This window comes from Photobacterium piscicola (assembly GCF_046058925.1).
Taxonomy (GTDB): Bacteria; Pseudomonadota; Gammaproteobacteria; order Enterobacterales; family Vibrionaceae; genus Photobacterium; species Photobacterium piscicola.
The window spans coordinates 57,672-173,014 of the sequence record NZ_CP175535.1 but is presented as its reverse complement, the minus strand read 5'-3'; the positions used below and the strand labels follow the sequence as shown (position 1 = coordinate 173,014).

General features: G+C 37.3%; 103 protein-coding genes, 1 tRNA gene and 5 pseudogenes (1 of these 109 only partly in view). 60 read left to right on the top strand and 49 right to left on the bottom strand.

Annotated features, from left to right (window positions below):
* Positions 1 to 116: 116 nt before the first annotated feature.
* Positions 117 to 611 (bottom strand): SRPBCC family protein, encoded by a 495-nt coding sequence (locus ACJZU6_RS15475; protein WP_235865752.1) that lies wholly within the window; start codon positions 609 to 611, stop codon positions 117 to 119.
* A 936-nt stretch (positions 612 to 1,547) separates the two neighbouring features.
* A complete protein-coding gene (locus tag ACJZU6_RS15470; protein ID WP_408901324.1) occupies positions 1,548 to 2,087 on the bottom strand; it encodes a hypothetical protein in 540 nt (179 codons plus the stop codon).
* A gap of 166 nt (positions 2,088 to 2,253) precedes the next feature.
* Here ACJZU6_RS15470 and ACJZU6_RS15465 point away from each other — a divergent pair, with 166 nt between their 5' ends.
* Positions 2,254 to 2,736, top strand: coding sequence for a GreA/GreB family elongation factor (locus tag ACJZU6_RS15465; RefSeq protein ID WP_408901323.1), 483 nt, complete (start codon positions 2,254 to 2,256; stop codon positions 2,734 to 2,736).
* A gap of 12 nt (positions 2,737 to 2,748) precedes the next feature.
* Here the strand turns inward: ACJZU6_RS15465 and ACJZU6_RS15460 are convergent, their stop codons facing one another.
* Entirely contained in the window at positions 2,749 to 3,654 is a 906-nt protein-coding gene (locus ACJZU6_RS15460) for a LysR substrate-binding domain-containing protein (protein ID WP_408901322.1), read from the bottom strand.
* A 130-nt stretch (positions 3,655 to 3,784) separates the two neighbouring features.
* Between ACJZU6_RS15460 and ACJZU6_RS15455 the strand changes: the two genes are divergently transcribed.
* From ACJZU6_RS15455 to ACJZU6_RS15440, 4 genes are all read left to right on the top strand, one after another.
* Positions 3,785 to 6,619: an FAD-binding and (Fe-S)-binding domain-containing protein gene (locus ACJZU6_RS15455; RefSeq protein WP_408901321.1), complete on the top strand. Its 2,835-nt coding sequence runs from the start codon at positions 3,785 to 3,787 to the stop codon at positions 6,617 to 6,619.
* A 540-nt stretch (positions 6,620 to 7,159) separates the two neighbouring features.
* A complete protein-coding gene (locus ACJZU6_RS15450; protein WP_080155549.1) occupies positions 7,160 to 8,206 on the top strand; it encodes an HlyD family secretion protein in 1,047 nt (348 codons plus the stop codon).
* Entirely contained in the window at positions 8,206 to 9,714 is a 1,509-nt protein-coding gene (locus tag ACJZU6_RS15445) for a DHA2 family efflux MFS transporter permease subunit (RefSeq protein WP_107275916.1), read from the top strand. The genes ACJZU6_RS15450 and ACJZU6_RS15445 overlap by 1 nt, the downstream gene beginning before the upstream one ends.
* A 411-nt stretch (positions 9,715 to 10,125) precedes the next feature.
* Positions 10,126 to 10,338, top strand: coding sequence for a cold-shock protein (locus ACJZU6_RS15440; protein ID WP_036791338.1), 213 nt, complete (start codon positions 10,126 to 10,128; stop codon positions 10,336 to 10,338).
* A 196-nt stretch (positions 10,339 to 10,534) separates the two neighbouring features.
* Here ACJZU6_RS15440 and ACJZU6_RS15435 read toward each other — a convergent pair whose 3' ends face one another.
* A complete protein-coding gene (locus ACJZU6_RS15435) occupies positions 10,535 to 10,750 on the bottom strand; it encodes a hypothetical protein (protein ID WP_107275915.1) in 216 nt (71 codons plus the stop codon).
* 240 nt (positions 10,751 to 10,990) lie between these two features.
* Entirely contained in the window at positions 10,991 to 11,545 is a 555-nt protein-coding gene (locus tag ACJZU6_RS15430; protein WP_408901320.1) for a YbhB/YbcL family Raf kinase inhibitor-like protein, read from the bottom strand.
* 173 nt (positions 11,546 to 11,718) lie between these two features.
* Between ACJZU6_RS15430 and ACJZU6_RS15425 the strand changes: the two genes are divergently transcribed.
* Entirely contained in the window at positions 11,719 to 12,630 is a 912-nt protein-coding gene (locus ACJZU6_RS15425) for a LysR family transcriptional regulator (protein WP_107275914.1), read from the top strand.
* A gap of 28 nt (positions 12,631 to 12,658) precedes the next feature.
* On the opposite strand, the gene ACJZU6_RS15420 is transcribed toward ACJZU6_RS15425, so the two are convergent.
* Positions 12,659 to 12,811 (bottom strand): hypothetical protein, encoded by a 153-nt coding sequence (locus tag ACJZU6_RS15420; protein WP_158258923.1) that lies wholly within the window; start codon positions 12,809 to 12,811, stop codon positions 12,659 to 12,661.
* Entirely contained in the window at positions 12,811 to 13,191 is a 381-nt protein-coding gene (locus ACJZU6_RS15415) for a hypothetical protein (RefSeq protein ID WP_408901319.1), read from the bottom strand. Before ACJZU6_RS15415 ends, ACJZU6_RS15420 begins: the two co-directional genes overlap by 1 nt.
* 225 nt (positions 13,192 to 13,416) lie before the next feature.
* On the opposite strand from ACJZU6_RS15415, the gene rpoS reads away from it, so the two are divergent.
* Together rpoS and ACJZU6_RS15405 are read left to right on the top strand one after the other, a co-directional pair.
* A complete protein-coding gene (gene rpoS, locus ACJZU6_RS15410) occupies positions 13,417 to 14,271 on the top strand; it encodes an RNA polymerase sigma factor RpoS (RefSeq protein WP_408901318.1) in 855 nt (284 codons plus the stop codon).
* Between the two features lie 187 nt (positions 14,272 to 14,458).
* A complete protein-coding gene (locus ACJZU6_RS15405) occupies positions 14,459 to 14,971 on the top strand; it encodes a hypothetical protein (protein ID WP_408901317.1) in 513 nt (170 codons plus the stop codon).
* 69 nt (positions 14,972 to 15,040) lie between these two features.
* On the opposite strand, the gene ACJZU6_RS15400 is transcribed toward ACJZU6_RS15405, so the two are convergent.
* Positions 15,041 to 15,131, bottom strand: a tRNA-Ser gene (locus ACJZU6_RS15400).
* Positions 15,132 to 15,428: 297 nt separating this feature from the next.
* Between ACJZU6_RS15400 and ACJZU6_RS15395 the strand changes: the two genes are divergently transcribed.
* On the top strand, positions 15,429 to 15,998 hold the full coding sequence (locus ACJZU6_RS15395) for a hypothetical protein (RefSeq protein WP_080156512.1): 570 nt from the start codon (positions 15,429 to 15,431) through the stop codon (positions 15,996 to 15,998).
* A 111-nt stretch (positions 15,999 to 16,109) separates the two neighbouring features.
* Here ACJZU6_RS15395 and ACJZU6_RS15390 read toward each other — a convergent pair whose 3' ends face one another.
* Entirely contained in the window at positions 16,110 to 16,511 is a 402-nt protein-coding gene (locus tag ACJZU6_RS15390; RefSeq protein WP_210434268.1) for an H-NS family nucleoid-associated regulatory protein, read from the bottom strand.
* 616 nt (positions 16,512 to 17,127) lie between these two features.
* Here ACJZU6_RS15390 and ACJZU6_RS15385 point away from each other — a divergent pair.
* Entirely contained in the window at positions 17,128 to 19,050 is a 1,923-nt protein-coding gene (locus ACJZU6_RS15385; RefSeq protein ID WP_408901316.1) for a BCCT family transporter, read from the top strand.
* Positions 19,051 to 19,126: 76 nt separating this feature from the next.
* On the opposite strand, the gene ACJZU6_RS15380 is transcribed toward ACJZU6_RS15385, so the two are convergent.
* Together ACJZU6_RS15380 and ACJZU6_RS15375 are read right to left on the bottom strand one after the other, a co-directional pair.
* Positions 19,127 to 19,765, bottom strand: coding sequence for a phage repressor protein CI (locus ACJZU6_RS15380; protein WP_408901315.1), 639 nt, complete (start codon positions 19,763 to 19,765; stop codon positions 19,127 to 19,129).
* Between the two features lie 417 nt (positions 19,766 to 20,182).
* Positions 20,183 to 20,431: an ogr/Delta-like zinc finger family protein gene (locus ACJZU6_RS15375; RefSeq protein ID WP_036792931.1), complete on the bottom strand. Its 249-nt coding sequence runs from the start codon at positions 20,429 to 20,431 to the stop codon at positions 20,183 to 20,185.
* Between the two features lie 276 nt (positions 20,432 to 20,707).
* Here ACJZU6_RS15375 and ACJZU6_RS15370 point away from each other — a divergent pair.
* Positions 20,708 to 21,901: pseudogene (locus ACJZU6_RS15370) on the top strand (IS3 family transposase).
* 615 nt (positions 21,902 to 22,516) lie between these two features.
* Here ACJZU6_RS15370 and ACJZU6_RS15365 read toward each other — a convergent pair.
* Positions 22,517 to 23,560 carry a GMP reductase gene (locus ACJZU6_RS15365; RefSeq protein ID WP_327768002.1) on the bottom strand — a complete coding sequence of 348 codons (1,044 nt, stop codon included), beginning with the start codon at positions 23,558 to 23,560 and terminating at the stop codon, positions 22,517 to 22,519.
* A 394-nt stretch (positions 23,561 to 23,954) separates the two neighbouring features.
* Here ACJZU6_RS15365 and ACJZU6_RS15360 point away from each other — a divergent pair, with 394 nt between their 5' ends.
* On the top strand, positions 23,955 to 24,281 hold the full coding sequence (locus ACJZU6_RS15360; protein ID WP_235865754.1) for a hypothetical protein: 327 nt from the start codon (positions 23,955 to 23,957) through the stop codon (positions 24,279 to 24,281).
* 130 nt (positions 24,282 to 24,411) lie between these two features.
* On the opposite strand, the gene ACJZU6_RS15355 is transcribed toward ACJZU6_RS15360, so the two are convergent.
* Positions 24,412 to 25,425 carry an AraC family transcriptional regulator ligand-binding domain-containing protein gene (locus tag ACJZU6_RS15355; protein WP_408901314.1) on the bottom strand — a complete coding sequence of 338 codons (1,014 nt, stop codon included), beginning with the start codon at positions 25,423 to 25,425 and terminating at the stop codon, positions 24,412 to 24,414.
* 210 nt (positions 25,426 to 25,635) lie between these two features.
* Between ACJZU6_RS15355 and ACJZU6_RS15350 the strand changes: the two genes are divergently transcribed.
* Both ACJZU6_RS15350 and ACJZU6_RS15345 read left to right on the top strand, forming a co-directional pair.
* On the top strand, positions 25,636 to 25,989 hold the full coding sequence (locus ACJZU6_RS15350) for an MFS transporter (protein WP_080155607.1): 354 nt from the start codon (positions 25,636 to 25,638) through the stop codon (positions 25,987 to 25,989).
* A 1-nt stretch (position 25,990) separates the two neighbouring features.
* Positions 25,991 to 27,214, top strand: coding sequence for an HlyD family secretion protein (locus ACJZU6_RS15345; protein ID WP_080155608.1), 1,224 nt, complete (start codon positions 25,991 to 25,993; stop codon positions 27,212 to 27,214).
* A gap of 105 nt (positions 27,215 to 27,319) precedes the next feature.
* Here ACJZU6_RS15345 and ACJZU6_RS15340 read toward each other — a convergent pair whose 3' ends face one another.
* Positions 27,320 to 28,492, bottom strand: a complete 1,173-nt coding sequence (locus ACJZU6_RS15340; RefSeq protein WP_080155609.1) for a cation:proton antiporter — start codon at positions 28,490 to 28,492, stop codon at positions 27,320 to 27,322.
* Between the two features lie 26 nt (positions 28,493 to 28,518).
* Complete coding sequence (locus ACJZU6_RS15335; RefSeq protein ID WP_080155610.1) at positions 28,519 to 28,842, bottom strand: hypothetical protein; 324 nt, start codon at positions 28,840 to 28,842, stop codon at positions 28,519 to 28,521.
* Between the two features lie 296 nt (positions 28,843 to 29,138).
* Here ACJZU6_RS15335 and ACJZU6_RS15330 point away from each other — a divergent pair, with 296 nt between their 5' ends.
* Positions 29,139 to 29,456 (top strand): hypothetical protein, encoded by a 318-nt coding sequence (locus ACJZU6_RS15330; RefSeq protein WP_080155611.1) that lies wholly within the window; start codon positions 29,139 to 29,141, stop codon positions 29,454 to 29,456.
* A gap of 92 nt (positions 29,457 to 29,548) precedes the next feature.
* Here ACJZU6_RS15330 and sstT read toward each other — a convergent pair whose 3' ends face one another.
* The 7 genes from sstT to ACJZU6_RS15295 all read right to left on the bottom strand — a co-directional run bounded on the left by sstT (position 29,549) and on the right by ACJZU6_RS15295 (position 38,479).
* Positions 29,549 to 30,790: a serine/threonine transporter SstT gene (gene sstT, locus ACJZU6_RS15325; RefSeq protein ID WP_408901313.1), complete on the bottom strand. Its 1,242-nt coding sequence runs from the start codon at positions 30,788 to 30,790 to the stop codon at positions 29,549 to 29,551.
* Positions 30,791 to 31,190: 400 nt separating this feature from the next.
* Entirely contained in the window at positions 31,191 to 32,864 is a 1,674-nt protein-coding gene (locus ACJZU6_RS15320) for a BatD family protein (RefSeq protein ID WP_408901312.1), read from the bottom strand.
* 14 nt (positions 32,865 to 32,878) lie between these two features.
* On the bottom strand, positions 32,879 to 35,101 hold the full coding sequence (locus tag ACJZU6_RS15315) for a VWA domain-containing protein (RefSeq protein WP_408901311.1): 2,223 nt from the start codon (positions 35,099 to 35,101) through the stop codon (positions 32,879 to 32,881).
* Positions 35,094 to 36,059 carry a VWA domain-containing protein gene (locus ACJZU6_RS15310; protein WP_327767438.1) on the bottom strand — a complete coding sequence of 322 codons (966 nt, stop codon included), beginning with the start codon at positions 36,057 to 36,059 and terminating at the stop codon, positions 35,094 to 35,096. Before ACJZU6_RS15310 ends, ACJZU6_RS15315 begins: the two co-directional genes overlap by 8 nt.
* A complete protein-coding gene (locus ACJZU6_RS15305) occupies positions 36,052 to 36,576 on the bottom strand; it encodes a DUF4381 domain-containing protein (RefSeq protein ID WP_080155616.1) in 525 nt (174 codons plus the stop codon). Before ACJZU6_RS15305 ends, ACJZU6_RS15310 begins: the two co-directional genes overlap by 8 nt.
* Positions 36,576 to 37,526, bottom strand: coding sequence for a DUF58 domain-containing protein (locus ACJZU6_RS15300; protein WP_408901310.1), 951 nt, complete (start codon positions 37,524 to 37,526; stop codon positions 36,576 to 36,578). The genes ACJZU6_RS15305 and ACJZU6_RS15300 overlap by 1 nt, the downstream gene beginning before the upstream one ends.
* A complete protein-coding gene (locus ACJZU6_RS15295) occupies positions 37,523 to 38,479 on the bottom strand; it encodes a MoxR family ATPase (protein WP_327767442.1) in 957 nt (318 codons plus the stop codon). The genes ACJZU6_RS15300 and ACJZU6_RS15295 overlap by 4 nt, the downstream gene beginning before the upstream one ends.
* 691 nt (positions 38,480 to 39,170) lie before the next feature.
* Between ACJZU6_RS15295 and ACJZU6_RS15290 the strand changes: the two genes are divergently transcribed.
* From ACJZU6_RS15290 to ACJZU6_RS15265, 6 genes are all read left to right on the top strand, one after another.
* A complete protein-coding gene (locus ACJZU6_RS15290) occupies positions 39,171 to 39,911 on the top strand; it encodes an SDR family oxidoreductase (RefSeq protein WP_080155619.1) in 741 nt (246 codons plus the stop codon).
* Between the two features lie 58 nt (positions 39,912 to 39,969).
* Positions 39,970 to 41,175, top strand: a complete 1,206-nt coding sequence (locus ACJZU6_RS15285; protein ID WP_080155620.1) for an acetyl-CoA C-acetyltransferase — start codon at positions 39,970 to 39,972, stop codon at positions 41,173 to 41,175.
* A 74-nt stretch (positions 41,176 to 41,249) separates the two neighbouring features.
* Positions 41,250 to 41,600, top strand: coding sequence for a phasin family protein (locus ACJZU6_RS15280; protein WP_080155621.1), 351 nt, complete (start codon positions 41,250 to 41,252; stop codon positions 41,598 to 41,600).
* A gap of 114 nt (positions 41,601 to 41,714) precedes the next feature.
* Entirely contained in the window at positions 41,715 to 43,496 is a 1,782-nt protein-coding gene (phaC, locus tag ACJZU6_RS15275; RefSeq protein WP_408901309.1) for a class I poly(R)-hydroxyalkanoic acid synthase, read from the top strand.
* Positions 43,497 to 43,689: 193 nt separating this feature from the next.
* Positions 43,690 to 44,094 carry a DUF4332 domain-containing protein gene (locus tag ACJZU6_RS15270; protein WP_080155623.1) on the top strand — a complete coding sequence of 135 codons (405 nt, stop codon included), beginning with the start codon at positions 43,690 to 43,692 and terminating at the stop codon, positions 44,092 to 44,094.
* Between the two features lie 65 nt (positions 44,095 to 44,159).
* Positions 44,160 to 44,462 carry a DUF1496 domain-containing protein gene (locus ACJZU6_RS15265; protein ID WP_080155624.1) on the top strand — a complete coding sequence of 101 codons (303 nt, stop codon included), beginning with the start codon at positions 44,160 to 44,162 and terminating at the stop codon, positions 44,460 to 44,462.
* A 97-nt stretch (positions 44,463 to 44,559) separates the two neighbouring features.
* Here the strand turns inward: ACJZU6_RS15265 and ACJZU6_RS15260 are convergent, their stop codons facing one another.
* The 6 genes from ACJZU6_RS15260 to ACJZU6_RS15235 all read right to left on the bottom strand — a co-directional run bounded on the left by ACJZU6_RS15260 (position 44,560) and on the right by ACJZU6_RS15235 (position 51,731).
* A complete protein-coding gene (locus tag ACJZU6_RS15260; RefSeq protein ID WP_045037662.1) occupies positions 44,560 to 44,859 on the bottom strand; it encodes a DUF406 family protein in 300 nt (99 codons plus the stop codon).
* A gap of 126 nt (positions 44,860 to 44,985) precedes the next feature.
* Positions 44,986 to 46,911: a RecQ family ATP-dependent DNA helicase gene (locus tag ACJZU6_RS15255; RefSeq protein WP_327767449.1), complete on the bottom strand. Its 1,926-nt coding sequence runs from the start codon at positions 46,909 to 46,911 to the stop codon at positions 44,986 to 44,988.
* A gap of 212 nt (positions 46,912 to 47,123) precedes the next feature.
* Positions 47,124 to 48,560: an amidohydrolase family protein gene (locus tag ACJZU6_RS15250; RefSeq protein WP_408901308.1), complete on the bottom strand. Its 1,437-nt coding sequence runs from the start codon at positions 48,558 to 48,560 to the stop codon at positions 47,124 to 47,126.
* Positions 48,561 to 48,660: 100 nt separating this feature from the next.
* Positions 48,661 to 49,377, bottom strand: coding sequence for a LuxR family transcriptional regulator (locus ACJZU6_RS15245; RefSeq protein ID WP_408901307.1), 717 nt, complete (start codon positions 49,375 to 49,377; stop codon positions 48,661 to 48,663).
* 265 nt (positions 49,378 to 49,642) lie between these two features.
* A complete protein-coding gene (locus ACJZU6_RS15240; protein ID WP_080155628.1) occupies positions 49,643 to 50,518 on the bottom strand; it encodes a phospholipase A in 876 nt (291 codons plus the stop codon).
* A gap of 169 nt (positions 50,519 to 50,687) precedes the next feature.
* Positions 50,688 to 51,731, bottom strand: coding sequence for an alkene reductase (locus ACJZU6_RS15235; RefSeq protein ID WP_080155629.1), 1,044 nt, complete (start codon positions 51,729 to 51,731; stop codon positions 50,688 to 50,690).
* Between the two features lie 124 nt (positions 51,732 to 51,855).
* Between ACJZU6_RS15235 and ACJZU6_RS15230 the strand changes: the two genes are divergently transcribed.
* Positions 51,856 to 52,431 carry a TetR/AcrR family transcriptional regulator gene (locus tag ACJZU6_RS15230; protein WP_080155630.1) on the top strand — a complete coding sequence of 192 codons (576 nt, stop codon included), beginning with the start codon at positions 51,856 to 51,858 and terminating at the stop codon, positions 52,429 to 52,431.
* 88 nt (positions 52,432 to 52,519) lie between these two features.
* Here ACJZU6_RS15230 and ACJZU6_RS15225 read toward each other — a convergent pair whose 3' ends face one another.
* Both ACJZU6_RS15225 and ACJZU6_RS15220 read right to left on the bottom strand, forming a co-directional pair.
* Positions 52,520 to 55,573: an efflux RND transporter permease subunit gene (locus tag ACJZU6_RS15225; RefSeq protein WP_408901306.1), complete on the bottom strand. Its 3,054-nt coding sequence runs from the start codon at positions 55,571 to 55,573 to the stop codon at positions 52,520 to 52,522.
* A 3-nt stretch (positions 55,574 to 55,576) separates the two neighbouring features.
* Positions 55,577 to 56,674, bottom strand: a complete 1,098-nt coding sequence (locus ACJZU6_RS15220) for an efflux RND transporter periplasmic adaptor subunit (RefSeq protein ID WP_080156516.1) — start codon at positions 56,672 to 56,674, stop codon at positions 55,577 to 55,579.
* A 195-nt stretch (positions 56,675 to 56,869) separates the two neighbouring features.
* On the opposite strand from ACJZU6_RS15220, the gene ACJZU6_RS15215 reads away from it, so the two are divergent.
* Entirely contained in the window at positions 56,870 to 57,475 is a 606-nt protein-coding gene (locus ACJZU6_RS15215; RefSeq protein WP_408901305.1) for a TetR/AcrR family transcriptional regulator, read from the top strand.
* 137 nt (positions 57,476 to 57,612) lie between these two features.
* Positions 57,613 to 58,023, top strand: coding sequence for a YgiW/YdeI family stress tolerance OB fold protein (locus tag ACJZU6_RS15210; protein WP_080155633.1), 411 nt, complete (start codon positions 57,613 to 57,615; stop codon positions 58,021 to 58,023).
* 63 nt (positions 58,024 to 58,086) lie between these two features.
* Here the strand turns inward: ACJZU6_RS15210 and yidA are convergent, their stop codons facing one another.
* Entirely contained in the window at positions 58,087 to 58,896 is an 810-nt protein-coding gene (gene yidA, locus ACJZU6_RS15205) for a sugar-phosphatase (protein WP_080155634.1), read from the bottom strand.
* A 219-nt stretch (positions 58,897 to 59,115) separates the two neighbouring features.
* On the opposite strand from yidA, the gene ACJZU6_RS15200 reads away from it, so the two are divergent.
* The 5 genes from ACJZU6_RS15200 to ACJZU6_RS15180 all read left to right on the top strand — a co-directional run bounded on the left by ACJZU6_RS15200 (position 59,116) and on the right by ACJZU6_RS15180 (position 64,633).
* A complete protein-coding gene (locus ACJZU6_RS15200) occupies positions 59,116 to 60,117 on the top strand; it encodes a glycine betaine ABC transporter substrate-binding protein (RefSeq protein WP_408901304.1) in 1,002 nt (333 codons plus the stop codon).
* A gap of 294 nt (positions 60,118 to 60,411) precedes the next feature.
* The gene (locus ACJZU6_RS15195) at positions 60,412 to 61,140 is read left to right on the top strand and encodes a response regulator (protein ID WP_080155636.1); all 729 of its coding nucleotides are present in this window, start codon (positions 60,412 to 60,414) and stop codon (positions 61,138 to 61,140) included.
* Positions 61,141 to 61,217: 77 nt separating this feature from the next.
* Positions 61,218 to 62,669 carry an ATP-binding protein gene (locus ACJZU6_RS15190; protein ID WP_080155637.1) on the top strand — a complete coding sequence of 484 codons (1,452 nt, stop codon included), beginning with the start codon at positions 61,218 to 61,220 and terminating at the stop codon, positions 62,667 to 62,669.
* Positions 62,670 to 62,682: 13 nt separating this feature from the next.
* A complete protein-coding gene (locus ACJZU6_RS15185; RefSeq protein WP_080155638.1) occupies positions 62,683 to 63,939 on the top strand; it encodes an ABC transporter substrate-binding protein in 1,257 nt (418 codons plus the stop codon).
* Between the two features lie 34 nt (positions 63,940 to 63,973).
* Positions 63,974 to 64,633: a carboxylesterase gene (locus ACJZU6_RS15180; protein ID WP_080156517.1), complete on the top strand. Its 660-nt coding sequence runs from the start codon at positions 63,974 to 63,976 to the stop codon at positions 64,631 to 64,633.
* Positions 64,634 to 64,658: 25 nt separating this feature from the next.
* On the opposite strand, the gene ACJZU6_RS15175 is transcribed toward ACJZU6_RS15180, so the two are convergent.
* From ACJZU6_RS15175 to ACJZU6_RS15165, 3 genes are all read right to left on the bottom strand, one after another.
* Positions 64,659 to 65,357, bottom strand: coding sequence for a lipopolysaccharide biosynthesis protein (locus tag ACJZU6_RS15175; protein WP_408901303.1), 699 nt, complete (start codon positions 65,355 to 65,357; stop codon positions 64,659 to 64,661).
* Positions 65,288 to 65,917: a hypothetical protein gene (locus ACJZU6_RS15170; protein WP_080155640.1), complete on the bottom strand. Its 630-nt coding sequence runs from the start codon at positions 65,915 to 65,917 to the stop codon at positions 65,288 to 65,290. Before ACJZU6_RS15170 ends, ACJZU6_RS15175 begins: the two co-directional genes overlap by 70 nt.
* Positions 65,918 to 65,999: 82 nt before the next feature.
* Positions 66,000 to 66,863 (bottom strand): hypothetical protein, encoded by an 864-nt coding sequence (locus ACJZU6_RS15165; RefSeq protein WP_408901302.1) that lies wholly within the window; start codon positions 66,861 to 66,863, stop codon positions 66,000 to 66,002.
* A gap of 24 nt (positions 66,864 to 66,887) precedes the next feature.
* Between ACJZU6_RS15165 and ACJZU6_RS15160 the strand changes: the two genes are divergently transcribed.
* From ACJZU6_RS15160 to ACJZU6_RS15145, 4 genes are read left to right on the top strand one after another with little or no spacing between them, the layout of a single operon-like run.
* The gene (locus ACJZU6_RS15160) at positions 66,888 to 68,678 is read left to right on the top strand and encodes a WecB/TagA/CpsF family glycosyltransferase (RefSeq protein WP_408901301.1); all 1,791 of its coding nucleotides are present in this window, start codon (positions 66,888 to 66,890) and stop codon (positions 68,676 to 68,678) included.
* A complete protein-coding gene (locus tag ACJZU6_RS15155; RefSeq protein ID WP_408901300.1) occupies positions 68,678 to 69,844 on the top strand; it encodes a polysaccharide biosynthesis/export family protein in 1,167 nt (388 codons plus the stop codon). Before ACJZU6_RS15160 ends, ACJZU6_RS15155 begins: the two co-directional genes overlap by 1 nt.
* Complete coding sequence (locus ACJZU6_RS15150) at positions 69,838 to 71,163, top strand: hypothetical protein (protein ID WP_408901299.1); 1,326 nt, start codon at positions 69,838 to 69,840, stop codon at positions 71,161 to 71,163. Before ACJZU6_RS15155 ends, ACJZU6_RS15150 begins: the two co-directional genes overlap by 7 nt.
* Positions 71,127 to 72,431, top strand: coding sequence for an O-antigen ligase family protein (locus ACJZU6_RS15145; RefSeq protein ID WP_408901298.1), 1,305 nt, complete (start codon positions 71,127 to 71,129; stop codon positions 72,429 to 72,431). Before ACJZU6_RS15150 ends, ACJZU6_RS15145 begins: the two co-directional genes overlap by 37 nt.
* Here ACJZU6_RS15145 and ACJZU6_RS15140 read toward each other — a convergent pair.
* From ACJZU6_RS15140 to ACJZU6_RS15125, 4 genes are all read right to left on the bottom strand, one after another.
* Positions 72,379 to 73,422 carry a glycosyltransferase family 2 protein gene (locus ACJZU6_RS15140; RefSeq protein WP_408901297.1) on the bottom strand — a complete coding sequence of 348 codons (1,044 nt, stop codon included), beginning with the start codon at positions 73,420 to 73,422 and terminating at the stop codon, positions 72,379 to 72,381. The two genes, ACJZU6_RS15145 and ACJZU6_RS15140, sit on opposite strands and share 53 nt — an antisense overlap.
* Positions 73,391 to 74,686: a cytidylyltransferase domain-containing protein gene (locus tag ACJZU6_RS15135; protein ID WP_080155647.1), complete on the bottom strand. Its 1,296-nt coding sequence runs from the start codon at positions 74,684 to 74,686 to the stop codon at positions 73,391 to 73,393. Before ACJZU6_RS15135 ends, ACJZU6_RS15140 begins: the two co-directional genes overlap by 32 nt.
* Positions 74,683 to 75,630, bottom strand: a complete 948-nt coding sequence (locus ACJZU6_RS15130) for a KpsF/GutQ family sugar-phosphate isomerase (protein WP_080155648.1) — start codon at positions 75,628 to 75,630, stop codon at positions 74,683 to 74,685. Before ACJZU6_RS15130 ends, ACJZU6_RS15135 begins: the two co-directional genes overlap by 4 nt.
* A gap of 324 nt (positions 75,631 to 75,954) precedes the next feature.
* Positions 75,955 to 77,331 (bottom strand): MATE family efflux transporter, encoded by a 1,377-nt coding sequence (locus ACJZU6_RS15125; RefSeq protein ID WP_080155649.1) that lies wholly within the window; start codon positions 77,329 to 77,331, stop codon positions 75,955 to 75,957.
* 93 nt (positions 77,332 to 77,424) lie between these two features.
* Between ACJZU6_RS15125 and ACJZU6_RS15120 the strand changes: the two genes are divergently transcribed.
* The 5 genes from ACJZU6_RS15120 (at position 77,425) to ACJZU6_RS15100 (ending at position 82,126) form a co-directional block, all read left to right on the top strand.
* Positions 77,425 to 78,309 (top strand): LysR family transcriptional regulator, encoded by an 885-nt coding sequence (locus tag ACJZU6_RS15120; RefSeq protein ID WP_080155650.1) that lies wholly within the window; start codon positions 77,425 to 77,427, stop codon positions 78,307 to 78,309.
* Positions 78,310 to 78,341: 32 nt separating this feature from the next.
* Positions 78,342 to 80,255, top strand: coding sequence for an alkaline phosphatase family protein (locus tag ACJZU6_RS15115; RefSeq protein ID WP_408901296.1), 1,914 nt, complete (start codon positions 78,342 to 78,344; stop codon positions 80,253 to 80,255).
* A 101-nt stretch (positions 80,256 to 80,356) separates the two neighbouring features.
* Positions 80,357 to 80,671: a hypothetical protein gene (locus tag ACJZU6_RS15110; RefSeq protein WP_144396131.1), complete on the top strand. Its 315-nt coding sequence runs from the start codon at positions 80,357 to 80,359 to the stop codon at positions 80,669 to 80,671.
* A 374-nt stretch (positions 80,672 to 81,045) separates the two neighbouring features.
* Complete coding sequence (locus tag ACJZU6_RS15105) at positions 81,046 to 81,600, top strand: hypothetical protein (protein WP_080155653.1); 555 nt, start codon at positions 81,046 to 81,048, stop codon at positions 81,598 to 81,600.
* Between the two features lie 85 nt (positions 81,601 to 81,685).
* The gene (locus ACJZU6_RS15100) at positions 81,686 to 82,126 is read left to right on the top strand and encodes a copper resistance protein NlpE (RefSeq protein ID WP_080155654.1); all 441 of its coding nucleotides are present in this window, start codon (positions 81,686 to 81,688) and stop codon (positions 82,124 to 82,126) included.
* Between the two features lie 110 nt (positions 82,127 to 82,236).
* Here ACJZU6_RS15100 and ACJZU6_RS15095 read toward each other — a convergent pair whose 3' ends face one another.
* Positions 82,237 to 83,142, bottom strand: a complete 906-nt coding sequence (locus ACJZU6_RS15095) for a LysR family transcriptional regulator (protein WP_080155655.1) — start codon at positions 83,140 to 83,142, stop codon at positions 82,237 to 82,239.
* A gap of 175 nt (positions 83,143 to 83,317) precedes the next feature.
* Between ACJZU6_RS15095 and ACJZU6_RS15090 the strand changes: the two genes are divergently transcribed.
* Complete coding sequence (locus ACJZU6_RS15090) at positions 83,318 to 84,574, top strand: adenylosuccinate synthase (protein ID WP_080155656.1); 1,257 nt, start codon at positions 83,318 to 83,320, stop codon at positions 84,572 to 84,574.
* 353 nt (positions 84,575 to 84,927) lie between these two features.
* Here the strand turns inward: ACJZU6_RS15090 and pepT are convergent, their stop codons facing one another.
* Positions 84,928 to 86,169: a peptidase T gene (gene pepT, locus ACJZU6_RS15085; protein ID WP_408901295.1), complete on the bottom strand. Its 1,242-nt coding sequence runs from the start codon at positions 86,167 to 86,169 to the stop codon at positions 84,928 to 84,930.
* Between the two features lie 215 nt (positions 86,170 to 86,384).
* On the opposite strand from pepT, the gene ACJZU6_RS15080 reads away from it, so the two are divergent.
* Positions 86,385 to 86,516: a DUF2256 domain-containing protein gene (locus ACJZU6_RS15080; RefSeq protein WP_327779701.1), complete on the top strand. Its 132-nt coding sequence runs from the start codon at positions 86,385 to 86,387 to the stop codon at positions 86,514 to 86,516.
* On the opposite strand, the gene ACJZU6_RS15075 is transcribed toward ACJZU6_RS15080, so the two are convergent.
* Positions 86,513 to 86,911, bottom strand: coding sequence for a thiol-disulfide oxidoreductase DCC family protein (locus tag ACJZU6_RS15075; RefSeq protein ID WP_080155659.1), 399 nt, complete (start codon positions 86,909 to 86,911; stop codon positions 86,513 to 86,515). The genes ACJZU6_RS15080 and ACJZU6_RS15075 overlap by 4 nt on opposite strands.
* A gap of 169 nt (positions 86,912 to 87,080) precedes the next feature.
* Between ACJZU6_RS15075 and trmY the strand changes: the two are divergent.
* Positions 87,081 to 87,608 (top strand): annotated as a pseudogene (trmY, locus tag ACJZU6_RS15070) (tRNA (pseudouridine(54)-N(1))-methyltransferase TrmY); the annotation flags it as partial.
* 9 nt (positions 87,609 to 87,617) lie between these two features.
* Here trmY and ACJZU6_RS15065 read toward each other — a convergent pair.
* Positions 87,618 to 88,811 (bottom strand): annotated as a pseudogene (locus ACJZU6_RS15065) (IS3 family transposase).
* Positions 88,812 to 89,324: 513 nt separating this feature from the next.
* Here ACJZU6_RS15065 and ACJZU6_RS15060 point away from each other — a divergent pair.
* The 4 genes from ACJZU6_RS15060 (at position 89,325) to ACJZU6_RS15045 (ending at position 94,473) form a co-directional block, all read left to right on the top strand.
* Positions 89,325 to 90,785 carry a peptide MFS transporter gene (locus tag ACJZU6_RS15060; RefSeq protein WP_408901294.1) on the top strand — a complete coding sequence of 487 codons (1,461 nt, stop codon included), beginning with the start codon at positions 89,325 to 89,327 and terminating at the stop codon, positions 90,783 to 90,785.
* A 175-nt stretch (positions 90,786 to 90,960) separates the two neighbouring features.
* Positions 90,961 to 92,280 (top strand): AarF/ABC1/UbiB kinase family protein, encoded by a 1,320-nt coding sequence (locus ACJZU6_RS15055; protein ID WP_080155662.1) that lies wholly within the window; start codon positions 90,961 to 90,963, stop codon positions 92,278 to 92,280.
* Positions 92,281 to 92,435: 155 nt separating this feature from the next.
* A complete protein-coding gene (locus ACJZU6_RS15050) occupies positions 92,436 to 93,425 on the top strand; it encodes a patatin family protein (protein WP_327771350.1) in 990 nt (329 codons plus the stop codon).
* Between the two features lie 70 nt (positions 93,426 to 93,495).
* Complete coding sequence (locus ACJZU6_RS15045; protein ID WP_408901293.1) at positions 93,496 to 94,473, top strand: alpha/beta fold hydrolase; 978 nt, start codon at positions 93,496 to 93,498, stop codon at positions 94,471 to 94,473.
* A gap of 122 nt (positions 94,474 to 94,595) precedes the next feature.
* On the opposite strand, the gene ACJZU6_RS15040 is transcribed toward ACJZU6_RS15045, so the two are convergent.
* Together ACJZU6_RS15040 and ACJZU6_RS15035 are read right to left on the bottom strand one after the other, a co-directional pair.
* Positions 94,596 to 95,441 (bottom strand): hypothetical protein, encoded by an 846-nt coding sequence (locus ACJZU6_RS15040; RefSeq protein WP_408901292.1) that lies wholly within the window; start codon positions 95,439 to 95,441, stop codon positions 94,596 to 94,598.
* A 271-nt stretch (positions 95,442 to 95,712) separates the two neighbouring features.
* Positions 95,713 to 96,651: a Dyp-type peroxidase gene (locus ACJZU6_RS15035; protein ID WP_080155666.1), complete on the bottom strand. Its 939-nt coding sequence runs from the start codon at positions 96,649 to 96,651 to the stop codon at positions 95,713 to 95,715.
* A gap of 472 nt (positions 96,652 to 97,123) precedes the next feature.
* Between ACJZU6_RS15035 and ACJZU6_RS15030 the strand changes: the two genes are divergently transcribed.
* From ACJZU6_RS15030 to ACJZU6_RS15020, 3 genes and pseudogenes are all read left to right on the top strand, one after another.
* A complete protein-coding gene (locus ACJZU6_RS15030; RefSeq protein WP_036791113.1) occupies positions 97,124 to 97,321 on the top strand; it encodes a hypothetical protein in 198 nt (65 codons plus the stop codon).
* A gap of 45 nt (positions 97,322 to 97,366) precedes the next feature.
* Positions 97,367 to 97,810 (top strand): hypothetical protein, encoded by a 444-nt coding sequence (locus tag ACJZU6_RS15025; protein ID WP_408901291.1) that lies wholly within the window; start codon positions 97,367 to 97,369, stop codon positions 97,808 to 97,810.
* Between the two features lie 52 nt (positions 97,811 to 97,862).
* Positions 97,863 to 99,056, top strand: a pseudogene (locus ACJZU6_RS15020) (IS3 family transposase).
* Positions 99,057 to 99,064: 8 nt separating this feature from the next.
* On the opposite strand, the gene ACJZU6_RS15015 reads toward ACJZU6_RS15020, so the two are convergent.
* A complete protein-coding gene (locus tag ACJZU6_RS15015; protein ID WP_408901290.1) occupies positions 99,065 to 99,670 on the bottom strand; it encodes a DNA-3-methyladenine glycosylase family protein in 606 nt (201 codons plus the stop codon).
* A 136-nt stretch (positions 99,671 to 99,806) separates the two neighbouring features.
* On the opposite strand from ACJZU6_RS15015, the gene ACJZU6_RS15010 reads away from it, so the two are divergent.
* From ACJZU6_RS15010 to ACJZU6_RS14990, 5 genes are all read left to right on the top strand, one after another.
* Positions 99,807 to 100,373 carry a GNAT family N-acetyltransferase gene (locus ACJZU6_RS15010; protein ID WP_408901289.1) on the top strand — a complete coding sequence of 189 codons (567 nt, stop codon included), beginning with the start codon at positions 99,807 to 99,809 and terminating at the stop codon, positions 100,371 to 100,373.
* A 55-nt stretch (positions 100,374 to 100,428) separates the two neighbouring features.
* Positions 100,429 to 100,851, top strand: coding sequence for a GNAT family N-acetyltransferase (locus tag ACJZU6_RS15005; protein ID WP_080155677.1), 423 nt, complete (start codon positions 100,429 to 100,431; stop codon positions 100,849 to 100,851).
* A 131-nt stretch (positions 100,852 to 100,982) separates the two neighbouring features.
* Positions 100,983 to 101,288: a hypothetical protein gene (locus ACJZU6_RS15000; RefSeq protein ID WP_327769599.1), complete on the top strand. Its 306-nt coding sequence runs from the start codon at positions 100,983 to 100,985 to the stop codon at positions 101,286 to 101,288.
* Positions 101,289 to 101,500: 212 nt separating this feature from the next.
* Positions 101,501 to 101,935, top strand: a complete 435-nt coding sequence (gene trxC, locus ACJZU6_RS14995; RefSeq protein WP_080155679.1) for a thioredoxin TrxC — start codon at positions 101,501 to 101,503, stop codon at positions 101,933 to 101,935.
* A gap of 462 nt (positions 101,936 to 102,397) precedes the next feature.
* On the top strand, positions 102,398 to 103,663 hold the full coding sequence (locus ACJZU6_RS14990) for a NupC/NupG family nucleoside CNT transporter (RefSeq protein ID WP_080155680.1): 1,266 nt from the start codon (positions 102,398 to 102,400) through the stop codon (positions 103,661 to 103,663).
* Positions 103,664 to 103,769: 106 nt separating this feature from the next.
* Here the strand turns inward: ACJZU6_RS14990 and ACJZU6_RS14985 are convergent, their stop codons facing one another.
* Complete coding sequence (locus ACJZU6_RS14985; RefSeq protein ID WP_080155681.1) at positions 103,770 to 104,639, bottom strand: NAD(P)-dependent oxidoreductase; 870 nt, start codon at positions 104,637 to 104,639, stop codon at positions 103,770 to 103,772.
* A 213-nt stretch (positions 104,640 to 104,852) separates the two neighbouring features.
* On the opposite strand from ACJZU6_RS14985, the gene ACJZU6_RS14980 reads away from it, so the two are divergent.
* The 4 genes from ACJZU6_RS14980 (at position 104,853) to ACJZU6_RS14965 (ending at position 108,948) form a co-directional block, all read left to right on the top strand.
* Positions 104,853 to 105,494 carry a hypothetical protein gene (locus tag ACJZU6_RS14980; RefSeq protein ID WP_408901288.1) on the top strand — a complete coding sequence of 214 codons (642 nt, stop codon included), beginning with the start codon at positions 104,853 to 104,855 and terminating at the stop codon, positions 105,492 to 105,494.
* A 255-nt stretch (positions 105,495 to 105,749) separates the two neighbouring features.
* Entirely contained in the window at positions 105,750 to 107,564 is a 1,815-nt protein-coding gene (secD, locus tag ACJZU6_RS14975) for a protein translocase subunit SecD (RefSeq protein ID WP_408901287.1), read from the top strand.
* Positions 107,565 to 107,568: 4 nt separating this feature from the next.
* Positions 107,569 to 108,471 (top strand): protein translocase subunit SecF, encoded by a 903-nt coding sequence (gene secF, locus ACJZU6_RS14970; RefSeq protein WP_080155684.1) that lies wholly within the window; start codon positions 107,569 to 107,571, stop codon positions 108,469 to 108,471.
* Positions 108,472 to 108,633: 162 nt separating this feature from the next.
* Positions 108,634 to 108,948: a hypothetical protein gene (locus ACJZU6_RS14965; RefSeq protein WP_080155685.1), complete on the top strand. Its 315-nt coding sequence runs from the start codon at positions 108,634 to 108,636 to the stop codon at positions 108,946 to 108,948.
* A 213-nt stretch (positions 108,949 to 109,161) separates the two neighbouring features.
* Here ACJZU6_RS14965 and ACJZU6_RS14960 read toward each other — a convergent pair whose 3' ends face one another.
* Positions 109,162 to 109,434 carry a hypothetical protein gene (locus ACJZU6_RS14960; protein WP_080155686.1) on the bottom strand — a complete coding sequence of 91 codons (273 nt, stop codon included), beginning with the start codon at positions 109,432 to 109,434 and terminating at the stop codon, positions 109,162 to 109,164.
* A gap of 251 nt (positions 109,435 to 109,685) precedes the next feature.
* On the opposite strand from ACJZU6_RS14960, the gene ACJZU6_RS14955 reads away from it, so the two are divergent.
* Both ACJZU6_RS14955 and ACJZU6_RS14950 read left to right on the top strand, forming a co-directional pair.
* Positions 109,686 to 110,291 (top strand): DNA-3-methyladenine glycosylase I, encoded by a 606-nt coding sequence (locus tag ACJZU6_RS14955; protein ID WP_408901286.1) that lies wholly within the window; start codon positions 109,686 to 109,688, stop codon positions 110,289 to 110,291.
* Between the two features lie 76 nt (positions 110,292 to 110,367).
* Positions 110,368 to 111,297 carry a cation diffusion facilitator family transporter gene (locus ACJZU6_RS14950; RefSeq protein WP_327769593.1) on the top strand — a complete coding sequence of 310 codons (930 nt, stop codon included), beginning with the start codon at positions 110,368 to 110,370 and terminating at the stop codon, positions 111,295 to 111,297.
* 61 nt (positions 111,298 to 111,358) lie between these two features.
* Here ACJZU6_RS14950 and ACJZU6_RS14945 read toward each other — a convergent pair whose 3' ends face one another.
* The gene (locus ACJZU6_RS14945) at positions 111,359 to 112,378 is read right to left on the bottom strand and encodes a lipoate--protein ligase (protein ID WP_080155689.1); all 1,020 of its coding nucleotides are present in this window, start codon (positions 112,376 to 112,378) and stop codon (positions 111,359 to 111,361) included.
* Positions 112,379 to 113,171: 793 nt separating this feature from the next.
* Entirely contained in the window at positions 113,172 to 113,861 is a 690-nt protein-coding gene (locus ACJZU6_RS14940) for a MaoC family dehydratase (RefSeq protein WP_080155690.1), read from the bottom strand.
* A 328-nt stretch (positions 113,862 to 114,189) separates the two neighbouring features.
* Here ACJZU6_RS14940 and astB point away from each other — a divergent pair.
* Positions 114,190 to 115,343: pseudogene (gene astB / locus ACJZU6_RS14935) on the top strand (N-succinylarginine dihydrolase) (it continues 183 nt past the right edge of the window).

The window sequence follows — 115,343 nt, the reverse complement described above, 5'->3', positions numbered from 1 at the left end:
GATATGACTATTAATCAATAAATACATATTAATTTATAGGGCTAGGATCAATTATTGAGTGGGTAACTGGTTTAAAAAGTAAGATCTGTGGAGTCACACCGCATTATTATCAAGAGTTAGATCTTTGGGTTAACATTAGTTGAAGGATCTTTAGCGATAGCTTGATTGATCAGTTGAGGATTGGTTTCACTAAAATGAATTAACTTTACCAATGCTAATTTAATGAAGCGATGAATATGTTGCTTGATCAGCCACCCTGTACCAATAAATTTAGGTGAGAAGGTCATGTGGTATTGAATTTTAGTTTGCTCTGTATTGATACTGATAAATTTAATCCAGCTGCCATGTTCAGCAATAGGGGCACCAGTGATAATTTTATAATGAAGATGTTCATTTTCTTTAAAGTCAATAATCTGCTCTTGATAAGTAAAAAAGCCGTTGTTTACTTCACGAATAGCACCAATGCCATTGTTATGCGGTTTACCTGCACGTAGTAAGATGTAATTAGCATTAAAAAAACGGTGCAGTTGCTCATGATCTGAAAGTAAGGCAAACAATACATTTTTAGGCGCATTAGCTGTAAGTTCAATAGAGATACTGTGTATTGTCATTATGCTTTCCCAAACCTGAAACCTTTTCGCACTATTAAGCATAGATGTTTGAATGATATTTGCATTCTAATAATGCTTAAAAACCGAAAAATAAGTGTTGTAGGCAGTTTTTAAGTAAAGAGGGGGGAAATATTCAATCTTAAAAAAAGAATTGTTAGATAAAGTAAAAATAAAAGTAGGTTATTTTTACCTTGTTTAGCAAGGTGTTAGCCTTTATTCAATCATATAATTAATAAAAGAAAGAGATATCTCACAAAAAAACAGATGAGAAGAGTTGTCAAAAAGTAAAAATATAATTATATTAACTGTGTTGATATAGATCGTTAGGTGAAAGTTATTTTAAAAATCAGAAAGTCTTAGTTTATATTCTTTCTTAAATTACCCTCCACGAAGTCTTATCACAGTAATATTTATTCACAATGGAACTTGTTCTTAGAAGTTGTTGTCATAAATAGATACGCAAATGATGTTGTTCATAATAATTCAATTAATGTGTCATTATAACGTCATATAATATTGGTTAAGTAGAACACGAATAGTCGAGTAAGAACGGTATTAATATATAGTGATATCAACCTTGCTCATTGGGAAAAAATGAGAGGTTTATAATGAAAACACGCAGTCGTAGACAGTGGTTTTACCATAAAAATCAAACAACTAAAGCTATTAAAGCTTAGGTTTGAAACAAACATTTCTTTATAGGTGATAAAGGAATGAATACACTTAATTATCCTCTAATTAAGTGTTTGTTGAAGATTGTTCATAACAAATATCAACGGCCAAAGTGGCCAGAAATACAGATTTACATTACAACATTTCTGGCTAACTTATACTTCTTTAAATATTAATGCTGATATTAAATTTCCCATACCAAAGCAATCGATTGCTTTGGCATTAAGTAAATTGTTCTTACTCATATATATGCAATTTTTATTGTTATCTATATAACGATCCGCCAATAATAATATCGCTTGGAAGATCTTGGAGTGGCATATTGCCAATATAAATATTACCGTCGACGACCAACTTATTCGGCAATGTTAGAATTTTGCTATTTTGAAGCAATAAATCACCTTTTACATAAAGGTTATCTGGTAATTTTTTCAATTGGGTATGAGCAACACTAAGATCGCCGAGTACTCGTAAACCAAAGTTAAGTTCTTTAATTTTAGAATAAGCAAGATTGATATAGCCATCAACATTGAGGGCTAAAGGTAAGTGCTCAATATTGCTATAAGCTAAATTAAGATTCCCTTTTACAATAAGACGTAAAGGCAACATGTTAATGCGGCTATTCTCGAGATTAAGGTTACCATTAACGGTTAAAGGATCGGGTAAGCGAATATTGCCACTGTCTTTTAATGAAATATTGCCATAGCTATCTTTATAATTGAGTAAATGGATCTGCGTCAATGCCATTGTTGGTTGTGTTATCACCAGACATAGCACACATAAAAATCGTTTAACAATATACATATAAATAAACCTAGGCTTTGTAATAATAAATACCAAAACATATCGGCACCTAAGTGGAATTCTTTAATGTGAAGCTGCACTGATGCCAATCGGTTATTGCCGTTTTTGTTTGTCTCTCTATTCAATGTATAATCAGCGCCCATTTGGTTATATAGAGGGATCTGTGATGAATAAAGTTGTATTACTCGAGCGTATTCAGCAACAGTTAGAACAGACATTACAAATAGCGACTGAAGCTGCAATGCGAGCTTACAATACTGCTACAGATGATGAAAATGTAGCTGAAAATAAATATGATACCTTTGCATTAGAAGCCTCGTATCTTGCTCATGGTCAGGCACTGCGGGTGGCTGAATGCAAAGATGATATTAGTGCGTACCAGCACTTATTTGCCTCAATGCCTATACAACAAGATACTGTCGTCGTTGGCCATTTAGTTACTTTAGAAGACTATGACGGTAATGTGAAACACGTATTTTTAGGCCCTGCGGCTGGTGGGTTAAAGTTTACGATTGATGGACAAAATGTGATTATTGTTACACCTACATCACCCTTTGGTGAAGCATTACTTGGACGTAATATCGATGAAGAAGTTGATATCCATATAAGTAATAACGTCATATGGTTTGATGTGATCAGTATTAAATAGTGTTATCAATATTTAGTGGAACTGATCACGCTGACGTTGATAATAATAATATAAATGCTCAATGAATAACTTCACTTTCGTTGGTTGTTGTTTGGTATAAGGATATACCGCATAAATGCCTAATGATTTAGCAACATAAGGTGCCAATACTTCAACTAATGTGCCTTGAGCTAAATCTTGAGCCACTAATACTTTTGGCACGTAAACTAAGCCTTGACCATGTAATGCCGCTCCGCGCAATGCCGAAGCGTTATTGGTGATAAAATTGCCATGAACATGGATGGTATGGGGACCTAAATTGTCGTTGACGAGCCAAGCATTTGCCCCTGTTTCTTGGAAGCTATAGCCTAAGCAATTATGATGACTTAATTGTTCTGTATTGGTGGGGGTTCCTCGTCGAGCAAGGTAACATGGTGCACCACATATAACCCAACGCGCTTCAACTAATTGGCGTGCAATAAAGCTAGAATCAGGCATTGCGCCTGTACGAATAGCTAAATCAAACCCTTCTTGTACCAAGTCAACAAAACGATTATCAAGATCCATTTCAATATGAATATCGGGATATTTCTCACTAAAAGCGGCTATCGCCTCTGGCAAAATAAGTTCACCAGAGATAGTAGGAACCGTTAATCGAATAGTACCCGTTAAACTTTCACCCAAACCATTCATAGCATCATTGGCATTTTGAACGGCGTTATACACTTCTCTGGCATGGTGATAAAACACTTCACCAGCTTCTGTTAGTGTCAATTTACGGGTGGTACGGTAAATGAGCTGTACACCTAACGCAGTTTCTAACCCTGTTATACGCTTACTGACGACGGACTTAGTTAAACCGATGTGATCTGCCGCTTTACAAAATGATCCAGTTTCAATCAGATGATAGAACAGTAATAAATTTTTAGTGGTTTGCATTAGTATAGTTTTTGCAACACAGATGTGAATTAATCAATATATATCAACTATACCTATAGCAGTAAAATTATTCATCCTTTATTAAAATAGTAAGCATGATAGATATGCTTAACAATAATTACATGGAGCAATGATGCAGCCTGTTTATACGGATTTGATAGAACAATTACGCCAGCAAATTGATGAAAAAAGAATTATTACCGATCCAACATTACTGTTTGCTTATGGTACTGATGCCAGTTTTTACCGTTTGTTACCGCAATTAGTTCTACAGCTTGATACGCTTGATGAAGTTATTTTTGTCGTTAAAACGTGTTATGAACGTAAAATTGCTGTTACTTTTCGTGCTGCCGGTACGAGCCTTTCCGGTCAAGCTCAATCAGATTCGGTGTTAATTACATTAACGCGTCGGTGGCGTGATTATAAAGTACTGAATGATGGGGCTCAAATCTGGTTGCAACCGGGAATTATTGGTGCTGAGGCAAATACTATTTTAGCGCCATTTGGACGTAAAATTGGCCCGGATCCTGGCTCTATTAATAGTTGTAAAATCGGTGGTATTGTTGCCAATAATGCATCTGGAATGTGCTGTGGTACTTCACAAAATAGTTACCGTACGGTTGCTGGAATGACGGTGGTATTGGCTGATGGTACGTTACTTAATACGTTAGATCTCAATAGTATTGCTGCATTTAAAAAAAGCCATGCTGAGATGATCTCAGAATTAATGTTATTGGTGAGTGAATGTCAGGCTAACCGTGTTTTAGCTGATAAGATCCGCCATAAATACCGCTTAAAAAATACCACGGGTTACAGTTTAAATGCGCTGGTGGATTTTGATGATCCCATTGATGTGTTACAGCATTTATTTGTTGGCTCCGAAGGGACATTAGGTTTTATTGCGGATGTCACTTACAACACAGTAGTAAACCATGCTTTTAAAGCATCAGGTTTGTTTGTCTTTGCTGACATCGAACAAACATGCCTTGCTGTAAGCCAATTGAGTAAAACCCGTGTCGCAGCGGTAGAGCTAATGGATAATCGTTCATTGGCATCTGTGGCAGAAAAACCCGGTATGCCACGCTTTATTGCTCAACTGGGTCTTGATGGCAACACTGAAGCGGCGGCGCTATTAATTGAGTTGCATGCTGAAGATGAACAAGATTTAGGTCTTCAAAGTGATGGAATACAACAGATAATCAACGCATTTTCGCCAATTGAACAAGTGAATTTTAGTCGTGATACTAAAGTTTGTGAGCAATTATGGGGTATTCGTAAAGAGCTGTTTCCTGCTGTTGGCGCTGTACGAGAAAGTGGTACTACAGTAATAATTGAAGATGTTGCCTTTCCTATTGCTCAATTGGCACCCGCTGTACGTGATTTACAAACACTGTTCGTACAATTTGAATATCATGAAGCCATTATTTTTGGTCATGCTTTAGCGGGTAATTTGCATTTTGTTTTCACGCAGTCATTTGATACACAGGCTGAAATTGAACGTTACAGCGCTTTTATGGATGCTGTGGCTCAATTGGTTGCTGTTGATTACCAAGGTTCATTAAAAGCAGAACATGGTACTGGCCGTAATATGGCGCCTTTTATTGAACTTGAATGGGGAAATGACGGTTATCAGTTAATGCTCGCAATTAAAGGTATTTTTGATACGCAGGGTATTTTAAATCCTGGCGTGATCATTAACGCGGATAAAAAATCACATATTAAAAATTTGAAAGCCATGCCCGTTGCTGATGAACTTATTGATAAATGCGTGGAATGTGGTTTTTGTGAGCCTGTGTGCCCTTCGCGTAATTTATCATTAACACCACGTCAGCGTAATACTGTGTTTCGTGAAATATCACGCTTACGGCGTAGTGATGAGGATCCTGCTCGTTTAGCGGCGATGGAAAAAACCTACCGTTACTATGGTCTCGATACGTGTGCTGCGACAGGATTGTGTGCAGAGCGTTGTCCTGTTGGTATTAATACGGGTGATTTGGTTCGAAAATTACGTCAGAACCATACGGAAAAAGCAAAGAAAATAGCATCGTGGACAGGAAACCATTTTGCAACGGTAACAGCGTCAGCGAAGGCTGGATTAACTGTTGCGAATAAGATGCATACCCTATTAGGTACCAATAGAATGCATAAGCTCACGCAAAAGGTTTATCAACTATCAGGCCATAAAATTCCACAATGGACCGTACATTTACCGTTGCCAGCTACAAAAATAGTTGCTCCAATTATTAGTGGTATCACCAAAGAGCGGATAGTGTATTTCCCAAGTTGTGCAGCTCGAAATATGGGGGTTGAAGCACAAGCAAAGGATAAACGTCCATTAGCTGAAGTTACGATATCGTTATTGGAAAAAGCAGGTTATGAGGTTATTTTTCCAGCTAATTTAAATAATCAATGTTGTGGCATGCCTTATACAAGTAAAGGCTTTCCCGAAACAGCACACCTTAAAGCGCAACAACTGGAGCAAGCGCTGTGGGCAGCTTCAGAACAAGGCCAATATCCAATTTTGATGGATACCAGTCCATGTGCCTGCGCCAGTAAACAACATTTACGTAAAGAATTGATTATTTATGAACCGTTTAAGTTTGTTGCTGAATTTGTTTTACCAAGATTAAAAATCATACCGCAGCCAGAGCCTGTAATGTTACATATTACCTGTACTTCTCGACGTCAAGGTCTAGCGCCTCTGATTGAACAAGTGACTAAAGCATGTGCATTAAATGTTATTATTCCCGATGATATTAGTTGTTGTGGTTTTGCTGGAGACAAAGGTTTTACTAAACCTGAACTTAATGCAAGTGCTCTTGCACCGTTAAAGGCACAGGTACCACAAGGATGTAGTGAAGGGTATTCAAATAGTCGAACTTGTGAAATTGGACTATCAGAGCACAGTGGTATTGAATATCGTTCCATTTTATATTTAGTGGATAAAGTAAGTCGCTTACGTTAAATACTGTATGGTTTATTGGTGTGAAAATATTCAAACATAATTGATAATAAAGCCCTATTTTTTTAGGGTTTTTGTTTTTAAATTTGTTCAAAATATATCGAGATAGATAATATTTCATTTTAATGGCAGAGATTAGTGTCAAAATGTTTAAAAAACAACCATAAATAAAAGTGGTTATTAAGTTTTTATATTTAAAGTCACCTTCTTTCGATAATTAAAATCTCTATTATTAAGGCTATTTAGCGAAGTAAAATCACTATTTTAATGCATTTACTCTAAATCATATTAAATAAGCCGTAAAAATCAGTATCATTGTGGTTGTTTGTGCTGTGGTTCACTGTTTTCTGCACTTGAAAGCCTTGGTGTGCAAGCTTATTATTTTATAGCTTATAAATAGTACTTATTTTTAGCGCGATACTGGTAGTTATATTAAGACAATCAGTATGTATGCATGATGAATATAAGAAACATTTTAAGCGAAAATAATTCCTATCATCTAGACTCAAATTTAGCTAACTTTTAGCTAAATAGGATAAATCCATGGCAACGACAGATACGGCTCAAGTAGAACAATCAAACGCAACAAAAAAAACAAATAAGTTTCGAAATATTATTATTTTTATTGTTATTGCTGCCGGTTTAGGTACCGCAGGATATTTTTATATCCGTCATCAAAAATTATATCCAAGTACTGATGATGCTTATATTCATGCCAACATTCTTTATGTTGCACCACAAATCAGCGGCAAAGTTCTTAATGTTAATGTTGAAAACTATCAGCATGTTACTGAAGGGGACTTACTGGTTAAGATTGATCCTGCTCCTTATGAAATTGAGCTAGAACAAGCGAAAGCTGCTTATGAAGTGGCAACACAACAAAATAAAGCCACTGATGATGCAATTTTAGCGGCAAGTGCTAATGTACGTGCAGCTGATGCGAACTTGGTTGATATTCAAAAAAGCTATCATCGTGTAATGGATTTAGTGAATCGTAAAGTATTACCTGCACAACAAGGTGATGATATAAAAGCCAAGTTGGCGGGTGCTCAAACCTCACTTGAAGCCGCGCGTGCAAAAATGTCGCAATTGATTAACCAACAAGGTGCGAAAGGTAATGAAGCCCCACAAGTCAAGCAAGCAGCGGCGGCCTTAAGCCAAGCAACATTAAACCTTTCTTATACTAATATCTATGCGCCATATGATGGTGAGCTAGGTAAGGTCAGTGTTCGTCCTGGTAGTGTTGTCTCTCCTGGTTTGGCGATGATGCCATTAATTGAAGATAACACTGCATGGCTACAAGCGAACTACAAAGAGAAAGATATTGGCTTATTAAAAGTGGGTATGACTGCAAAGGTTACATTAGATATGTATCCCGATGTAACTTATCAAGGACAAATCGAGGCTCTTTCTCCTGCCAGTGGTTCATCTTTCTCATTATTACCCGCTGAAAATGCAACGGGTAACTGGGTGAAAGTACCACAGCGTTTCCCTGTGCGTGTGAAGTTTATTGATTTGAAAAATAAGCCATTACTGCGCGTTGGTGCGAGTGCAAATGTTACTATTGATACTCAATCAGAGACTAACTAATGAGTGGGTCAGTTACACCAGCTAACCGTTTATGGATCACCTTAGCCGTTATGTTATCAGCGATCATGGTATTGCTCGATATGACGATTGCCAATGTTGCTTTACCGCATATGATGGGGGCACTAGGGGTTACGTCTGAACAGGTGACATGGGTACTTACTTCTTACTCAATGGCTGAAGCTATTTTTATTCCCCTTGCGAGTTATTTTGCGCTTAAATTTGGGGTACGTAGATTATTAATTATTTCTGTCATCGGTTTTGTCGTTACTTCAGCTTTATGTGGCCAAGCTGATAGTCTTACTGAAATGGTTACCTTTCGAATCATGCAAGGTGCATTTGGTGCGTCAGTTATTCCATTGGCACAATCGACAATGGTGCAAATTTACCCTGCAGATCAACGCGGTAAAGCCATGGCATTATTTAGCGTTGGTATTTTATTAGGTCCTATTTTAGGGCCTACTGTTGGTGGTATTATCACTGAAAATATGGATTGGCGTTGGATTTTCTATGTTAACGTCCCTATTGGCGCATTGTGTCTGACGCTAGTTTATCTGTTTGTTAAAATTGAAGATAAAGGCGAGTCAAAATTAGACTGGCCGTTAGTTATTGGTATGGCTATTGGTATCGGCTTATTGCAGATGGTGCTTGATAGAGGTAATGAAGAAGGATGGTTTGAGTCTAACTTTATTCTGTTTTCATTGATCATCAGTGCAATTGCTTGGGTATTCTTTATTGTGCGTTCATTGCGTACAAAAGGGGATGTTGCACCGATGTGGCTATTAAAAGACCGTAATCTTGCCGTGTCATGTTTGATCATGGCTGGCTTTTCTATGGGATTATTTGGTATTACCCAACTTCAACCAATGATGTTAGAACAGTTATTACATTATCCAGTAGAAACGACAGGATTTGTGATGGCTCCGCGTGGGTTAGCTTCAGCCATTGTGTTACTTGTTATGGCACAATACATGGATCGATTAGATCCTCGAATGCTGGTGGCTGTAGGGCTTGGTTTTAATATCTTTGGTACTTATTTAATGATGCGGTACTCAATGGATATTAATTTCTATTGGGTTCTTGTGCCGTCAATTATTCAAGGAATGGGGATGGGATTGGTGTTTGCACCGCTGAGTCAAATGGCATATCGCACAATTGAGCAAAAATATGCTGTTGGTGGTGCGGTAATGTTTAATTTATGCCGAACCATTGGTAGTTCATTTGGTATCTCAATCGTAAACACCTATTTCAGCCGTACTCAACAACGGGAGTGGCATGCATTAGGCGCTGATATTACGGCAACCAATCCAATATTGCAGCAACAAGCAATGCAGCATCATACTACGGTGACTGATCCTAACTTTATTGCGCAAGTGGGTGCGCTATTACATCAACAATCGACACTACTGGCATTTGTCTATACGTTTGGTTTCTTGATGTTTTCTTATGTTGCATTATTACCATTGTTAGCATTATATCGATTTAAAAAAAATGCGGTTAATGGGAATTAAAAAGCATTCTATTTATAGGATAATTAGCTAATACCGAGAGAGAATATAAAGGCCTAGATTAGGTCTTTGTATTCACTAAAATTTAATGATAATACATTGATTTTATTAACACTGTTATTATTTATAATGAGATAAAAGTATTGTTTTTGATAGCAATGCTTTTTTTTTAAGCGGTTATAAAACCTCACCTATAAAAAACTTTACAAATACAATGTTTAATGAGATTATACCTTTACTCTGTAGCTAGAGTTATTGAACGAGAATTAAGTTAAAGAAAAACCTTAGAAGCATCTTCGTTATTGTTGTGTAAATTAGTGTTTCCCTTCGCTTTTCATCGTCATTTTTAATAACCCAAGTTACAGTGCATCGCATTTTGCGATAATTTTAAAGTATTTATATAAGGGACACATCATGTCTAACAAATCAACTGGTCTAGTAAAGTGGTTTAACGAAGAGAAAGGTTTTGGTTTCATTACTCAAGACAACGGCGGTGCTGACGTATTCGTTCACTTCCGTGCAATCGCTTCTGAAGGCTTCAAAACTCTTGCTGAAGGCCAGAAAGTGTCTTTTGAAGTAGAGCAAGGCCAAAAAGGTCTTCAAGCTGCAAACGTTGTAGCTCTATAATTTTATAGTTAATCTATAAAGTTTGATAAAAGCGTAAATAACTCTGTTATTTGCGCTTTTGTAGTTTCTGGGGCTTGTTTTTAAATATCTTCGCGTTAATCTTTCTGCTAACGCATAATCGACTGCATTATCCGCTAATACCTTACCTTTCTTTATTTACATTAATTGATTAATTATCATCTAGTCATAATGTTAATTACTTCTGATTAAAATTGACTAATCGTCCATCATAAGCACAAATAATACTAATTACTTCTTTCTTAAAGATCTGTGGGCATTGATAGTTTGTTTTTAACGATCGCATTTCATTGCGTATATTAGATTCAAATTCTGGAGGATAAACAACATTAATTGATAATGATAAGCCAGTGATTGTTTGGCGAGTCAGATGAAGGTTTTTCCAATATGTCATGCTGTTCCTTATTAAATCCAATGTCTTTATTTAAATGGTATGACATTCTGTATGTGAGTGATAGCAGTATTTAGCATGATAAATGTAAACAGGTCGATATTCTGTATAGGGGATAATCTAAGCGGGTTAGGTAATATAAATTGATAATAGAAGGATGTTAGGAGTATAAGATATAGAAAGACTCTTTAATCCATTGAAGCTACTGTTAGTATTAAAGTAGCTTCAATGGGAAATTATCTTTTATCGAGCATTAGTTGGCGCGATAAGACGAGCCTTGCCAATAACGTGAGCAAGGATGTTATAACCCGCTAATGCTGGAGATGCATTTTCAGGTAGTTTGATATTGGCTGTATTTAAGGCATAAACCGTAATTTGGTAATTATGTGGTTTTGCTTTTGGTGGAGGACATGCACCGCCAAAACCTTTAAAACCAAAGTCATTAGTTACCATACTTGCACCTTTGGGTAAGTTTTTACCACCAACGGCCCCGGCACCTTCTGCTAATGAATGGATATTGGCCGGAATGTTGATTACACTCCAGTGCCACCAACCACTTCCTGTTGGCGCATCAGGATCATACATTGTTACAGCAAAGCTTTTTGTGCCAGCAGGGATATCATTCCAACTTAATTGTGGTGATTCATTCTTACCAGTACAACCCCATTGGTTAAATAGCTGAGAATTACTTAATGTTTGATCATTAGTAACATTTTGACTGGTTAATGTCATTGCAGCCTGTGACATAAAAGATGGTAGGGTAAAAAGCAGCGCCACAGCAAGCGTCTTAATCTTCATAGTAGTACCTATGGGTTAGTTAAAACTAATGTTATTTTAATGTGTCATCATTATCTAACAATCAGTAAACGTTATGGTGAAATATCTTATACGTATAATGTGTTATTTATTACAATAGCTCAAATCAATAAAACTGTACCAATAGTTGAGAAAAAATCACTTAAGGATTCAATGTGAGATCACTTCCCCCATTAAAAGGTATTATTTATTTTGAAGCTTCTGCAAGACTACATAGCTTTAAATTAGCAGCAGAAGAATTATTTGTAACACCAGGTGCTGTGAGTCATCAGATTCAGACACTTGAAGCATTTATTGGTCAAAAATTATTTATTCGCCAACATAGGGGAATTAAATTAACCAATGCTGGTGTGCGTTATTTCAATCGTATTGGTTTGATTTTAAAAGATTTAGATCAGGCAACGACAGATATTGGTTTCATGACAAAAAAACAAAAAATAACAATAGCGATTCCGCCAACATTATTAAATAAGTGGTTATTACCACGAATTGATTACGCATATCTGAGTGAAAATGATATTTCGGTTGTCTTTATTGATACCATTGAAATGTTAGACTTAAATAAAGAAAATATTGATATTTCAATTCGTTATAGTATTGAAAAACCAAATGAAAAATACTGCCGATTGTTATTTCAGGAACAAATGATTGCTGTTTGTGCACCTGACTATACTGATAAGCCTTTAAGTTACTTGTCAGCAGAATTATTATCAACGAGTACTTTGATTGAAACGACGAATAGACTAATTCAATGGGATTTAATTTTAGCGAATAATAATATTAAATTAGACCCTAATCAAAGTAAGATATATTTTCAAAATTCAATGCATGCCATTGAAGCAGCAATACAAGGAATAGGTGTTGCTTTTATAAACCGTATTTTTGTTGAATCGTATTTAAAACAAGGCATTCTTATTGAAGCTATTGATATGGGTGTTATGCAGGATAATATTCCTAGTTATTACTTGGTGAGTAACTATGAGAAAATGCAAAATCCAGCAACTCAACTTCTTTATCAAGAAATTGAGTCATATATTAATGATGATATTGTGACAGGTGCTGTTTGATATGTCTTAACTGTAAATAATAAATAATTTATTCAGTATGCATTGCGGTATCTGTAATTGCATCATCATTTTCAATATCTTCAAGCAGTGATCTTAATTGTAAGATTGCTTGTGCTAGCGAGTATTTATTATTACAGACTAATGACTGAATCTGTTGTTGGTAATCAGATAACTGTCTCATTATTTGTCCTTATAAACATCAGTTGTTAATGTTGCACTGTATTTTTCACCAAGTAGTGAATCACGAGCTGCAGACCATGCGTTGGCATAGCACATGGCTAATGTCGCTTTATCGCTACTTATTATAGGTCCTTTATCAATGGTCGCTTTTTGGCTAGAGCATTGATTATCAATTTGTTTACTGTATTTATCGCCTTGATTTGTAAAATTATAAACTTGATTCTTTGCACTTTTTGTTGCTTGTTGTAAACAAAGAATAAGACCTTGTTCATCATAATTCTGATTACTGACACATGATTGCACAACAATAGAATTCGTTGCATTTGCTGCTGCTGAAAATAGAGCACCAACAGTAAGGGTGACTAAAATTGTTTTTTTCATGAAGGGATGCATTAGATCTACTCTATCATTATTTAGGTTTTATAATAAATAGTATACCTTAGTCATATATAGTAAATATATAAAATAGCTATTAAGCTTTTATCTTTGTAACTGATAAAAAATTATTAGCTCTAGGTCAAATTTTTGTAATTAATTGTTGTTAATAGGATAAAAATAGATTTATTATGTAATCTGTAAATAATAGAAAATACTCAAGGATGATGTATGAAAGAAGTAGTATTTGAAAATGATGTTGTTCGGCTTTATTTGAATGATATATCGTTTAAACCTTTGCTAACAAAAAACGACGAAATTCTTTATAGTCGTAAATCCTTATTGGGTGATGAGCAGGCTAAACGTGTGCTTATCGAATCTAATTTACGTCTTGTTGTTAGCTTAGCTAAAAAATATCGAGCTTCTACTTTGTTATTGAGTGATTTAATTGATGAAGGAAATATTGGTTTAATTACGGCTGTCGAAAAATTTGATCCAGAAAAAGGATTTCGATTTTCTACTTATGCATCGTGGTGGATTAAACAGACAATTGAACGGGCAATTCATAATCAAAGTCGTACTATTCGATTGCCAGTACATGTGTCAAAAGAAGTGAATACGATCTTACGCGCCCATCGTGATTTAATGGCTAAAAATAATAATGAGCCATCACCAGAAGATATTGCTGATTATTTAGAGCGTGATGTGAATGACATAACTTTATTAATAACAAATAATCAGCATGTTTTATCATTTGAACAGACATTGAATGAAGATGATCATAATTCGTTATCGTCTTTTGTTGCAGATGAACATGCGAATGTAGATAAAGTAATAGAGCGTAGTGATATGCAAAAGATCACTAAAAAAATGTTATATACATTAACTGAACGTGATCGTGAAATTATTTGTCGTCGGTTTGGATTATTAGGTTATGAACCGCAAACATTACAAGAAGTTGCTGATGCAGTAGGATTAACGCGAGAGCGGATTCGACAATTACAAATAAAAAATCTTATGCGTTTAAAGCGCGCTTTAATGAATGACAATTATGATGTGGAAATGTTGTTTTCAGTATCTGCGTAAAAACAATTGTTGCTAATCCTAGTATAAAAGAGGTGACGTTTGTCATCTTTTTTATTATGGATGTATTGATCATAAATACAGAGTTATGCTCCATATCTGTAGATTGCACTTTATATTGATAGGCATATTATAACGTTACATCCTTAGTGATAAAGTCATTATCATTCATAAGTTTAGGAGTATTGTTATGCCAACTACCGATGAAGCATGTGAACATTCAGAATTACTTAATGCATTAATCTCTAGGCAATCATTATTATCTACCAATAGAATGCAATATATTGTTTATGCAGCGGCACTTGCTACTCAGAATAAAAAAGTATTACAAACGATTCAACATCTTGTTGGTGATATCACGCTTAATCAGCGTCAAGATATTCATCATGCTGTGGTTAGAATGGCAGCGACTAATGCTTACTATATGGCGATGCATAGTATTGATTTAAAATCTAAAATGACGAATGCAATGCAATTAGCGCCTTTAAAAGAATTAGATGTCGAAGATATAACAAGTTATTATTATGCCTGTATTGCCGCTTGTTTAGTAAATAATGGTTACAGCTGTTTGAACAATCATATTACATTATTACGTTCTTGTGATGAGTCGGATGATTCTATCAATATGGCATTAAGGCTCACAGCATCTGTACTCACTATGTGCCAATCAAGTTTTAATAATGATTACTTCTTAGATAACTGATTGATTTGAAAGTAGATGATTATTATAGATGTAAAAAAACCGCTAATAAGTTAGCGGTTTTTTTGAATGTGGCGGAGAGATAGGGATTTGAACCCTAGATACGCTATAAACGTATGCCGGTTTTCAAGACCGGTGCTTTCAACCACTCAGCCATCTCTCCATGCCGCGAATAATACGGCTATATGTGTGTTATGTAAATATATTTATCATTATTCAAGTTTGATTGAATAATGAATAAACAATAATACTATTATCTGTACTCTTTTATGATTTTATCTCAATGCATTTATTTTATAAAATAATAAGTTAAGTTATTAATCGAAGAAAATTAGTCTTATCGGTTGATGTAATAATCAACAATCGTATGGTATTATCCTCTAAATTTTTAGCATTATTCCAGTATATATATGGATATACGTTAAATATTAATATTAGATCACCATTAATCGTTAATGGTATGTTGAGAGATAGTGTTGTGATTGATTTATTGAAAGATATATTGGGATGGACATCGGTGGTGTTTTATATCTTAATCACTATATTTAACACCATGAAAGTTACCCGTTATGCCGCTTTTGCTTCTGCAACAAACGATACAATATGGTCAATTTTAATGGGGTGGTGGCCGAAAGTTATTCTCAATTTATCGGTTACAGCAATTAATTTATATCGATATTTTAAAGATTTTACTCAAACAGCGAAAATCATTATTCAATTGTTAGCAACAGTTATGGTGATAGGCATATCATATATTGTCTATGTTGCTGTTAATGCTTTTATTGCTGAACCCACACTGGCTGTAGGATTACAGTTTGTTGATTTAGGGGTAATTGTCATTGCTTTATATATGACTGAATTGAAAAAATACCGCAGATTAATGTTGCTATCTGGTTTTGTAGGTATGGTTGGTTATTTTGGTAACCCTCAGATGATGATAATTAAAGCATTAGTTATTCTAATTATGAGCTATAAACTATTTACAACTCGAAATGATACTCCAGAACAACAAGCCGCCGAAAATAAATGAATTCAGAAGAAAAAGCAGGTTACTCTTCAATTATTTATTGATATAAAAAACGCTCATTGTTAATACAACGAGCGTTTTTTTGAACATTAACTTAATTAAGTTATGTCTGAATTAGATTTCGAAGCTTGCGAGTGCATCGCCATTATCTAATAATTGTTGTAGTGCTTTAGGTGTACGGCCTTGGCCTGTCCACGTTTTCTCATCACCATTTTCATCAACAAACTTGTATTTAGCTGGACGAGAAGCTCGCTTTTTCTTGGTTTTTGGTGTGTCACCAATTAATGCAATTAATTCTTCCGGTGTAATGCCTTCAGCAGCAAGCATATCGCGGTACTTTTGCAGTTTTGCTTCTTGTTCTTTATTTTCAGCTTTAGCTGCTTCTTCTTCCACACGACGTTCTTCAACGACTTGGGTGAACTTTTGTAGACCTTCTTGTAGATCTTCAATAGACATTTCACGCGCTTGAGCTCTTAAAGAGCGTAGATTTAAAAGAGTTTCAATCATGTTATTAATTCTAAATAAAAGTAATTTTGCCTATTGTACTTAACTTTTATAATAAGACACTAAAAATAGTCACCATAGTTGTAACTAAATCTCATTTTTTCTTTTTTAATTGTCATTTTTACTTCTTTTTTATTTAAAGTATAAAATAAGAAGCAATTGTCTGTCGTATTATCATTAGTTACACAATAAGAGAAATAGCCGAGACTAATTGATAGTCATTATAATAACGGTGCTTGAATTATACTTTAATGCCATCTGTACTATAAAATAATCGATAAATATTTAATGAGTTATTGATTGTGAAAAACCGATAGCTTCAATTGTGTATGTAACATTAATTTCATATATAGTCCCTTATACATAAGGTTATGTAGCATATAATTTTATTATCACCATGCTTTTTATTAGCAAGTAAGCTGTTTATTTGTTTCAACTTGTAACGTGAAAGTGTTTTTTTTGATTGTTAATTCATCAAAGAGGTCATATTCGCTCAAAAAATTCATTACATTAAGTAGGATAAAAAAAATTCATCGTTACCATTACTGATGTTATTTGTATGATTAGTGTTAAAAGAACATCATATGTGTAACTTTTCATGGATGATATATAGCAGTAAGGATATCGTTTGAATACATTACGTAAAAACTTCGAATTAATTGATAAGCCCACATTCTTTGGGGCATTAGCAATGTTGATTTCAGTGGTTGTGCCACTCCTTTTATTTCCAAAAGAAGGCGCAGAGTGGATTGCTGTTGCAAAAACCTTCATGACTGACCAACTGGGATTTTTATATTTAGCGCTGGGTATGGCTGCCTTTTTCTTTATGATTTATATTGTTTTTTCTGATATTGGTCAAATTAAATTAGGTGATGCAGATGAAGCGCCTGAATTTAAAACCGCATCATGGGCGGCAATGCTTTTCTGTGGTGGTATCGGTGCCAGTATTTTGTACTGGGGTGCTATTGAGTGGGCTTATTATTATCAAAGTCCACCATTTCAATTGCAACCAGGAAGTGAAGAAGCTGTTCGTTGGGCCGCAACTTACGGTGTTTTCCACTGGGGTCCTATTGCATGGTGTATTTACCTTGTACCAGCAGTGCCAATTGCGTATTTCTTCTATGTACGTAAGCAACCAGTCTTGAAAGTTTCAGCAGCGTTAATGCCTGTTATTGGTGAAGCGCGTAGCCATGGTTGGATTGGTAAAGTTATTGATGTGTTATTTATTTTTGGATTATTAGGTGGTGGTGCTACAACATTAGGTTTGGCCGCACCGTTGATTACTGAAGGTGCACATTATCTCTTTGGCACGCCTAAGACGACAGAAACACAGATTATCGTATTGCTTATCTGTACCTGTATTTTTGGATACTCTGCTTATGCTGGTATGGAAAAAGGCATCAAAGTTCTGAGTAACATTAACTTTTGGGGAGCATTAGGCTTACTTGCCTTTATTCTTGCTGTTGGTCCAACGATTTTCATGTTAGAAACGGGCCTCGATTCATTGGGACGTATGCTATCTAACTTCTTCATCATGGCAACTTGGGCAGAACCTTTCGGTGGTTATGGTACATTTGAAGATACACACTTCCCACAAGATTGGACTATTTTCTACTGGGCATGGTGGCTAGTCTTCGCACCAAGTATGGGTCTATTTATTGCCCGAATTTCTCGTGGTCGTACAATTAAGCAGATGGTTACAGGCTCGATCTTCTTCGGTTCGATGGGTTGCTTCCTCTTCTTTATGGTATTGGGTAATTATGGCTTATCATTACAATTATCTGGTGCACTTGACGTGGTTGGTATTTTAAATGCAGATGGCGCAACTAAAGCTATCTTCTCTATTCTTGAACAACTGCCGTTCAGTACCATTGTTATTGCTGTATTTACCTTGCTATGTTTAATTTTCACAGCAACAACGTTTGACTCTATTTCGTATATTCTTGCTTCTGTGGTTCAAAATGATGTAACAGAAGAGCCTATGCGTTGGAACCGTTTATTTTGGGCTTTTGCAATGTCGTTCATGCCATCAGTGCTGATGTTTATGGGTGGACTTGCAACGTTACAAACAGCCGCAATTGTGGGTGGATTACCACTGTTATTTATTACTGTTATGTTAATGATATCTGCTGTAAAAGCGGCCTCACTAGATTTAAGAAACCAAGATGGTTATGAAGATCCAGTCATTAATATCGAAGAACTGCCTGATGTTGATCCATGGTCAACCGAAGGTATGGCACTTGCAAAATTTGAACAATTAAAAGATATAGCGATTGAAGCAGCAAACACTGAGCGTGATGCGCTGAATGCAATCTGGAAAATTAAGAAAACAATTCGTGCCCAAGCATTAGCAAGTGGTGATAGTGGTACTGATTCTGGTGATGTACCTCAAGAGTTAGCAGAAGAGCTGCATCGATTAACAGCAGAAGCGATGGCAGCGAAAGAAGCGAAACTTGAAGCATCAGAATTGGCTCAAGAAGCACGAATTATGTTTAACGAGATCATGAAACAAAAAGAAGAAATGTCAGATATAGAAGTACAAAAAGCATAACTTACTATTAATTAAGATAAGGCGATCTTCGGATCGCCTTTTTTTGTGTTTTTAAATAAATACAAATAGCAATTATTTATATATGGTTAATAGAAATAATCACTTTTCCCATGATTGTAATGTCAGCTTGAGCAACTGCAATGGAAGATTGACCGTAGTGCAATACTAGCTGATTGCCGGGCAAACGTTGAATATCATTAATCGACATAAGGTTATCAATTGTGATCAGATAGCTACCACTAATAGGTAAAGTATCATTTTGGTCGATGATCATTGTCGTTGAAGCTGTTTGTAGCGCCATGAAATGATGTGGTTCAGTCTGTGATTGCTTAAGTAATATTGGATCAAAAGATAAGGCTGGCAGAGCGGTGAGTTCACCTGATTTCAATTGATAATGCGGTAATGTTAAAGTATGAGAATCTGAATATTGTTCTGATTTACTCATTTCAGGAAATGCGTCACCTTCATTTAATAATAACCACCTTAGTGATACTCCTGTCGCAAGGTGAGATCGAATAGCAATTTCAAATGGGGTAGTTTCTCGAGAATGCCATGTTGATACAGTGCCACGTGGGACACCAAAAACATCAGCAAGATTTTGATATTCATCAATGTTTAATAATGAGCATAATTTAGATGTAACAGCTTTTCCACCAAGATATGGATAAGTAGAAATAATAGGAATATGAGATTTAGGTGTCATATTAGGTTTCATTTTGGACTCTCAACCTTATCAAGGTAATGGTAATAACAACAGATTAAGCCTCTAATACCGACAATAACACGCATGAGTGATACTGTATGCATAGCGTTTGACTAATGTTTTTTTTATTAATTATACATTTAGTTTATGCGTTGGTATGTAAATTTACCAATATGCCGTCATCAATAAAACTTATTGCATATTATTTCACGGTTTTTTGTCATATTTGACCCGTTTATCATCACTATGTCGTTATCGGCATCAGTGCTCGTATATTAATTATTTCTAGTGATGTAATAGTTAAACTTATACGTCCTAAAAGCAAGAAAATGCCATATAGCCTTTACAATCGTTAACTATATTAAAAGTACTTTAGTACTGATGGTTATATTCAGTATTAAAGCGGAACGTATAACGTTCCGCATAAGTTTAGATTGTTAGCATTTGATGAAGCTCTTTCACTTTTTCGGGTGGCATTGTTTTAACTAATGCAATAACGAGTTCATTTACATTTTTTGCTGATGGACTAATGGTGTGGCTAAAGCCAAGGGACATAACAAAAGTATGTCCACATTCTGGATCTGAGCACGAACAATATAAGTCTGCTGCTGCATTTGAGAACCAGTTTGTTTTGTTAATACGTGCTTTTTCGCCACACTGAGTACAATGAATACGCATAGCCATTTGAATTACCTGCTTAATATGTAAGGCAAAAATTCAAGAATCATTTATATAAACAATGTCATTACCCATAAAGAGCCAAATCATGGTGAGCATTTAGCTCGACATAGATAAGCTTAAATTTTCACTTTTATAGGAATGATAGTGTTACCTACCGTAATTAACGTCGATCTGCTGTTTTTCAGTTAATGAGATGTCAGTTAATTACTTAATTCTTGTAGTGGTACATTAAATTTGGCCACCTACTCAGAGGTGATATCATCACCTCATAACATGGATAGGTGACATTATGACAAAGCGTACAAGACGATTATTTAGTGCTGAATTTAAGCTTGAAGCAGCACAATTAGTTCTAGAACAAAATTACTCAGTAACAGAAGCAGCCCAAGCAATGAACGTGGGTAAATCTACGATGGATAAGTGGGTTCGACAGCTTAAAGAGGAGCGCCAAGGAAAAGCTCCCAAAGCATCACCAATGACGCCTGAACAAATTGAAATACGAGAATTAAAAAAGAAGTTAGCGACACTTGAAGAGCATAATGAAATATTAAAAAAAGCCACCGCTCTCTTGATGTCAGACTCATTGAACAATTCTCGTTAATCGAGAAACTCAAGAAGAGCCACAGCATAACAACGTTATGCAAAGTATTAGGTGTTCATCGCAGTAGCTATAAATATTGGCAGAGACGGCCAAAGTTTATTTCTATTGAATTGATTAAACTTCGTTGTTTAATCAAAGAGGTACATGCAGCTAGCAATGGTTCTGCTGGGGCTAGAAGTATTGCCGGTATGGTTACTGCTCAAGGCATCGCCTTGAGCCGATATCGTGCATCTAAGCTAATGAAAGGCCTTAATCTTGTTAGTTGCCAATCGCCGAAACATCGATACCGTAAAGTAAAACAGGAACATATTGCGATTCCTAATCACCTTGATCGTCAATTTGCGGTTACATCACCAAATCAAGTTTGGGTCGGTGATGTGACCTATGTTTGGACTGGAAATCGTTGGATGTATCTTGCTGTAGTTATCGATCTATTTTCGAGAAAACCTGTTGGTTGGGCGATGTCTCTATCGCCTGATAGTCGATTAACAGGTAAAGCACTTCTGATGGCTTATGAATCACGAGATAAACCTAAAGAGGTTATGTTCCACAGCGATCAAGGTAGTCATTATACAAGTCGCTACTATCGACAATTATTATGGCGATGCCAGATTAAACAAAGTTTATCTCGTCGGGGAAATTGTTGGGATAACGCACCAATGGAACGTTTCTTTAGAAGTTTAAAAACAGAATGGGTTCCAAATGTTGGCTATCGTAGTTTTGCTGAAGCAAAACACGAAATCACTCGATATATTATTGGCTATTACAGCCAATTAAGGCCTCACCAATATAATGGCGGATTAACCCCTAATGAATCTGAACGATTATATTGGTTAACCTCTAAAACTGTGGCCAGTATTTGTTGACCACTACACTTCTTTCGCTTAAGCTAAATACTTGGTAATCCACGTAACACTCCATTGTTGTATAACAGCTTATTAATAAGCATTCTTACTTTCACGCAAAAGCACACTTCTAAAACCCAGCAATGATAATCAATTTAATTCATAAATATCATGATCTTGATAGCGTATTTTATCTTTCAAATACTGTTTAATAATGTAGAAAGTAAGAAACATTAAATCATTACTTTTCATACGTTTATGATTTTCACCTTCGTTTTTAATAAGAAATATTTCTTATTAAAAACAGAACTCAAGCGATAAAATCACCATATTTTATTATAACTGTTTATATACACAGTAAATAAAACTAATCAAAAATCACGTTAATACGATATGAATGAGTATTTGATCTAACAAGTTTAGGGGCAAAAACAAGCTAACTTGGTTGTTAAACGCTTTAAGGTTTCAACATTCTGTAAATAGATTCCCTATCGATCTCACAGACATTTACTGTAAGGAATGACGGTTGTTGTTAAAAAAAGACAATAAAAAAGCCAGAGTAAGATCATTATCTTTCTCTGGCTTTATATAGCTTTATAAGGCTGTTTCAATACTATTTATTGAAAAATATTAAGCTTACTCTTTACCGTAAACGTTATTTTCTTGTTCTTGAACGCGGATAAACGTCGTACGCTTCGTTAATTCTTTTAGCTGTGCAGCACCTAAATAAGTACAAGTAGAACGTATACCGCCCATGATGTCTTGAATGGTGAAATTTACAGAACCACGGTAAGGCAATAATACTGTTTTACCTTCAGCTGCGCGGTATGTAGCGACACCACCTGAGTGCTTAGACATTGCGCTCTGGCTCGACATGCCGTAGAACTTCATGAATTGCTTGCCGTCTTGCTCAATGATTTCACCGTTACTTTCAGTGTGGCCTGCAAGCATACCGCCAAGCATTACGAAATCAGCACCGCCACCAAAGGCTTTTGCAACATCACCCGCACATGAACAACCGCCGTCACCGATAATACGACCACCTAGGCCGTGAGCGGCATCGGCACATTCGATGATAGCTGAAAGTTGTGGGTAACCAACGCCAGTTTTAACACGCGTAGTACATACAGAACCTGGGCCAATACCGACTTTAACAATGTCAGCACCTGCAAGAATAAGTTCTTCAACCATATCACCCGTAACGACGTTACCTGCGCTGATTACTTTATCAGGGAACTGTGCGCGAACACGCTCAACGTACTCTACAAGGTGCTCTGAATAACCATTAGCAATATCAATGCAGATAAAGATAATGTCGTCAGTTAGCGCCATGATGTCTTTGGTTTTTTGGAAATCAGCTTCAGAGGTACCGGTTGATACCATGACGTTATTTAATACTGATGCATCGTTAGCGCTGATGAACTCAGCCCATTGCTCAACAGTGTAATGTTTATGAATCGCGGTCATGACTTTGTGTTGCGCTAAAGCGATAGCCATATCAAAGCTACCGACTGAATCCATATTAGCAGCAATAATTGGCACGCCTGACCATTGACGGCCACTATGTTTGAATGTAAAATCACGGGTTAAATCAACTTGAGAGCGACTTTTCAATGTTGAACGTTTTGGACGAAATAAAACATCTTTAAAGCCTAACTTTAGATCTTGTTCGATACGCATGATTTGTATTCCTTACAAATTAATAGAATGCAGCCCTCGTTAAAATCGTTACTGGCAGGTAACTTTTTTTCCTGTTGAGCGGGCGCAAAAAAACCGGAGCGTTGGCAGACGCTCCGGTTTTCAGCATTATAGGCAGAGATTTGTTAAATACAACCCCTAAAATGTAAACAAATATATCTCAATGCAAAAAAATTGAAGAAAATCCCGCCTTTTTTATGAATAATCTCTTATTTTTTATCATCTTTTAATTTATCTCCTTGGCTAATCTCTGCATAATTTATGTAATTGATGAGTTTGAAAATAAATTAAATTGCAGTTGGTATCTCTTTTTTTACCCGCTATGATTTAATTTTAGGATAACTTAAAGCATTAAATGGGCTGTGGAAGGGTTGAGTTGTTTAAGAGACGAAAGAGAAAAAATCAATTTCCCGTTGATTTTTATGGTGAAGAGGGGAGCTGGCGCTTTGTGATCCGTGCTATGCGTCAAGATGAGATCATTGATGCTATGTACTGGTGTGCGCATATTTCATGTCATCGTAAAGATTTTGATTTACTGCATATTGCGAGTGATAAGTTCGATTGTCGTTATAATTATTCAACAGCAGACTTATCAGATTTACAGTTTGGCCTAAGTGGTACACCATTGAAAGTAACCATGATGGGGCCGATTGTATTAATGTCGACCATTAATGAACATTTTGTTGATACAGAAATAGAGTAACAATCTGAACCATTGGTGCGAATAAATTGGCGCATGTAGTGGTGTGGTTTAAGTTATAGACAATAGAAAAACGCTAAATAACAACCGTTATCTAGCGTTTTTTTATGACTTTTTTTGAGACATACGCCGTTTAGTTTAGGCTACGTTCCAATAATTTTTGTTGGTATTGTGCTGGTGTTAAACCACGATTACGTTTAAATGCTTTGCTAAAACTTTGGACATTACTGTAACCAAGTACAGTTGCTATTATGTCGATACTCATGCCTGAGAGCATATATTTTATGGCGATATTACATAAAATATAATTTGTCATACCAGTAAATGTCCAGCCGTTATCATGTAAGCGACGTTGTAATTGTTGGCGTGATAATCCTACCTTTTCAGCAACAAAATCCAGTGTAGGAAAGCCGTAATAACGTGAATAGTTAATGATTTCAAACATGACCTTAGCAAGATCTAATGGTTGGGGCATATTGAGTAAATCATCCAATTGTAAATTTGAAACCAGAATGGGTTTTGTTATTGGCAAAGGACGCTGGTTACCATGCTCCAACATTGAAAGATTTAACCAAACCTTTGTTGCAGATGATTGCCATGTGATCGGGCATCCAAAAAATTGTTGAATGGCGGGATCTATTATTTCTGCACCAGAAAGCTCTACTTTTAAAGGAACGTAATCGTCTCCCATGTAGTTACGGGTGACTTGGGTAAATAAAATCGCAATTTTTAAGCTGTCAAAACTCGCCGCACGCCCATGTGCATAGTTATTGTAATATACCCACTTAACAATTTTTCCTGATTGTTGACCATGAAAAGACGCCCCTCCTTGTAAACATGATACACCGTAGTTGATTCGTCGAAATGCTAATGCAAGATCAGGGCAAGTCACGTACCAATTACCAATAGGCCCGATATTTTCAAAGGTGATATCTGTGGCTATTTTGATCATATAAGCCGAATCGTTGGTTAATTCTTCAATACGCTCTAACCATTGTAAATAATCATTAAAAGGGATCAAAGACATCGGTTCTTTGAGTAATTGAGCTGGAATACCTAATTCAGCCAAGCCGATTCCATAGTGTTTTTGTAAGCCAAGTTCTAATGGTTTAAGAAAGGCGGTTCGAATAAAGGCAATATTGATCATGATGTTCTTCTTATGGTGCTGATGGGCATTTGCTGAAATAAGTAAGATTATTATCGTTAGTGTAAGTCTAATTATATCAATTATTGGCTATTTTCGATTTAAATAGACTCAAGTTATACCGTTAATGTGAGCTCTCTCCATAATGACGGCTGTTCATCACTGCATGAGTGATGCTTGTTAACTATTTTAGTTTTGAACCGGAGAGTGTGGATGAGCTTACTGAGTATGCCCTTTGTCGATACCAATGTAGACACAGTATTAAGTGTGTTTGCGGGGGTAGTATTAATTGCAACCATTGCTGCTGTTGCGATTGGTTTTTGGAAAATACACGAATTACCTATTCATAAAGCATCGACGAAAGAGCATCACCAAATAGGCTTAATAACCGCCCTAACATGGATTGGTTTTGTGTGGCATTGGGTATGGGTGTTGGCAGTCATTATTGCATTTGTTGATGGGGAAAAAGCCCTGTGTCGCTTGCGTGATATTTGGCATGGTGATCGCTTACCTGTCGCGCCTGCTACGTCTACAGATGCTATGACTACAGATACAGAGGAGAAGTAGTATGTTGGAAGGTTTAGCTGTTTGGGCGCTGTTTATTTATTTATTGCGTTTAGTGGGCATGCCATGGAATAAATTCACTCAAGCTTTTGCATATGTTGGTGGTGGCAGTTGGTTAGTCTTTGTATGGTTTGGTTTAATTACTTATGCGCCAATGGATTTATCTGGCGGCTCACTCGTTCAATCGCCGCATGTGCAGTTGCGTCCTGCATCCACATCAATCAATGGTCGTGTAAAAGCTATTTATGTGGAACCCAACAGCAAAGTAACCCAAGGCCAATTAGTGTATGAGCTTGACTCTGAACCGTACGTTATTGCGCTTAATAAAGCACATGCTAGCCTTGATGCCGCAAAAGTTGCTCGTGATATGGCGCAACAAGATATTGCAATGGCGCAAGCCTCAAAGACCGCAGCGGTGAAAGATATTGATATCGCAACAAAACAGTTATCCGCAGCCACCGCAGATCACCGTTTAAAAAGTACGATGCTTGCCCGTTATGTAAAGCAAAACAATGTTGTTAAACATACCGTAACCGCAAGCATGTTAGATGAACAACGCACTGCGGTTGATGTGGCTAAATCACAACAGATTATGTTGGATTCACAAATAGAAAAAGCCCATATTGCAGTTAAAAAAGCGCAGTTAGGAATAGAAAAAGCCGAGTTAACCTTTAACAGTCGTGATGTTGATGTGATCACAGCGAAAGAAAATGTCGCTAAAGCTCAGTGGGATCTCGACAATACTAAGGTTTATGCGCCTGCTGACGGTTTTGTTACCAACTTCATTATGCGTGAAGGTCAATATGTTGGCTCTGTTCCGCGTATCCAAATGTATACCGATGAAAAATATGTATTAATGCGAGTAAACCATCAAGCCATTCGAAATGTAAAACCAGGGCAGATGGCTGAATTTGCTTCTGCTGTTTATCCTGGAAAAGTCTTTGCGGCGGAAGTTGAAGGTATTGTTGAGGCAACGGGGGAATCACAAGGTAATTTGATTGGACGTGAAACCAATGTTCGTCAAACGACGGGTGCAAATATCGCCAATAAGCACCATTTTGTACGTTTAAAACTTTATGAAACAGATGGTTATGATATTCCAGTTGGCTCTGTTGGATTAGCTTGGGTCAGCGCTGAAAAACCCATTAGTTTCCTTGGTTTTCTGGACGTTATTCGTGGCATTATCATTCGAATGAAAGCACAGGTTTTCTATGTTTGGTCAATGTAAACGGTTGTAAATTATTATAATAATAGTCGTTGTATACTGGTTCACCTGCCACGGTTTATATCGTGGCAGGTTTTTTTATAAAATGATGAGATGTGAGTAAATCAGCTAATCTTGACGCAGGTTATTAACCATTGAAATCGGCGTTGGGTAACGGCGTACAACCCAATAGGTTGAAATAACAAATGTGGTAATAGTAACGGTTTCGATAAAGGTTTTACCTTGTTCTGATAGTAAACCTTGCGCTATGGCGGCATAAACTAACAAAAGTGAAAATTCACTGGCTTGACTTAAACGAGCACGAAGCTCGACACTTTCTATTTGATCTTCGTGGGCTAAGGTTAACGCGATTTTAAATCCCCATGCTTTTATGCGGATCAGACAAATACCAAAAACGACCCCCAAAACGGTATAAATATTACTGTCCCATAAGTTGATTTTTGCGCCAATGGCAAAGAAAAATAAGATCAGAAAAAATTCACGTAATGGTTTCAGATGAACGGCAATCGCTTGCGACACCGGACTGACTGCCAGAGTAATACCCGCGATAAAAGCCCCTGTCTCGTAAGATAAACCAATACTATTGCAGAGTAATGCCCAGAAAAAACACCATGCAAGTGTCGCGATAAAGCTATATTCCTGAATAACATCAAAGCGCTTTAATAATGGTAACATAACGTATTTTACCGCTAAATAAGCACTAAGAATGATAGCGATCAGCTTGATGACTAATAAACTCAAACTGAGACAAATATTATGCTCGGTGTTGATATTAAACAATAATAATACACTGATCGCGATAATATCTTGCATTAGCAAAATACTGGTCATCACTTCACCCATACGTAAATGGTGAAGGGTGGTGGTTGGAATCAGTTTAAGGCCTATTACGGTACTTGAAAACATCATTGCCGCAGCAGTAATGAGAGCATCCGTAACGGAAAGATTAATGATTAATGCAAATAAAAAGCCGCTAATAAAAAATAATAAACAGCTGATCAGTGTGATCACCGCACTTTGTTTAAATAAATGCAGTAAGCGAAGAGGTTGTAAATTTAGGCCTAAAATAAACAGCAATAGAATGACCCCAAGATGTCCCATTTGACTAATGCTGGTGGCATCGGTGACTAGCTGAAATCCATAAGGGCCGATGATAATACCGGTAAAAATGTAAGCGAGAATAATAGGTTGGCGAGTATAGAGAAAAAGACTACTGAAAATAGCCGTGATAATAATAATACTACAGAGCTCAGTGATCATGCTGGTTAGGTTTTCAAGCATATGACCCCTATAGTTTTATTATAACGTTAGAACTCGCAGCGATTGTAACGTTGGTAATGATTAATAATATCTTCAATAAGTTCAGGTTCTGAAAAATCATCAACAAAATAGCGTTTCTGATCATTTTTGATAAACACTTCGAGGTGTGTTTCATCACCATCAACACTGGGAATAAAGTGGATAGCATATTCATATGGCAATTGTTTATCGTTAGCGATCACTAACCTAAATCGACGATCCATACAGTATATATCTGTAAAATAACCCGCAGCAGAGAGTTGCTTACTTGCTTTCGTAACAGCGGATTTCGCAATGATATAGCCCATATTATGTGCTGTGATAGTTGTCATGACGACGCCCTCTTTATTGATGTTAATAGGGGTAACGTTTGTCTATATCATTCGATTTTATCGGGCGAATACACATACTTACCAACTAAATAATTCAATCATCGTCATTAGATCTTTTCATCAATATTTTAGTTTCGATATTTGCTTATTTTTTTCGAATAACGATTTGATTATGTGTGAAAATGTAATAATGGCGGCCTTTTTGGAATTTATTATTACATTTTAGTCTTAAATCAGTGTTTTTGTAGGTAAGATTTGTACAATAAGAATGAATTTTCAATTGAGAGAAACACGCTATGGTACACAAAACACTTCGCATTATTCCCTTAGTTGCATTATTAGCAACGTCTATAACTGTGCATGCTGATGATGTAATTAATCGGCTTGATAATCAGCTTTCTCATATTGAAAATACAATTAATGGAACCCAACGTACTATTAGGCGTTCACAAAATAAATATGACAACACGCAAAGAACCATGACAGAACTTAAAGATGGTACCTATGCTGAGAAAAGTGTGGGACGTGCAGTGAAAAAGAAGAAAAGAAGAGCGGTGAATAGTTTAATTCATCGTTCAAATAACGCTATTCGTAAAGCGACTAATATCTACTAATTACAACGAAGATGATGGATAAAATAATGCGGCTATCATGTGCGTGATAGCCGCATTTTTAATGTTGTGTTTTTATATTGTTAGCAACGTACTTATGATTTTTGTAGGCGTACTTTTGCTTGTTTACGCTCTGCGGCTAAACATGCAGCTGCAGTAAAGACCACATCTGTTGAACTGTTCAATGCTGTTTCTGCTGAGTCTTGAATTACACCAATAATGAAGCCGACAGCAACAACTTGCATCGCAATTTCATTTGGAATACCAAATAAACTTGCCGCAAGTGGAATAAGTAATAGTGAGCCACCTGCAACACCTGATGCACCACATGCTGATACTGCAGCAACAACACTGAGTAATACCGCTGTTGCAAGATCTACTTCAATACCTAACGTATGTACGGCTGCTAGCGTTAACACGGTGATAGTAATGGCTGCACCACCCATATTAATGGTTGCACCTAAAGGAATAGAAACTGAATAGGTGTCTTCGTGCAGATCCAGATCCTTACATAATTTCATATTAACTGGAATATTGGCTGCTGAACTACGAGTGAAGAAGGCGGTAATACCACTCTCACGTAAACAACGAAATACCAGTGGGTAAGGGTTGGTTTTGGTTTTTACAAATACAATAAGCGGGTTAACAACTAATGCAATGATTACCATTGAACCAAGCAATACCGCAAGTAGATGAGCATAGCCTAATAATGCATTAAAGCCTGTTTGAGCAAAGGTATGCGCGACAAGACCAAAAATACCAATAGGAGCAAGACGAATAATAAAGCGCACAATTAATGTTACGCCATCAGACATGTCTTGAAAAACCTGCTTAGTCGCATCACTCGCTTGGTGTAATGAAAAGCCTAATGCAATCGCCCATGCCAAAATACCAATAAAGTTACCTGTCATTAATGCATTGATTGGGTTATCCACGATTTTAAAAAATAGTGAATTAATAACTTCAGCAATACCTTCAGGTGGTGCAATAGAGGTCGTGTTAGTAACAAGCGTCAAAGTGGTAGGAAAAAGGAAGCTCATTGCTACAGCGGTAAAAGCGGCTAATAATGTTCCTAATAAATAAAGAAAAATTATTGGCTTCATATTGGTATGAGTGCCTTTTTTTTGATTCGCAATCGATGAGGCGACCAAAATAAACACTAAGATTGGCGCAACTGCTTTTAATGCGGCAACAAATAGTCCGCCTAAAAAGCTTACGCTTGATGCTGATGATGGAAAAAAGACGGCTAAAGCAACACCGGCGATAATCCCCACTAATATTTGTATTACTAGACTGCCATTAGCGACTCTGGCAAGAAAGGGTTGTGATTGACTCATAGTTTATCCTGCATTTTTTATTGTTGTGTTTAAGTTTTATATTTTGTAACAGAAACATTTTTTAACAGGATCTGTTTAAAATAGCCAGCCTTCTTTTGATAAGCATAGTTATTGCTGTTTTTTAACAATTATTATTACGTCCATGTCACAATTTAGTATCAATATGGGTGTTTTTATTGGCATGTGTCACGTAAATAAAAAATATGAATTAAAGTGAGATGGTTAATTGTCGCTTGATTGTTAAATATATTTTTAATGAAGGTAGTTGCTAATGTTGTGTTGTTTTACATTTAGTTACATAAAGCAAAACGCCCAAAATTAATTATTTCCACTTATGTGGTAATTAATATTAGGCGTTTTAGAGAGGCTATTAAAATAGCCTCATATTTTTAAATGACGCTTATTTAGGGTCTAAGCTAGATAAGGTCATAGAGGTACATTTTATTACTGTAAGTTGCTTTGCTTGGTTTAATAATGCTAACAATGTTTGCTTATTCCAGCTGTTATTTGATGCTGAATAATGGGCTGCCATCATTGCTTGTACTTCATGATCAAGTTGCTGTAATAGCGGTGGCTGAGTTGTCAATGTTGTGTATTGCTGTTGACGCCATTGTTGATAATAAGTCTGTACTTTAATCGGCTCATTGGCGTTAATGGCAGCTTCAAGTATTGATATTAGATCTGTTGTTTGTGCCGCTGTTACAGTTGTTGTGACAACAGGTTGCTGACGCTTTTTAATGAATAATACGAGAGTAATTAACCACAATAGAGCAAAGATCAGTGTTGTCCATGGCCAGATCCCCGCGGTAGTGATGGCTTTTGTTGAATGTATTGTTGCTGCGGGTGGTGTTATTGCTGCTGGTGGTGAAAATTGGTTATTTGCGGTTGGATCAGCAATAACATTTAAAATTAACCCTTTAATCTCACTTCGTTGTTGTTTTTCTGTGGTTGTGTTCCACCAATTAATGGTTAGCGATGGTAGTGTTACTTTGCCTGTTTGACGAGGAATGATGACTTGTTTTAACGTCATAACACTGTAGCCATTCTCAGTACGATATTCAGGTTTTTCATTATAAATACGTACAGTTTCAGGGTAAGTCAGGTTTACATTTGGCATATTACTTTGAGCTACATCTTTAATTCGCAAAGTAATAGTGCGGGTGATGGGTTCGCCAACTTTAGTGGTTACGTCATTGTTATTTGAAACCTGTGGCTGCCATGTTTGTTGTAGCTGTAAGTCAGGGGTTGGTAACCATAACCCTTTGTAATCTGTTGGTTTAGGCTTTATGTTGATGGTGATATCTCGAGCATCTTCATTTACAGGAACGGTAATGCCTGAGCTAAAACCATTTGCGCCACGTACAGCATCACCACTGAACTTCGAACCGTGAATAATGATCTTACCCGCTTTTTCTGCTGTCAGTTGGTAGTTACGAGTGATGACTAAATAACGGCGGCCATTTTGGACAATATTATTTTGAGCATCTTGACCCACTTGTGACACTACTAGGCCGTCACCTGATGGTGCACTCAATGAGGCTTGAGATAGTTGCTCACCGATTACAATCTTCACGCGGTAATTAATACTTTCACCAACATAAAGTGTATTTTTGTCGATTTCAGCTGTCACTCGAACATTGGTTTGATTTGATACCGCTGTATTATTTTTTTGACTGCCTTTTAGAACACTAATCGTAATTGGTGTTGTTTGAGAACTACCAATTTTAAAGGCCGGTATAGTCGCAGTTCCAACCTTTTTCGCAGCTAGGGCCAGTGTCCAAGTAGTATTGCGTGACATTGCGCCGTTTATTAATGATGTTGAGCTACTGACGCTGGGTTGGCCATAAGCAAAGTCAGGGCTTAATATACTAAAGTCGACACTGTTAGGGTTGATCGCAGTATCAACTGATACGGTCAATTGAAATACTTGATTAACAGCAACAACATTTTTCGATACTGTCGCTTCTGCTTGTGCCGCCATTGCTTGCAGGGGTAAGAATGCTACAAACATGGTTAAAAGTAATAACCATGGAGAGCGGCATTTTTTAGCCCAATTTATTTGATTTAGTGACATGTTCATTTTCTCTATTACCATGATTTATTACTTTGTTGCTGCTCGGCTCTTTGCTGTGCTTGCAACATTAATTGGGCTCGAATTAACTCCGCTGTATCGTTAGGTACTTGCTCAAGTTTTTTCAATATAGGATTACTAACTGAAAGTACTTGTTGCTGATCACCATTTGGTTTACCTTGCTGCATCGTTATCGCCGATGGTTGCTGAACTTTACCATCTTGTTTTTGTTGCTTATTTTTCTGTTGAGCCTGTTGAGCCTGTTGAGCCTGTTGAGCCTGTTGAGCCTGTTGAGCCTGTTGAGCCTGTTGAGCCTGTTGGCTTAGTGCTTGTTTTGCATTGTGTTCAGCTTGCTGTTTCTTTTCTGCCGCACTCATTGACGGTTGTTTTTCTTCTTTTCCAGCCTGTCCTTGTTGTCCTTCTTTCCCTTGTTGTCCTTCTTTCCCTTGTTTTCTTGCTTTTTGCTGTTGGTCTTTATTGCCTTGTTGCTGCTGTTGGTCTTTATTGCCTTGTTGCTGCTGTTGGTCTTTATTGCCTTGCTGACCTTGTTGTTGCTGCTGGTCTTTATTACCTTGCTGACCTTGTTGCTGCTGTTGGTCTTTATTGCCTTGCTGACCTTGTTGTTGCTGTTGGTCTTTATTGCCTTGCTGACCTTGTTGCTGCTGTTGGTTTTTATTGCCTTGCTGACCTTGTTGCTGCTGTTGGTCTTTATTGCCTTGCTGACCTTGTTGCTGCTGTTGGTTTTTATTGCCTTGCTGACCTTGTTGTTGCTGTTGGTCTTTATTGCCTTGCTGACCTTGTTGCTGCTGTTGGTCTTTATTACCTTGTTGACCTTGTTGACCTTTTTCTCCTGATTGTTGCTTGTTTTCCTGCTTGTTTTCCTGCTTGTTTTCCTGCTTGTTTTTTTGCTGTTGTTTCTGCTTTTCAGCTTGCTCAACAATAGCTAGATTTTTTTTAGCATCAGCAAAGTCAGGTTGTTGTTTTAACAGCTTTTCATAAGTTGCAGCTGCTTGTTTATAATCACCTTTTTTAGCATAAGCATTACCAAGATTATATTGTGAGGTTGGATCTTGTAACGGCTTTAATGTCTCTATCGCTTGTTCATACTGCTTGGCTTTATATTCAGCAATGCCTTTCCATTGTGGTGACGTAAAATCTTGAGCTGCTTGTTTATAATTACCATCAGTAAATGTTTCATATGCTTGGCGGTTAGTGTTTGTCCATGGACTTGCTTGAGCATGGTCGATGGGCACTATAATAAACATTGCAGCTAAAACAATACCGCGACGAAAGCCCAATAGCGCCAATAATAGTAATGGAATAATTAACCAGAAACCGCCATTTAGACGTTCTTGCAGCTCTTTTTCATGGCCTTTTTTACCATTATCTAATGGTTTTGCTGTGAAGTTAGCAATAGCATTAACATCATTATCGGTTGTTTGTGCCATTTGTAATATGCCTCCAGTGCTGTCAGTAATTGACATCAGTGTATTGATATCAATTTTACTGATCACCGGTGTGCCATTTTCTGATAATAAACTGCCATCAGGAAGTTGAATTGGAGCACCTGCAACGGTTCCCATTGCCAGAATAGAAACGCGATAGTGAGTACCTTTGAGATCGGCTAATGCCTGCTTAGCGATAGCCTTTGTCATTCCATCGGTCATTAAAATAATATCACCAGTGTTATGACCCGCTTGTTTCAGTAGCCTGATCGCTTCAGCAATACCTGTGGCAGCATTATTTCCCGCAATAGGCATAACATCGGGTGATAAGCTTGGAATTAAATTACGTAATGTACTGCTGTCAGTGGTGAGTGGGCTAACTTCATAGCCATCGCCCGCAAAAGCGACTAAACCCGTGCTGCCTTCTTTCCAGCTCGGTAACATATCTAAAGCTTTAAATCTTTCTTGGGTTAAGCGATTAGGTTTTATATCCGTGGCATACATTGATTGTGACATATTCATCACGAGCACTCGTGCGCCACTAAGGTTATAAGCTGGCAGTTTTACTTTTTGCCAGCTAGGTCCTGCCATAGCAACAACCGCAATAAGCCAACCTAATGCTAATAAAGCTATAGGCCATATTTTTGGCTGTTGTTGTGTTAAACCCAATTTTTGCGCAAGGTGGGGTGCAATTAAGCCTGAATGCTGCGCTTTACCTTTTAACCATGGCAGAACAATGATCAAGGGAATGAATGCAGCAAACCACAATGGGTGCATAAAGGTAAAATCAGCCATGACGTTTCCTCATGAAAGCGATGATAACGGATAAAAGCAATGCTAACGCTAATGGATAACGGAATAGCTCATCACGTGGTCGCCACGTTTGTTGAGCATTATTAACGGGTTGAAGTTTATTGATCACATCGTAAATTTTTTCTAACTGTTGTGGATTTCGCGCACGGAAATATTCACCACCCGTCATTGCGGCAATCTTACTTAATGTTTTTTCATCCAGATCAGATGACGGATTGACAACACGATCGCCAAAGAAGCCTTTTTGGATCATTTTATCAGCACCAACACCGACGGTATAAATTTTAACATGGCTTTCTTGTGCCAGTTTAGCCGCTTCAATCGGATCGATAACACCTGACGTATTGCCACCATCGCTGAGTAAAATAATGACCCGCTGTGGTGCTTTACTGTCGATAAAGGTTTTTGTTGCAACCCCTAGCCCTTCACCAATTGCAGTACTTTGGCCAATTAATCCCAGTACGGTGCGATTAAGTTGTTGTTCAACGGTTTTGCGATCAAAGGTTAATGGTGTTTGTAAGTAGCCATGATCAGCAAAGACGACCAGTCCAATACGATCACCTTTTCGTTTAGCAATAAAATCAGCCAATACATGTTTAACTGCTGTGAGTCGATCAATACTTTGACCATCTTTCGTTACCATATCAGGGATCGCCATTGATCCTGAAAGATCGACAGCCAGTAGCATATCTCGGTGTTCTGGTTTAATTTCTATTGGGTCGCCATACCATACTGGTCGGGCTATCGCACACACAAGGCTTACCCATACTAAGGTCATTAATAGTTTTCGAATAATAGAACTGGGCTGTTTTTGGCCAACGCCTTGCGGTAACTGAGGTAAATGGATGGCCGCAGGTTGTGCAACGGGTTTACTGAATCGATAAACTAGCCAAGCTAATGGCAATAAGGCCCATGCCCATAGCCATACAAATTCAAACATTGGATGACTCCTTAGTGATCATCATTGAGGTATTACTATGATCATTGGATTTCGCGGGCAAGGCATGTTGTAGCCACAGTAATGCCTGCTGCTGGCAATCATTAAATTGCGGTTCTGTTAATGGTGTCGAGGAAAAAAGCCCTTGCTGCCACGATGATTGTTGATCAACAAAACCACGGTATTTAAGTGGTAACTGTTGATCAAGAAAGGTGAGCCATTGCATTCCCGTTAAAGGAGCAATAACTGTTCGTGGAAAATAGCTTAATGCGGCTTGTTTTAGCAGTGTATTAACTGCTGTAACACCATCATCAAAGCGATAGGTTTTTAAGATGCTGAGTGCTTCTTTTTTCGCGGCAAGATGATGATGGCGAGATCGAAAGCGATAACTTACGAGGCTTATAAGAATAAGGCTGACAATAATTACTGCCCACCATCCCCAAGCAAGAGGCCAAAAGCTCGGCTCGGTGTGAAGATGAATATCCGCCAATGGTAATGCTGGGGGGGTAAGTTGTGTCATTACCTTATTCCTTGAGAATGAGCGCCAAGCTGCTGCAATAGCGGTTGTGCCGCTGAGAGAGTATGTAATGGTATAGCAAGTGATGTCGCCATTTCATGAATAAAATACTGATGGGTTTGATATTGTTGACTGAGTGAGTCTCGTGTTTTTTTAGCGGAGAAATCCAGCCATGCTGATTGTTGATTATCAGTAACATGCTCATAGCCACGGAATTGTGTTTGTCCTTGTTCGAGTGGATCATGAATTTGAACAAATTGGATACGATTATGCTGTCGAAGTTGGCTTAAACGTCGTTTGTCAGTGGCTTTTAACGTATAAAAATCACTGATAATAATAATCTCACTGCCTTTAGGGCAGAGATAATGTAACCGTTTAAGTGCAGTTGAAAAACCATCATGCTTAGTGCTGTTTCCTGCTTGTAAGGCATCATGTTGGGCTGAAATTAATGCGTTAATAATTTGCAAAGGCCCACGTTGGCGCGCTGTAGGTTTACATTCTATTGTGTTAATTCTATCGTAAATAATAGCGCCAATACGATCTTGTTCATCAATAGCGAGCCAGCTTAATAAACTCGCAAAATGTGCAGCTTGTACTGATTTGAGGAGTAATTGTGAGCCAAATTGCATGCTATTGCTGAGGTCTATAAATAGCATAATCGGCTGTTCGCGTTCTTCAGTAAATAACTTGGTGTGTGTTTTTCCTGTACGCGCAGTTACTCGCCAGTCAATAGAACGAATATCATCACCCGCTTGGTAAGGGCGTACTTCAGAGAAGTTCATGCCACGCCCTTTATGACGGCTTTGATGGTGGCCATTGAGTTGTGACCAAATACTTTTGGCAGGTGCCAGCCATCTTACCGCTTGATTTTTATATTGCAGTAGCTCTGCTAGACACACATTGACGCCATCGCTATGGGGTGGCAGCGCTACGTTGATGTGTGTAGTTTTCATAAGCTAGCAACCTGCGAAATAAGTGTTTCAACAACACGATCTGCTGCAATACCTTCTGCTTGTGCTTCATAGCTTAGCAGTAAACGATGGCGTAATACGGGATAAGCCATTGTTTGAACATCTTCTGGTGTGACGAAATCACGACCACAAAGCCAAGCATGAGCACGCGCACAGCGATCGAGAGCCAAGGTTGCACGTGGACTGACGCCCATTTGTAGCCATGCCTGTAGCTGCTCACTAAAGCGATGTGGTTCACGTGTCGCCATCACTAAACGAATAATATAGTGCTCAACATCATCTGCCATATGGATATTTAAGATTTCTTTTCGTGCTGCAAAAATATCATTTTGGCTAATTCGAACCGGTTCTGTTTTTTCTATACCCAACGCTTCGCCACGATTAAGGCGAAGAATTTCAAGTTCACTTTCTGCATTAGGGTAATCAACATTTAGTTGTAGTAGAAAGCGATCTAGTTGTGCTTCTGGTAGTGGGTACGTTCCTTCTTGCTCGATTGGGTTTTGTGTTGCCATCACCAAAAATAATTCGGGTAGAGGATAAGTGTTGCGACCCGCTGTAATTTGTTTTTCAGCCATCGCTTCTAGCATTGCTGCCTGCACTTTGGCTGGCGCCCGGTTAATTTCATCAGCAAGCACTAATGAATTGAAAATAGGGCCTGGTTGAAAGGTAAATTCAGCTGTTTCAGGACGAAAAATGTCAGTGCCAGTTAAATCTGAAGGTAATAAGTCAGGCGTGAATTGGATGCGATGGAAGTCACCTTCAATACAATCTGACAATACTTTTACTGCACGAGTCTTTGCCAATCCTGGGGGACCTTCAACAAGAATATGACCGTCGGCGAGTAAAGCAATTAAAAGCTGTTTTACTAAATTAGGCTGGCCGATAACCTGACTTTGAAGGTAATCATTTAGACGTTTGAATGTACTAGCGAGCATACAAATATTTCCTTTGGTATTCAAAATACTGACGATGAAACAGTTTTTTCTCGGACTACTAAAACAGGATAAAGTTCAGACTTAATTCTGTTATTGATGAATTATATAATTATAAAAAGCGAGGTGTTAAACAAATAATGCGCATGATTAATCATATTTCGACAATTTTTATAAATTTAACACTTAGTTCATAAACTGTAATTTTGTGACCTTTTTGTAACATTTATGACAATAATAAAAAAATAGCAATCGTTACCTTCTAAAAATGTCATCTGACCACCATTGTTTATTGAGCCTTGGTCATTGAAAATTTAATTAACATTTATTTAACAATGTGGTGTTTGATGATTTTTTGATATCCCCTCAACCTTTTGAAAATTAGCTGTTTGTTGGGGTTTTATATGTGTTTTATAGATATTTTTAATGTTAATGAAAGTATTGAAATTACTCACTACTGATTTAATTGTTAATAAAGAGAGTTTGTGGTGTGAAAAATGTTAACTCCTTTGCTTGCTATGGATATGCATCTGTGTTGTTATATTTGGCATATGCAATATGTTTGTAGTTAACGAGTGTTATATTAAATTTGTTATTAAAACAATGATAACAAAATGTAATTGCACGTGACTGACAGCATGCTTAAAAAATCATTTAAATAAATACGATAAGATCAAAGGAAGGAGCCTTAGAAATGAAAAAAGTAGCATTAGTGACTGGCGCTAAAGGCGGTATTGGATCTTCAATTACTCAGGCCTTAGTTGATGCTGGCTTTCGTGTTATAGCGGCTCATCACCCTAAAAGTGAACAGTCAGCTAAAGAGTGGTTTAAAGAAAATAATTACTCCAATGAGTCAGTGAAATTATTTCCATTAGATGTAACTGATACTGCTTTCTGTAAAGAATCACTCACTGCATTATTAGAACAAGAAGGTCATCTTGATGTGTTAGTTAATAATGCGGGCATCACAAAAGATACCACGTTTAAGCGTATGACCGCTGAACAATGGAATGAAGTGATCAACACTAACCTCAACAGCTTATTCAATGTGACTCAACCTTTGTTTGATTCTATGTGCCAACACGGTAATGCGCGCATTATTAACATTACCTCTGTTAATGGTCTTAAAGGCCAGTTTGGTCAAACAAATTACTCAGCAGCTAAAGCTGGCATGATTGGTTTTACTAAAGCGCTAGCGGCTGAAGGTGCACGTGCTGGTGTTACTGTGAATGCGATTGCTCCTGGGTATACAGGCACAGCAATGGTAGAAGCAATTAAACCTGAAGTACTTGAATCAATTAAAGCAGAAATTCCAATGAAACGCTTAGCGCAACCTCAAGAAGTTGCGGCAGCGGTTGTCTTTTTAGCAAGTGATGCAGCGGCATATATTACTGGCGAAACATTGTCAGTAAATGGCGGTTTATACATGCACTAATAGTGCCTGTTATAACAAAGACAAAATAATAAATCATATTATAGAAAGGATGCAAAATATGGCTAAGGTATACATTGTTGCCGCAAAACGTACCCCAATCGGTAGTTTTAATGGTGCGTTAAAATCAGTTTCTGCAGCACAACTTGGTGCGGTTGCAATTAAAGGTGCATTAGCGCAAATCAATGTTCCTGTTGATGCGATTGATGAAGTTATTTTAGGTAACGTCGTTGGAGCAGGTCAAGGTATGGGACCTGGTCGTCAAGCTGCTATTTATGCGGGCTTACCCAATGAAGTGCCAGCGTACTCACTTAATATGGTTTGTGGTAGTGGCATGAAAGCATTGATGGATGCTGCTGCACATATCAAAGCGGGTGATGCCGACCTAGTGGTTGCTGCGGGTGCTGAAAATATGTCACAAATTCCATTTTGTGCATCAGCCAAGATTCGTGATGGACAAAAAATGGGTAACCTTGAGCTAACAGATCTTTTGATTGCTGACGGTTTAACGGATGTTTTCAATAATTACCATATGGGTGTAACGGCTGAAAATGTGGTTGCTAAAGTTGGTTTAACGCGTGAGCAGCAAGATAACTTTGCACTCGCGAGTCAGCAAAAGGCCGTTGCTGCTATTGAACAAGGACGTTTTGTTGCTGAAATCTGCCCTGTAGAAGTGGTTAGCCGTCGTGAGACTATTGTTGTTGATACTGATGAATATCCAAAAGCAAATGCTACGATTGAAGATCTGGCTAAATTACGTCCTGCTTTTAACCGTGATGGTTCAGTAACAGCAGGTAATGCGTCTGGTATTAATGATGGTGCCAGTGCAATTATTGTGGCATCTGAAGCTGCTGTAGCTAAATATAACTTAACACCATTAGCTGAAGTTGAAAGCTACGCCCAAGCGGGTGTTGCGCCCGAAATTATGGGTTTAGGTCCGGTTCCTGCAGTACTTAAAGCATTAGAAAAAGCAAATCTTTCAATTGAAGATATTGATCTTCTTGAATTTAATGAAGCCTTTGCTGGTCAAGCATTAGGCGTATTCCACGAAGTTGCTAAAGAAACTGGCACTAAAGTGGAAGATTTAGTTGAGCGTGCGAACGTAAATGGTGGTGCAATTGCACTAGGTCACCCTCTTGGTGCATCTGGTAGCCGTATTCTTGTTAGCTTACTGCATGAAATGTGTCGTCGTGATGATAAATACGGCATGGCAACATTATGTGTCGGTGGTGGCATGGGTACTGCAGTTATTTTAAAACGTGTGTAAGTAAATAAACTAATACAATCAGTGTGATACTGCTTATAGAGTCACACTTTATTACTATCAATGAGGAATGTTCTATGTATACGGAAATGTTTAAATCTTTTTCTGAGCAAACAGAAAAAACACTAGCACCATACGCAAAATTCAACAAAGTATTTGCTAAAAATGTTGAGCAACTAACTGAGCTTCAATTGTCAGCTGTTCGCGCTTACAGCGATCTTGGTCTGAAGCAACTTAAAGCTGTTAGCGAAGTAAAAGATATTCAATCGCTAACAGCATTTAATAGCCAACAGCTTGAGACACTAACTAAGCTTTCTCAGCAGCTTTTAGACGATAGCAATAAGTTCTCTTCTGTAGCGCAAAGCTTTAAAACAGAAGTTGAAGAGTTTGTTGCTGACAACGTTAAACAAGCAACACCTGCCATTTAAGTAACGGTAAATCAGGCTGCATTAATAGCAGTCTGATTATCTGATACTTATACCAATCAGCCATATAAGATGATTATATGGCTGATTACTTAGTCCAAGTACAGGGTTTTTGTTATGAACAATCACTTCTTTTCGGACTACTTTGCCAAGCTCCAAGATATGAACCAGTTATGGTGGAAGGAGTTAGACTCCGGCAAGGCAGCCATGAATACCCCAGTAACTAAAGCACTTAATGATGTTAACTTGGAAGATGCCACTGAATTTTTTGGAAAAGCAGCAGCTCAGCCCGGTGCTTTAGCTAAAGTCCAAATGGATTGGTGGGAAAATCAAGTTAAGATTTGGCAGAATGTTGCAATCGGTAATACGACAGCAGAAAGCGCCTTTATTAAGCCAGCAAAAGATGACAAACGTTTTAGCGATCCTGCATGGGAAAATGAAGCTTTTTATAATTATATTAAGCAATCATATTTACTATTCAGTAATACAATGCGTGAAACAATTGATTCAATTGAAGGTGTCGATGATAAAGCGAAAGAACGCTTAGGCTATTTCTCTCGTCAAGCCATCAACGCACTGTCACCAACTAATTTTGTAACAACCAATCCTGAATTAGCCAAATTGACTGTTGAAACAAACGGTGAGAATTTGATTAAAGGGATGGAACTGTTACAAGAAGATTTACAGAGCAGCGCTGATGTACTAAAAATTCGAATGACGAATGATAGTGCATTTGAACTTGGCGTAACTATTGCCAAAACTGAAGGTGAAGTGGTTTTTAAAAATGAATTATTTGAGTTAATTCAATATAAACCATTAACTGAAGCTGTACATAAAACACCATTGTTGATAGTGCCGCCATTTATTAATAAATACTATATCCTTGATTTGCGTGATCATAATTCAATGGTTCGCTGGCTTCTTGAGCAAGGCCATACCGTATTTATGATGTCTTGGCGTAATCCAGATGCATCAATGAAAGATATTGATTTTGATAATTATGTCTTAGATGGTGTCGTTAAAGCGGTTGATGCGGTAGAAGATATTACCGGCCAAAAACACATCAATACTGTTGGTTATTGTATTGGTGGAACGTTATTGGCAATCACACTAGCATATTATGCTGCGAAGCGAATGCGTAATCGTATTAAATCAGCGACATTCTTTACTACATTATTAGATTTCTCTCAGCCTGGTGAAATTGGTGCTTATATCAATGATCCAATTATTACGGCGATTGAAGCTCAAAATAATGCAAATGGTTATATGGATGGACGTTCGCTAAGTGTGACTTTCAGTTTATTACGTGAAAATAGTTTGTACTGGAACTATTACGTTAATAACTATTTGAAAGGCAATAGCTTAATTGATTTTGATTTACTTTATTGGAATGGTGATAGTACTAACGTTGCGGCTAAATGCCACAATACTCTACTACGTCAATTCTATTTAGATAATAAATTAGTCGAAAACAAAGGTTATAAAGTTGGTGGTGTGTATATTGATCTCAGTAAGATTAAAGTGCCTACATACTTTATCTCTACACAAGAAGATCATATTGCTTTATGGCAAGGTACATACCGTGGTGCTAAGCAATTAGGTGGTAAATCAACATTTGTATTAGGTGAGTCTGGCCATATTGCAGGTATTGTTAACCATCCTCAGAAGAATAAATATGGCTTCTGGGTTAATGATAGCAACGAAGAAAATGCCGAAGTTTGGCTAGCAGGAGCAAAGCGTGAAGACGGTTCTTGGTGGAGACACTGGAATGGCTGGCTAACAGAATTTAGCCCTGCTGAGCAAGTATCACCACGAGCAATTGGTAGCGAAACATACGCGCCATTATATGTAGCGCCAGGTGATTACGTGAAGCAAGTCTTACCACTTTCTGAATCTTAATCGCATCATTATTTTTGAAGCCCAGATTATTCTGGGCTTTTTTTTATCTGTTATTTATTAACATTATGATAGTAATAGTTTTCTTTTAATTAATTTGATTTAGATTGCTTTTTGTTGACAGGTGATGCGGTATTTTTAGTTTTATTGGCTATATTTTTCAAATAGGTATAACTAAAAAAGAGTAGGAACCATTATGACAAAGCTTGTTAGTGTGGAAGGAATTGGTGAAACTTACGCAGCAAAGTTAGCCACGATAGATGTAACCACCATTGAACAGCTGTTAGTGTTAGGCGCAAAACCCAGTGGTCGTAAAATATTAGCTGAAAAAACAGCAATCAGCGGTAAACTTATTTTAAAATGGCTTAATCGTGCTGATTTATCACGTATTAAAGGGATCAGTACTCAGTATGCTGATTTATTAGAATCATCAGGGGTTGATACTGTGCCTGAACTGGCACAACGAAATGCTGATAATTTACATACTAAAATGGTTGAGGTGAATGAGGCTAAAGCGTTAGTTCGCCAACTGCCATCACTTTCTGCGGTAGAAGATTGGGTTAAACAAGCAAAATTATTACCCCGTGCCATTGAGTATTAATCGAGCTTTCGTGTGAATGATTGTAATGAGTAGCGGGTATAAATAGTTGCATAGAAGGATTGCGTATGTATTTTTTTAGGCTGAAATGGTTGGTGATTATTGGATGTAGTAGTTTTATTACGATGGGTCATGCTAAGCAATATAGCACTGATAATATGCCAGTCATTCAACCTGTTACTGAACTTCAGCTAAATACATTACCGCAACGTCATTGTTTATATGCTGGAAAAGGGTACTCACTCGGGGCTATTATCACCACCGATAATATTGTATTGGAATGTCGCCCTGCACAAGAGGTTGAGCTAAACGGACCATTAAAATGGGTGGTACGCCAATCGTTGCCTGTAACATCAGTAGAGAATAAATAATAAAGCCAGTATCAGATTGTATGCTGTAGTAATAACATCATACGACTGTTTACTGGCTTCATTGATTATCAAGGTGGCAAGTTGCCTATTTGATAAATTATTTCGCTAGAGAGCGGCTTTTAAGTTCAAAAATTAACTTTTCAGCACTGCATTCAAATTGGATGCGTGCTGTTAATTCTGTACTTGTTTCATCAACAGGCGTTGTTTCTACTTTAAAGTTAGCATTAACTTGTTTTGCTAGCGTTAGGTAGTTCGCAAGTTCTAATTCTAATGCTTTTTTACCATTTGCAAATACATGCACATCGGCAACATCATCATGTTCTTTGATCATAAAGCCCATTTCTGCTGAAACACCACAAGCATCACAAGGTTGGTATTGTTCTTTTTCTGTAGTCATAACTTTACTTCCTATTAGTTAGTTTTTGTATTTTAAAGCGATGCGAGCCAGATCGCCATTGATTAATATGAAAAGTCAGTTTTTAGCTATTAAAGCATCAAACCAAATAAATTAATGGCTATTTATTCAACAGTTGCCATGGTATAAGCGGCAAATATGATCGAAAGTTTGTTGAAATGGATAAGCTTCTAATACGCCAAATCCTTCAAGCTGTTTTGCTTTTATTTTACTATTGAGAGGCGTGCTCATGCCATGTAAAAAACGAGTGATGGCTGCCATAGATGGCGCACTGTCATTTCGTTGAATAAAGCTATCAGCCCACATTGTTATTTGTTGATCGGTAATCTCTGGTAGTGTTGGTAATGCTGGTAAGGTGATGGTTTTACCTCGGCAAACAGAACAATGACCGCATTGTTTTGGTGCATGATGATCGGCGAAATAGCTGGCTAGTTTATGACTTAAACAACTTTTACTTTCAAAAAAGGCAATCATATTTTCAATACGATTAATTTCACTGTGCTCTTTTTGCTGAAATAATTGGTAAAGGGCTTCTGTTTCTACCTCAATATCAAAATGGTGTTGATTTATGCGATACACATCGGTCATTTGTTTACTTTCAAGGGTGATCCAACCTTGTTCGTTTAAATAGTCAATGGCTGCCACCACTCGCTTTCTATCGACTTGATAGCCTTGCCATAACGCATCCATATCCAATGTATGCCATACTCGCGCTTTAGGCGAACACGCAAAAATTGTTTCAATAAATTGTCGGCGCTCACCTTGAAAGCGTTGGGCTATTTCATACTGAGAAATATTCATTTTGTAACGATAATCTGCGAAATAAGTAAACATCGGTTCAATAATTTGGCGGATTTCAAGATAGACTAATAATGTTTTAAGTGGCAATAAACGAATATTACTGTCTTTAGACAAACGGCCACTCATGATTTCCCATTGTTGATCTTGGGCTTGTATTTCACGCAGAATATACGCAATAGCACTGCGATCTGGCGTATCCCCAAAGACAAAGTTTTCTAAAACATTGAGCCCTGATTTATTCGCGATAACAGTACATTGTGACACTTCACCATCACGTCCTGCTCGACCAATTTCTTGGCTGTAATTCTCAATTGATTTGGGTAAATCAAAATGAATCACTTGACGAATATTGGACTTATCAATCCCCATACCAAAAGCAATGGTTGCCACAATACAATTAATTTCCCCATTCATAAATTGTTGTTGAATGCTATGGCGGCGATCTGAATCCATTCCCGCATGGTAGGCTTGGGCTGGAAAGTGACTACGAGTAAGCGCATCAGCCACTTGCTCTGCTGTGTGTTGTAAGGTGACATAGACAATAGAAGGTTCATTATTACGTTGAGAAAGTTGATGTTTAAGGGTATCTATTTTCTCGTCTTCGTCTGCCGCTAATACGGTTAAATCAAGGTTATTTCGGTAAAAACCCGTCACAATAATATTATCTTTAGCAATGGCAAATTTGTCCTGCATATCTTGAATTACGGCAGGGGTTGCTGTTGCAGTAAGTAATAACACTTGAGGAATGTTTAAGGCCTGTTGGTAGTGTGGCAATTTCAGGTAGTCGGGACGGAAATTGTGGCCCCATTCTGAAATACAGTGTGCTTCATCGACGACTAATAATGAAATTGGAATTTGACCAATAAAGTGACGAAAGCGTTCGTTTTTGAGACGTTCTACTGAAATCATTAATACTTTAATTTCGCCTTGACGAATTTGTTGCATGACTTGCTGAGTTTGTTGCCATGTTTGGCTGGAATCAATAGATGCGGCAGGAATCCCTTTCGTAGCTAAAAAATCAAGTTGATCTTTCATTAAGGCTAATAATGGTGAAATGACTAACGTAAGATGGGGTAATTCAATCGCGGGTAATTGATAACATAATGATTTTCCAGATCCCGTTGGAAATATAGCAGCAGCTGAATGACCACTAAGAACGCGGGTAATTACTTCTTCTTGCCCTAAACGTAAAGAATCAAAGCCAAAATATTTTTTAAGTGTTTGGTGATACATGTCTTAATACCCGCTAACCATTGATTAGCCGCTATCATACCGTATTGATTTACGGAAAGATAAAAAGCACAACGAAAGTTACGTTATTTCTGGTGCGGTTATTCTCATTTAAAACAAAGCAGATTCATTGTTGCATTAAAAATTGTTGAGTATGTAAGTGATCAGCGTCACTTACATACTGTATTTGGATAAATGAGTCGGGAGGATACTGCTTATTTCATCAGACTTGGTGATGTAATTGCTTTCTTTGACAACTCTTTAGCAAATGTCGCAATATCCGCTTCGATAGCACGAATATGACGAGTGATATCTGCTGTATCGACGTTCACCATTTGGCGCTGTTCCATCACAAGGTTACCATTGACTATTGTCGTTGTGACATTGCTTGGATTGGCTTGATAAACCAAGGTGGCATAAGGATTGTAATTGGGAATCATATTAGCCGATTGGGTTTCAACAATAATAACATCGGCTTTTTTACCCACTTCGAGTGAACCAATTTTATCGTCCATATGCAGTGCACGAGCACCACCTATGGTTGCGAGTTCAATTACCTGCTCTGGGATCATAATAGTACGGTCATTATGTTTTAAACGTTGCATATTGGCGGCATAACTCAGTGTGCGCCATAAATCAACTTGGTTAGAGCTCATTGGCCCATCAGTCCCTAACCCCATTGGAATGCGCTGTTGATACATTTTCCATGCAGGTGCAATGCCTGTCGCACCTTTAGCGTTTGCCATTGGGTTATAAGCGATACCTGCACCTGATTGTTTGATGAGATCGAGATCGGTTTGGTCAACATGAATCGCATGAGCCAATACCATTCGTTGATCAAGCACTCCGATGTCTTTAAGCCATGCTACTGGGCTAAGTTGTTTGGGATTGTCATTAATACGCGCAGCTTCATTACCAAATTCACCCACATGGATTAATACTGGAACATCTAATTGCTTAGAGAGTGCATTAATTTGCTGTAATTTTTGCTTTGAAACAGTATAAGCCGCATGAGGTGCAAAAGCTGGAGTGATCAGGGGATCTTGTTTGTATTCAGCAATAAATTTCTGCGCGTATTCAAGCCCGCCATAGGGTTGTTTTGCATCCACCACAGGGAATTTGATCACAGTTTCACCTAAAACTGCCCGTAGGCCGACTTCCTTGGTTGCTTTGGCCATTTCATCAACATGGTAGTACATGTCAGCAAAAGTTGTGACACCGCTTTGTGCTAGATCAACTGCGCCAAGACGAGTGGCTTGATAAATGAGGTCTCGACTGAGTTTTTTACCTTCAAGAGGAAAGAAATAAGCAAATAATCGATTTTCAATGCCTTCTTCACCTAAGCCTCGAAAAGCAATCATTGGTAAATGGTTATGAGTATTAACCATTCCCGGCATTACAATCCCGTTTTGTGCATCAATGATACGAATAGCGGTATATTGAGATAATAATGATTGATCACCAACGGCTACAATGGTGTCGTTATTGATAACGACCACACCATTTTCAATCAGTTGTTTTTGGCCATTCATGGTGATGACTTGACCATTTTTAATGATTAAGCTCGCTTGAGAATGGGGGGTAACTGATGATGATGAACCACATCCAGCAATAAGAAGTAACGTTGTTATTAAACTGATTTTTATACGCATAAATGACCAATGATAAGCAGCGAGAAAATTGGTGAGATTATAAGTGCAGATTAATGTAACTAAACAATCCTTTGCTTAAGTTACGGTAGTTTTTGTGAACTTAATCGCTTTGATCATCATGGTTGATAATAAGAGACATGGGGATTTTAAATAATTGTGTTGGTATTAATGATAACCAACCATTCCCACGTGCATATTCTATTAATCCTGCACGACTGGAAATACCATAGTCAGAAAATCGAGAGATTAAATTGGCTATTTGTTTTTCAACAGCTTTGGGCGTTCGATGAATAAGTTGTGCTATTTGTTTTGTTTGTCGTCCACGTAATAACCAAAATAAGACAATTTCTTGAGATGACGTTAATTGTGGTGCTAAAGGCCGCGTTGTATGGAAAGATAAATGAGATTTATCAGTAGCAATAACCTCAACAAACGACGTCATATTTATTAAATCTCTTACTTTATTTGCTGTAAATTGAACCCCCCAAGGAACACCATTAATAATCACGGGTTGTTTGGTAAATATATATGCATCAACACCATTAGCGTAGTTGTGCACATCTATCGTTATTATGGTTTTATTGTGCGTCAATGATAATTTATCTTGCTCAATAAAAACGTCGCTAAATGCAGCGGTATCACATGGTAAGTCACTATCCTTTAATCCCTTCATTTCAAGTGGGGCATTAACAAGGTTACGATAGGCATCATTGGCATATTCAAAAATACCATCTTTCGTTTTTAACCCAGCAGGATAAGGAGATGACGATAGCATGTGAATAAGTACAGATAAGTATGTTGATTGATTAATATTCACAGGACCATTCTATCAATAAATTATTTCAATAGTAATATTTGTTGGTGGAATAAATATCTCTATATATAGTAATGCTATTAAAAACATATAATATTCGACTAGTAAAGAAATAACCACAAAATAAGAAATGAAATATTGTTTTATTATATTTTAAGTAACAGGATAAGTAATATATTGATAGAAATTTGTTTTTATCTCTAGTTGTTTTATGCGTATGGTTTATATGCTACTAAACACTAGAGATAAAATAAGTTTCATTGATTAATTAGAATGAAAAACCAATACCGCCAGCATTGTCGTAATGATTATAGTCTGAAATAGATATACCATAACCACTTTCAAATATTAAATAACCACGCAAACGTTTATAAATAGGGAAATTTAACGTCACTTTTTCATAACCACGAGAGAAACCACTTTCTAGTGCATTGCGTACTGTAAATGTGATCATACTTTTACCATCAATATTCCAATTCATGCTAACTCGGCCATAACCAAGGTAGTTATTGATGTCTTTGTTATAGTCTTTAGCCCCAAAATCAAGTCGTACCCAAGGCTTAACACTAAAAGTAAAAGCGTCTTTTTTGAAAGTCATATCAATAAAGGCACGGTTCCAACTCCGTTCTTGCTCACCACCACGACCATTAGATTGGTGAACTAAACCGAGTGTACTGCCTGCATAATGTAGACCATCGCTATAGGTCGTTTGGGTTGGAAAAGTCCAGAAAACCGACGGTTCATATTCTGTATCTCTAAAAAATGCAGATGAAGCGTAGGCTTGCCAGTTTGAACGTTGTGTGTAAGCAAAATATAACTGGTCGTTATCAGTTAAAATGCCGGAGAATAAACGGTATTTTAAGCTGATTTGAAAGTTGACATTATAGTTACTAAGCTTACCATCTTCAGGGATAATTGATTGATATTCTTTGTAATTTGGAGATTGAGTATAATAAAAAGGTAAAACAAAGTTATCTTTATATTGTTCTAAAAGTAGGCTGTTACTACTCGTATAATTTAATGCATTATTTAATGTTGAAGAGGCTGAAGTATCAGCATTAGCATATGAAGCATAGCCACTTGTAACAATAAATAAACTCGTTAATAGGACTTTCTGATGTGATTGTTGCAGTTTGATATTCATTATTATTTTCTATCATTATTATTTTATCTATTGTTATCATAAGAGCTAAACTGGGCTTTTGTCTATCGATACAAATGCAATCAATGATTTTTCGTAATTTAAAACTAAATAATGAAGTACAGCAAAATAAACGCCTTAATAACACAGTATTAAGGCGTAAAAGAGACCATTAAATTAGCTGAGCTAGCATAGTGTCGTCATAAGGAGTAAGTGCTTGACCTGATTGCACTTTATTAACATAGTCAGGATTCGCAATTAATGGACGACCAATGGCTAATAAATCAAATTTTCCCGCTTCAATAGCATCACTGCCTGTTTGTGGGGTATAGCAACCAACACCAATTAATGTTCCTTTGTAATGTGTTCGCATGTAATGAGATGCGCTGCCGTCAAGATACTCAAAATTCATGCTGTCATCAAAAATACCAACATGCAGATACGCTAAACAACGCTTTTCAACTTCAGGTAATAAGTAGTCAAACACCGCACGATCACGGCTATCACCTTCAAGATTGAAGTAACCGCCGGGTGATAAACGTAAGCCGGTACGATCACGACCAATGCGTTGGCTAATTGCATCAATAACTGCGAGTGGGAAGCGCGCCATATTCTCTGGTGCGCCACCAAATTCATCATCACGTTCGTTGGTGCTGAAATGTAGAAATTGATCGATCAAATAGCCATTTGCGCCATGAATTTCTACACCATCAAAGCCAGCGTCAATCGCATTAGCTGCGGCTTGACTAAAATCGGCAATAAGTTGTTCAATTTCAGTTTTCGTTGCAGGCTTAGGAACGGTATAAGTTAATTCCCGCATTCTTGGTAACGTGCCTTCAAGTGCTATCGCAGAAGGAGCAAGTACATACTCACCATTAAAAAAGAACGGATGAGCTACACGACCTGTATGCCACAATTGTGCAAAAATCTTACCACCATTGTTATGCACAGCATCTGTTACTTTATGCCAGCCATCAATTTGTTCTGGTGTAAATAACCCTGGCGTATGTGGATAACCTTGACCATCAGCACGAATTAAAATAGCTTCTGAGATAATAAGCCCAGTATCAGCGCGGCGTGCGTAATAGTCGATCATTGCTTGGGTTGGGACTAAATCGTCGTCAGCCATACAACGGGTTAATGGTGCCATGATAATACGGTTATTGAGTGTTAGCGTATCGTTAAGTACAACTGGGTGAAATAGAGTGTCGAGCATGATTGTTATCTCTTATTTGAATGCTCATTCAAGTTAGACCTGTTTGAACAATCATTCAAGAGTTTTTTGAATGATTGTTCAATATTAAGTAAACTAGAAGAAGATAAAGCAAAAGAGAGTGATTATGCGTAGTGCTGAATTTGATCGTGATCGAGTGTTACGCTCGGCAATGGATGTTTTTATAGCTAAAGGTTATAGCAACACCAGCATGCAAGATTTAAAACAAGCAACGGGGCTTCATCCTGGCTCTATTTATTGCGCGTTTAAAAATAAACGCGGTTTGTTATTAGCGGCGTTAGAACATTACCGTAATCAACGCTATACGCAGTTTGTTACGTTGTTTGCTGAGTCATCTTCAGTGTTAGGAGCGATCAGTGCTTATCTTGATCAGGTGGTTGATGAGTGTGAACGTGAGCAGATTAAAGATTGTTTACTACAAAAATCACTCAGTGAACTTGCGCAACAAGATGTCGAAGTTGCTGATGTTATCAGCCATATGCTAAAACAATGGCAGCAGACTTTGGCCGAGCAACTAGCATTAGCCCAACAGCATAATGAAATAAGCGATGCCCGCGATAGCCACCAATTAGCACAATTTTTAGTGATGGGAATTTATGGGATTAGAACGTTTTCACATACTCACCCAGAACCAGGCGTGTTACGTCGTTTAGCACAAGATCTTATTGATTATATTAAATAATGGTATTGATAAGAGCGCAGGTTATTTACGGTTATAAAAAAGGGAGTGTATATCAATGATGCCACTCCCTTTTATTTTGTGATGCTAATTATGCTGGTGGTGTTTCTTCTACTTTAACGCGGAACAATACCGCATACAGTAGTGGAATCACGACCAATGTTAGGATTGTCGCGAATAATAAACCAAACATAATGGTAACAGCCATACTCTTAAAGAATGGGTCTACCAATAATGGCGCCACACCTAAAATCGTTGTAAATGCACCAAGCAATACTGGTCGAGCACGACTAAGTGCTGAATCAATAATCGCCTGATATGGCGTTTTACCCGCTGCAATTTCGACATCAGTTTGGTCTACCAACACGATAGCATTTTTTACCATCATACCAATTAAGCTCAGGAAGCCCAGAATAGCCATAAACTCAAATGGTGTTTGGAAAATCACTAAACCTACGGTCACACCGACCAAAGCAAATGGTACGGTTAACCAAATTACTAATGGCTGACGAAGCGCGTTAAACATAAAGATTACCGCTAAAATCATTGCTGCAAAGCCGTAAGGGGCAGAGGTAGCAAGACCTTCATTTGCGTCATTTGATGCTTTGTATTCGCCATACCATGTCAATTCATAACCCGGAGGTAATTCAATTGCTTCAATTTTGCCACGCAAATCATTAAATGCATCCGCAGTGAATACACCTGGTGCAGGATCTGCCTGAACTAAAATCGTCGGAATACGATTAATACGACGTAAAATGGCATCTTCCCAAGCAACATTTACCGATTCCACTAATTGGCTAACAGGAATTAATCCATTGACCATACGGCTATAAACTTCCGTATTTTCAATCGCACGCTCATGAGTACGTTCGTTATCCGGCGCACGCACGATGATAGGGATTAAATCATTACCTTCACGGTAAACACCAATATTACGACCAGTTAATGTTTGTGCAATGGCTTGGCTTATTTCTTGATTTGTTAACCCAAAACGCTGTGCTTTTTCAGATGAATATATCGGTTTAATAACGGGTACTTGCTGACGCCAATCATCTTGAACTGCAATCAAGTTTGGATCATTAAGCATGATAAGTTTAGCTTGTTCTGCTAGATCGCGTAATACTTTGCTATCAGGGCCTTTAAATCCTGCTTCAATCTTTTTACCGCCGCCTCGACCAAGCATAAATTTCCATACTTTGATTGATGCTTCAGGATATTTAAGGTCAAGCTCTTTTTGTAGTTCAACTAATAATGGCGCAATATTACGGTAATCATCGATATCGATCAGTAATTGACCATAGCTTGGGTTACGTGCTTCTGGCGCGTAAGTCAGCATGAAACGTAAACCACCACCACCGATGAAACTTGAAATATTGCTGATACCTGGTTTCTTTTTAACGTCTTGCTCAATGCTGGCAACAACGGCTTCCGTATTTTGAATATCAGTACCTTGTGGAAGGTAAACATCAACGACAAATTGCGCGCGTTGTGATTCAGGCATAAAGCCAGGTGGTACATATTTCACACCCCAGATAGCACCAATAAGAGTAGCCACTAATAATAGGCCAGTTGTCTTACGATGAAGTAATACCCACGATAACAAACCTTTGTAGCCATTAACTACTTTACTTGGTTTATCTGCCGTTGTTTTCACTTTTACTTTTAGGAACTGGTGACACAGTAATGGCGTCACCGTTACAGCAAACAGCCAACTTAAAAGCATTGAGTAAAGGATAACCCAGAACAACGAACCTGCGTATTCACCCATATCTGATGGTGATAAACCGATAGCACTGAATGCACAGATACCAACAACCGTTCCCCCTAATAATGGCCATTTAGTTGCATTAACAACTTCAGGAATAACCACTTCCCGATCTTCGTTATTTTGTAGGCGAACTAAAATACCATCGGTGACAACAATAGCGTTATCAACCAGCATGCCGAGTGCAATAATCAGTGCCCCAAGAGAGATACGTTGCATTGCTATGTCATCAATAAGCATGATGCATAAGGTACCAGCAACGGTGAGTACTAATACAAACCCAATGATGATACCTGAACGAACACCCATAAATAGCAATAGTACGATAAATACAATGACAACAGCTGCAATAAGGTTATCAATGAAGTTCGTTACTGAATCACGCACAGAATCTGATTGCATTGAGATGACATTCAGTTCCATACCTAGAGGACGTTGGCCTTCTAGTTCTGCGATACGTGCTTTAACGGCATCACCCATATCAACAACGTTACCGCCAGTGACATTTGAAATACCAAAACCAATCGCACGTTCGCCGTTGTAACGCATTAGCATTGATGCCGGTTCTTGATAACCACGTTTAATCGTCGCAATGTCTTTTAGACGTAATACAGTGTGATTGTCACCGATACCCACTTGCAGATTTTTTAAATCATTAAAAGAGTCTACATTTGGTGTCGGCATTACCGGAATGCGCATACCATTAGCGGTTAAGCTTCCTGCGACAGTCACAATATTTTGTTTTTGTAAGACGGATAAAACGTTATCAACCGATAATCCAAATTTAGCTAATCGCTCACTGGTGAACTCAACAAAAATAGTTTCTTGTTGTTCTGCAAGTGTTGCTGTTTTAGCAACGCCTGGAACTAAGACTAACTCACGGCGTAAACTATCTACATAATCAGATAGTTGTTTGTCAGAGAAGCCTTCACCTGTTACAGCAAAGAATAAAGCATAAACGTCAGAGAAATCATCGTTAACAATTGACGGACCAGCCCCTGGTGGAAGCGAGCGCTGTGCATCGTTAACTTTGCGACGTAACTTATCCCAAACTTGTTGAAGATCAGCCTGACTTTTAGCAAATTCAAGCTTAATTTCGACTGTAACTTCAGACATGCCTTGTTTAGAAACTGATTTAACTTCTTTCAATTCCTGTAACGATTGCACTGCACCTTCAATAATGTCGGTGACTTCATCTGACACTTCTTGTGCTGTTGCTCCCGCATAAGGCGTAATAATAACGGCTTGACGAATAACAAATTCGGGATCTTCAAAACGGCCTAATTTTAGGTAGCTAATGTAGCCACCGATTAAAATCAGAGCAATCATTACCCAAACACTGGTACGCTTGGCAATGGTATAGCGAGCGATATCCATTTCTTACACTCCGTTTTGAGTCGTGTCTGTGTATGGGCGGATTTCCATACCATTTTTTAGTTTTGATACGCCAGCAATAACAATACGCTCGCCTGCCTTCAGGCCAGAAGGCACAGTAATACAATTTTTATTGATAGTGCCCACCTTGATATAGCGTTTTTCAACGATGTTATTACTGCCAACAACCCAGACAAATTGTTGATTTTTATTGTCAGGCACAACGGCTGTTAATGGCACCGTTAGTGGGTTGTTATTTTCTTCTGGGCATTCGGTTAAGCTTGGTGAAACTTTCACAGACATACCCGGTAAGATATTAAGCCCTTTAAGATCGTCAAGCCCTAATACAACCGAGAAAGTTTGTGTAATCGGGTCGGCTTGGGTTGAGTAAGTACGTAAGCTCAACGGTAATAAATGCCCTGGAATATTGTTAATTTCAGCATTGGCTTTATCACATTGCATGCCAGTTAACATTACAATGTCAGGAATGTTAACGACAACTTCTAAATCATCAAGGTTATGCAGTGTTAAGACTGATGTATTTGCTTGAATCTGCACGTGATTATCAATTAATTTACGCCCAATAATGCCTGAGAAAGGGGCTTTTAATTGCGTGTAAGCAAGCTGGTTTTTTGCTTCTTCAAGACGGTTTTGAGCCAAATCGTAACGTGTTAGTAGTTCATCAAGATCACTTTTTGCAATAGCTTGTGAGCTTTCATAGATAGACTTACCACGTGAGTAGTCTTTCTTGGTGTTATTTAATTCTAATTGTGCCGCTGAAAACGCGGTTTGGGCATCTTTAGGGTCTAATTTTGCAAGTAACTGCCCTTTATGTACTTTGTCGCCTTCGTTAACAAAAATATGGCTAACACGGCCACTCACTTGAAATGATAAATCTGCGCGTTCAGCAGAACGGATCACACCATTAAAGGTTAAATTGGTATTTGTTTTTGGCGTTACAATTTCAGTTAACGCAAGATTAATGATAGGCGCGGTGACAGTTGTTTCTTTTTCACTGTTACATCCTGACAACAGCACTACCGCTAAAGATAAACTAACGGCCATCGCCAGTTTATTAATTGTTAACGATGTCACATTGGACATTGCTGAATGAGTTTTCACCGTGTTCTCCACTATCATTAGATTGATTAGTCATATTTATTGCTACAAAGAAGCAAACTTAAAGTGCATTTTAGTGATAAAAACAAGATTGTAAACTACACAGTGTACTTTTTTGTTTCAGATTGTTAGACTGCGCTCATAAACTGAAATAAAAATACTATGAGGAATCTCTGAAGGATGAAGCAAACGGAACGTAAGCACTTAGCAATCATTGAAGCGGCTAAAGAGGAATTTATAACTCATGGATTTTTAGCATCAAATATGGATCGTATCTCAACTGAAGCAGCTGTTTCGAAACGGACGCTATATCGTCACTTTGAGAGTAAAGAAGTGTTATTTGTTTCAGTATTGACCATTATTCAAGAGTCTGTGGCTGAAAATGTTAAGTATGAATTTGATCCAACTAAGACATTAACCGAGCAATTAACGGCTATAACTTGTCGTGAAGTCGATGTTTTGTATTCAACTTATGGTATTCCATTATCACGTACAATTGTGATGGAATTTTTACGTCAGCCAGAATTAGCATTAAATTTAATTAAAGATTTATACAGCACGAAAGCGATTACTGAGTGGTTTCAACAAGCAATTTCCGCCGGTTGTATCGTTGATAAAAATGTAATGTTATTAACAAATATTTATATTAGTTTGTTTCAAGGGCTTCTTTTTTGGCCTCAAGTAATGAATCTTGCTCCTAATAGTGAAGGCAAAGTGCTTGAAGATAATATTGAAACGATAGTGTCAGTTTTTTTAGCATCACATATGATTAAAGAATTACCATAGCCGTTATATATAAATTTATTCATTATGGCGATTAAAAAATAATCTTGTCGAATTTAATTTCCTAGCGTTATAATTTAAATACTATATGTGTTTGAGATATTATCATCTCATTGAATAATCCTGTGGAATATAGACAAATGAAAAAATTACTTGCAGCTTCCGTTCTTGTGTTTTCATCAATGTCAGTGATGGCTGCACCGCAATCAACTCAAGGTGGTTTTAGTGGACCGCATGAAGCGGCACCACTTACTCAGGTTCAAGGGGGATTTAATGGCCCTAGTGCTATTCCTGTATTAAATACCGTGAAAGCAGCATTACATGCAGACGACAATACTGCAGTAGAGCTGACTGGTCATATTGTGTCTTCGATTGGTAAAGACGACTATATGTTTAAAGATGAGTCTGGTGAAATAAAAATCGAGATCGATCATGATGATTGGCGTGGCGTTACAGTAACACCAACCACAAAAATTACTATTCGTGGGGAAGTAGATAAAGATTGGACTGTACGTACTATTGATGTTGATTCTGTTGTTCTTGCTAAATAATGAATAAACAGTATCACTAAAAGAAGCCAGCATTATTGCTGGCTTTTTATGATTTATTCTTAACTATGCATTAAGAATAAATTTTTCAATAACTTGTGCAACACCACTATTATTATTAGTGTCAGTAATATAGTTAGCAATTGCCTTTGTCTCTTCGGTAGCATTACCCATCGCTACACCTAAGCCTGCAAATTCAATCATATGATGATCATTGCCGGCATCACCCATTGCAATCACTTCATCTTGTTTGATATTTAAGAAATCAGCTAATGCTTTAACACCCACACCTTTATTACTATTGGTGTGCATAAATTCAAGGAAGAAAGGTGCACTTCTTACAATAGTATATTGTTGATATAGCGTTGCTGGTAATTGAGCAATTGCTGCTTCAAGGCGATCTTCTTCATCAATGATCATCACTTTCATGATTTCTTCATTATCATCTAATTCAGCAAAGTCAGCGAGTGTGATAGTTAGACCATTAATTTTTGCTTCGTGATCTGTGTAGTAGTTATGTGCTGGTGTAATCAAACCCTGACGGCGAGAGAAAGCATGGACATGAACACCAAGATCATGAGCAATTGCAGCAATGGCTTTAGCATCACTACCAATTAAAGTTTGGCTTCTTACCACTTCTTGGCTTGCTACACGTTGTACTAGAGACGCGTTATATGACAGTACAAAATCATTGTCGCTATTCATATTGAGCTCTTTTAGTGCCCATGTCATGCCTTCAATCGGACGACCTGACGCTAACACAACATAGGTACCTTGTTCGCGCGCAGCAGCAATTGCTTGCTTATTATGTGCTGAGATTGTGCCATCAGAACTAAGTAAGGTGCCATCCATATCGAGTGCAACTAATTTGTACATTGTTATTGTCCATTACTAATGAATATAGGGACTATGATAGCAATATATGAGATGAAAACGATATAAAGTGGTATTTATCTTTAAACGTTATTATTCATACATATATATATGCTTAGTATCGATAGTTTTTGTTATTTCTTTTTGGTGTTTGATATTAAGGTTGTTTAGACTAAGCGTATAGAAAACACATCTAAATTATCCTAGAGAAGGAATGTATTGATGTTTAAGCAACTTATAATGTCGATTGTATTATCAGCGATAACATTTAATGCCCACGCCGTTGAATGTGGCAAGGTAACCATTGCGGATATGAATTGGGATTCTGCGACATTTGTTGCTAATGTGGATAGTTTTATTTTACAACATGGCTTTGGGTGTGAAACTCAACTTGTACCCAGTGAAACAGTCCTTGCGGCAAAGTCTATTTTAATGCAAGGAAAGCCAGATATCATTCCTGAGATGTGGCGCAATGCATTACAAGGAGGATTGGAACATGGAATTGAAAAAGATAAGATTAAATTTGTTGGTAAGGTATTGTACGAGGGTGGCTTAGAAGGTTTTTGGGTCCCGGCTTATATGGTAGAAAAAGAGCCTTCATTGGCAACGATTGAGGGGATAAGAAAACATGCTTATTTATTTAAACGGCCAGATCTCGGTAACAAAATGCCTTTTTTTAATTGCTCACCTAACTTACGTTGCCAAAATGCGGTGAAACACTTGTTTACCGCCCTAAATCTTAAGCAAGCTGGATTTGAGCTAACATCGACAGATAATGTCACCGGTCTATCAGGGTCCATTGCTCACGCTTATGCTAAAAAACTGCCTTGGATTGGGTATTATTGGTCCCCTACGGCAGTATTAGGTTTCTATAAAATGGTACGGATAGATTTTAACTCTGGTACTCATCGTGAATATTTTAATGATTGTATAGATAAGCCTGTTTGTAAAAATCCTAAAGTGACGATGTTTCCTCCTCATGCTGTTGATACCATTGTGACTACAGAATTTGCTGGGCGAGCACCTACTGTTATTGATTATTTATCGACACGACGTTTTTCAAATCAAGATATGAATCAATTAATGGCATGGAAAGTGAGTCACAATGCTAATGGTGAGCAAATGATGGTGCAGTTTCTTTCTCAATATGAATCCCAATGGACACAGTGGGTTTCACCTAAAGTAGCGAATAAAGTACGAAAAGCACTTGCGGAGAAAGAATAATTATCAAGTAATTTTGATGAGATCAGATTGGTTGATATGAAGATAAAGTAAAAAGAGACAGTTTTATTATCGATGTTTTTTTCTACAATTACGTATATTTTTTGCTAGTAAGATAGCGGTTGGGTCACGAATATTGGCATATATTCTGACTTTTATGATTATAGATGGTCAAATGGAGAGTTGGTTAACAAGAACCGTATTAATCATTGTGACGGCTAATAGGTAATAGAGTTCGAGATAAGTAATACATCAATGTGTAAATAATAAGCAATATATCTGTGAGGGATGAATAAAATGGGGGCAACTAAGACAGTTCTCGTTGTTGATGATGATCAAGAGATTCGTGAATTACTTGATGAATATTTAACTAAAAACGGGTTTGAGGTTATTACTGCGGCAGAAGGCGAGGAAATGAAACGGCGTTTAGCTGCCGGTTACCCTGATTTGATTTTACTTGACGTTATGATGCCCGGTGATGATGGTTTTACGCTGTGCCAGTATATTCGAAAAAACTCAAATGTGCCTATTATCATGCTAACCGCAGTATCTGATGAGATGGATCAAATTATTGGTCTTGAAATTGGTGCTGATGATTATATTGCTAAACCGTTCAGTCCTCGGCAGTTATTAGCTCGAATTAAAGCACTATTAAGGCGCATTAAACCAACAGAAAGTCAGCAACCCTTAGCCGACGCTCGATTTATTCGTTTCGCTCACTGGCGGCTTGATACCACCACGCATTGTTTATTTGATCTTGATAAAAAACAAGAGTTTGAATTAACTGGTGGTGATTATACATTATTGATGCTGTTTTTATCGCGCCCACAAGAAATACTCGATCGTGATACAATTTCCTATGCAACGCGAGGGCGAGATACCTTACCTTCAGAGCGTGGTATTGATGTTGCTTTAAGTCGGCTACGACAACGATTAGGCGATAAAGGCCGTACTCAGCGCTTAATCAGAACCAGTCGCGGCAATGGTTATATTTTTACTGCTGATGTGATCTACGAAGACGCATAACATAACAATAATGACGTTGGATAAAGTGTGATCGCTTGCATAAGCATCACACTTTTTTACTATATGGATAATGGTCAATGAATTGGAAAGTGTTGTACCCGAAATCATTGGTTTCGAGAACATTGTGGTTAACATTATTAGCGGTATTTTTAGCGCAAGTGATTGCGACGGGAATTTGGTATAGCCAATCAAAGCAACGCGATTTAGATGGGCTGCAATCGACATCTGCAAGTATGGCAACCATGTTTGCCTCAACGGTGACTTTCTTCCAATCATTACCGATGCAATATCGGCATATTGTGTTAGATCAACTGCGTAATATGGGCGGAACCCGTTTTTTTGTTTCTTTTAATGATGAAGAAATACGGATTGATCCCATTGCTCATTCAGAACAGAAACAGATGGCTGTGTCTGTGTTTGAAAAAGTGTTGCATCAAAAATTACCACGTTTGCCAACAATCAAAGTTGATTTTTCTCGGCCTGAAACATTACATGTTCTTAAAAATGATATTTTATTGAGTGATTTACCACGATCGTGGGTACACAACACGCTGAGTCTAGAGCCTTTAGATCCTCCTATTTTAGTGGTACAGATTGAATTAGAAAAAGATCAATGGCTTTATATTGCTGCATTATTACCAGCCCCTTATATGAACTTAAAAGATGAAGTGATCACTCACCAGCAAATATTATTTCTGGTGTTTATCACGGGTTTATTATTGGTGTTTACCTACATCATGGTACGACGCCAAACCAAGCCATTAAAACAATTGGCAGACGCTGCGAATGCGCTAAGTTTAGATATTTATCAACCGCCACTTAAAGAAGAAGGGGCGACAGAACTGGTGATGGCGACACAAGCATTTAATCGTATGCAGCTGCGTTTACGACGCTATATCGAAGATAGAGAACAATTATTCTCATCAATTTCTCATGATTTAAAGACCCCCATTACTCGATTACGGCTGCGGGTTGAACTTATTGATGACGATAAAAAAATAGATAAATTTAACCATGATCTTGATGAATTAGAGATGATGGTAAAAGGGGCATTACAATGTGTTAAAGATACAGATTTACACGAAAATATTGTCCCAATTGATTTAAATCTGCTTTTAGCCAGTATTGCTGAGCGCCATAATCACCGTGATACAAAAGTCACCTTACCAACATTGATCATAGCGCCAATCATGGGTAAAGAATTAGGGTTAAAACGTTGCTTGAGTAATTTAATTGATAATGGTGTTAAATATGGTCATCAGGTGACGGTCGCAGCAATAGATAAGCCAGACAAGATTATTCTGACAATCACTGATCAAGGTAAGGGTATTCCTGAATCGTCATTATCTGCAGTATTTGAACCTTATTTTCGCCTAGCGACGGATGCTGATGGGCATGGTTTAGGAATGGGGATTGCACGTAATATTATCCATGCTCATGGTGGTAAGCTGATTATCAAAAATAGTTTAACACAAGGGCTAATTGTCGTGGTGGTATTACCGCGTGTATTGCCCGTTGCATTAGCTTAAGGAAATAGAAAGCATGAAACTAGCGTATTTGATATTAGCCGTAGCAGCATCTTGGCTGCCAGCAACATTAGCACATGCATCGGGACAAGTTGAAGTATTGCATTGGTGGACCTCAAGCGGCGAAGCTAAATCAGTGAAAGTGCTCAAGCAAATGATGGAGCAACAACACCACAGTTGGAAAGATTTCGCGGTGGCTGGTGGCGGTGGTGAAAGTGCAATGACCGTGTTAAAAATGCGAGCAGTGTCGGGGAACCCACCTACTGCGGCACAATTAAAAGGTCATGATATTCAAGAATGGGGACGGTTAGGTTTTCTTACCTCATTAGATGATGTTGCTCAGCAAGAACATTGGGATAAAGTGCTTCCACCCGTTGTAGCAAATATCATGAAATATAATAATCATTATGTGGCTGTTCCTATTAATGTCCATCGTGTTAATTGGTTGTGGGTTAATCCTAAAGTATTTAAAGCCGCAGGTGCTGCTGTACCAACAACCTTAGCTGAGTTTTTTGTGGCAGCCGATAAAATTAAAGCTGCCGGGTTTATTGCGTTAGCGCACGGTGGTCAACCTTGGCAAGATGCCACTTTATTTGAAAGCATTGCATTAGCAGTATTAGGGTCAGTGGATTACCGTAAAGCCTTTGTTGATCTAGATATGGCGGTTATCAACAGCAAGAAAATGGTAGAAGTCTTTCAACAGTTTAAACGGATGAAGGCTTATATTGATCCTCAAGCAAGTGGACGTCATTGGAACTCTGCCACCGAAATGGTCATTAATGGTCAAGCAGCGATGCAGTTTATGGGAGACTGGGCTAAAGGAGAATTTGCACAAGTAGGCGACGTTCCCGGTAAAGATTATTTATGTGTACCAGCACCGGGTACGCAGCACCAGTTTACATTTAACATTGATAGTTTGGCTTTTTTTAAATTAAAAGGAACCGAAGCTGACAATATTGCGCAACATGATTTGGCTAAAACCTTATTAACTCCGTCTTTTCAAAATGTATTTAATCTTAATAAAGGGTCGATTCCTGTTCGATTAGACATGGATATGTCAGCGTTTGATCAATGTGCATTAGATTCGATGCAAGCTTTTAAACAAGCGTCATTATCTGGGGATTTAGTACCCAGTTTTTCTCAAAATTTAGCGACAACAGCCGATGTGCAATCCGCTATTGTTGATGTTGTGAGCGAGTTTTTTGATCAAACAAATCCTAATCCAAAATTAGCGCCATCACGACTTGCGCGAGCAATAAAATCAGCGATATAGTGACAACGGTTTATATAAGGATAAGAATATGAATATAACCTATTTACCTTGTGTTGAAGTAGAACCTACCGTTGAGGCGACAGCAAGTGTTATCTGGTTGCATGGTTTAGGCTCTAATGGCCATGATTTTGAAGCATTGTTACCAGAGTTACAGTTACCTACTGATATGCCAATACGTTTCATTTTTCCTCATGCAGCTTCTATCCCTGTTACCATTAATGGTGGCGCTGTAATGCCTGCATGGTATGACATTATCTCATTGGATGTAGCTCGCAAACTCAACATAGATCAACTCATTGATTCTGCACAAGGTGTGATGAATTTAATTGATCGAGAGATCAATCGCGGCATTGCCTCTGAGCGAATTATTTTGGCTGGGTTCTCTCAAGGTGGCGCTGTGGTCTATCATGCTGCGCTAAGCTATTCTAAACCGTTAGCAGGGTTACTAGCGTTATCAACGTATTTTCCAACAGCGAATATTATTCAATACAGTGAGTCAAACCGCCAGCTTCCGATCGAGATCATGCATGGTCGTTATGATCCTGTCGTGGTACCCAAACTTGGAGAAATGGCGCGTGATGATCTGATTGCTGCCGGTTATCAACCGCAATGGCGAACATATTCAATGGAACATCAAGTATGTATGCCTCAAATTAAAGATATTGCGCAATGGATTCGCGCACGTTTAGGGTAGAAAATGGATGGCGGATGAGACCTATTTATCCGCCTTTAATTGGCACTGGAATTATAGTTATTTTATAAACATTTAACCATGTTAATAAAAATTGAATGCATTTAGATAAACAAAAAGATAGTGCCGCACCAGTTATTCCCCAAAAGTATGATAATAAAGAAATTAATAATAAGTGAATGATACCTGATGAAATGGTTATTGTTGAAATTAACAGCGTCCTTTTGTCGTAAAATAAATAGTTATTGATCATCAAATACATGCCGCCAAATATTTGTCCAAGAAAAATAAGGCCTACAATATTATTATTGATAATATAATTTTGACCTGCGATGAACGTAATTAATGCAGAACCATGAAAAAAGAAAAACAGTGATATTACGAGTAAAAAAATAAAATAAATATAGGTTAAAACCCATAGTTTATTTTTAGTGATTTTATTGTTTTCATTTAATTTTTCAAATAGCCATGGGTAATAACTTTTGTTGATAGCGTCAAATACAAAAATAAAAACAGTGCTAATTTGAAATACAACAAGATATGATGAAATAGTAGTGAGACCAAGAATGCCACTAATAATGAATTTATCAGCACCGGCTAAAATAAAGATTCCGACAGAATGGGGAACTAATGGCAAACCTACTTTTAAAATATCTTTTATGATGGCAATTGATACGTGAGAGAAAATGAGCCAATTATTTTTGATAATAATAAAAATTGAACACAAAAAAAAACCGCAGAAATAGTCAGTAAGGCGTAGATTCTTGCGTCTATTTTATCGTGTAAGGCATATAGCAGCATTAATGTAAATAATGAGGAAAGTATAATGTAGCAGGAGTTATAGAGTGAATATTGATACGCTTGCTTTCTCATTTGCCACTGCCATAAACAAAATTGAATAAAGGTTTGTGCTATAGCAATGATCATCGCATATGGAATCCATAATTGTGGCAGTGATAATAATTCAGATAAAAATGATAAATGTGTAAATAATAGTAAGGTAAAAAGTAAAATAGAAAAAATAAGTATTATGATGCAACCACTATTATAGTGTTGAATATCTTTATGTGTGGTTTCTTGGTCAAAATATTTTATATTTGAAGCTTGAAAAACATTGAGGTGTATAAATGATAATAAACCAAAAATTAAGGTTTGGAATAATACAATCTGACTATATTCTTCGGCAGAAAGAAAGCGAGTTAAAAAGGGTAATAGAAACAGTAATGATAAACCATTTAAAATATTGGATATTAAATAAGCTGATGATTTTTTTAAAAAAGACGTCATAGAATATCCTATTCTTATATGATTCTTGTTTTTACAATACTAATATTAAGCAATATTAATACCAACAAAAGTATTATTTTATTTATTTTTTAAATTTGAAAAAAGCCAGTTTTATTCGATACCATAGCTGTCGTAAGGATGCGAATTTGTATCGACCTCGTGTCGTTATTTTCATTTTTGAACCGGTTATTTTTGCAAATTGCGATCTAAATTGTTTTTCCCATTGCTCGCCATATCTTTTTGCAAAGCATTTTTCCATCTCTACTTGTGCTTGGCAGCGATATTCATACGCTGATTCATCCGCAAGATTTAATTTATGTACTTGATTTGTCTTCCAATGTACCCATAGGTCACGTGATATAACAGCCGTTAATCCATTATTTAACGCTATGTGTTGAAGCTCAATATCGATACCGTGTCCCCTTTTTAAGTCAGTGTTGAAATAAGCGGCATGTTTTTTGTAACAGATAGATAAAAGCTGGTGCGAAACTAGCGTCATAATCGGTTGGGCTGAATAGGTCGAACGATAGGGGATGTTGTGTTGAGTAAGATCATGGTGGGACTGTTCAGGACTGATTGTTTCTGTCTCTCCACCTTTTAGAGACGCCATAACAACGCCAAATGATGCTGATAGTTCATCAATCGTCTGATGACAGATATCAAGATAGTTAATGGTGGGATCAAGTTTTGCACTGGTTGTTATTAATAAATAGTAATCAGAAGGGCGATAAGTCATAAGAAATTTGAGGGTTACATTTGCTTGCCCAGAAAAACGAACATTAAAGGGTAATGCTAAATTGGTTGAAAGTGCTGGCGGGGCTTTGTCTGAGCCGTTATCAACAACAATGATGTGATCTGGAGAGAAATTGTTCTTAATTAGATAGTCGTACGTCTCATCCGTTTGTTTTGGAAGATTATAGTTAAATATAACACATTGTATTTTCATTAATTATTATCCATAGGTCGCGTTATGAATAGAATGATGAGTAGAGTAATGATTGTGGATGTTTCCTTACTCGATCGTTTAATTGCATTGATATACAGTGTAGTAAGTTTTCCTGTATGGATTTGTTATGCAGTTCAAAACTATAGCTTATGTGGACGAGTCTTAAGTCGGTATGAGTATTGTTGCGGTTTTGATTATCGTTTTTATCAAACTAGCCGATTAGCGAGATTATTGGCTGTTGTAAAGGGAGAATTACATCTCATTGGCTTTTCACCGAAAATTGCTTATAGCAGTGATAACCAGTATGTTGGTGCTTTTTCTGCGCGAGATATTCATGAAAATTTAGGCATTACGCCACCAGAATATCATCATTTAAGTGATGATATGGAATTGAAGATGTATTGGTGGAAAAAGATGATATATCCGCTGCTATATGCTTATTCTTTATTATTTAAAGTGACACATAAGCCCATTAATCAACGCATAAAATGGTTTGGCATTGACGTTTTTAACGGTCAACAAACGGTTGCATTAAATATAATTAAACAATTGATTATAGCGATACCTAAAAAGACGCCAAGTCTAATAGGTTATGTTAACGCTGATTGCTTAAATAAGTTAAAAGACAGTCGTCAATATCGTAAAAACTTAGGTAAGTTTAATTTAGTGTTACCTGATGGTGTTGGTCTAAAGTGGGCGTTAAGGATCAAAGGCGTGCTACCTGGTGACAATATTAATGGTACTGATTTCAGTCCTAAAATTTTAGAGTTAGCAGCACAAGAGAATTGGTCTGTATTTTTTCTTGGTGGTGAAGGAGATATTTCAAAAAATGCGCTCGCTAAATTTAAGACTATGTATCCTAATTTAAATGTTGCGGGTAGTCATCATGGTTTTTTTAATGATGATAAGTTGGTTATTGATTATATAAATGAATCAAAAGCTCAGATCTTATTTGTTGGATTTGGTTCTCCTATACAAGAGCAATGGGTTGCTGACAATTATAAATATTTAACAGTTAATCTCGTTATTTGTGTGGGTGGGATGTTTGATTTTTATGCGGGAAAAGTACAAAGAGCGCCTTTACTGGTAAGGCAGATTGGGTGTGAATGGCTATACCGACTATATCAAGAGCCTAAGCGGTTATGGAATCGCTATATCGTTGGCAATGCAAATTTTATATTTTGGAATATTTCACATGCATTAGATATTAGAATGTTTTTTTTGAATTTCTTTTCGCGAACTCTTGATATAATTATTTCTTCTATTGCATTAATAATGTGGGCGCCATTTCATATTATTTTATGTGGTTTGTTATTTATTACAGAACGAAAAAATCCAATATTTAAACAAGTAAGAGTTGGGAAAAATGGTCAACGGTTCATTATGTATAAATATACAACAATGGACAGTGATATTATTTTAGAAGAAGAGGAATTTAAACAATATGTGAGTGATGGAATTAGATATAAAAACAAATCAGACCCAAGAATAACAAGATTTGGATTTTGGTTAAGAAAGTTTTCTGTTGATGAGGTTCCTCAATTTCTCAATGTATTAAAAGGTGATATGAAGTTGGTTGGTCCACGACCAGCTTTAGAAGATGAAGTTGATAAATATACCCAAGTGCATAAATTACGCTTACTTATTAAACCAGGAATGACTGGGTTATGGCAAGTTTCAGGTCGTTCTGATTTATCATGTAAAAAGCAATTTGAGTTAGACTTAAATTATGTTGTGACGAGATCAATAGTATTAGATCTTATTATTTTAATTAAAACTATTCCTGCTGTTTTTAGTGCGAAAGGAGCAATGTAATGCATGCTCTTACTATTTTGTTAATTATTGGAATGTTATTAGGTTGTGCAAATGAGCGCACAATTAATAGTTATAGTTCTACTAAATGTTTAAATTATTGTAATGAAAATTGCAATTATCATACAGACCAAAAATATACAAATAGTAATATCACTGGAAATATTAATAACAATGTAGACAGAATTTTAAATAAAAATGAAATATTATCAGCTGGTGATGTGTTAAATGTTAATATTTTGAATAATGTTACATTATCTAAAGATTATATAATTAAATCAAATGGCAATATATATCTACCTTGGATTGCTCCGATACAGGCTGAAGGACTGTCTATTGATGAACTAAATGAAAAAATACTAACTTCTTATATTGCTAATGATATTTTTAAAAAGGACAGTTTTTATCCTATTATCACTGTTATAAAATATGCTCCTATTTCAATAAAAGTTAATGGCGAGGTGTTTAAACCAGGATTTATCATTATTAATAAAAATGATCCTATACTTAATCATTATAAGGATTTAGGTATTTCTCATACAGAGGATAAGATGCTTACTTTAGCGATTAAATTAGCCGGAGGAATAAAACCGACTGCGGATATAACAAATGTTAGATTAGTGCGTGATGGGGTAAGTTATATAATTGATCTTAATGGTGTTTTAAGTGATGGTGGCTTTAAAGATATTCCATTGGCAAACGGTGATGAAATCTATATTGGATCTTCATTATGTGTTGATGCTGATTTAATTCGAGTTTCAAAGATAACCCCAATTGGTATTAAGCTATTCTTATCTAATACAACAATTCCCGCAGAAAATAATAATTTAAGTAATATTAATCGTGATACGAGAGAGATGCCTTATGGATCTCGGCTTATGGATGCAGTGTTCAGTGCCAATTGTATGGGCGGAACGGAATCAACAAATAGTGGTCGAGAGGTTTTATTAATAACATCCTTAAATAATGACGATAATCTAGTGGCATTAAAAATTGGGACATATGATTTAATTAAGCATAGGAATAGCCCCCATTATAATCCTTATTTAATGAATGGCGACAAAATAGCTTGTTATGATTCAGGAATGACGAATTACTTGGCGATTGTTAAGTCATTAACTGAAACATTATTACCAATCACTCTTCTACATGGATTAATAGGATGGTAATTAAAGCATTGAAATATAACCTTCTTTTTTTCCTTGTTGGATTGATTTTCATATGGGGAGTATTAGTAGGCGCTTTGATGCTAAAGAACAAGTATGAAGGTCGATTAACGATTATTTTCCCATCTTCTCAATCAGACACTCGATTAAAATTATCAAGTATTGGTGAGATGACGACAAATAACCAATCAATATTTTCTAATATGAAAATAGATCCGAAAGAGACATATAAAGAAATTATTATGAGTAATGAGATGAGAGTCAATATTGCAGATGATCTTGACTTGACATTTTTTAACATACCGGCACCGAAAATCACTAATGTTCCTCAAACACCATTGATTAAAATTTCTATGGTTAGTGATCATAAGAAAAATTTGGTGTCGATGCTAAATTCTTTACTTTATAATTTAAATAATAAAATAGAAAAAAAACGAAATAAGTATATTGAGTTTAGAAATATATCTAATCAAATAAAAATTGATAACTCTAAATTTAAAATAGATTTGTTAACAGAGGAAATAAAAAATATTAGAGTTAAGTATAATATTTTACATGATAATTCTAATAACGATTACTCTGAAAAATTATATAAACTAGATGACGTTTTTCGTAATAAGAAAATTGAACTCATATCATTAAGAACAAAACTAGAACAGTTTGAACAAGTTTTAAAGTTAACAGCAGAAGAAGCATCATTAGCATTATATATTAATTCAGATTATATTTTAAAGCGACTGTATCAAGAAAGAGCAGAAGTATCATCAAAACTGTCATTATTAGCTGCCGTTAGTGGTGCGAATAATCCTGACTTGAAAAATATAAAAGAAGAATATCGCCAGTTAACAAATAATATAAATAATAGACTGTCTTTTTTAAATAAAGGCCTAAATGATAATAATACAAAAAGATTAATTCTTAATATAGATATTGATGAACGTTCTGAAATATTTAAAGTTTATGTGCTAAACAAAATAGAATATCAAACAGTAGTGAATGAATTTAATCAAATAGATATTGAGATAAAAACATTAAAAAACACATTAATAGAAATGTTAGATAAACAAAATCAATTAGAAATGCTAACAAAAAAATTAGAACTCCATGAGGCTATATATTTTGCGAAATTAAGTAATGAACAGGCCTATATTGATGACGCAGAATATATTTATCCTGATGTTCAATTATGGGAAGGTGCAAAAATAGTAAGTGAAAAAGGTAAATATACGCATATTATTATAATTGTTATTGGTATTATTACGTCTATTATTTGGGTTGTTATTTTATGTCTATTTTACAAGAAACAACATTTAAAAATCTAGATGAAAGAATAATATACTTTACGATAATCCTCACTTATCCATTATATTTAATAGGTGGTTTATACTTAGTCGGCCCGATTTTAGCTTGGATTTTGCTATATCGTTCTTTAGTTATTATTTTTAATGTTAAAATAAAAATACATTATTTATCAACTGCTTGGATTGTTTCTATCTTATTAATTGAAGTTGTTGTTGTTATTGGTTCATTGAATACGGGTCATAGTATATTAATGACAATAAAGTCAACAATTGGTTGGGCTAAAGGGTGGGCATTAATCGGAATATTTATATTTATAGGGTCGATTTTACCTATTAGATATTATATATTTCAAAGAGCTATAATAAATATATTGTGGCAAAGTTTATTAATATCACCTTTCCTTATTGTTGTCGCTTTTCTTAATTTCCCCACTTTACTCTATATATCACCATTGAAATTTTTTGGTGGTGGAGGTGAACAGTTTTTTAAAGTGTGGTTATATTGGAATGATTCAAATACAGGGTTACCTAGGTGGCAATTATTTGCACCTTGGTCTCCTGCATTAGCATTTTATGCGTTATTAGCATTATCCATTATTTTACCTCGACCATCAGATAAAATAAAATATGTTGCATTATTTTCTGCGATTGTTTTAGTTTTCTTATCAGAATCTAGAGCAGGAATTGTCATATTACTGATGTTGATATTTATATATGTGATTAGCTGTTTTTTTGATGTGATATTTATTCTATTTATGATGCTTATTTGTTGTTTGATATTGGGTGTTTTTCTTAACGAAATAGTTGAAAGTGTGTCTAGTTTAGTTAACTATATTAATAGCATGCGATCAAAATCGAGTATGATAAGGCAAACATTAAATGATATTGGTTTGTATCGATGGTATAGCGAATCTTTTTGGTTCGGGCATGGGAATGTTGAACGAGGTCCTCATATCGTACAGTTTATGCCAATAGGAAGCCATCATACATTTATTGGGTTATTATTCATAAAGGGAATAATAGGTTTGTTACTCTATGTTCTTCCGTTAATAGCAACTACTTTATATTTATTCTTTAAGAGTTTTATCCGACGTGATTATTTGTCAGGGTTTTTTGTTATTCTAATTTTTTTAATGTATTCATTTACGGAAAATATTGAGATTTTATCTTATTTGATGTGGCCGGGATGGCTATTTATTGGAATGGCTTTACGAGTATGTTTTTATGATTGTCACTTTAATGAGATTGACTTTGAAGATAACGGCCAAGCTTTTGTTGAGCGAAAGTAAATATTCGAGAAAATATTATTTTTGGTAATATAACCAATAATATACTTGAACCTAGTGTCACGATAGTTCTAGTAGGCTCTTCAATTACTATTTTAGGATAGATCCGTATAGCTTTAAATATGTAGCAGATAGATTCTTTCTTTTTATTTTTTATTATAGCCCAGCGTGATATGTATCGTAATTGATAAGCGAGTGCTTTATGTCTATATTGTTTAATTAGATTAGGATTATAATTCCGCACTTTAGTATTCATTTTTAACCAATTCAAGAGTTGTTTTTTATAATCAGACGATAATCCTTGAATATTTATTCTATAGATAGTAAGTGGATAAGCTAACCCTTTCATTTTCAGATTTGTAATAGTCGATAATCGCATCCAACATTCAATATCTTCAGATTGGGTTAATGATTCATCAAAAAATTGCATATCAGGGTGGTGTTTTTGACAATAAAAGCCGATTTTTTTTAAGACTACTGTTTTAATGACGGCAGACGATCCATTACCTATAGGATTTCGGCAATAAAGATCACTAATTGTGATGTTATTTATTTTTGGCGTCTGCTGTAGGTTAATGGATTTATTATCCATGTTAATAAGCTTTGATTGGCTATAGCTCATAGAAATAGTTGGGTTCAGTTGGTGTAAATAATAATGGGTCTTTAACTTATCTTTATGCCATAAATCATCGCCATCTAGAAAAGCGATAAATTGGCCTTTAGCGTGACGAATACCCGTGTTTCTTGCACCACTTAAGCCTCGGTTTTCTTGCTCGATAAGTTGAAACCGCGCATCTTTTTCTGCAAATTGTTTACATATATTAACGGAGTTATCTTTACTGCCATCGTTAATCATCAGCACCTCAAAATTTGAGAAGCTTTGCACCAATACCGATTTTAGGCTGTCATATAGATATTCTTCTACGTTGTAGATCGGTATTACAATCGAAAAAAAAGGGGGATTAAAAGAAACCATATTTTGCCACCAATTCATCAACATGAATATCATTGGATATATCATTTAAAATATGTCGCTCATTACGGGTAAGCGTAAGAGCACGTTCAATTACTTTTCTCTCAACGTGTCGGGGTACAACAACAATACCTTCATTATCAGCATAAATTAAACAGTTAGGTTCAACAGTTACATTATCAAGCGTAATTGTTTTATTGAAATGTTCAACAACGGCTCTATTTTTAACATCTTGGCAGTTATAGCCTGTAGAAAAAACAGGATAATTGAGGTTTGCAACATTTTGGCTATCACGAGTTACGCCACCAACAATCGTGCCGATAGCACCAGAACGAATAGCGAGATTAGCATTCAACTCACCAAAGTAGGCATAATCAGAAATTTCATTTTCAACCACAATAATGTCATTAGGAACAATATATTTATAGGTATTTAACGCGTTGTAGATTCCTGATGGAGATTCATCTTGCTTTTTTTTGCGAAGCTTTAATGTTTTCGCACGACCAAAGATTTTAGTGGGTGTATAGGGTTTAAGAGTTGTAATTATTTGGTTTGGATAACCCAATTCATCTAATATGTCAGATAATATTGCGCTTGATATGGATGCTGAAATATTTTGTAGTAAGTGATTTTCTTTTTCTCGTATTCCTGCTGCGATGAGGTTGGCTAGTTGAAAATCTTCAGCCCAATTGACATCAATCGCTTCTATCGGTGTTGCGTATACAAGATAGGGGTTATCTCCGACGCGTCTTTTTAACGTAAGCGCATTGTCACGATACATAATATACATCCCCATAGTTTCTATGATCGTATCTGTAAGGTCGACACTATTGGGTATATGCTCAATATCATAAGCTGGACGATTATTATGCCATAAATATTGTTTTTCTTTTTTTACCATTACAGCACTGTCATAGTCAGGATTATTTATTAGTGTTTCTAAGGTATCTTCAATCGTTTGAATTTCAATAAATGGGCTGGTGCATAAAATTTGTAAATAAATATCAGCATCAATATGTGAAACTTCATTTAAAAATAATGCATTACCATCAGTTGTGTTACTGGCTAACTGGCGCTCTCGTTTCATGATGTGGATAGGGAGCTCGTTAGCTATTTCTATAAACTCATCGCTATCAGTATCCAGCCATACCTCATCAATAGATGGGCACTTTATTAGCTTCTCTAACATATTGATAAAAAGAGGTTTACCATCAAGCAATTGGCTGTTTTTTGATGGTATACGATCACTGTTACCTTTTGCTGGAACAACGGCGACTATTTTCATATTTTCTTCCTGTAAATACGAGTGTAAACACCTGATATATGCTGAGTGTTGTTATGATATACTATAACAATAGTATTAATATTGTGTTGTTGCATTAGTTGTTCTGCATCATGTACCGTATGACTATCATCTAAAGTCACCGGATTAGCTGACATAATTTCTTTTGCTGGAATATGTTGCCAGTGCTCAGGGTTATGAGAGATAGCACGATTTAAATCCCCTTCAGTAATCAGACCTTGGAGTTGTTGCTGGCTACCGACGAGGACACACCCTTGATGGCCGCATAATAATTGTGATAGCACTTGCTGTAGTGGAGTTGCTATATCAATAATAGGCACTGATTTTAATTGAGTTTTAATTGGCTTTAAGGCATGCAAGCCAAGATTGCCATGTGGGTGATTATGAGCAAAAATATTTTTAGAAAAGGCATGATAGTTAGCGATTGCTATGGTGATAGCATCTCCCATCACTAAAGCACAAGTTGTTGATGATGTCGGTAATATGTTGTGTGGATCGGCTTCTATTGATGATCCCGCAATAAGATTGAGATCTGCCTGCATAGCGACACTGTTGGAGTGATTCCGCGTTAACGTAACGATAGGAATATGGCGATGTTTTAGCTGTGATTGTAAGGCGAGGATTTCCGTTGTTTCGCCAGAGTTCGAGATTAAAAAAGCCAGATCATGATGATTTAAAGGACCTATATCGCCATGCATTGCCTCGCTCGCATGAAGATACGTAGCATTGATACCGAGACTTTTGATGGAACTGGCGATTTTTTTTGCAATATGCCCCGATTTACCTATCCCGGCAAAGATTATTTGACCTGTCTGATGCTGAATCAATGTCGTCAGCGCTTCAGATTGAGTAGGCGTTAATTGGTGCTGCATATTTTGAAGTGCGCCAATTTGTAACGATATTGAATCAGAGATAAGTGAATGCATATTATGTTTTGCCTCAAATTTGATTATTATTCTTAAAAATAAGCAAATATTAAGCCAATAGCATAGTATTTTATTTGAGATATTGATTATCAATTGCTGATATATTGTCTCATTAAAGGGGCGGTTTCTATAAATAAGAGGTTTTATCTTATCTTTTATTTTGAATGTTTATTTTGCTTTGCTTTTTGCAAACGATATAGTAGATAACTATCATACTGATAATATATGTTATTTATAGATTTAAATTGCAGTAATAAAGGCAATACCTGGCAAACAATTATAATGGTAATAATTCAATGACAGATATTGACGTGGTATTGAAAATTAAGGCTGAAGTGATAGTGGTTCAATATCAGTTGTATTTTTTCTGCATCGCTGGCGAATATCTAACCATAGCATAGGAATAACGATAAAGCTGAGTAGAATCGTTGATAATGGCATCGATAACCAAACGCCTTTTACGCCAAGCCATTGTGGTAAAAAGTATAAAAAAGGAAGTTGTACTAGCATATTACTGACCGAAATAGCTAACGCTTTGCCCGCTTTGTCGACGGACATAAAGTACACGGTTGCTAATACAATTAAGCCATCTAAGAACATAGCAAATAAGTGTAATTTAATACCCGCGATCGCTTCACCTGCAAGTGCTGGATTATCGCTATTGAATAACCCAATTAATGTACGAGGGAAACTATGCAGTAATGCGAACCATGTAATACCAGCAATAATGGTAACTTTAATCGCTAAGTAAGCCGTTTTTTTGATATTTATCGGTTGTTTCGCACCATAATAATAGCTCACTGGTGGCTGCATACCCTCGGCAATACCTTCAGAGACTAAATAATATAAAGTCATCATATAGCCAACAATAGCAAATGCACCAACGGTCAGTTCTGTGCCATATTGCATAAACTGATAATTATGTAATGCAACAACAAAGCTAGCATAAAGGTACATAATTAATACAGATGAGCCAAGACTGATTATTTTCCAGCAGTGACTTAAGTGAATATTGATCATAGTGAAACGGATACGAAGGGGGGAATATGCCGAACAGAAATACACAATGCCGCCAATAACTGTAATGCTTTGTGCAATGATAGTTGCGATTGCTGCCCCTTTTAATTGCCAGTTGAATACACCAATAAAGAGGTAATCTAAGCCTATATTTGTTAATGCGCCCGCAATTAATAAACTTGTGGCTATTTTGGGACTATCATCATTACGTATTAACATTGGCATAGCGCCGGCAAAAATAGTAATAAATGCAGCCCATCCAAAGCTTTGCACATATTGTAAGGCTAATGCTTTGATATTGTGATTTGCACCTTGAATGGTTAATAATGATTCACCAAAATTAACAAATAATCCCAAAGCAATAACACTGACGATAGTAATCAAAAAGACAGCATGATCCAGTGCGCGTTGTGCATGTTGAGGGTTCTGTTCTCCTCGTGCAATTGAGATCAGTGTACCACTGCCGATACCAATCATTAGTCCTAAGCCGGATAGCAGATAAGTGATGGGCCATGCCATATTAATCGCCGCTAAGCCCTGATAACCGACATAGTGACCAACAAAAATACCATCAACTATTTGATATAGGCCCGTAACGAGCATTGCTGCAATTGATGGAATCGCATAACGCCAAAAATTTTGGCTGATAGTGAGGGATGGCGGTGGAGACTGAGCTAATTGCATAAGATATCTCATTATATTGGTAGCGGTATTATCCTTGTTTCTTAGATTGTTCAAAGATAATATCTATCTTATTTTCGGATGGTTTAAACGGTTATGGATTGGACATTAGATCAGCTCAATGCGTTTGTTATATCAGTAGAGCAGGGGTCGTTTTCAGGTGCTGCTCGGCGAATAGGCAAAGCACAATCACGCATAAGTACAGCGATCAGTAACCTCGAGGCAGATTTAGGGTTTGATTTATTTGATCGAAGTGCACGCTTACCTGTATTAACGCTTGCAGGGGAGCAGATGTATGAAGAAGCTAAAGTAGTGTTAGCTCAATGTGATCGGTTGCAATCTCGTGCATTAACATTAACCAAAGGTGAGGAAGTATCACTCACTATTGCCATGGATGAAGCGACGCCGACAACCGTCTTTGAAGAATTTTTTGAGCGCGTTGCTGCTAAATTTCCATTATTGAAATTGACGATTATTAGTGGTTCAAAAGATGATATAGCAAGTCAAGTTGATGATTTAACTGCTGATTTGGGTATTTTATTTTTTAGTAAAACACTGCCTAATAGTTTAGAGTTTACGCCTATTTGTGAGTTTAATTCTTCACTTATTGTGGCTAAAAATCATCCCTTAGCAAAAGTATCTGCACCCACAATGCAACAACTCAGTCAATATCGACAATTACTTATCTGTGATCGAATGGGTTATTACCATACTGACGCTCTTTCTGCTAATTATTGGCATATTGATAGTTATTATTCAATTACAGCGTTTGTATTGAGGAATATGGGGTGGGCATTTGTTCCCGATCATGTGTTTAATTATTCAATCTTTAAAGATGGTGTAGTGAGGTTATCGATTGAAAATATTCCAACCTCGCCTTGGATTGATATGGGGTTAGTAAAACGACGCGATCAAGGTAATGGTCCCGTGTTGCGTTGGATGTATCAAGAATTGAAGACAATGTTCGCCCAACATAACTAATGAATTTATATTTGTAAATGATAGAACAAAGTATGAAAAAAACGGTGATAAAAGAGCCTTTACCATTAATTGTAGCTGGACCAATTTTACGCAAAGCAACTGCGAAAGAATTAACCCTCTGGTTGGTTACGACACGTCAATTAGATGCTGATTTTTGTGTTTTTCTGGGGAAAGATGAGCAGCCTTTTTATGAGGCGAAATTTGATTTAGCGCATCAAATTCAAATTGGTAAGCATGCATGGGTTGTACTTGCCCATTTTAATGGTGATTTTCCACAAGATATGCCACTTGAATATCAGGTGACAACATCCGAAGGTTTGTTAACTGATCTGGTGCCTGATTTATTATACGGTGATGAATCACGATTAAGTGTCATGATTCAACAGCGAGCAGACTATGTATTACATGGCTCTTGCCGTAACCCACATTATCCGAGCAAAGACAGTTTAGTTGCGGCTGATCATAAAGTAAGTACGCTAGCCTTGAGTGAACGTCCGAGCTTATTAATGATGAGTGGCGATCAAATTTATGCCGATCATGTTGCAGGGCCAATGTTGGATGCGATTGAACAGGTAACAGCATTGTTAGGCTTACCTGATGAGACGTTTGAACAAGCGCCAATTGCAGATACTACCGCGTTGTATCAGCATCCCCATAATATTTATGGCCGTGATAAATTATTACCGCATTATGTTAATGATGAAAGTTGGTGGCGACGTTGTTTACCGACAACAACAACCCCTATTTTTAGTTCTCGCGAATGTGAAAATCATTTAATGAGCTTCAGTGAATTTTTTGCGATGTATTTGTTGGTATGGTCACCAACATTATGGTCGTTTGTCGATCGTGACCGTTTTGTGCGCAATGGCTATTGTAATGCGGGGGTTGCAGTATCACTGAAATGGCAGCAAACATGGCAACATGAAGCGCCGATTATTGATGATTTTGTTATGGGGCTAAAGAATGTACGTCGATTAATGGCTCATATTCCAACCTATATGATTTTTGATGATCATGATATTACCGATGATTTTCAGCTTAATCGAGGTTGGGAAAAGGCAGCTCATGATAATTTATTTTCACGCCGTATTATTGGTAATGCTCTGATTAGTTATTGGTTATGCCAAGGGTGGGGTAATGCACCTGAAAAATTTCCTCCTCAGTGTTTAACACTGGCTAGAACATTCTTTGAGCAACCGACATCGCAGGCTCATAATGCGCTAGCGGAGTATTTTTACCGGTTTGAAGATTGGCACTATACGATAGCGACGGTGCCTAAAGTTGTGGTGTTAGATACCCGTACACGACGCTGGCGCTCTGAATCACATGCTAATCGTCCTTCAGGATTAATGGACTGGGAGGCATTAATTGAGTTTCAACAAGAGCTTTTACATGAATCAGCGGTGATTATTGTTTCTGCTGCGCCAATGTTTGGGGTTAAATTTATTGAAACATTACAACGGATGATGACCTTGATCGGTCAGCCATTAGTGGTTGATGCTGAAAATTGGATGGCACATCCAGGCTCTGCTAATACGTTATTAAGTATTTTTACTCATACAAAAACACCCACAACGTTTATCATTTTATCGGGTGATGTACATTACTCGTTTGCTTACGATATAACGCTACGTAATTTGAAAGGGCAGTTTAAGATCTTTCAAATAACCTGTAGTGGATTGAAAAATGAATTTCCTAATAGATTACTCCGTTTTTGTGATTGGATGGATAGATGCCTTTATAGCCCCCATTCTCCTCTTAACTGGTTCACTAAACGTAAGCGGTTATTGATAGAGAAGCGAGATCCCGATACTGAAGGACACCATAGATTAATTAATCAAAGTGCAATTGGTGAATTGTTCCTCGATCAATATGGTACACCATTAATGATTGATATCTTAACAGCTGAAGGCAAGGTTATTCATTTTCCGCCCAAGGTTTCTTGACTGTAGAATTGCAGTGATTTTACTTGTAAATGACAAAGCTATCATTGTAATATGGTTGTGAATTATTTGTGATTTGTGTCTCGTTAGTAAGTGGAGATTGTATGCGTTTTTCACAGAAGGTTAGTCTGATGTTAGGCGTATCTTTGTTTCTACTTACACTTTTATTAATTAGTGTTGCAGGACGGACATATAAAACAGAGACAGCCATCGGGCGAGTTATTGATACCAATATTGATTTCTTTCAGAAGCAAGATCCGCTTCATTTGCAGGTTATGTCAGAGCAAACAAATAGTATGATTAATCTTAAGATTAATGATGGATTATATTGTCCGGTTGGTGCGCAAGTTGTATTTGTAAAAACAACATGCGCATTATTTGGTGATGATGCTTATGAGTTTATTTCGTGTGGACTTTAAGGTTTGGTCGTTATTAATAATGCATTAGAGGTTATTATTCTAATTTTATAACGATGCTTTAAATAGAATTAATCTTGAATATAATAATTAAAAAATAGAGTGCAAAATAAACAACCTGTTGTTTTTTTGATTCTTTATTGTCAAGATGTGATCTTATCAAGTGTTTTTGAAAATTTATCATTAATATTAATAAAGATGAATATAATTTCTCACTTTTATGATTTTATTTTTATAAATAAAACAGATTAAATACCGCAGAATGAAAAAAAATGACCTATTATTGACTTTGACATGACGTTAACTAGATATGTTTTTCATACTAATCGTGGATACTGTTAAGGTTATATTTTAATGTGGATTTTACAGGAGTTGATATGAAAAAAAGTATTATTGCTATCGCTATTGCGGGTTTAGTGCTTGTTGGTTGTGATCAAGCAAGCCAAGATTCGGCAAAAGAATCTGCGGCTTCAGTAAAAGCAACAGCGGTACAAGTTAAAGATAGTGCTGTTACCACAACAGATGCAGCGCTTGATTCAACAAAACAAGCGTTAAATGATTCTGCTGATGCTGTGAAAAATACCGTTAACGATGCGGTTGATAAAGTAAAAGAGATGAAGAATGGCGCAGTAGATAGCTCTGATGCAGCAATCACTGATTCTAAGCAAGCAGTATCAGATTCGGCTGCAAGCATTGAAAATAAAGCATCTGAATTGCAAACAAGTGCAGAAGATACGGCATCTGATGCAATGGATGCATCAAAAGATGCTGCTGACAGTGCTAAAGATGCAATGAATAATGCAGCTTCAGATGCTGCTGACACCGCGACGGCAGTAAAAGATAAAACAGAAGCAGCAGCGAGTGATGCCGCTGATATGATGGATAAATCTGTTGATTCAGCAGAGAAAAAAGTAACTGATTTAACAAATTAATTCATTTATAGTATTAATTTATATGTTAAGAAGCCGAGTGTTATGAACTAATGCTCGGTTATTCTTTTTTCACAAGGAGTCTAAGGTGAAAAAAAAATATTTAGTCGCTGCGATGTTTATAATTGCACTTGCCGGTTGTGATCAAGCGAAAGATGGTGCTAGTGATGCAGCTGCTCAACAAACTGAAGCACATAATGCACAGAACTCATTAGATTGGATGGGCGAATATACTGGTATTCAACCTTGTGGTGACTGTTCTGGTATTGAAACGAGCTTAACGTTAAATAAAGATGGTACGTTTGTTCTAAATGAAACCTATCAAGGTAAAGAGACGAAACCATTTGTTAATGAAGGTAAGTTTAAGTGGAATGATCGTGGTGATACCATCACATTAAACCTTACCAGTAACAAATCTGTGAAGTATTTTGTAGGTGAGCATCGTATTTTCCGGCTTGATCAAAAAGGCCAGCGTATTACAGGTGATTTAGCAGATGCTTATACCCTGAAACAAAACGATGATAATTAATTTTTAAGAAAATGCCCTGACGTCTTTTTTATTTTAAAATGGCCATCAGGGTATTTTTTTATCTAACGATTATTACTTATAAAGCTGATTACTGTTTATAAAGTAACATGTTATTGTGAACGTTGAATTTCATCATCAACCCAGCGTAATAACTGCTTGATTGCCCGTGATAACACTTGATTCTGGCGCACAATATAGCCCAAACTGGTCGTCGGAAAGTGTGGCAGTGGTGTGATCGTGGTTTTTAAATGTAATTTAGAATGCAATGAAAAACTGGGAACAATTGCTACTCCAAATCCAGCTTCAGCCCAGTCAATTTGAGCATCAACACTGCCAACTTCCATCACATGGTATTTAGCGAGCTGTAAACTTGGCAATGCTAAATCAATCAATTCACGAGTACGGGTATCATGGCCTAATAAAATTAAGGTTGGCTCATCTGCCGCAAGTGGTTGATGTTCAATTATTGCTTCAGGATCTTGCGATAATCGTTGCCAGCGTTCTAATCCATTCCCTAAAGCACACCACTTAACTTGGCGTAATTCCATAAAATGTAAAGGTTGGCTTTCTTTTTGAGCGATAACAAACCCCAAATCTGCTTTAGCACTTTTTACTAATTCTGTTGCTTGGGACGAAGTGGTATTAAAAAGAGAAAGATCAATGCCTGGGTATTCTTTTTTAAAGGCTTGAAAAGGACTGATAAGCAATAAGCGTGAGATAATATCACTAGCAGCAATGGTAAGTGTACCTTGGTTTAACTCATTGATTGCATTTAGATCTGCTTGGCAAATTTGCAGTTCCATTAAGGTGTTTTCAGCACTTTTAAGTAATCGTTCTCCTGCTTGTGTTAAACGAAACGGATTTCTTTCAATTAATTTTACTCGTGTAGTCTGCTCTAATTGTTTTATATGAAGGCTGACATTAGGTTGGGTCATATGAAGCGCGGCGGCTGTCTTTCCAAAATGCTGATGCTTAGAAAGTGCAACGAATGTATTAAGCCAATGCAAATCTATCATTTTTACCTTCTTAGTTGGGGGGAGACACTATTACGGCTAGTAACATTACCTAAGTAAAGACAATAACTAATGTACGCTATATAAGAGATTCTTATCAAGTTAATAACGATTATTGATTATTTTTATTGGGCTATTGAGCATAGGATAACGTCATCGCTTTTGAGGAGTTAAAATTATGTCGTCTATTGTTGTTGTTGGTGCTAACTGGGGTGATGAAGGTAAAGGTCGTATTGTTGATTATTTAGCAGACCAAGCTTCAGCGAGTATTCGTTTCCAAGGTGGTAATAACGCAGGTCACACTGTTGTTAACGATTTTGGTACTTTTAAACTACACCAATTACCAAGCGGCGTATTTAACCCCGATTGTATTGCTGTTTTAGGCCCTGGTATGGTTATCAGCCCAGAGAAATTAAGCCTAGAAATTGAAGAAGTAGCAACATCAGGTGTTGAAGTTAAACTTTGCATCTCTGATCGTGCAACACTATGTCTACCATTACACGCACTAGAAGATACCCTAGAAGAACAACGTCTAGGTGATGGTGCTTATGGTTCAACTCGTCAAGGTATTGCACCTGCATATGGCGACCGTGTAATGAAGAAAGGTATTCTTGTTGGTTGGTTAAAGCAGCCAGAAGTATTACTTGAGCGTATTCAATTCATGATGGATTGGAAATTGCCACAGCTTAAAGCGTTATATCCTTCAATGGAGTTCACGCAAACAGCCGAAGAAATGACAGAATGGCTTCTTGAAGTGTCTCAACCTTGGCGTGACAGCATTTGTAACGTTACTGAGCCACTAAAAGCATTACAAAAAGAAGATAAAACATTATTGTTTGAAGCACAGCTAGGTGCTGGTCGTGACTTAGTTTACGGTGAATACCCATGGACTACATCATCTAACGTAACAGCAGCTTATGCTGGTATCGGTAGTGGTTTACCTGCGCTTCACCCTGAGCGTGTTATCGCGGTTGCTAAATCATTCAGCTCTTCAGTAGGTACTGGTACATTGATCACTGCAATGGAAGATCAAGACCAATTCCGTGAAGATGCAAAAGAATTCGGTGCAACAACAGGTCGCCCACGTGATATGGGTTACTTTGATGCAGTTGCAACACGTAATGGTATTGAATTACAAGCAGCAACAGAAATCGCATTAACTAAGATTGACTGCTTAAGTGGCATGAAAGATCTTAAGATCTGTGTTGCTTACAACGGTGATCATACTGAAAACCCAATTTGGCCTCAAACTGCATCACTAACAGCAGTTTACGAGCAAATGATGGGTTGGGATGAAGATATCACTGGTTGCCGTCATTTTGACGAACTACCAGAAGGTGCACAGCAATATGTACTTCGTATTGAAGAACTAATGGGTGTGCCAGTGAAGATGGTATCAGTAGGTCCTGAGCGTGAGCAAATGATCCTACGTTAATCGTAGCGTAATCAAAAATTATAACGGGCGAGTTACTCAGTAACTCGCCCGTTTTTTATTTGTTTTATTTATATATAACGTAAGTAAAAATAATCAATATAAGTGATGTGCTTATTATTAGAATGGCATATTATTAACCTCGAAACCTCGAAACCTCGAAACCTCGAAACCTCGAAACCTCGAAACCTCGAAACCTCGAAACCTCGAAACCTCGAAACCTCGAAACCTCGAAACCTCGAAACCTCGAAACCTCGAAACCTCGAAACCTCGAAACCTCGAAACCTCGAAACCTCGAAACCTCGAAACCTCGAAACCTCGAAACCTCGAAACCTCGAAACCTCGAAACCTCGTCCCTACCTTCCATACTGATCCGCAGTAATACGGATCACATCAACAACCACATCACTTGCCGCTTGTAATGAAGGTACGGGTAAATACTCATAAATAGAGTGGAAGTTGTGCGCCCCCGTAAAAATATTTGGGCAAGGTAGACCTTTTTGAGATAACACCGCACCATCATAACCACCGCGCATTGGGGTTGTTTTCATTACAATGTTATTGCGATCATAAGCTTGTTTAGCGATTTCAATCGGAAAACTGGCATTACCTTGTAAACTATTCGCCACATTTTGATAGCGATCAGCAAGAGTGATTGAAACTGCTTGTTCTCCCCACAACGTTTGGCAGTTACTCGCTAGTGTAGCTAGAAATTGCATGCGTTGTTGATAGCCGTGTTGAGTAAAATCTCTTACATCCATTTTCAATACCGTTTTGGCACTGTTACCACTCATGTCTTTGACCCAATAGTAACCTTCACGGCCATCAGTGTATTCTGGGGCTTCTCCTGCGGGCAACATAGCAATAAACTTATGCGCCATTAATAATGAATTCTTAAGCTTACCTTTAGCCGACATTGGGTGTGCAGATTGACCTGTAAACGTGATGACAACATCCCCTGCGTTCCAGTTTTCATCAACAAACTCACCAATGCCGCAACAATCTAAGGTGTAACCAAAATCAGCCCCAAAAGTGTCAACATCAAAGGCTTTTGCGCCACGAAGGCCTTGTTCTTCATCAGGAACAAATGCAACTTTAACATCACCATGTTCAATATCAGGGTTGGCAATGAGCACTGTTAACGCATGCATAATGGCTGCAATAGCGGCTTTGTCATCTGCGCCTAATAAACTGGTACCGTCGGTGACGATAATATCTTGGTTTTGATATTGGCTAAGTTCAGGAAATTCAGCTTGTTTCAGTACGATATTTAATGCGGGGTTAAGAACAATATCGCCGCCAGTATAGTGAACGATATGAGCATGAGTATCATTGTTTTGTTCAGCACTGGTGTCTAAATGGCCAAAGAAAGCTACGGTAGGAATGTGTTTTGTACTATTACTTGGCAATGTTGCTGTAACAATTGCACTCTCACGTAAGACAATATCTTGTAATCCTAGTTGGGTTAATTCAGCTGTGATTATTTTAGCTAATTCCATTTGTCCTCGTGAAGACGGCATAATACCAGCAGCGCCATTTTCACGATTTGTCGTGGTATTAATACGAGTGTAATTTATAAAGCGATCAACAATATTCATTATATTCATCCTGAAGAATATATTATTGAGAATGGCGGTTAACTATTATTTTGCTTATTATTTGTTCAGTTAAATGATTAATGATAAGCAGATAAATGTGACCATTCATGATGAGGGAAATATTTCATTATTTATTGTTATTAACAAGAGAATTAATATGATGTTCACGGTGTTTTGTGAGCGTGGTAGGATCTTAATAAATATGGTGGTATTTTATGAAGAAATCAGCGTTACCACAAAAAATGTGTATCGTATGCAAACGTCCTTTTTCATGGCGGAAAAAATGGCAACGGTGCTGGAATGACGTTAAATATTGCTCTGAACGTTGCCGCCGCCAGCGACATTAATCTATTTTGCAATTTTTACAGCGTGATTTTCCCGTAAATAAATAAGAGATTTTGTAGCGATTACGGGCGAAAAACAAATAACATTTATCTGCAAAAAAACGAATAATAGGCCAACGCAGTAATGCTATCCATCTCTTCTTTCCTATAGACCTCCAAGCTAGGTAAGTAACATCGAGCCCAAGTAATAATTGTGGTGATTGTTGCGGTTCAGGAAAATATAACCCATGTAATACTGTTGAAGCGTCAGTAATACTTATATAAGGGAAACGTTGGTTAAAATCAGAGGCAAGAATATCCTCAAAAGAAAGTTGTTGTTGATTATTGTGCTTTTGTAATTGACGCATTTCCTCAATACAGAGTGGGCAACTACTGTCATAGAATATGATTAATTTCATAATGTCCTCCTAATCTCTATTAATAATAGCGACTAATCGTTATTCTTTTGCTGATTTTATAATTTAAGGTTACATCGACTGTAAAACCTAGGATAATAACGGCAATCTATCGTTAATTATCTATAGATGATAATTAATGAGAAAAATTTAAACTGCTAGGATATTGATTATGCGCGCTTTTGTATTACGAGCCCGTTCTGCTCCAACAGATAGTAAGCTATTATTAGCATCAGTTGGACAAGATGCTCACACTGAGATTTTAGCTCACGTTTTGATGAATGCTATTTTTGTAGCACAGTCGCACCGCGAAGATATTATGGTGCATTTAGTACTAGAAAGTACTCAAGATTTTTCTCGCACGATTAGCTTTAGCTCTAATGACATCACTAATTTATCTGGGTTTCATGAGCAAGCTTGGCTTGATAAAATTGCTCATGCTTTAGATAAATCGTTAGGCATGGCAAAAGAACAACAACGTAATGTTGAGCCTGGCATTGTCGTTCGAACCATTAGTTTTGAAAAATTAGTGACTGAGCTAGCAGAAGACTATCAGTTATATATGCTCGATAAAAAAGGTGATTTTATACGCGATATAGAGTTGGCTTCAAATCCTTGTTTTTTATTGACTGATCATATGCCAATGCCAAAGAAAAGCTTTAATAGCTTAAAACGCTTAGGTGCAGAAAAAATAAGCTTAGTGTAGTGGTCAACAAATACTGGCCACAGTTTTAGAGGTTAACCAATATAATCGTTCAGATTCATTAGGGGTTAATCCGCCATTATATTGGTGAGGCCTTAATTGGCTGTAATAGCCAATAATATATCGAGTGATTTCGTGTTTTGCTTCAGCAAAACTACGATAGCCAACATTTGGAACCCATTCTGTTTTTAAACTTCTAAAGAAACGTTCCATTGGTGCGTTATCCCAACAATTTCCCCGACGAGATAAACTTTGTTTAATCTGGCATCGCCATAATAATTGTCGATAGTAGCGACTTGTATAATGACTACCTTGATCGCTGTGGAACATAACCTCTTTAGGTTTATCTCGTGATTCATAAGCCATCAGAAGTGCTTTACCTGTTAATCGACTATCAGGCGATAGAGACATCGCCCAACCAACAGGTTTTCTCGAAAATAGATCGATAACTACAGCAAGATACATCCAACGATTTCCAGTCCAAACATAGGTCACATCACCGACCCAAACTTGATTTGGTGATGTAACCGCAAATTGACGATCAAGGTGATTAGGAATCGCAATATGTTCCTGTTTTACTTTACGGTATCGATGTTTCGGCGATTGGCAACTAACAAGATTAAGGCCTTTCATTAGCTTAGATGCACGATATCGGCTCAAGGCGATGCCTTGAGCAGTAACCATACCGGCAATACTTCTAGCCCCAGCAGAACCATTGCTAGCTGCATGTACCTCTTTGATTAAACAACGAAGTTTAATCAATTCAATAGAAATAAACTTTGGCCGTCTCTGCCAATATTTATAGCTACTGCGATGAACACCTAATACTTTGCATAACGTTGTTATGCTGTGGCTCTTCTTGAGTTTCTCGATTAACGAGAATTGTTCAATGAGTCTGACATCAAGAGAGCGGTGGCTTTTTTTAATATTTCATTATGCTCTTCAAGTGTCGCTAACTTCTTTTTTAATTCTCGTATTTCAATTTGTTCAGGCGTCATTGGTGATGCTTTGGGAGCTTTTCCTTGGCGCTCCTCTTTAAGCTGTCGAACCCACTTATCCATCGTAGATTTACCCACGTTCATTGCTTGGGCTGCTTCTGTTACTGAGTAATTTTGTTCTAGAACTAATTGTGCTGCTTCAAGCTTAAATTCAGCACTAAATAATCGTCTTGTACGCTTTGTCATAATGTCACCTATCCATGTTATGAGGTGATGATATCACCTCTGAGTAGGTGGCCAAATTTAATGTACCACTACATAGGGCCTAAAATGTTGTTCGCTTCGCAATGTATTGTCTTAATACATAATGAATTGGATTTAACGCTATAATTTTTATTGTTATAAGTTGGTAATAAATAAAAGCCGTTAAATGATTTGTTGATGTTTCAATAAATCATTTAACGGCTTTTTTTATATCGTCATAAATGAATAAATATGCACATCTTGAGCTCTGTGTGGTTTTTTATGTGATATTGGTTGCAATAATGTAACTATAAGTAGATAATATCGCTAAATGGTATATAATCGATTGCCGTTTTTTATATACAATAATGTTCGTTTTATTTATATGAAAATTAAGATACTAAATATGGAGCAAGATTAAGCTTGAGCTTGCAGATGTTCAGTGTATTTTCAGTATTAAATACCAACGGTATTTCAAATCAAATAACAATTATTACCGTTAGCCTATATGGCCCCTTTATTAGGAAACAATATGCAATTATCCTCTCAGCCTAAAGGGCTTTTTCACCTCATTGCGATACAGATGTGGGAATTCTTTAGTTATTACGGCATGCGGTCGTTATTAATCCTCTTTTTAACTCAAAAACTTTTAATGTCTGACGACCATGCGTATGCCCTTTATGGTGCTTATACGTCACTAGTTTATGTTACCCCTATTTTAGGTGGCTATTTAGCTGACCGTTATTTAGGTAACTATTGGTCAGTTATTATTGGTGGTTCATTAATGGTTGCTGGGCACGCCGTGCTAAGTATTCCAAGCCATGACAATACGATGCTTTATGCAGCATTAGCATTGATCATTTGTGGTTATGGTTTTTTTAAAACTAACTCAAGCTGTCTATTGGGTGAGTTATATAAAGACCATGAAGATGCACGTGAGTCTGGATTCTCTATTTCTTATATTGGTGGCAACGTTGGTTCGGCATTAGCGCCGATATTCTGTGGTTATGCTGCGAGCCGTTGGGGCTGGAACGTCGGTTTTGCCTTAGCAGGTATTGGCATGCTTATTGGTTTGATTATCTTTAGTACTGGTCGTAAACACTTCGCTCATGTGCAAAAAGCAAATCTACCAGCATTGCGTAAAAAGACTGCAGGATTTAGCCATTGGCAATTGATTATTCTTGGCGTCATTGTGTGTGCTGCGGGTTTAGTTTTTGTGTTACAAGATTTACTTGCGGGTTATATTCTTGCTGTTGTTTTAGCTTTCTCTGCATTACAAATGTTTCGCTTATATCGTAAGAGTAGTACCGAAGATCGTAAGAAATTAAATGCGATTATTTACTTTATGTTATTTGGTATGGTGTTTTGGGCATTTGATCAGCAGGGTGGTAGTTCTATCAGCTTGTTTATTGAACGTAATATTGATACCGATATCTTTGGATACCATATTCCAACCGCGTTTTTCCAATCAGTAAACCCTGTTGCGGTTATCGTGGGTGGTATTGCTGTGGCGTGGCTATGGAAAGTATTAGCTGCTCGTCAAATTTCAGTCCGTACTCTAACTAAATTGAATATGGGTCTGTTTCTACTAACGGCTGGATTTAGCTTGATTACGTTATCATCTAAATTAGCCATGGTAAGTGGTCACACAACATTCTTATGGCTATTTATTGGTCTATTCTTAATTGGTATTGCTGAGTTATTTATTGACCCTGTGGCCTTATCTGCGATTACACGTATGAACCCTCAAGGTGCTACGGGTACAGTTGCAGGTATCTATATGTTAATGGGTGGCTCAGTCGCTAACTATTTAGCAGCAAATATCGCAGAATTGACATCAACAGGTACACAAGCTACCAATACTGTAGATTTAATTGCTTCAGCTACACAATATCACCATGTGTTCCAATCAATTTTAATTGTAACCGTCGTGGTATTAGTACTCGGTCTTTTAGTGAATTTTAAAAATCGTAACGAGCCTGAATACGATTAATTTACTCTGTTAGAAACGGCCGATAAGGTGAGCTATTTGTAGCTGGCTCTATCGGCTTTTTTTTGGCTGTTTATCACCATTTTGTGTCGAATTTCGATAATGTCTTCTGTGATATTATTAATAATAGTAATGAACGATAAAACAAAGACAGTTACTCAAAGTAAAGAGCCGTTAAATGAATGATAAAAAGCAATATTCAAAAGTACCAAGTAGTCGCTTATCTCGCTTAGCTAAACTGGGTTCATTAGCTACGCGAGTCGCTTCAGGCATGGTTGCAGAGGGAGCAAAGCAACTTGCAACTGGGCATCGACCACATATCAGCGACTTGATTTTAACGCCAAATAACGTAAAACGTGTTGCTGATCAATTAGCCGATTTGCGTGGTGCCGCGATGAAAGTTGGTCAGTTATTATCAATGGATAGTGGCGACTTATTACCCCCCCAATTAACCGAATTATTGTCGCGCTTACAAGCCAATGCGAAACCGATGCCGATCAGTCAATTAAATCATTCTCTAGAGCAACAATGGGGAAATGATTGGCAACAGCAGTTTAGTCAGTTCTCTTTTTATCCTATTGCTGCCGCCTCTATAGGGCAGGTGCATCAAGCAACAACCCAGGATGGGCGTTTATTGGCACTAAAAATTCAATACCCAGGCATTAATAAAAGTATCGATAGTGATGTGAATAACGTGGCGACGTTATTGAATATTAGTGGCTTAGTTCCCAAACAGATAGATGTATCTGAATTATTAAACGAAGCTAAAAAGCAACTTCATGCTGAAGCTGACTATTTACTTGAAGCGCAATATGTAAAGCAATATCGTCAATTATTAGCCTCAGATGCACGTTACGTATTACCTGAGATTGTTGATGATTTAACAACCCAACATATTCTTGCAATGACTTTTGTTGGAGGAATAGAGGTTGAGGCATTGGTACAGCAACCACAAGCTGTGCGTGATCGTGTTATCGAATTGGCCTTTAATCTTCTGTTTCGAGAGGTGTTTGAATTTAGATTGGTACAGACAGATCCTAATTTTGCTAATTATCGTTACGATCTTGATACTCAACAATTAGTGTTGCTTGATTTTGGAGCAACACGCGTTTATCCAATCATTATTGCAGAAGGGTATCGTCAGTTAATGGCGGGGGCGGTAATGGATGATCAACCGCAAATGTTAGCCGCATTAAAACAAATTGGTTTTTTCTCTCAACCAATAGAACCTCAAGCACAACAGGCATTATTAGCTCTGTGTTTAGAAGCATGTGAGCCGCTAAAATATCAAGGTGTGTATGATTTTGGCCGATCCGATATGGTGCACCGTATTCGAGACGCGGGTCAGCAGTTAAGCATGAAGCAAGGATATTGGCATACGCCACCCGCTGACGCTATTTTTCTACACCGTAAATTAGGTGGACTTTACTTATTAGCCGCAAAGCTAAAAGCAAGGGTCGACGTCCATAAAATATTTTTACCCTATATGACTGAATAATTATATAGCTGGGCTTATTCATGGCGAGTCAAGCGGCTCATATTTAGAATATCAGTTATTATTTTGAGTAATTTATACTTAACGCAACAGTGATTATACTGACCACTTCCTAAATTAATTTGTATGACAAATGCCCACAAAAAAGTAATAATGTTATGAATGGTAAACACATCTCTTATGCAGTACAAAATATTGACGGATTTTCCTTCGATTCAAGCGACATTTCTAAAATAGCATTGGTTACTGAAGGCGGAGGCCAGCGTGGTATTTTTACTGCCGGTGTCTTAGATGCTTTTTTAGAAGCTGATTTTAATCCATTTTCGTTGATGGTGGGCACATCAGCTGGATCACTGAATTTAGCATCGTATATCTGCGGTCAATATAAACATGCATATAAAGTGATCACTCAAGCAACAACAGACCATCATTTTTTTGATGTTTATCGTTTTATTTTTGGCCGTGAAGGGTTAGATCTTGATTGGTTAATGAAGCAAACGCAGACCAGTTTTGAGCTTGATTGGCAACAAGGGCGTGAAAATATGCGTTCGCGTACAGTCTTAGCCTCAGCAAGTGGTACTACAAGCCACCAAGCGGCATATTTTAACTTAAACAGTGATAACTGGTCGCTGGCATTAAAAGCATCTTGTGCCGTGCCTGTGTTAAATAAACAGCCTATATTTTCTCAAAATGAATTTTGGGTTGATGGGGGATTATGTGCTCCGATCCCTGTGCAAGAGGCATATGAACGTGGTTATCGTCATATTGTTGTAATACGAACCGTACCAATAGATACATCATTTGATCATTGTTGGATGACAAATATTCGTCGTGCTTTGGGGCATTCTAAAGCGGCGGGTATGATTGAAATGTTGTTAGAGCACGAAGATAATTACCGTAAAACCCAAGAATTTTTAAGCAATCCGCCAGATGACGTTACTATTTTTGAAATTCATCCGCAAAAGCCATTGAGTTCAAAAATGATCGGCAGTGATTTGGCATCACTTGATATGGATTATCACTTAGGGTATCAATCAGGTAAATATTTTTTAAATACTGTTGGTCGTCATATTAATATCAAAGATGCTCCTTATAAAACAGACTATAAGCATGACACAGAGAACGTAGATTTAATGAAATATGCTTAATGTTGATATTCAAATGATGCCAGTATGCCATGACATATTTGAGGAGCTTTTACTAAGAAGTTGCTAATAAATGAACCAGAGTAATGTTGAATTTTCAACCAAGGAGTCGGTGTTTACACAGTTAATGGAAAATGACGTTCATAGTATGTGGTTACATCGCAAGCAAAGTGCATTTAGTGGTAAAGATGGCGTTCAGATTCAGTGGATTAGCGTAACTAACCCCATAAATACCCGTTGTATTGTGATTGTAAATGGACGCAATGAAAGCTTTTGGAAGTACCAAGAAATTTTCTTTGAATTTTCACGACAAGGTTATGATGTTTATGGCTATGATCATCGAGGCCAAGGTGCTTCTGGGCGGTTAACGACAGATCCTGAATTAGGGCATGTTGATGATTTTGATGATTATGTTGATGATTTAAATGATTTTGTCACTATAGTTGTAGATAAAGAAAAAACATACCAACACCGCTTTTTATTGGCTCATTCAATGGGTGGTGCAATCACCACGCTTTATTTAGAAAAATATAATAGCCAATTTGATGCGGTAGTACTGAATGCGCCGATGTTTGGCATTCATATGCCAGTACCGTTAAAGCTGGTGGCATCATCCATTGCCAAGATCATGGAACATTATCAACATGAGCCATCGTATGTGCTAGGGCAAAAGCCATACCATGAAGAGCCATTTGAAAATAACGCCTTGTGTCAAAGTAAATTACGCTATGTTTGGGCTAAGCATTTATATCAGCTCCATCCAGAATTACGGATTGGTGGTCCAAGCCCTCGCTGGTTATGGCAAGCAATTGAAGCGGCAGATCATTGTATTCGTGACGTTGAAAAAATAGAGATCCCAGTACTATTATTGCAAGCTGGTAATGACACGATTGTTGATAATAATAGTCATCATCGGTTTTGTGGTCAGAGTAAACATTGTCATATGAAAGTCATACGTAATGCGCGCCATGAAATTTTAATGGAAAAAGATACAATACGTAATCAAGCTTTGTGTGAAACTTTGGCATTTTTTAATCAATTTATAGTGTAAATTGATTAAATATATCAATACATAACCATAGAATACAAAATAGCGGCTGCATTTATTGATTAAATGCAGCCGCTATTATTTTGGTACTTTAAAAGCTAATTAATTGATAATTAAGCTAATTTTTATTGACAGATGAACCAAGATTTAGCATCAGCTTCTATAATGGCTTGTTTGTGCCATGGCAATGGTGTTGATATTGGCGCAATACGAACATCACCTTTAATCTTACGTGTTGCAAGTACACGCACACGGCCATCTTTTACGCTTTCAATCGTGCCTTTATACGTCACACCGTAAGCATCGTCTTTCGATTTTTTATATATACAGACACTCTCACCTACATGAGAGGTAATAAAGGCTGTCTCTTCTGTCCATGCTTCTTCTGCTGGTGCTGGAGAGGCATCATCAAGTTGCTCAATGGCTTTAGAGCTCATTAATGTACGATGCACTGAATAAGGTTGGTAGCCTAATAACGTTGCACCATCTACCCATGCTGATTGTGGAATATCACGGTTTTCAATAATACGCATCGTCACAAAAGGACCGCCAGAACAGATATCGGCCCACAGATCAATGGAAGAAATGCGTGCAGCAAAGAGGGGCGTTTCTTGATCAGTATTTGGATGTTGAACACACCATGTGCCAGTATCTAAATTAACCAGTGAACCTTTATTAATTGAACAAGTTTTGGCTGCCAATTGATTAAATTGTGCCATATCCTGTTGTGCTTGTTGATCGCTATTAGAGCAATAACGGTAGCTATAAGAAAAGGTTTCTTTCGGATAAAACATACCTTTATCAACAACAACACCATTACTGCGTGAGTTATCAGCAGCGATAAATTTTTTGGCTACTGTTTTAAAGCTGTAATCAGGTGCTGGTTTTGGTGGTGGTGGTGTTGAACTACAACCCGCAATAACAGCAATAACTGCAGCGAGTGAGACGCGGGTAAAAAGGGTGTTGTACATTACTTGCCCCCAGAGAAAATGCTTTTTCATATACGAGATAAAAAAGCGCTAATAATAAATAAGTCTATAGGGGACAACAGAAATTGTTAGGAAGCAAGCCATTATTCTGTAAAAAAAATTGAGCGTTAATAGATTCAATGAGTTAGTGCTAACAAAGATTTACTTATGTTGGCTTATAGTGATTTATTGTGCTGATTTTAAGGGAATAACCTAATCAGCCCATTGGCGATAAACGACAATGGGCTGCAAAAGTGACTAATAATTAAATAGCTTAGTCAGCAAAAGTATCTAGCAATGTTTGCGAAACGATAAAGTAGTTTGTACCTGTTTTCGCTTCAACAAAATCAAGTAAACGGTCGTAATGGCCATTACTGTCAGCATTGATCATTTGTTGTAATGAAGTGCTCATTGTAACAGGCGATGCCGTTAAGCCAATAAACATGGTGCCATGTTCCATAGCATTGCCGTAAGGACGATTTTGGCGTAGCATTTTGATTTCTTTATCATCAACGATAACCTTACTCTTGTTGTTGTGTGCCCATACAGGCTTCACATCATCGTCAAGTTCAATATCATCAAGTTTAGTACGACCAACAACTTGTTCTTGGTATTCAGTCGATTGCTTGTCCCATAAGCCTTGACGGTCAATATAACGTTGAACCGTTAAGTAACTACCACCTTGGTGAATATCAAGATCATCAACCACTAATACCGCTTTCATGCGAGATTCATTTTTAGGGTTTTCAGTACCATCAACAAAATCAATCATATCGCGGCTATCAAGGTATTTAAAACCTTGAATATCTTCAATTAATGTTGCCACATCTGCAAATGCTAACGCTAAATATTTAGCCGCTTGGTAGTTTAAATCCATACGTTCAGATTTAATCATGATAAACACATCACCAGGCGTGCTTGGGAATTGGCGTTCGCCATCAGCCATTGCTTCAAAATCTTTAAGTAAAGCTGGTGTTGGTGTTGTAGGGAAAGCCGTTGACCAACCATGGCGAGACACACCAATTGTAAAGCTAAGGTCTGCGGTTGCGTCTTTTTGCCCAATGGATTTTTCAATGATCTGAATTTTCGCAAAAGCGTCAGTTACCGCTTCTGGATTAGCATCTGCTTTAAAAACAAAAGTGAGATATTCAGCAAACGTATTTGGATTTGATAAAGCACCGGGTTGGGCACGTTCAGATGACATTGCATTCATAATAGTAGACCTTAATTAAAGCTATCTTGTTACGGTACGCTTTTTAGATAGCGAGCTATAGGTAAATTTTTGTAATGTAAAGTTTCACATTTTAGACTGTAAAATGATACCTAATCTGTTGTTAATAGTGAAACAACGAAGTGCATTAACTGTTTATATCGTTAATTATTTTTACTTCTAATGGTATTAACGTGACGTTATGAACTTAGTAGGGTGTTTTGTAGATAAAAGTACATAAAGGTATGAGGCAAAAAGACGACATAGTGAAATAAATCTTTGCGTTTAAGCATGGATTATTTGTAAGGCACGAATGATCAAAACTACGCAATAAATAGATTTATTACTAGTGTTTTTGGGTTATTTTCTTACGAATATGGCCTTGTTCACAAACTTGTTGTTATGTGCTTTTTTCAATTAAAAACCTTTGATACTAAGTACTGCATGTCGACACAGGTTTCTTTAGGAGGGTATTGTGTCTATTAACTCTATCGATTATTCAGAAATTTCTTCCGTTTCATCTAAGTGGGAACACAAAGACGATTCGGCGACCAACATCGCAGATAGCAAGAAGCAGCAAGGTGCTGCACGACGACGCATTGAGATGCTACGCGATATTCAAGCCAGTGGGCTAACCCTTGCCGAAGCGCGAGAGTTGGGGTTGCTACATTAATTATTGAGGACTATTTATCGTGTAAGCCTACTTAGGCTAACCGTTATGAATCAGTCACTAAAAGAGTCACTAAAGAAGTCACTAAACCAAGAAAGGATTTATTTTACAGTCATTCAAAAAGGTCGAACTTATTACTTACGTATGTTGAGTATTCTCAAGGGGAAGCCTTTGGCGAGTGTTACGGTATCGCTAAGGACTAAGAGTGCTATCACAGCTAAAGCCAATAGCGAGTTATTGAAGGATAAATTAGTTACAACTTCTGGGGCATTGGATACGTTTGATAATGCCCGTTATGTACTCAGGAACATTGCAAAAACTCTCAATTCTTATGTAGGGATTCCTATTGGTGGTATCCCTCAGTCTCAAGAAATAACATCTATCGAACCAATTCCCATAGAAGTGGCTGACATACAATCAGTCACTTTTTCTGCTATGGCACACTCATACGCTGACGAAAGATTAGAGTCTATGGCATGGACTCAAGTGTAGTGGTACATTAAATTTGGCCACCTACTCAGAGGTGATATCATCACCTCATAACATGGATAGGTGACATTATGACAAAGCGTACAAGACGATTATTTAGTGCTGAATTTAAGCTTGAAGCAGCACAATTAGTTCTAGAACAAAATTACTCAGTAACAGAAGCAGCCCAAGCAATGAACGTGGGTAAATCTACGATGGATAAGTGGGTTCGACAGCTTAAAGAGGAGCGCCAAGGAAAAGCTCCCAAAGCATCACCAATGACGCCTGAACAAATTGAAATACGAGAATTAAAAAAGAAGTTAGCGACACTTGAAGAGCATAATGAAATATTAAAAAAAGCCACCGCTCTCTTGATGTCAGACTCATTGAACAATTCTCGTTAATCGAGAAACTCAAGAAGAGCCACAGCATAACAACGTTATGCAAAGTATTAGGTGTTCATCGCAGTAGCTATAAATATTGGCAGAGACGGCCAAAGTTTATTTCTATTGAATTGATTAAACTTCGTTGTTTAATCAAAGAGGTACATGCAGCTAGCAATGGTTCTGCTGGGGCTAGAAGTATTGCCGGTATGGTTACTGCTCAAGGCATCGCCTTGAGCCGATATCGTGCATCTAAGCTAATGAAAGGCCTTAATCTTGTTAGTTGCCAATCGCCGAAACATCGATACCGTAAAGTAAAACAGGAACATATTGCGATTCCTAATCACCTTGATCGTCAATTTGCGGTTACATCACCAAATCAAGTTTGGGTCGGTGATGTGACCTATGTTTGGACTGGAAATCGTTGGATGTATCTTGCTGTAGTTATCGATCTATTTTCGAGAAAACCTGTTGGTTGGGCGATGTCTCTATCGCCTGATAGTCGATTAACAGGTAAAGCACTTCTGATGGCTTATGAATCACGAGATAAACCTAAAGAGGTTATGTTCCACAGCGATCAAGGTAGTCATTATACAAGTCGCTACTATCGACAATTATTATGGCGATGCCAGATTAAACAAAGTTTATCTCGTCGGGGAAATTGTTGGGATAACGCACCAATGGAACGTTTCTTTAGAAGTTTAAAAACAGAATGGGTTCCAAATGTTGGCTATCGTAGTTTTGCTGAAGCAAAACACGAAATCACTCGATATATTATTGGCTATTACAGCCAATTAAGGCCTCACCAATATAATGGCGGATTAACCCCTAATGAATCTGAACGATTATATTGGTTAACCTCTAAAACTGTGGCCAGTATTTGTTGACCACTACATTAATTCTGATGATAATAATGCCATAAAAATAGTGAGCCAACACTTCGCCACGGTGCCCAATGCGTTACCATCTCACGAGCTTCTTTTGGGGTTGGTTTTGATGCTAATCCTTTTAGTTTTTGCAAACCTAAAAGGATACCTAAGTCATCGGCAGGAAAAATATCATGTCGGTCTAAAGCAAACATTAAGTAGATCTCTGCGCTCCAGCGACCAAGGCCTCGCATGTTAATGATGGTTTTGATTGCACGTTCATCATCAAGGTGCTGCAATCCATCTATATCAAAATTGCCTTCTACTGCTGCGGTTGCAATACCTTGTGTATATTCAATTTTTCGGTGTGATAAGCCTGCATCTCTTAATGATTGCGTTGAAATTTGAATAAATTGTTCTGGAGTGCAAGCTGGCATTAACGCTAATACTCGATCAGTGATTGTGATCGCCACTTTAGTCGATAATTGTTGACTAATAATAGTAAAAAGGAAAGCTTCAAACCCTTTAGGGTAAGTGCGACCATCAGGCAAACCATATTGCTTAACGGCTTGTGCTATATCTTGATCGATAAGGCTTAACGTTTCTATTCCTTGGTGTATTAATTTCTTATCCATAATCGTTAATCTCAATCTAGAAATATAAATATTCAAAGGTTATCGTCCAAATTATGATGATTAGATGTTGTTGATGCAACTCATCGTTGATATATCTCTATGTGGATAAGGATAAAGCATATAACAAGGAGTAAACATGCATATGGAAACACAGCGCCTTATTCTTCGGCAATGGAAGCCGAATGACTATCGTGTTTATGCTCAGTTGAACGCAGATCCTCAAGTAATGCGCTATTTCCCTGCAATATTGTCCAATAATGAAAGCGATGCACAAGCTTCTAGAATAGAAGAACTTATAGCACAACGTGGATGGGGGTTTTGGGCGGTGGAACTAAAATCAACCGGGAAGTTTATTGGGTTTGTGGGGCTACATAGTCAAGATGAAACCAGTGGTATTCCTAATGCTCCCTTTATCGAAATAGGTTGGCGATTATCAGCTGAATATTGGGGATTAGGCTATGCACCTGAAGCGGCAACAAAAGCACTACAGTTTGCTTTTGAGGTTCTTAAAGCCCCGTCAGTTTTTGCTTTCACTGCCTTGCTGAATCAGCCTTCGCAACGGGTTATGGCTAAAATCGGAATGAAAAATACACGGCAGGATTTTAATCATCCTAAATTGGATCAAGGACATCGGTTAGAGCGACACTGCTTATATACAATTACTCAGCAACAGTGGCTAGCGATTGTTAACAAGCCCGATTAATGAAGCTTACATAGTGTTGTGGTAATAAGCGTTGTGATAACAAAGGAAAGAGCCCATGATTTTATACCAATCAACCCGTGATTTATCAGCGTCAGCTCAGATCACATATAACAATATGCGTACCTATTATGAGTATTATGCTGTTAATTGGGAGCAACCAACAATAGTAGAGCAAATCGCCGGGTTAGAAAATTGGGACATAGTGTGTGATGGTGAAGTGGTAGGTGCTATTCGATTAGCTGTTGGTGACGACGAATGCTATTTACGCGATCTTCAAGTTAGCGCTCAATATCAAAATCAAGGTATTGGTGCTCAAGCTATTACGGAGTCTGTTCGATTAGCACGTGAATATGGTGTAAATCAGTTGAGGTTAAGAGTGTTTAAAATCAGTCCTGCTTATCACTTATATACTCGATGTGGTTTTACCATTGCGAGCGAAGATGACCGCTTTTTTAATATGATTCAGAATATTACGTAATAGTCGACGGTATAATAGTTGTTAATCAGCTGTACATCATACAAATGTTAGTATTATAAAATGTGAGGGATTGAAGTGTTAATCCTCAAGCCGACTAAACTTAATACGAAAGTTCTTATCCTGAGGTTGTTATGAAAGTAATGTTATTATTGATGTTGTCTATTTTATCTTTTCAAGCATCAGCACAAGAGGCTTATGTTTGTAAAAATGGCACAGCAGAGCGCACTGTTGAAGTCGTTTATAGCCAACCGGGCAACAAAGTACCTTGTGATGTGCAATATATAAAATCGAGCGGTAGCCAAGTGTTATGGAGTGCAAACCATGAGGTCGGTTATTGTGAAACGAAAGCTCAAACCTTTGCGACTAAGTTAGGTACGTTAGGCTGGACTTGTTCTAAGGCCGAGAAGACGGTAGCAGAACAGCCATTGAGTGAATAAGATCGTTAAACGGTATTAAACGGATTAAAGAAGATCAATTTTTAATCCGTTTAGTTTTTTGCTTTAGTTTATTGGTAATCACTGATCATATAACAGCAATCTAGATCCATAGGTTTTTCCTATCAGCTTAATCAGTAAAAACAGCTTTTGTTTTGATAATGATGGGGATAGATTAAATAACAATAGTTTAGAATTAGATTCGGATATTCATTATGACAACCATGACAACTCGCTGCCCACATTGTAAAGCATTGAACCGTTTACCCCTTGATCGTGTAAACGATGAAGCGACATGTGGAACTTGTAAAGAAAAATTACTTGATGGTATGCCAATTGAAGGTACTGCTGATAACTTTGCAAACCTAATTAATGGTGATAAACCTGTTGTTGTCGATTTTTGGGCCCCTTGGTGTAGTCCATGCGTAGGTTTTGCTCCTGTATTTGCTGATGTGGCGAATGAACGTAGTGGTGCTGCTCGTTTCGTTAAAATCGATACAGAAGCGCAACAAGCATTGGCTGGCCAATACCGCATTCGTAGTATTCCAACCATTATGGTGTTTAAAGGCGGTAAAATGGTCGACATGCTCAATGGTGCCATGCCTAAAACTGCATTTGATCAATGGCTAAACACCGCATTAACTAAATAATTACCAATGGCAGTATTTGCTGGTGGTATTTTTAATTCTTAAAGCCTAGTTATATCAAAGTAACTGGGCTTTTCTGTGCGCTTTTTTTAAGGAAAAGGTTAAGAAAAGCAGTATTTAGCATATTATTTGTGCTAATTATGTATAAATGTAAAAAAACACTATACTAAATTTTTAATGTGACCAAGATCTCTATATACTCTCGCCTCGGCCAGAACAATTACGTTCAGCCACCTTATTACAAGCTGTCACTAGGATATGTGAACGACCCACGGAGTTGGACCGGCGTTAACTATAGCTTGTTAATTTAGGTGACTTGTATGTTGTACCATTGGACGAACACCCCTTTAGTTATTTACGCATATTGGCGTAATATCCATCTTTTGTTGATCTTTCAGCAAATGTTTTTCCGATGCCACAACACAATCAATACCTACATTATTCGCAACACAATAGGACGAAATAATGCAGTTGTTAATTAGTTTGGCCGGTATTGTCGTACTGGTTTTATTCGCAATTTTACTTTCAGATAACCGCAAAGCTATCAACTGGCGCACTGTGCTGGGTGCTTTAGTATTACAAGCGGGTTTTGCTGCATTGGTATTGTATGTGCCTCTTGGTCAAAAAATGCTTGGCGCTATGAGCCATGGTATTGCTGGCCTATTGAGCTTTGCTGATGTTGGTATTCAGTTTGTTTTCGGTGATTTGTCTAATATTGAAAAAAGCGGTTTTGTGTTTGCGATCCGTGTATTGCCATTGGTGATCTTTATTAGTGCCTTAATTTCACTGTTGTACTACTTCGGTATTATGCAATGGGTAATTAAAGTGTTGGGTGGCGGTATTCAAAAACTATTGGGTACTAGCCGTGCGGAATCATTAGTCGCGACGGGTAATATCTTTTTATCGCAGGGTGAATCACCATTATTGGTACGTCCATTCTTAGCTAAAATGACCCGCTCTGAACTTTTCGTTGTAATGACATGTGGCATGGCATCTGTTGCGGGTTCAGTTTTAGGTGGTTATGCAGGCTTAGGTGTTGATCTTAAATTTTTGATTGCAGCTAGCTTTATGGCCGCACCTGGTGGTTTGTTAATGGCTAAGATTTTAGTGCCTGAACAACAAGTACCAGAAGAACAAGTTGAAATCGAGATGGCGACCAGTGAGCACAGTAATGCGATCGATGCATTGGCTGCGGGCGCAATGAATGGTATGAAAGTCTCAGTTGCAATTGGTACGATGCTAATTGCGTTTGTGAGTGTGATTGCAATGGCGAATGCTGGCCTTGAGCAAGTGGGTTATGGTCTTGCGAGTTTAACGTCTGCAATTGGTATGGATACCGCATCACAATGGTTTGCAACTACGCCACTGAGCATGCAACTTATTCTGGGTTATATCTTTTCACCATTAGCGTTTGTTATTGGCGTGCCAACTCATGAAATGATGGCTGCGGGTACCTTCATTGGTGAAAAACTGATTCTTAATGAATTTGTTGCCTTTATGGATTTTGCATCGGTAAAAGAAACATTATCACAACATACTCAAGTTATTATTACCTTTGCATTATGTGGCTTTGCTAATATTGGCTCTATTGCGATTCAGATCGGTTCTATTGGTGTTATGGCACCAGAGCGTCGTAGTGATGTTGCTAAATTGGGCTTTAAAGCAGTAATGGCGGCAACGTTAGCAAACTTAATGAGTGCTACGCTAGCGGGTATTTTCGTTACGTTATAATCGAGATGTAACAAGTTAATCAAGCTAGAAATAGCGTAAGAACAAAGCCGTAGCAATGGTTGTTGCTACGGCTTTGTTGTATTTATTGATGGGGGGTTTTCAGTCGCTACTTATCAAATTGCTTGATTAAGACTGAGGTATCAGCGCGATTAAATCCACGCTGTTGTAGCTTTTCATATTCGCTATCAACTTGTTTTGCTAATGGTAATGCCACGTTAAGTTTTTCTGCCGCATCAAAGCAGATAGCGAGATCTTTACGCATCCAATCAATAGCAAAGCCAAAATCAAACGAATCAGCCGCCATGGTTTGCGCTCGATTTTCTAATTGCCATGAGCCAGCAGCACCGTGCTTTAATACTTCGGTCATGGTGTGAATATCAAGCCCTGCTGCTTTCGCAAGTGTTACCGCTTCGGATAAGCCCTGTAATACACCTGCGATACATAACTGATTAGCCATTTTTGTTATTTGGCCATAACCTGTTTCGCCCATTAATGTTGTTGCTTTTGCATATTGTGAAATAGCATGTTTGGCTTTATTAAATACTGCTTCATTGCCGCCAACCATAACGGTTAAACAACCATTAATCGCACCAGCTTCACCGCCTGAGACGGGAGCATCTAAAAAGTCACAGCCAATAGCATGTGCGGCATCAGCAATTTCACGCGCCACATCGGCTGATGCCGTGGTATGGTCGACCAAAATAGCTCCCGGCTTTGCGGTGACTAAAATTCCCTGTTGACCTTTATAAATTTCACGGACGTCATCATCATTGCCTACACAAGTGAAAATAATGTCAGCATTTGTTACCGCGTCACAAGGTGTGAGGGCAATAGTGCCATTATATTCTTGAGTCCAAGCGTCGGCTTTTGCTTGAGTTCGATTATAAACAGTTACATGGTAACCCGCTTTGGCAAGGTGGCCGGCCATCGAATAGCCCATAGTTCCAAGCCCTAAAAAAGCAACGTTTGCTGTCATCGTTAATACTTCCTTGATTTTAATTGTGAGCAGTTTGTAACATCATAACAGACTGCATTATTGCGTAAATGGCTATACCTTGTATGTGTTTTATGTAAATAAGTGAGGTTTATCAATAGGATTAATTATTTGAAATTAATCGCTTGTAACAATTTGTGTTGGCAATTATCATAACACTCACTTTTATTTTATGGATTGGTTTAGTCAAACCTAATGTTGACAGCTGTGTTACGTATAATGTTATTGGTGTTATGTCTAGGAGCAAGTTCATTTGCTTCGGCATCGACACATACAAACATTATGCATTTCACCTCGACCAGTCCTGTATATACGGATGTTCTTGAAGCACCAGTGCTTAACCCAAAGGTGGTTAATGCTACAAAGGTGACGATAGAGACTGCGAGTTATATTGATCGTGCTCTGCATCATGAGACGAATCAAACGCCGACACAAAAACATCCAATGGATCGCTATGTAAGTAATAATGGTTTACCCGTTTCTTTTTATAACACGCGATTAGTATGGAATTTTCCATCACCAACCAATCTTAAATTGCCACCTCATAGTGGTAAGCATCATCGTGTTGAAGTGATTAATTTACAAAATATGATTAATACTTCGACACGATCGTTGAATAGTTTTTATCATAGTGCTGATGAAATTGCGCCGACATTTGAATTAGCCTTTGAATTCCCCTTACTCCCTATACCTATGCTTGCCATTGGGTATGCCGAGCCCCTCAGCCCACAAAGTGATTGGATTTTAAATATAAAACCCTCATCATCACGCGTATCTGGCTGGAAAGACTCAAATTTACTCTATTCACATTACGGACATTCGTTCGTTACCGCATAAGACATTACGGGCACTTATGTCATTTATGGCATGGTGTGCTTTACTTAGTGATGTTGCTTTCATCGACACATAAAACGTTTTATTAATTTATGTATTAAATCTATCAATAGCTATTATTAATACTCAATATTATCGGCTGTGAATATGGTAATAACGGGTTGCTTTCTCAAATTCCATGAGAAAAGTTAATAATAATTATTGATGTGTTATCGGTCGCAACAATATGATTTGTTGCTAGAGATATGGCTTAAAATAATGAGAAAAAAGAATAATAAACAGATTCTGAATCATTACTCAGCATGGAAATATGTTGTGTTAATTGTGACGGTCTCGATTATGTTGCTTAGTGCTATTCCAACATGGTATGGCGAAAATGCAGCAGTACAAATCAGTGCGAAAGGCGGCGCAATGCCAACACCTTTTGAGATTCAACGTGTTCTAAAAGAAAAAGGCATTGAAGCCAAAACTATTGAACAGCAGCCAACTCGTACGATTGTGGTGGTTAATTCAACCAAAGAACAAACTAATACTAAAGAAGCGTTAAACAGCATTATTCATAATGAAGACCGTTTAACGTTAGCATTAGAACCTGCGGCACCAAAATGGCTATTAGGCCTAGGTTTTGAGCCTATTAAGTTAGGTCTTGATTTACGTGGTGGTGTTCAGTTCTTACTTGATGTCGATATGAAAGAAGTTTACAAGCAGCATGCACAGCAGCTGACTGACGATCTTCGTAGTGATTTCCGTAAGCAAGATATTCGTGCTGCACGTTCAGAAATGACCACTAACAACCAAGTTATTGTGCGTCTGCCAACTGAAGAAGCAAATGATAAGATTCGTACATACCTTCGTACCCAATACCCACAATGGCAAGCGAAGAATGGCGAAGGCAATAATTTAGTATTGTCTATGCGTGAAGATGAGCAAACTAACCTGCGTAACCTAACCGTACAGCAGAACTTGCAAACGATGCGTGGCCGTATTGAGCAGCTTGGTATTACTGAAGCGTCTGTACAACGTCAAGGTGAAAACCGTATTCGTATCGAGCTTCCTGGTGTTCAAGATCCAGCTGCTGCGAAAAATGTTATCGGTGCAACGGCAAGTTTGGCTTTCTATGCTGTTAAGCAAGAGGGCACTGGTAGCACCATGATCATTGACGACAAAGATGGCCGTCCTGTACGTGTTAGCCGTAAGCCTGTATTAACGGGTGATCACATTATCGATGCTCGTGCGAGTATGGGTGAGATGGGTACGCCTGAGGTTAATATTACCTTAGACAGTGCTGGTGGTAGCATGATGTCAGACTTCTCTCGTAATAACGTAGGTCAGCCAATGGCGACTTCGTTTAGCGAATATACTCGTAACGCGAAAGGTCAAACAGTACAAACCAACAAGATCATCAGTGTTGCAACCATTCAAACTCAGTTAGGTAGTCGTTTCCGTATTACGGGTGCGGGTTCACTAGCTGATGCACAACAATTAGCATTACTACTACGTGCAGGTTCATTAACTGCACCAGTAACTATCGTTGAAGAGCGCACAATTGGTCCAACATTGGGTGCTGAAAATATTAAAAATGGTTTCGCAGCGTTAGCGCTAGGTTTAGGTGTGACATTAGTCTTTATGGCATTGTGGTACCGTCGTCTAGGTTGGGTTGCAAATATTGCGTTGATCACTAACATGATCATGCTATTTGGTTTACTTGCCTTGATTCCTGGTGCGGTATTAACACTGCCGGGTATTGCCGGTCTGGTATTAACAGTGGGTATGGCGGTAGATACCAACGTGCTTATTTTTGAACGTATTCGCGATATGGTTCGAGAAGGGCGCAGTTTTGCTCAAGCGATTGATCGTGGTTTCAGTAGTGCATTTGGTACTATTTTCGATGCCAACTTTACAACAATGATCACCGCAGTGGTTCTTTACTCTATTGGTAATGGTCCAATTCAAGGCTTTGCATTGACGTTAGGTCTAGGTCTTCTAACCAGTATGTTCACTGGTATATTTACTTCCCGCGCCATTATTAACTTGGTTTGGGGTCGTGATTCTCGTCGAGATGTAAGGGTTTAACGCAATGAAAAATTGGATTATTACAAACTTAACTAAATTGCGTTATATGACAGGTATTGTGTCAATTGCGCTAATGGTTATCTCGATCAGTTTCATCTGTATTCGTGGTCTAAACTGGGGTCTTGATTTTACTGGCGGTGTTGTTAGTGAAGTACAGATGAACAGCCAAATCACCAGCAGTGAAATTGAACCACTGATGGATGCGGGCTTTAAGCAAGATGTTGTAGTAATAGCCGCTGATGAACCTGGCCGTTGGATTCTACGTTATGCTGTTCCACCAAAAGGTGTAACGTACCCAGACATCACGCAAGTACTTGATCCGCTACATGCACAAGTACAAGTCTTAAATACCAGTATTGTTGGTCCGCAAGTGGGTGCTGAAATGGCATCTCAAGGTGGTTTAGCATTACTTGTAACAATGCTTTGTATTCTAGGTTATCTAAGCTACCGTTTTGAATGGCGTCTTGCTGCGGGTGCATTACTTGCCCTAATGCACGATGTTATTTTAGCTGTTGGTTTCTTTGCTATGACGCAAATGGAATTTAACTTAACCGTACTAGCCGCTATCTTAGCTATCTTGGGTTATTCATTGAATGACTCGATTGTTATTGCCGACCGTATTCGTGAACTTCTGATTGCGAAACCAAAGCAAGACATTGAAGCAACCAACAACGAAGCGATTATTGCAACGTTCTCACGTACGATGGTGACATCAGGTACAACGTTGATGACGATCAGCTCATTATGGTTATTGGGTGGTGCGTCGCTACAGGGCTTCTCAATTGCGATGTTTATTGGTGTGTTAACCGGTACATGGTCATCAATTTCAGTAGGTACATTACTTCCTGAATTTGTAGGTTTAAAACCTGAACACTACCTACCAAAACCTGAGTCACAAGATCCTTAATCGTTAACGATATTTTATTAACGATAAGTAATAAGCCAGCCGTCAGCAGTAATGTTGGCGGTTTTTTTTGCATTAGCTCAAAGAGATGGGTTTATTTTCAGTGATAAATATAATTTATTGCTACACTGAGAAGAGTTAAATAAGCATGGTAAAGGAGATAACATGCAACCTAAAATAATAGCTATTTGTAGCATGGCACTATTCGTTGTTGGCTGTACACATACTGATGACGGTGAAATGCGATTTTTACCCGACGAATATATAAGTGACGTTAAGTACAACAGCATTTATCACTATGGCTATAATCAAGGCTGTGAGTCGGCTCTTGCTAAGGCAAACGTTGCTGGATATAGCCACATTCAAGACATGACGTTAGAGAATAGATCGAAGCAGTTTACTGATGGCTGGCAGCAGGGATATTCTGCTTGTGAAGCAGGAAAAGAAATCATGCTATATAATTTATCGAAAACACAGTAAAGCTTTCGATGCACGTCACTTTTTTATAAATTAAGATTTGTTTTATAACTAAATAATGTTTATTATAACCAACAAGAAGCATATGCATTGTTGGTTTTAATTACGTTTAGTAATTAGACATTTCATAATGAAAGAAATTAAAAAAACAGACCATATGATCTGTTTTTATTATAAATGCAAACTAGCCTAAGTTTTCATTATTATTTTAATTTTTTATGCTGCAAGAGACGTTACTTTTTGATTATTAAACCCAATATGAGTCACAACATTAATTTCTGGCAATAATAAATAGTTGTCTAAATTATTATTGTTTAATTCAACGACAATTTGTAAATGGTATTCAGTAATCTCCTTAAGGTATGAATAACAATTTATAGTATTACTACACTTTAATTGTTTATAGCATCCTTCTTTTTCGTATACCCAAGCATTATATGTGCACTTATCACGTTCTATTTGTGCGATAAATTCCGCAATATTTTTCATACTTAATCCCTTAATGAACCAATCTATGCTATAGACATCATTAGTATGCAGTAAAGTAACCAAACTAAAACTACATATTGATAGTTAATATAGATAATGTGATGTAGATAAGTGTTTTGAAGTAATAATGATGCTTGCAAACAACTTCTATTAAAATAATTTAAGATTAAATGAATATAATCTTAGGTATACTTATTAATGTTTTTTAAGTATTTTATAAAATTCAAAATAATATAATTTATAGGATTGAAATGGCAGAGTTACAAACACGTTGTTATTGGGCAAATCATTCAAATATAGAAAGCCAATATCATGATGAAGAATGGGGGAAAGTGCATAAAGATGACCGCTATTTATTTGAGTTTTTAACATTGGAAGGCGCTCAAGCTGGGCTTAATTGGTATACTATTTTAAAAAAACGCGCGAGTTATAATGAAGCTTTTGAGAATTATGATATTGATAAGCTTGCTGCCTATAGCGATCAAGAAATTGAATCACGCATAACTATAATTATAGAGAGTTATGATGTTGTTCGGCACCGCAGTAAGTTACGCTCGGTGTTTACAAATGCACGTGCTGCACAAGCCTTACAACGTCAGTACGGCAATTTAGCAACGCCACTCTGGCAGTTTGTTCATAATGAGCCTCAAATCAACCAGTGGTTATCACAAGATCAGGTTCCCACGACGACCGCAACCTCACAGGCACTGAGTCAATTTCTAAAGCAGCATGGATTTAAATTTATTGGCAATATAACTTGTTATGCTTTTATGCAAGCGGTGGGAATGGTGAATGATCATACAATTGATTGTCATTGTTATCATGGTATTTCAAATGACACAATAAAGTCGCTATAAATATAAAAAAGATCACATTTAATGGGCTAAATTCGTTATCATAATCGAATCCATTCTTCCTTTTTTATGGGGCGTTATGTCTACAACGGCAGTGAAGTTAATTCAGAAAGTTACCTGGGTCGGATCTATTGCAAACATTGCTTTAGCATTTATAAAAATTACGATAGGTAAACTTACTGGCAGTCAGGCACTTATTGCCGATGGTGTACACAGTTTCTCTGATTTAGTAACAGATACGGCAATTTTGATTGGCTCTCGTTACTGGACGGCACCAGCAGATAAAGAACACCCTTATGGTCATGGTCGGTTTGAAACGTTAACTAATATTTTTATAGGTGTTATTTTAGCGCTTGTGGGACTTGGTATTGGCTGGGATTCCTTGCATTCAATAAGTACTGAGTCACATTTACAGCCAGGAATATTAGCATTTAGTGCGGCTGTAGTGTCTATTGTTGTCAAAGAAGTACTGTATCGTTGGACTGTTATTCAAGCTAAAAAAATTAATAGTCGCGCTCTATATGCAAATGCTTGGCACCATCGTTCAGATGCATTGAGTTCATTGCCTGTTGCGATTGCTGTTATTGCTAATTACTTTTTCCCAACATTTCATTATTTAGATCAAATTGCGGCATTAATCGTTACAGCAATGATATTAAAAGCCTCGTTTGATATATTATGGCCTGCAATTTTAGAGTTGACTGAAGCTAAAGCAGATTCTGATATTGAAAAACAAATTCAAGCATATGCAGCTGAAGACAAAGATATTAAAGAAGTTCATGAGATAAGAAGTCGTCGTACAGGTAGTATTATTTTGTTAGATTTTCATTTACTGGTTGATCCTGAAATGACCGTTGATCGTGCACATAATATTACTGAGAACTTTAAAACACATTTATTAAATGAATTAGATGAAGTTGCCGATATTATTATTCATATTGAGCCATACAATTGTCAGGAGAGAAAGCTAAATCCGTGTTGTGATGATTGTGATCAGTTGAAGAAATAAAATCAGTAACAAGACCGTGATTAAAGCGGTCTTGTTCTTATTTTTCATGATAATAATTATATTAATTAATGGTATTTTGTAGCCAATAAGCAATATCCATTAATACGTCATTATATTGTGGATATTCTATAGCAAGGTTATCTATGGCCGTATTTATTGCTGTCGCATTATAAGGTAAATTAAGCAATCGTTGTTCTAGCAACTCCAATGGCATAAGCTCTAAACTGTCGGTGAAGAGTTTCACTTCTGTAATCACACCTTTATTTACATCAAGGTGCAATTCGATACCACCCCAAGTAAAACGTTCATCAATAGTATGTGTGAATTGGGGCGTATTACCAAAATTCCAATCCCAGCGACTAAATTTCGCGAAGGTTTCAGTAAAGCCCGTTAATTCTGGCACGGCTTGTGGTGAAATATGTTCAATTTTAGCCTGTTCATGATAGTAATCACAAAAGGTCTCAATAATAGCGTCACAAACCATTTGATGATCAATATTTGTGACAATTTGGTTGAGATTAGTGACTCGTGAACGAACGGAAGTGATCCCTTTTGCTGCTAGTTTCTTTTTATCGGGATTGAGGTAATTTGCTAGTCGGGTTAGATCAGCACTGAGCAGTAAGGTACCATGGTGAAAGCCTCTATCCATCGTCTCACGGTAGGCTGAACCTGAAAACTTACGTTCGCCTTCAGTATCCTCAACAACTAAATCATTACGGCCTGTGGCTTTACCGTGTATACCTAGTTTTTTTAATGCGGTCAGTACAATGTCGGTTGAAATCGTTTTATTGTAGTCGGGTTTACCAGCCATAAAAGTGAAGTTGGTATTACCAAGATCATGAAAAACAGCACCACCACCACTTTGACGACGAGCTAGCGTAATGCCATCTTGTTCCATTTTTAGAGTGTTACATTCTTTCCATGGATTTTGTGCTCGGCCAATCACAACGGTATTGTCATTACGCCATAAGAATAAGACTTGTTGATGGGGAGACATTGTACGGAAAATAGCATCTTCAACAGCAAGGTTGAACCATGGATTGGTTGAGTCTGAAATCAGCACTCTAATTTTTGAAGACATCACGCATACCTAACTAAATGTGGATGTCATGAATTTACCTTGTCATTTGAAAGAGGTAAAGCAGTCAATACAGAATAGGAAATTTTGTTGGCGAGGAATGTAAAAAAAACCAAATCACACTCATAAACTGGAACAAATGTGATTTGGTAAAATGATTTTAATTATGGTATGTCTAGAGAATCTTGTTGTTTTCTAGATTATGTAATGAGGATAGCATCACATTTTTGATATGCAAATACCGATAATTGCAAGGTAAGGTTACTATTTGTTGTGGCTTAACACTATAACTGTAACGGATAGGTGAGTTTTAATGGTGAATTTTGTAACGAGATGTGGAGTGAGGGTTGGGCGCGGTGTAAAAAAGAGTCGTCAGTAAGAGCATGGATAGATTACCATGCTACCTCTAATCTATTGGTACTATAAAAATATTATTAGGACTAGATTAGTTACTGATTGTTCGTTGTTTGTTCTGTTGGTGTCGATTGACTTGCTTGGTTAAAAACATCATAAGTGATGAAATAGCCAATCAATAAAATGAGGGGAATAAATTTTATCCACTTGTTCATGATGATACCCAGCCAAAAAATGTTCGGCTACCATACCAGTCTTCTTCTGTAGGTAAATAACCATTAATGAAAAGTTAGGTTTTAAGTTGTAAGCCTATGTAGCTTAGAATAGCTAAGGTTATGAAAGTGGTGTTTTTTTGCTTTTGTTCTTGAATAAATCGTAAATAAAGAAAAAGCCGACATCGCGGCTTTTTCAAATAAATGTTATGTATTATTAGCCTTAAAAACTAAAAATAAAGACGCATAACGGATTCTGCAACACAAGCAGGGCGACGGCAGCCTTCGATTTCAACAGTAATTTCTTGCACTATTTCTAAGCCACGTTTTATCGGTGTTACAGATTGAATTTTTGTTCTAGCACGAATATTTACGCCAGATTTAACGGGATAAGGGAATCGAACTTGGTTTAAGCCATAATTCACGGTCATTTTTGCAGATGGAAATTTTGGACTAGCAGGATCAACACTGTCTGTTAATACAGAGAGGAGTGAAAGCGTTAAAAAACCATGAGCAATGGTTGTTTTAAAAGGAGATTCTGCTGCTGCTTTTTCTGGATCTGTGTGGATCCATTGATGATCGTCTGTGACATTGGCAAAATTATTAATACGTAATTGATCAACGGTCAACCATTCGCCAACATGAATCTCTTCACCCAATGATGCAGTGAGTTCATTCATGACTTTGGTTGCTTCCGGATGCATTTCAATCTCAATGGGATCAGATACCGTTTCACCATTAGATATTGACACGAGGTTATGATCTTTTACCCAAGTTGCAAAGTGACTGCTGTTGGCTTTATTGAGAAATTCGATCCAGTAATCGCGAATTGATGGTGATAGCCAGTCTTTAAATTCAAACTGGTGATGTGATAACACTTCACGCTTACGTTTGATAAAATCGACTACTTTTACTTTCATAGAGCATAACCTTAGTTTGAAATGCCACGCTTTGGTTTGGGGCTGGGCATTGTAGCTATTATTTACAGTAGTACAACTGGTAATTGTTATAATAAATATTTATAAGACTCATCGGATGAGTTAATTTTAGGGATGTTGATGCTATTACGCAATAATTAAATGGCGTTTTTTTCGATTTTTATAAAACACTGAGCAGAATTACACCGATTCCAGTCCGACCTTAGTTTTGAGCATGATAAACCATAGGTCTTAACTGAGGCTGAAATTAATTAAATAGGCACAAGCTATAATAATAATACATGTCTTATATTCGTCATGGAGGAAGTGAATGATGGCACATGAAGCTAATTTTGATGGGTTAGTCGGACCGACGCATAATTATAGTGGTTTATCGACAGGTAATATTGCATCTTTGACCAATAGTCATCAAGTTTCAAATCCTAAAATGGCGGCTTTGCAAGGTTTAAAAAAAATGCGATTTCTCGCTAATTTAGGCTTGATACAGGGAGTGATAGCACCTCAGATGCGACCAGATATAAAGATGTTACGTCGATTAGGCTTTAGTGGCAGTGATCGTAGAGTATTACAACAAGCGGCACAACATGCACCTAAGCTATTAACCAGTTGTTATTCGGCATCAAGTATGTGGCCGCTAATGCAGCAACAGTATCGCCGTCAGCAGATACGCAAGATCAACGTATACATTTTACGCCCGCAAATCTAGCGAGTCATTTTCATCGGTCCATTGAACCGCAAACAACGGCACGTATTTTAGCTGCGATGTTCAATGACGATAATCATTTTTGCCATCATTCACCATTACCAACCTCGGCACAATTAGGTGATGAAGGTGCTGCTAACCACACTCGTTTCTGTGCTCAACATCAAGATCAAGGTGTAGAAATGTTTGTTTTTGGGCGTTATGGCTTTGATCATAGCCAACTATCCCCATCTTGTTATCCAGCAAGACAAACTTACGAAGCCAGTGCTGCTATTGCACGATTACATCAGCTAGATCCTCAGCAAGTTATTATGGTTCAACAAAATCCATTATTGATAGATCAAGGTGTATTTCATAATGATGTTATTGCGGTTGGAAATCAGCAAACCTTATTTTGTCATCAATATGCTTTTTTAAATCAAGCGGATGTCTATTTACAACTTCAACAAAAAATGGGTGGCAAATTAACAATTATTGAAGTACCAGATAATAAGGTGAGTGTGAATGATGCGATAAGTAGTTACTTGTTTAATTCGCAATTAGTTACTTTACCTAATGGTGATATTAGTTTGATTTTACCGCAGCAATGTCGAGATAACCCTCATGTATGGCAGTATATTCAACAGTTATTACAAGTAAAACAAGGAATTAATCGGGTTGATTTATTTGATTTGAATCAGAGTATGCAAAATGGTGGTGGGCCTGCGTGTTTACGGCTAAGAGTCGTATTAACGGAAGCCGAACATCAAGCAATGAACCCT

Excerpts from the sequence above, each read along its gene's own strand:
- ACJZU6_RS15350 (WP_080155607.1), top strand. The coding sequence starts at position 25,636 with ATGAGCTTACTGAGTATGCCCTTTGTCGATACCAATGTAGACACAGTA.
- secF (WP_080155684.1), top strand. The coding sequence starts at position 107,569 with ATGAAAAATTGGATTATTACAAACTTAACTAAATTGCGTTATATGACA.
- ACJZU6_RS15475 (WP_235865752.1), bottom strand. The coding sequence starts at position 611 with ATGACAATACACAGTATCTCTATTGAACTTACAGCTAATGCGCCTAAA.
- ACJZU6_RS15215 (WP_408901305.1), top strand. The coding sequence starts at position 56,870 with ATGAAGCAAACGGAACGTAAGCACTTAGCAATCATTGAAGCGGCTAAA.
- ACJZU6_RS15150 (WP_408901299.1), top strand. The coding sequence starts at position 69,838 with ATGGTAATTAAAGCATTGAAATATAACCTTCTTTTTTTCCTTGTTGGA.
- ACJZU6_RS15115 (WP_408901296.1), top strand. The coding sequence starts at position 78,342 with ATGAAAAAAACGGTGATAAAAGAGCCTTTACCATTAATTGTAGCTGGA.
- ACJZU6_RS15045 (WP_408901293.1), top strand. The coding sequence starts at position 93,496 with ATGAACCAGAGTAATGTTGAATTTTCAACCAAGGAGTCGGTGTTTACA.
- ACJZU6_RS15200 (WP_408901304.1), top strand. The coding sequence starts at position 59,116 with ATGTTTAAGCAACTTATAATGTCGATTGTATTATCAGCGATAACATTT.
- ACJZU6_RS15335 (WP_080155610.1), bottom strand. The coding sequence starts at position 28,842 with ATGACAACTATCACAGCACATAATATGGGCTATATCATTGCGAAATCC.
- ACJZU6_RS15190 (WP_080155637.1), top strand. The coding sequence starts at position 61,218 with ATGAATTGGAAAGTGTTGTACCCGAAATCATTGGTTTCGAGAACATTG.
- ACJZU6_RS14980 (WP_408901288.1), top strand. The coding sequence starts at position 104,853 with ATGTTGACAGCTGTGTTACGTATAATGTTATTGGTGTTATGTCTAGGA.
- ACJZU6_RS15000 (WP_327769599.1), top strand. The coding sequence starts at position 100,983 with ATGAAAGTAATGTTATTATTGATGTTGTCTATTTTATCTTTTCAAGCA.
- ACJZU6_RS15365 (WP_327768002.1), bottom strand. The coding sequence starts at position 23,560 with ATGCGTATCGAACAAGATCTAAAGTTAGGCTTTAAAGATGTTTTATTT.
- ACJZU6_RS15330 (WP_080155611.1), top strand. The coding sequence starts at position 29,139 with ATGGTACACAAAACACTTCGCATTATTCCCTTAGTTGCATTATTAGCA.
- ACJZU6_RS15125 (WP_080155649.1), bottom strand. The coding sequence starts at position 77,331 with ATGCAATTAGCTCAGTCTCCACCGCCATCCCTCACTATCAGCCAAAAT.
- ACJZU6_RS15270 (WP_080155623.1), top strand. The coding sequence starts at position 43,690 with ATGACAAAGCTTGTTAGTGTGGAAGGAATTGGTGAAACTTACGCAGCA.
- ACJZU6_RS14960 (WP_080155686.1), bottom strand. The coding sequence starts at position 109,434 with ATGAAAAATATTGCGGAATTTATCGCACAAATAGAACGTGATAAGTGC.
- rpoS (WP_408901318.1), top strand. The coding sequence starts at position 13,417 with ATGAAAGAAGTAGTATTTGAAAATGATGTTGTTCGGCTTTATTTGAAT.
- ACJZU6_RS14965 (WP_080155685.1), top strand. The coding sequence starts at position 108,634 with ATGCAACCTAAAATAATAGCTATTTGTAGCATGGCACTATTCGTTGTT.
- ACJZU6_RS15040 (WP_408901292.1), bottom strand. The coding sequence starts at position 95,441 with ATGTACAACACCCTTTTTACCCGCGTCTCACTCGCTGCAGTTATTGCT.
- ACJZU6_RS15195 (WP_080155636.1), top strand. The coding sequence starts at position 60,412 with ATGGGGGCAACTAAGACAGTTCTCGTTGTTGATGATGATCAAGAGATT.
- ACJZU6_RS15295 (WP_327767442.1), bottom strand. The coding sequence starts at position 38,479 with ATGCTCGCTAGTACATTCAAACGTCTAAATGATTACCTTCAAAGTCAG.
- ACJZU6_RS15035 (WP_080155666.1), bottom strand. The coding sequence starts at position 96,651 with ATGAATGCAATGTCATCTGAACGTGCCCAACCCGGTGCTTTATCAAAT.
- ACJZU6_RS14940 (WP_080155690.1), bottom strand. The coding sequence starts at position 113,861 with ATGAAAGTAAAAGTAGTCGATTTTATCAAACGTAAGCGTGAAGTGTTA.
- ACJZU6_RS15305 (WP_080155616.1), bottom strand. The coding sequence starts at position 36,576 with ATGACACAACTTACCCCCCCAGCATTACCATTGGCGGATATTCATCTT.
- ACJZU6_RS15255 (WP_327767449.1), bottom strand. The coding sequence starts at position 46,911 with ATGTATCACCAAACACTTAAAAAATATTTTGGCTTTGATTCTTTACGT.
- ACJZU6_RS15290 (WP_080155619.1), top strand. The coding sequence starts at position 39,171 with ATGAAAAAAGTAGCATTAGTGACTGGCGCTAAAGGCGGTATTGGATCT.
- phaC (WP_408901309.1), top strand. The coding sequence starts at position 41,715 with ATGAACAATCACTTCTTTTCGGACTACTTTGCCAAGCTCCAAGATATG.
- ACJZU6_RS15135 (WP_080155647.1), bottom strand. The coding sequence starts at position 74,686 with ATGAAAATAGTCGCCGTTGTTCCAGCAAAAGGTAACAGTGATCGTATA.
- ACJZU6_RS15025 (WP_408901291.1), top strand. The coding sequence starts at position 97,367 with ATGAATCAGTCACTAAAAGAGTCACTAAAGAAGTCACTAAACCAAGAA.
- ACJZU6_RS15380 (WP_408901315.1), bottom strand. The coding sequence starts at position 19,765 with ATGAAACCTAATATGACACCTAAATCTCATATTCCTATTATTTCTACT.
- ACJZU6_RS15260 (WP_045037662.1), bottom strand. The coding sequence starts at position 44,859 with ATGACTACAGAAAAAGAACAATACCAACCTTGTGATGCTTGTGGTGTT.
- ACJZU6_RS14955 (WP_408901286.1), top strand. The coding sequence starts at position 109,686 with ATGGCAGAGTTACAAACACGTTGTTATTGGGCAAATCATTCAAATATA.
- ACJZU6_RS15090 (WP_080155656.1), top strand. The coding sequence starts at position 83,318 with ATGTCGTCTATTGTTGTTGTTGGTGCTAACTGGGGTGATGAAGGTAAA.
- ACJZU6_RS15055 (WP_080155662.1), top strand. The coding sequence starts at position 90,961 with ATGAATGATAAAAAGCAATATTCAAAAGTACCAAGTAGTCGCTTATCT.
- ACJZU6_RS15450 (WP_080155549.1), top strand. The coding sequence starts at position 7,160 with ATGGCAACGACAGATACGGCTCAAGTAGAACAATCAAACGCAACAAAA.
- ACJZU6_RS15050 (WP_327771350.1), top strand. The coding sequence starts at position 92,436 with ATGAATGGTAAACACATCTCTTATGCAGTACAAAATATTGACGGATTT.
- ACJZU6_RS15355 (WP_408901314.1), bottom strand. The coding sequence starts at position 25,425 with ATGATCAATATTGCCTTTATTCGAACCGCCTTTCTTAAACCATTAGAA.
- ACJZU6_RS15185 (WP_080155638.1), top strand. The coding sequence starts at position 62,683 with ATGAAACTAGCGTATTTGATATTAGCCGTAGCAGCATCTTGGCTGCCA.
- ACJZU6_RS15280 (WP_080155621.1), top strand. The coding sequence starts at position 41,250 with ATGTATACGGAAATGTTTAAATCTTTTTCTGAGCAAACAGAAAAAACA.
- ACJZU6_RS15300 (WP_408901310.1), bottom strand. The coding sequence starts at position 37,526 with ATGAAAACTACACACATCAACGTAGCGCTGCCACCCCATAGCGATGGC.
- ACJZU6_RS15140 (WP_408901297.1), bottom strand. The coding sequence starts at position 73,422 with ATGAATTGGTGGCAAAATATGGTTTCTTTTAATCCCCCTTTTTTTTCG.
- ACJZU6_RS15445 (WP_107275916.1), top strand. The coding sequence starts at position 8,206 with ATGAGTGGGTCAGTTACACCAGCTAACCGTTTATGGATCACCTTAGCC.
- trxC (WP_080155679.1), top strand. The coding sequence starts at position 101,501 with ATGACAACCATGACAACTCGCTGCCCACATTGTAAAGCATTGAACCGT.
- ACJZU6_RS15010 (WP_408901289.1), top strand. The coding sequence starts at position 99,807 with ATGCATATGGAAACACAGCGCCTTATTCTTCGGCAATGGAAGCCGAAT.
- ACJZU6_RS15420 (WP_158258923.1), bottom strand. The coding sequence starts at position 12,811 with ATGAGACAGTTATCTGATTACCAACAACAGATTCAGTCATTAGTCTGT.
- ACJZU6_RS15375 (WP_036792931.1), bottom strand. The coding sequence starts at position 20,431 with ATGCGTATTCATTGTACTCAGTGTGGCGAAAAAGCACGTATTAACAAA.
- ACJZU6_RS15130 (WP_080155648.1), bottom strand. The coding sequence starts at position 75,630 with ATGCATTCACTTATCTCTGATTCAATATCGTTACAAATTGGCGCACTT.
- ACJZU6_RS14990 (WP_080155680.1), top strand. The coding sequence starts at position 102,398 with ATGCAGTTGTTAATTAGTTTGGCCGGTATTGTCGTACTGGTTTTATTC.
- ACJZU6_RS15170 (WP_080155640.1), bottom strand. The coding sequence starts at position 65,917 with ATGACGTCTTTTTTAAAAAAATCATCAGCTTATTTAATATCCAATATT.
- sstT (WP_408901313.1), bottom strand. The coding sequence starts at position 30,790 with ATGAGTCAATCACAACCCTTTCTTGCCAGAGTCGCTAATGGCAGTCTA.
- ACJZU6_RS15415 (WP_408901319.1), bottom strand. The coding sequence starts at position 13,191 with ATGAAAAAAACAATTTTAGTCACCCTTACTGTTGGTGCTCTATTTTCA.
- ACJZU6_RS15345 (WP_080155608.1), top strand. The coding sequence starts at position 25,991 with ATGTTGGAAGGTTTAGCTGTTTGGGCGCTGTTTATTTATTTATTGCGT.
- ACJZU6_RS15095 (WP_080155655.1), bottom strand. The coding sequence starts at position 83,142 with ATGATAGATTTGCATTGGCTTAATACATTCGTTGCACTTTCTAAGCAT.
- ACJZU6_RS15110 (WP_144396131.1), top strand. The coding sequence starts at position 80,357 with ATGCGTTTTTCACAGAAGGTTAGTCTGATGTTAGGCGTATCTTTGTTT.
- yidA (WP_080155634.1), bottom strand. The coding sequence starts at position 58,896 with ATGTACAAATTAGTTGCACTCGATATGGATGGCACCTTACTTAGTTCT.
- ACJZU6_RS15160 (WP_408901301.1), top strand. The coding sequence starts at position 66,888 with ATGAATAGAATGATGAGTAGAGTAATGATTGTGGATGTTTCCTTACTC.
- ACJZU6_RS15005 (WP_080155677.1), top strand. The coding sequence starts at position 100,429 with ATGATTTTATACCAATCAACCCGTGATTTATCAGCGTCAGCTCAGATC.
- ACJZU6_RS15455 (WP_408901321.1), top strand. The coding sequence starts at position 3,785 with ATGATGCAGCCTGTTTATACGGATTTGATAGAACAATTACGCCAGCAA.
- ACJZU6_RS15470 (WP_408901324.1), bottom strand. The coding sequence starts at position 2,087 with ATGTATATTGTTAAACGATTTTTATGTGTGCTATGTCTGGTGATAACA.
- ACJZU6_RS15310 (WP_327767438.1), bottom strand. The coding sequence starts at position 36,059 with ATGTTTGAATTTGTATGGCTATGGGCATGGGCCTTATTGCCATTAGCT.
- ACJZU6_RS15155 (WP_408901300.1), top strand. The coding sequence starts at position 68,678 with ATGCATGCTCTTACTATTTTGTTAATTATTGGAATGTTATTAGGTTGT.
- ACJZU6_RS15220 (WP_080156516.1), bottom strand. The coding sequence starts at position 56,674 with ATGTCCAATGTGACATCGTTAACAATTAATAAACTGGCGATGGCCGTT.
- ACJZU6_RS15075 (WP_080155659.1), bottom strand. The coding sequence starts at position 86,911 with ATGAAATTAATCATATTCTATGACAGTAGTTGCCCACTCTGTATTGAG.
- ACJZU6_RS14950 (WP_327769593.1), top strand. The coding sequence starts at position 110,368 with ATGTCTACAACGGCAGTGAAGTTAATTCAGAAAGTTACCTGGGTCGGA.
- ACJZU6_RS15165 (WP_408901302.1), bottom strand. The coding sequence starts at position 66,863 with ATGAAAATACAATGTGTTATATTTAACTATAATCTTCCAAAACAAACG.
- ACJZU6_RS14945 (WP_080155689.1), bottom strand. The coding sequence starts at position 112,378 with ATGTCTTCAAAAATTAGAGTGCTGATTTCAGACTCAACCAATCCATGG.
- ACJZU6_RS15460 (WP_408901322.1), bottom strand. The coding sequence starts at position 3,654 with ATGCAAACCACTAAAAATTTATTACTGTTCTATCATCTGATTGAAACT.
- ACJZU6_RS15465 (WP_408901323.1), top strand. The coding sequence starts at position 2,254 with ATGAATAAAGTTGTATTACTCGAGCGTATTCAGCAACAGTTAGAACAG.
- ACJZU6_RS15015 (WP_408901290.1), bottom strand. The coding sequence starts at position 99,670 with ATGGATAAGAAATTAATACACCAAGGAATAGAAACGTTAAGCCTTATC.
- ACJZU6_RS15315 (WP_408901311.1), bottom strand. The coding sequence starts at position 35,101 with ATGGCTGATTTTACCTTTATGCACCCATTGTGGTTTGCTGCATTCATT.
- ACJZU6_RS15120 (WP_080155650.1), top strand. The coding sequence starts at position 77,425 with ATGGATTGGACATTAGATCAGCTCAATGCGTTTGTTATATCAGTAGAG.
- ACJZU6_RS14985 (WP_080155681.1), bottom strand. The coding sequence starts at position 104,639 with ATGACAGCAAACGTTGCTTTTTTAGGGCTTGGAACTATGGGCTATTCG.
- ACJZU6_RS15230 (WP_080155630.1), top strand. The coding sequence starts at position 51,856 with ATGCGTAGTGCTGAATTTGATCGTGATCGAGTGTTACGCTCGGCAATG.
- secD (WP_408901287.1), top strand. The coding sequence starts at position 105,750 with ATGAGAAAAAAGAATAATAAACAGATTCTGAATCATTACTCAGCATGG.
- ACJZU6_RS15320 (WP_408901312.1), bottom strand. The coding sequence starts at position 32,864 with ATGTCACTAAATCAAATAAATTGGGCTAAAAAATGCCGCTCTCCATGG.
- ACJZU6_RS15440 (WP_036791338.1), top strand. The coding sequence starts at position 10,126 with ATGTCTAACAAATCAACTGGTCTAGTAAAGTGGTTTAACGAAGAGAAA.
- ACJZU6_RS15240 (WP_080155628.1), bottom strand. The coding sequence starts at position 50,518 with ATGAATATCAAACTGCAACAATCACATCAGAAAGTCCTATTAACGAGT.
- ACJZU6_RS15285 (WP_080155620.1), top strand. The coding sequence starts at position 39,970 with ATGGCTAAGGTATACATTGTTGCCGCAAAACGTACCCCAATCGGTAGT.
- ACJZU6_RS15250 (WP_408901308.1), bottom strand. The coding sequence starts at position 48,560 with ATGCGTATAAAAATCAGTTTAATAACAACGTTACTTCTTATTGCTGGA.
- ACJZU6_RS15435 (WP_107275915.1), bottom strand. The coding sequence starts at position 10,750 with ATGACATATTGGAAAAACCTTCATCTGACTCGCCAAACAATCACTGGC.
- ACJZU6_RS15235 (WP_080155629.1), bottom strand. The coding sequence starts at position 51,731 with ATGCTCGACACTCTATTTCACCCAGTTGTACTTAACGATACGCTAACA.
- ACJZU6_RS15080 (WP_327779701.1), top strand. The coding sequence starts at position 86,385 with ATGAAGAAATCAGCGTTACCACAAAAAATGTGTATCGTATGCAAACGT.
- pepT (WP_408901295.1), bottom strand. The coding sequence starts at position 86,169 with ATGAATATTGTTGATCGCTTTATAAATTACACTCGTATTAATACCACG.
- ACJZU6_RS15225 (WP_408901306.1), bottom strand. The coding sequence starts at position 55,573 with ATGGATATCGCTCGCTATACCATTGCCAAGCGTACCAGTGTTTGGGTA.
- ACJZU6_RS15060 (WP_408901294.1), top strand. The coding sequence starts at position 89,325 with ATGCAATTATCCTCTCAGCCTAAAGGGCTTTTTCACCTCATTGCGATA.
- ACJZU6_RS15395 (WP_080156512.1), top strand. The coding sequence starts at position 15,429 with ATGTTGAGAGATAGTGTTGTGATTGATTTATTGAAAGATATATTGGGA.
- ACJZU6_RS15105 (WP_080155653.1), top strand. The coding sequence starts at position 81,046 with ATGAAAAAAAGTATTATTGCTATCGCTATTGCGGGTTTAGTGCTTGTT.
- ACJZU6_RS15405 (WP_408901317.1), top strand. The coding sequence starts at position 14,459 with ATGCCAACTACCGATGAAGCATGTGAACATTCAGAATTACTTAATGCA.
- ACJZU6_RS15145 (WP_408901298.1), top strand. The coding sequence starts at position 71,127 with ATGTCTATTTTACAAGAAACAACATTTAAAAATCTAGATGAAAGAATA.
- ACJZU6_RS15210 (WP_080155633.1), top strand. The coding sequence starts at position 57,613 with ATGAAAAAATTACTTGCAGCTTCCGTTCTTGTGTTTTCATCAATGTCA.
- ACJZU6_RS15340 (WP_080155609.1), bottom strand. The coding sequence starts at position 28,492 with ATGCTTGAAAACCTAACCAGCATGATCACTGAGCTCTGTAGTATTATT.
- ACJZU6_RS15430 (WP_408901320.1), bottom strand. The coding sequence starts at position 11,545 with ATGAAGATTAAGACGCTTGCTGTGGCGCTGCTTTTTACCCTACCATCT.
- ACJZU6_RS15265 (WP_080155624.1), top strand. The coding sequence starts at position 44,160 with ATGTATTTTTTTAGGCTGAAATGGTTGGTGATTATTGGATGTAGTAGT.